The sequence below is a fragment of the Pantoea brenneri genome (assembly GCF_038594305.1).
Classification (GTDB): domain Bacteria; phylum Pseudomonadota; class Gammaproteobacteria; order Enterobacterales; family Enterobacteriaceae; genus Pantoea; species Pantoea brenneri.
This window is the reverse complement of record NZ_JBCGBG010000002.1, coordinates 57,672-173,014: the sequence shown is the minus strand read 5'-3', so window position 1 is coordinate 173,014 and position 115,343 is coordinate 57,672. Positions and strand designations below refer to the sequence as shown.

At 55.6% G+C, this 115,343-nt stretch carries 101 protein-coding genes and 3 pseudogenes (2 of these 104 cut by a window edge); 56 read left to right on the top strand and 48 right to left on the bottom strand.

Translation table 11 applies throughout. The features are described 5' to 3' along the window. Positions 1 to 263 carry the beginning of a class I fumarate hydratase FumA gene (gene fumA, locus AABB92_RS11605; protein WP_031374415.1) on the bottom strand. Its footprint begins 1,384 nt before the window's first position, so the window shows 263 of its 1,647 coding nt (coding positions 1–263); it begins with the start codon at positions 261 to 263; its stop codon lies beyond the left edge, outside the window. 159 nt (positions 264 to 422) lie between these two features. Further along, positions 423 to 1,931 carry an anion permease gene (locus tag AABB92_RS11600; protein WP_031374416.1) on the bottom strand — a complete coding sequence of 503 codons (1,509 nt, stop codon included), beginning with the start codon at positions 1,929 to 1,931 and terminating at the stop codon, positions 423 to 425. 587 nt (positions 1,932 to 2,518) lie between these two features. Between AABB92_RS11600 and AABB92_RS11595 the strand changes: the two genes are divergently transcribed. Both AABB92_RS11595 and AABB92_RS11590 read left to right on the top strand, forming a co-directional pair. After that, positions 2,519 to 5,296, top strand: coding sequence for a flavocytochrome c (locus tag AABB92_RS11595; protein ID WP_046289313.1), 2,778 nt, complete (start codon positions 2,519 to 2,521; stop codon positions 5,294 to 5,296). Between the two features lie 62 nt (positions 5,297 to 5,358). After that, a complete protein-coding gene (locus AABB92_RS11590; protein ID WP_031374417.1) occupies positions 5,359 to 6,327 on the top strand; it encodes an FAD:protein FMN transferase in 969 nt (322 codons plus the stop codon). Here the strand turns inward: AABB92_RS11590 and dcuR are convergent. Then, the gene (gene dcuR / locus AABB92_RS11585; RefSeq protein ID WP_031374418.1) at positions 6,321 to 7,040 is read right to left on the bottom strand and encodes a two-component system response regulator DcuR; all 720 of its coding nucleotides are present in this window, start codon (positions 7,038 to 7,040) and stop codon (positions 6,321 to 6,323) included. The genes AABB92_RS11590 and dcuR overlap by 7 nt on opposite strands. After that, complete coding sequence (locus tag AABB92_RS11580) at positions 7,037 to 8,671, bottom strand: sensor histidine kinase (protein WP_031374419.1); 1,635 nt, start codon at positions 8,669 to 8,671, stop codon at positions 7,037 to 7,039. Before AABB92_RS11580 ends, dcuR begins: the two co-directional genes overlap by 4 nt. Positions 8,672 to 8,983: 312 nt before the next feature. Here AABB92_RS11580 and mqo point away from each other — a divergent pair, with 312 nt between their 5' ends. Further along, positions 8,984 to 10,633: a malate dehydrogenase (quinone) gene (gene mqo / locus AABB92_RS11575; protein ID WP_031374420.1), complete on the top strand. Its 1,650-nt coding sequence runs from the start codon at positions 8,984 to 8,986 to the stop codon at positions 10,631 to 10,633. A 73-nt stretch (positions 10,634 to 10,706) separates the two neighbouring features. Here the strand turns inward: mqo and AABB92_RS11570 are convergent, their stop codons facing one another. Next, the gene (locus AABB92_RS11570; protein ID WP_031374421.1) at positions 10,707 to 10,994 is read right to left on the bottom strand and encodes a VF530 family protein; all 288 of its coding nucleotides are present in this window, start codon (positions 10,992 to 10,994) and stop codon (positions 10,707 to 10,709) included. 206 nt (positions 10,995 to 11,200) lie between these two features. Here AABB92_RS11570 and AABB92_RS11565 point away from each other — a divergent pair, with 206 nt between their 5' ends. Then, the gene (locus AABB92_RS11565) at positions 11,201 to 12,517 is read left to right on the top strand and encodes an MFS transporter (RefSeq protein ID WP_046289314.1); all 1,317 of its coding nucleotides are present in this window, start codon (positions 11,201 to 11,203) and stop codon (positions 12,515 to 12,517) included. A gap of 58 nt (positions 12,518 to 12,575) precedes the next feature. On the opposite strand, the gene AABB92_RS11560 is transcribed toward AABB92_RS11565, so the two are convergent. The 3 genes from AABB92_RS11560 to AABB92_RS11550 all read right to left on the bottom strand — a co-directional run bounded on the left by AABB92_RS11560 (position 12,576) and on the right by AABB92_RS11550 (position 16,497). Next, a complete protein-coding gene (locus AABB92_RS11560) occupies positions 12,576 to 14,042 on the bottom strand; it encodes a pyridoxal phosphate-dependent decarboxylase family protein (protein WP_031374422.1) in 1,467 nt (488 codons plus the stop codon). Between the two features lie 14 nt (positions 14,043 to 14,056). Further along, entirely contained in the window at positions 14,057 to 15,442 is a 1,386-nt protein-coding gene (locus tag AABB92_RS11555; protein WP_176035905.1) for a diaminobutyrate--2-oxoglutarate transaminase, read from the bottom strand. Positions 15,443 to 15,921: 479 nt separating this feature from the next. Next, a complete protein-coding gene (locus AABB92_RS11550) occupies positions 15,922 to 16,497 on the bottom strand; it encodes a TetR/AcrR family transcriptional regulator (RefSeq protein ID WP_031374424.1) in 576 nt (191 codons plus the stop codon). 95 nt (positions 16,498 to 16,592) lie between these two features. On the opposite strand from AABB92_RS11550, the gene AABB92_RS11545 reads away from it, so the two are divergent. The 3 genes from AABB92_RS11545 (at position 16,593) to AABB92_RS11535 (ending at position 19,647) form a co-directional block, all read left to right on the top strand. After that, a complete protein-coding gene (locus tag AABB92_RS11545; protein WP_031374425.1) occupies positions 16,593 to 17,486 on the top strand; it encodes an ABC transporter six-transmembrane domain-containing protein in 894 nt (297 codons plus the stop codon). A 201-nt stretch (positions 17,487 to 17,687) separates the two neighbouring features. Then, positions 17,688 to 18,089, top strand: coding sequence for an SRPBCC family protein (locus tag AABB92_RS11540; protein WP_031374426.1), 402 nt, complete (start codon positions 17,688 to 17,690; stop codon positions 18,087 to 18,089). Positions 18,090 to 18,099: 10 nt separating this feature from the next. Then, positions 18,100 to 19,647 (top strand): UbiD family decarboxylase, encoded by a 1,548-nt coding sequence (locus AABB92_RS11535; protein ID WP_082097614.1) that lies wholly within the window; start codon positions 18,100 to 18,102, stop codon positions 19,645 to 19,647. 45 nt (positions 19,648 to 19,692) lie between these two features. On the opposite strand, the gene AABB92_RS11530 is transcribed toward AABB92_RS11535, so the two are convergent. Beyond that, entirely contained in the window at positions 19,693 to 20,745 is a 1,053-nt protein-coding gene (locus AABB92_RS11530) for an FUSC family protein (RefSeq protein WP_161797055.1), read from the bottom strand. A 274-nt stretch (positions 20,746 to 21,019) separates the two neighbouring features. Between AABB92_RS11530 and AABB92_RS11525 the strand changes: the two genes are divergently transcribed. The 3 genes from AABB92_RS11525 to gap all read left to right on the top strand — a co-directional run bounded on the left by AABB92_RS11525 (position 21,020) and on the right by gap (position 24,199). After that, positions 21,020 to 22,219, top strand: coding sequence for an MFS transporter (locus tag AABB92_RS11525; protein ID WP_227021901.1), 1,200 nt, complete (start codon positions 21,020 to 21,022; stop codon positions 22,217 to 22,219). Between the two features lie 430 nt (positions 22,220 to 22,649). Beyond that, positions 22,650 to 22,862, top strand: coding sequence for a transcription antiterminator/RNA stability regulator CspE (cspE, locus tag AABB92_RS11520; protein ID WP_031374430.1), 213 nt, complete (start codon positions 22,650 to 22,652; stop codon positions 22,860 to 22,862). Between the two features lie 335 nt (positions 22,863 to 23,197). After that, complete coding sequence (gene gap / locus AABB92_RS11515) at positions 23,198 to 24,199, top strand: type I glyceraldehyde-3-phosphate dehydrogenase (RefSeq protein ID WP_046289315.1); 1,002 nt, start codon at positions 23,198 to 23,200, stop codon at positions 24,197 to 24,199. 38 nt (positions 24,200 to 24,237) lie between these two features. Here gap and lplA read toward each other — a convergent pair whose 3' ends face one another. Continuing rightward, complete coding sequence (gene lplA, locus AABB92_RS11510; RefSeq protein WP_031374431.1) at positions 24,238 to 25,254, bottom strand: lipoate--protein ligase; 1,017 nt, start codon at positions 25,252 to 25,254, stop codon at positions 24,238 to 24,240. A gap of 611 nt (positions 25,255 to 25,865) precedes the next feature. Between lplA and AABB92_RS11505 the strand changes: the two genes are divergently transcribed. The 5 genes from AABB92_RS11505 (at position 25,866) to AABB92_RS11485 (ending at position 31,203) form a co-directional block, all read left to right on the top strand. Continuing rightward, on the top strand, positions 25,866 to 26,771 hold the full coding sequence (locus tag AABB92_RS11505; RefSeq protein WP_046289353.1) for a DMT family transporter: 906 nt from the start codon (positions 25,866 to 25,868) through the stop codon (positions 26,769 to 26,771). A 162-nt stretch (positions 26,772 to 26,933) separates the two neighbouring features. Next, complete coding sequence (locus tag AABB92_RS11500) at positions 26,934 to 28,163, top strand: MFS transporter (protein ID WP_031374432.1); 1,230 nt, start codon at positions 26,934 to 26,936, stop codon at positions 28,161 to 28,163. A gap of 23 nt (positions 28,164 to 28,186) precedes the next feature. Further along, on the top strand, positions 28,187 to 29,233 hold the full coding sequence (locus tag AABB92_RS11495; protein ID WP_031374433.1) for a sugar phosphate isomerase/epimerase family protein: 1,047 nt from the start codon (positions 28,187 to 28,189) through the stop codon (positions 29,231 to 29,233). A gap of 84 nt (positions 29,234 to 29,317) precedes the next feature. Continuing rightward, positions 29,318 to 30,298: a LacI family DNA-binding transcriptional regulator gene (locus AABB92_RS11490; RefSeq protein WP_031374434.1), complete on the top strand. Its 981-nt coding sequence runs from the start codon at positions 29,318 to 29,320 to the stop codon at positions 30,296 to 30,298. Between the two features lie 179 nt (positions 30,299 to 30,477). Beyond that, on the top strand, positions 30,478 to 31,203 hold the full coding sequence (locus AABB92_RS11485) for a pirin family protein (RefSeq protein ID WP_031374435.1): 726 nt from the start codon (positions 30,478 to 30,480) through the stop codon (positions 31,201 to 31,203). Positions 31,204 to 31,248: 45 nt separating this feature from the next. On the opposite strand, the gene AABB92_RS11480 is transcribed toward AABB92_RS11485, so the two are convergent. From AABB92_RS11480 to AABB92_RS11465, 4 genes are read right to left on the bottom strand one after another with little or no spacing between them, the layout of a single operon-like run. Further along, positions 31,249 to 32,070 carry an alpha/beta fold hydrolase gene (locus AABB92_RS11480; protein WP_031374436.1) on the bottom strand — a complete coding sequence of 274 codons (822 nt, stop codon included), beginning with the start codon at positions 32,068 to 32,070 and terminating at the stop codon, positions 31,249 to 31,251. Between the two features lie 50 nt (positions 32,071 to 32,120). Beyond that, entirely contained in the window at positions 32,121 to 33,749 is a 1,629-nt protein-coding gene (locus tag AABB92_RS11475; protein ID WP_031374437.1) for an MFS transporter, read from the bottom strand. After that, positions 33,736 to 34,158 (bottom strand): DoxX family protein, encoded by a 423-nt coding sequence (locus AABB92_RS11470; RefSeq protein ID WP_031374438.1) that lies wholly within the window; start codon positions 34,156 to 34,158, stop codon positions 33,736 to 33,738. The genes AABB92_RS11475 and AABB92_RS11470 overlap by 14 nt, the downstream gene beginning before the upstream one ends. Positions 34,159 to 34,160: 2 nt before the next feature. Next, positions 34,161 to 36,038 carry an amidohydrolase gene (locus AABB92_RS11465; protein ID WP_031374439.1) on the bottom strand — a complete coding sequence of 626 codons (1,878 nt, stop codon included), beginning with the start codon at positions 36,036 to 36,038 and terminating at the stop codon, positions 34,161 to 34,163. Between the two features lie 302 nt (positions 36,039 to 36,340). Between AABB92_RS11465 and AABB92_RS11460 the strand changes: the two genes are divergently transcribed. The 4 genes from AABB92_RS11460 to AABB92_RS11445 all read left to right on the top strand — a co-directional run bounded on the left by AABB92_RS11460 (position 36,341) and on the right by AABB92_RS11445 (position 38,010). After that, positions 36,341 to 37,033 carry a hydrolase gene (locus AABB92_RS11460; RefSeq protein WP_031374440.1) on the top strand — a complete coding sequence of 231 codons (693 nt, stop codon included), beginning with the start codon at positions 36,341 to 36,343 and terminating at the stop codon, positions 37,031 to 37,033. Positions 37,034 to 37,094: 61 nt separating this feature from the next. Beyond that, the gene (locus AABB92_RS11455; protein WP_031374441.1) at positions 37,095 to 37,325 is read left to right on the top strand and encodes a DUF1427 family protein; all 231 of its coding nucleotides are present in this window, start codon (positions 37,095 to 37,097) and stop codon (positions 37,323 to 37,325) included. Next, complete coding sequence (locus AABB92_RS11450) at positions 37,322 to 37,576, top strand: XapX domain-containing protein (protein WP_046289316.1); 255 nt, start codon at positions 37,322 to 37,324, stop codon at positions 37,574 to 37,576. The genes AABB92_RS11455 and AABB92_RS11450 overlap by 4 nt, the downstream gene beginning before the upstream one ends. Before the next feature lie 41 nt (positions 37,577 to 37,617). Then, positions 37,618 to 38,010, top strand: a complete 393-nt coding sequence (locus AABB92_RS11445) for a response regulator transcription factor (RefSeq protein WP_031374442.1) — start codon at positions 37,618 to 37,620, stop codon at positions 38,008 to 38,010. A gap of 144 nt (positions 38,011 to 38,154) precedes the next feature. On the opposite strand, the gene AABB92_RS11440 is transcribed toward AABB92_RS11445, so the two are convergent. Then, positions 38,155 to 38,775 carry a response regulator transcription factor gene (locus tag AABB92_RS11440; protein WP_031374443.1) on the bottom strand — a complete coding sequence of 207 codons (621 nt, stop codon included), beginning with the start codon at positions 38,773 to 38,775 and terminating at the stop codon, positions 38,155 to 38,157. An 876-nt stretch (positions 38,776 to 39,651) separates the two neighbouring features. On the opposite strand from AABB92_RS11440, the gene AABB92_RS11435 reads away from it, so the two are divergent. From AABB92_RS11435 to AABB92_RS11420, 4 genes are all read left to right on the top strand, one after another. Continuing rightward, positions 39,652 to 40,032, top strand: a complete 381-nt coding sequence (locus AABB92_RS11435; protein WP_031374444.1) for a DUF4354 family protein — start codon at positions 39,652 to 39,654, stop codon at positions 40,030 to 40,032. A gap of 315 nt (positions 40,033 to 40,347) precedes the next feature. Then, positions 40,348 to 40,851, top strand: a complete 504-nt coding sequence (locus AABB92_RS11430; protein ID WP_082097616.1) for a helix-turn-helix domain-containing protein — start codon at positions 40,348 to 40,350, stop codon at positions 40,849 to 40,851. Between the two features lie 326 nt (positions 40,852 to 41,177). After that, positions 41,178 to 44,150: a formate dehydrogenase subunit alpha gene (gene fdhF / locus AABB92_RS11425; protein WP_046289317.1), complete on the top strand. Its 2,973-nt coding sequence runs from the start codon at positions 41,178 to 41,180 to the stop codon at positions 44,148 to 44,150. Next, a complete protein-coding gene (locus AABB92_RS11420) occupies positions 44,150 to 44,635 on the top strand; it encodes a helical membrane plugin domain-containing protein (protein ID WP_046289318.1) in 486 nt (161 codons plus the stop codon). The genes fdhF and AABB92_RS11420 overlap by 1 nt, the downstream gene beginning before the upstream one ends. 37 nt (positions 44,636 to 44,672) lie before the next feature. On the opposite strand, the gene AABB92_RS11415 is transcribed toward AABB92_RS11420, so the two are convergent. Then, positions 44,673 to 45,077, bottom strand: coding sequence for a GFA family protein (locus AABB92_RS11415; protein WP_031374446.1), 405 nt, complete (start codon positions 45,075 to 45,077; stop codon positions 44,673 to 44,675). Between the two features lie 98 nt (positions 45,078 to 45,175). Beyond that, the gene (locus AABB92_RS11410) at positions 45,176 to 45,946 is read right to left on the bottom strand and encodes a DeoR/GlpR family DNA-binding transcription regulator (RefSeq protein ID WP_031374447.1); all 771 of its coding nucleotides are present in this window, start codon (positions 45,944 to 45,946) and stop codon (positions 45,176 to 45,178) included. Between the two features lie 141 nt (positions 45,947 to 46,087). Between AABB92_RS11410 and AABB92_RS11405 the strand changes: the two genes are divergently transcribed. Both AABB92_RS11405 and AABB92_RS11400 read left to right on the top strand, forming a co-directional pair. Further along, entirely contained in the window at positions 46,088 to 47,251 is a 1,164-nt protein-coding gene (locus AABB92_RS11405) for an MFS transporter (protein ID WP_031374448.1), read from the top strand. Continuing rightward, positions 47,248 to 47,635 (top strand): annotated as a pseudogene (locus AABB92_RS11400) (VOC family protein). The gene AABB92_RS11405 and the pseudogene AABB92_RS11400 overlap by 4 nt, the downstream one beginning before the upstream one ends. Before the next feature lie 68 nt (positions 47,636 to 47,703). Here AABB92_RS11400 and AABB92_RS11395 read toward each other — a convergent pair. The 4 genes from AABB92_RS11395 to AABB92_RS11380 are packed head-to-tail and all read right to left on the bottom strand — an operon-like array spanning position 47,704 to position 50,771. Continuing rightward, positions 47,704 to 48,348 (bottom strand): NrsF family protein, encoded by a 645-nt coding sequence (locus AABB92_RS11395; RefSeq protein WP_031374449.1) that lies wholly within the window; start codon positions 48,346 to 48,348, stop codon positions 47,704 to 47,706. Next, the gene (locus tag AABB92_RS11390) at positions 48,335 to 48,886 is read right to left on the bottom strand and encodes a sigma-70 family RNA polymerase sigma factor (RefSeq protein ID WP_031374450.1); all 552 of its coding nucleotides are present in this window, start codon (positions 48,884 to 48,886) and stop codon (positions 48,335 to 48,337) included. Before AABB92_RS11390 ends, AABB92_RS11395 begins: the two co-directional genes overlap by 14 nt. 58 nt (positions 48,887 to 48,944) lie before the next feature. Further along, positions 48,945 to 50,183, bottom strand: coding sequence for a protein-disulfide reductase DsbD family protein (locus AABB92_RS11385; RefSeq protein ID WP_031374451.1), 1,239 nt, complete (start codon positions 50,181 to 50,183; stop codon positions 48,945 to 48,947). Between the two features lie 24 nt (positions 50,184 to 50,207). Next, on the bottom strand, positions 50,208 to 50,771 hold the full coding sequence (locus AABB92_RS11380; RefSeq protein WP_031374452.1) for a peroxiredoxin: 564 nt from the start codon (positions 50,769 to 50,771) through the stop codon (positions 50,208 to 50,210). Between the two features lie 407 nt (positions 50,772 to 51,178). Here AABB92_RS11380 and AABB92_RS11375 point away from each other — a divergent pair, with 407 nt between their 5' ends. From AABB92_RS11375 to AABB92_RS11360, 4 genes and pseudogenes are all read left to right on the top strand, one after another. Further along, entirely contained in the window at positions 51,179 to 52,387 is a 1,209-nt protein-coding gene (locus tag AABB92_RS11375; protein ID WP_031374453.1) for an aldose 1-epimerase family protein, read from the top strand. Between the two features lie 143 nt (positions 52,388 to 52,530). Beyond that, on the top strand, positions 52,531 to 52,875 hold the full coding sequence (locus tag AABB92_RS11370) for a cupin domain-containing protein (protein ID WP_031374454.1): 345 nt from the start codon (positions 52,531 to 52,533) through the stop codon (positions 52,873 to 52,875). A gap of 205 nt (positions 52,876 to 53,080) precedes the next feature. Next, a complete protein-coding gene (locus AABB92_RS11365; protein ID WP_031374455.1) occupies positions 53,081 to 54,133 on the top strand; it encodes an ABC transporter substrate-binding protein in 1,053 nt (350 codons plus the stop codon). Further along, positions 54,133 to 54,816, top strand: a pseudogene (locus tag AABB92_RS11360) (molybdate ABC transporter substrate-binding protein). The gene AABB92_RS11365 and the pseudogene AABB92_RS11360 overlap by 1 nt, the downstream one beginning before the upstream one ends. Positions 54,817 to 54,829: 13 nt before the next feature. On the opposite strand, the gene AABB92_RS11355 reads toward AABB92_RS11360, so the two are convergent. Then, the gene (locus AABB92_RS11355) at positions 54,830 to 55,222 is read right to left on the bottom strand and encodes a cupin domain-containing protein (RefSeq protein WP_031374456.1); all 393 of its coding nucleotides are present in this window, start codon (positions 55,220 to 55,222) and stop codon (positions 54,830 to 54,832) included. Between the two features lie 307 nt (positions 55,223 to 55,529). Between AABB92_RS11355 and AABB92_RS11350 the strand changes: the two genes are divergently transcribed. Then, positions 55,530 to 56,327, top strand: coding sequence for a MetQ/NlpA family ABC transporter substrate-binding protein (locus tag AABB92_RS11350; RefSeq protein WP_031374457.1), 798 nt, complete (start codon positions 55,530 to 55,532; stop codon positions 56,325 to 56,327). A gap of 120 nt (positions 56,328 to 56,447) precedes the next feature. Here AABB92_RS11350 and AABB92_RS11345 read toward each other — a convergent pair whose 3' ends face one another. Beyond that, positions 56,448 to 57,155: a phage antirepressor KilAC domain-containing protein gene (locus AABB92_RS11345; protein WP_031374458.1), complete on the bottom strand. Its 708-nt coding sequence runs from the start codon at positions 57,153 to 57,155 to the stop codon at positions 56,448 to 56,450. Between the two features lie 585 nt (positions 57,156 to 57,740). Here AABB92_RS11345 and AABB92_RS11340 point away from each other — a divergent pair. Both AABB92_RS11340 and AABB92_RS11335 read left to right on the top strand, forming a co-directional pair. Further along, complete coding sequence (locus AABB92_RS11340; RefSeq protein WP_031374459.1) at positions 57,741 to 58,175, top strand: 6,7-dimethyl-8-ribityllumazine synthase; 435 nt, start codon at positions 57,741 to 57,743, stop codon at positions 58,173 to 58,175. A gap of 134 nt (positions 58,176 to 58,309) precedes the next feature. Next, the gene (locus AABB92_RS11335; protein ID WP_031374460.1) at positions 58,310 to 58,783 is read left to right on the top strand and encodes a nuclear transport factor 2 family protein; all 474 of its coding nucleotides are present in this window, start codon (positions 58,310 to 58,312) and stop codon (positions 58,781 to 58,783) included. Between the two features lie 72 nt (positions 58,784 to 58,855). Here AABB92_RS11335 and AABB92_RS11330 read toward each other — a convergent pair whose 3' ends face one another. Beyond that, complete coding sequence (locus tag AABB92_RS11330) at positions 58,856 to 59,251, bottom strand: hypothetical protein (RefSeq protein ID WP_031374461.1); 396 nt, start codon at positions 59,249 to 59,251, stop codon at positions 58,856 to 58,858. Between the two features lie 363 nt (positions 59,252 to 59,614). Here AABB92_RS11330 and AABB92_RS11325 point away from each other — a divergent pair, with 363 nt between their 5' ends. The 3 genes from AABB92_RS11325 (at position 59,615) to AABB92_RS11315 (ending at position 62,669) form a co-directional block, all read left to right on the top strand. Further along, a complete protein-coding gene (locus tag AABB92_RS11325; protein WP_031374462.1) occupies positions 59,615 to 60,394 on the top strand; it encodes a MerR family transcriptional regulator in 780 nt (259 codons plus the stop codon). A 128-nt stretch (positions 60,395 to 60,522) separates the two neighbouring features. Continuing rightward, positions 60,523 to 60,912 (top strand): DUF1090 domain-containing protein, encoded by a 390-nt coding sequence (locus AABB92_RS11320; protein WP_031374463.1) that lies wholly within the window; start codon positions 60,523 to 60,525, stop codon positions 60,910 to 60,912. 482 nt (positions 60,913 to 61,394) lie between these two features. Then, positions 61,395 to 62,669, top strand: coding sequence for a Glu/Leu/Phe/Val family dehydrogenase (locus tag AABB92_RS11315; RefSeq protein WP_031374464.1), 1,275 nt, complete (start codon positions 61,395 to 61,397; stop codon positions 62,667 to 62,669). Positions 62,670 to 62,705: 36 nt separating this feature from the next. Here AABB92_RS11315 and AABB92_RS11310 read toward each other — a convergent pair whose 3' ends face one another. Beyond that, positions 62,706 to 63,881 carry an ROK family transcriptional regulator gene (locus tag AABB92_RS11310; protein WP_031374465.1) on the bottom strand — a complete coding sequence of 392 codons (1,176 nt, stop codon included), beginning with the start codon at positions 63,879 to 63,881 and terminating at the stop codon, positions 62,706 to 62,708. A gap of 296 nt (positions 63,882 to 64,177) precedes the next feature. On the opposite strand from AABB92_RS11310, the gene AABB92_RS11305 reads away from it, so the two are divergent. Genes AABB92_RS11305 through AABB92_RS11285 form a run of 5 tightly spaced genes read left to right on the top strand, consistent with a single transcriptional unit; the run spans position 64,178 to position 69,207 of the window. After that, positions 64,178 to 65,425: an extracellular solute-binding protein gene (locus tag AABB92_RS11305; protein ID WP_031374466.1), complete on the top strand. Its 1,248-nt coding sequence runs from the start codon at positions 64,178 to 64,180 to the stop codon at positions 65,423 to 65,425. A gap of 9 nt (positions 65,426 to 65,434) precedes the next feature. Then, positions 65,435 to 66,343, top strand: coding sequence for a carbohydrate ABC transporter permease (locus tag AABB92_RS11300; protein ID WP_031374467.1), 909 nt, complete (start codon positions 65,435 to 65,437; stop codon positions 66,341 to 66,343). Then, entirely contained in the window at positions 66,333 to 67,172 is an 840-nt protein-coding gene (locus AABB92_RS11295) for a carbohydrate ABC transporter permease (RefSeq protein WP_046289319.1), read from the top strand. Before AABB92_RS11300 ends, AABB92_RS11295 begins: the two co-directional genes overlap by 11 nt. 2 nt (positions 67,173 to 67,174) lie before the next feature. Then, the gene (locus tag AABB92_RS11290) at positions 67,175 to 68,122 is read left to right on the top strand and encodes a carbohydrate kinase family protein (protein ID WP_031377684.1); all 948 of its coding nucleotides are present in this window, start codon (positions 67,175 to 67,177) and stop codon (positions 68,120 to 68,122) included. A gap of 2 nt (positions 68,123 to 68,124) precedes the next feature. Further along, positions 68,125 to 69,207, top strand: coding sequence for an ABC transporter ATP-binding protein (locus AABB92_RS11285; RefSeq protein ID WP_031377685.1), 1,083 nt, complete (start codon positions 68,125 to 68,127; stop codon positions 69,205 to 69,207). A 51-nt stretch (positions 69,208 to 69,258) separates the two neighbouring features. Here AABB92_RS11285 and AABB92_RS11280 read toward each other — a convergent pair whose 3' ends face one another. Beyond that, a complete protein-coding gene (locus tag AABB92_RS11280) occupies positions 69,259 to 71,199 on the bottom strand; it encodes a methyl-accepting chemotaxis protein (RefSeq protein WP_031377686.1) in 1,941 nt (646 codons plus the stop codon). A 526-nt stretch (positions 71,200 to 71,725) separates the two neighbouring features. Between AABB92_RS11280 and AABB92_RS11275 the strand changes: the two genes are divergently transcribed. Then, entirely contained in the window at positions 71,726 to 72,853 is a 1,128-nt protein-coding gene (locus tag AABB92_RS11275) for a Fic family protein (protein ID WP_031377687.1), read from the top strand. A gap of 170 nt (positions 72,854 to 73,023) precedes the next feature. Here AABB92_RS11275 and AABB92_RS11270 read toward each other — a convergent pair whose 3' ends face one another. The 14 genes from AABB92_RS11270 to AABB92_RS11205 all read right to left on the bottom strand — a co-directional run bounded on the left by AABB92_RS11270 (position 73,024) and on the right by AABB92_RS11205 (position 87,416). After that, positions 73,024 to 74,418: a glycoside hydrolase family 1 protein gene (locus AABB92_RS11270; protein WP_031377688.1), complete on the bottom strand. Its 1,395-nt coding sequence runs from the start codon at positions 74,416 to 74,418 to the stop codon at positions 73,024 to 73,026. A gap of 12 nt (positions 74,419 to 74,430) precedes the next feature. Beyond that, positions 74,431 to 76,296: a PTS beta-glucoside transporter subunit IIABC gene (bglF, locus tag AABB92_RS11265; protein ID WP_031377689.1), complete on the bottom strand. Its 1,866-nt coding sequence runs from the start codon at positions 76,294 to 76,296 to the stop codon at positions 74,431 to 74,433. 170 nt (positions 76,297 to 76,466) lie between these two features. Next, positions 76,467 to 77,300: a BglG family transcription antiterminator LicT gene (gene licT / locus AABB92_RS11260; protein WP_031377690.1), complete on the bottom strand. Its 834-nt coding sequence runs from the start codon at positions 77,298 to 77,300 to the stop codon at positions 76,467 to 76,469. 423 nt (positions 77,301 to 77,723) lie between these two features. After that, entirely contained in the window at positions 77,724 to 78,065 is a 342-nt protein-coding gene (locus AABB92_RS11255) for a YebG family protein (RefSeq protein ID WP_031377691.1), read from the bottom strand. Positions 78,066 to 78,213: 148 nt separating this feature from the next. Next, complete coding sequence (locus AABB92_RS11250) at positions 78,214 to 79,008, bottom strand: SIR2 family protein (protein WP_031377692.1); 795 nt, start codon at positions 79,006 to 79,008, stop codon at positions 78,214 to 78,216. Further along, on the bottom strand, positions 79,005 to 79,565 hold the full coding sequence (locus AABB92_RS11245; protein ID WP_031377693.1) for a non-canonical purine NTP pyrophosphatase: 561 nt from the start codon (positions 79,563 to 79,565) through the stop codon (positions 79,005 to 79,007). The genes AABB92_RS11250 and AABB92_RS11245 overlap by 4 nt, the downstream gene beginning before the upstream one ends. 167 nt (positions 79,566 to 79,732) lie before the next feature. Further along, a complete protein-coding gene (locus tag AABB92_RS11240) occupies positions 79,733 to 80,644 on the bottom strand; it encodes an ABC transporter substrate-binding protein (RefSeq protein ID WP_082097617.1) in 912 nt (303 codons plus the stop codon). A gap of 2 nt (positions 80,645 to 80,646) precedes the next feature. Next, the gene (locus tag AABB92_RS11235; RefSeq protein WP_046289320.1) at positions 80,647 to 81,441 is read right to left on the bottom strand and encodes an amino acid ABC transporter ATP-binding protein; all 795 of its coding nucleotides are present in this window, start codon (positions 81,439 to 81,441) and stop codon (positions 80,647 to 80,649) included. Further along, on the bottom strand, positions 81,425 to 82,351 hold the full coding sequence (locus AABB92_RS11230) for an amino acid ABC transporter permease (protein WP_031377696.1): 927 nt from the start codon (positions 82,349 to 82,351) through the stop codon (positions 81,425 to 81,427). The genes AABB92_RS11235 and AABB92_RS11230 overlap by 17 nt, the downstream gene beginning before the upstream one ends. A 9-nt stretch (positions 82,352 to 82,360) precedes the next feature. After that, positions 82,361 to 82,873 carry a GNAT family N-acetyltransferase gene (locus AABB92_RS11225; protein ID WP_031377697.1) on the bottom strand — a complete coding sequence of 171 codons (513 nt, stop codon included), beginning with the start codon at positions 82,871 to 82,873 and terminating at the stop codon, positions 82,361 to 82,363. 10 nt (positions 82,874 to 82,883) lie between these two features. Then, complete coding sequence (locus AABB92_RS11220; protein WP_031377698.1) at positions 82,884 to 83,825, bottom strand: ABC transporter substrate-binding protein; 942 nt, start codon at positions 83,823 to 83,825, stop codon at positions 82,884 to 82,886. A gap of 11 nt (positions 83,826 to 83,836) precedes the next feature. Continuing rightward, on the bottom strand, positions 83,837 to 85,150 hold the full coding sequence (locus AABB92_RS11215) for an LLM class flavin-dependent oxidoreductase (RefSeq protein ID WP_031377699.1): 1,314 nt from the start codon (positions 85,148 to 85,150) through the stop codon (positions 83,837 to 83,839). 83 nt (positions 85,151 to 85,233) lie between these two features. Further along, positions 85,234 to 86,388 carry an amidohydrolase gene (locus AABB92_RS11210; RefSeq protein ID WP_031377700.1) on the bottom strand — a complete coding sequence of 385 codons (1,155 nt, stop codon included), beginning with the start codon at positions 86,386 to 86,388 and terminating at the stop codon, positions 85,234 to 85,236. A gap of 23 nt (positions 86,389 to 86,411) precedes the next feature. Further along, positions 86,412 to 87,416, bottom strand: coding sequence for an MsnO8 family LLM class oxidoreductase (locus AABB92_RS11205; RefSeq protein WP_031377701.1), 1,005 nt, complete (start codon positions 87,414 to 87,416; stop codon positions 86,412 to 86,414). A gap of 570 nt (positions 87,417 to 87,986) precedes the next feature. Between AABB92_RS11205 and AABB92_RS11200 the strand changes: the two genes are divergently transcribed. From AABB92_RS11200 to AABB92_RS11165, 8 genes are read left to right on the top strand one after another with little or no spacing between them, the layout of a single operon-like run. Then, positions 87,987 to 89,621 (top strand): TIGR04028 family ABC transporter substrate-binding protein, encoded by a 1,635-nt coding sequence (locus AABB92_RS11200; RefSeq protein WP_046289321.1) that lies wholly within the window; start codon positions 87,987 to 87,989, stop codon positions 89,619 to 89,621. 13 nt (positions 89,622 to 89,634) lie between these two features. Then, on the top strand, positions 89,635 to 90,576 hold the full coding sequence (locus AABB92_RS11195) for an ABC transporter permease (RefSeq protein ID WP_031377702.1): 942 nt from the start codon (positions 89,635 to 89,637) through the stop codon (positions 90,574 to 90,576). Continuing rightward, positions 90,573 to 91,424, top strand: coding sequence for an ABC transporter permease (locus AABB92_RS11190; protein WP_046289322.1), 852 nt, complete (start codon positions 90,573 to 90,575; stop codon positions 91,422 to 91,424). Before AABB92_RS11195 ends, AABB92_RS11190 begins: the two co-directional genes overlap by 4 nt. Then, positions 91,421 to 93,055, top strand: coding sequence for a dipeptide ABC transporter ATP-binding protein (locus tag AABB92_RS11185; protein ID WP_046289323.1), 1,635 nt, complete (start codon positions 91,421 to 91,423; stop codon positions 93,053 to 93,055). Before AABB92_RS11190 ends, AABB92_RS11185 begins: the two co-directional genes overlap by 4 nt. Next, a complete protein-coding gene (locus AABB92_RS11180) occupies positions 93,052 to 94,056 on the top strand; it encodes a putative FMN-dependent luciferase-like monooxygenase (RefSeq protein ID WP_031378073.1) in 1,005 nt (334 codons plus the stop codon). Before AABB92_RS11185 ends, AABB92_RS11180 begins: the two co-directional genes overlap by 4 nt. 12 nt (positions 94,057 to 94,068) lie before the next feature. Further along, positions 94,069 to 95,178 (top strand): alkylhydroperoxidase domain protein, encoded by a 1,110-nt coding sequence (locus tag AABB92_RS11175; RefSeq protein ID WP_046289324.1) that lies wholly within the window; start codon positions 94,069 to 94,071, stop codon positions 95,176 to 95,178. A 2-nt stretch (positions 95,179 to 95,180) separates the two neighbouring features. Further along, a complete protein-coding gene (locus AABB92_RS11170) occupies positions 95,181 to 96,320 on the top strand; it encodes an amidohydrolase (protein ID WP_031374959.1) in 1,140 nt (379 codons plus the stop codon). A 20-nt stretch (positions 96,321 to 96,340) separates the two neighbouring features. Beyond that, a complete protein-coding gene (locus AABB92_RS11165) occupies positions 96,341 to 97,186 on the top strand; it encodes a VOC family protein (RefSeq protein WP_031374958.1) in 846 nt (281 codons plus the stop codon). Between the two features lie 97 nt (positions 97,187 to 97,283). On the opposite strand, the gene fhuE is transcribed toward AABB92_RS11165, so the two are convergent. Next, positions 97,284 to 99,509, bottom strand: coding sequence for a ferric-rhodotorulic acid/ferric-coprogen receptor FhuE (gene fhuE / locus AABB92_RS11160; protein ID WP_031374957.1), 2,226 nt, complete (start codon positions 99,507 to 99,509; stop codon positions 97,284 to 97,286). 452 nt (positions 99,510 to 99,961) lie between these two features. Here fhuE and pagP point away from each other — a divergent pair, with 452 nt between their 5' ends. Further along, positions 99,962 to 100,534, top strand: coding sequence for a lipid IV(A) palmitoyltransferase PagP (gene pagP, locus AABB92_RS11155; protein ID WP_031374956.1), 573 nt, complete (start codon positions 99,962 to 99,964; stop codon positions 100,532 to 100,534). A 17-nt stretch (positions 100,535 to 100,551) separates the two neighbouring features. Here the strand turns inward: pagP and AABB92_RS11150 are convergent, their stop codons facing one another. The 4 genes from AABB92_RS11150 to AABB92_RS11135 all read right to left on the bottom strand — a co-directional run bounded on the left by AABB92_RS11150 (position 100,552) and on the right by AABB92_RS11135 (position 104,731). Beyond that, complete coding sequence (locus AABB92_RS11150; protein WP_238585849.1) at positions 100,552 to 101,646, bottom strand: tyrosine-type recombinase/integrase; 1,095 nt, start codon at positions 101,644 to 101,646, stop codon at positions 100,552 to 100,554. A gap of 189 nt (positions 101,647 to 101,835) precedes the next feature. Continuing rightward, positions 101,836 to 102,027, bottom strand: a complete 192-nt coding sequence (locus AABB92_RS11145) for a LysR substrate-binding domain-containing protein (protein ID WP_238585850.1) — start codon at positions 102,025 to 102,027, stop codon at positions 101,836 to 101,838. A 442-nt stretch (positions 102,028 to 102,469) separates the two neighbouring features. After that, complete coding sequence (locus tag AABB92_RS11140; RefSeq protein ID WP_031374954.1) at positions 102,470 to 103,681, bottom strand: MFS transporter; 1,212 nt, start codon at positions 103,679 to 103,681, stop codon at positions 102,470 to 102,472. Positions 103,682 to 103,813: 132 nt separating this feature from the next. Then, entirely contained in the window at positions 103,814 to 104,731 is a 918-nt protein-coding gene (locus AABB92_RS11135) for a LysR family transcriptional regulator (protein ID WP_031374953.1), read from the bottom strand. A gap of 432 nt (positions 104,732 to 105,163) precedes the next feature. Between AABB92_RS11135 and AABB92_RS11130 the strand changes: the two genes are divergently transcribed. Next, a complete protein-coding gene (locus tag AABB92_RS11130) occupies positions 105,164 to 107,341 on the top strand; it encodes a TonB-dependent siderophore receptor (RefSeq protein ID WP_031374952.1) in 2,178 nt (725 codons plus the stop codon). 224 nt (positions 107,342 to 107,565) lie between these two features. Here AABB92_RS11130 and AABB92_RS11125 read toward each other — a convergent pair whose 3' ends face one another. Continuing rightward, positions 107,566 to 109,557: a BCCT family transporter gene (locus AABB92_RS11125; RefSeq protein WP_046289327.1), complete on the bottom strand. Its 1,992-nt coding sequence runs from the start codon at positions 109,555 to 109,557 to the stop codon at positions 107,566 to 107,568. Positions 109,558 to 110,352: 795 nt separating this feature from the next. On the opposite strand from AABB92_RS11125, the gene AABB92_RS11120 reads away from it, so the two are divergent. Both AABB92_RS11120 and map read left to right on the top strand, forming a co-directional pair. Then, positions 110,353 to 110,598, top strand: a complete 246-nt coding sequence (locus AABB92_RS11120; RefSeq protein WP_031377533.1) for a ParD-like family protein — start codon at positions 110,353 to 110,355, stop codon at positions 110,596 to 110,598. Next, positions 110,595 to 111,380: a type I methionyl aminopeptidase gene (gene map / locus AABB92_RS11115; RefSeq protein WP_031377532.1), complete on the top strand. Its 786-nt coding sequence runs from the start codon at positions 110,595 to 110,597 to the stop codon at positions 111,378 to 111,380. The genes AABB92_RS11120 and map overlap by 4 nt, the downstream gene beginning before the upstream one ends. Before the next feature lie 58 nt (positions 111,381 to 111,438). Here map and AABB92_RS11110 read toward each other — a convergent pair whose 3' ends face one another. After that, the gene (locus tag AABB92_RS11110) at positions 111,439 to 111,747 is read right to left on the bottom strand and encodes a hypothetical protein (RefSeq protein WP_031377531.1); all 309 of its coding nucleotides are present in this window, start codon (positions 111,745 to 111,747) and stop codon (positions 111,439 to 111,441) included. A 241-nt stretch (positions 111,748 to 111,988) separates the two neighbouring features. Here AABB92_RS11110 and AABB92_RS11105 point away from each other — a divergent pair, with 241 nt between their 5' ends. Then, a complete protein-coding gene (locus AABB92_RS11105; RefSeq protein WP_031377530.1) occupies positions 111,989 to 112,210 on the top strand; it encodes a hypothetical protein in 222 nt (73 codons plus the stop codon). A 210-nt stretch (positions 112,211 to 112,420) separates the two neighbouring features. Beyond that, positions 112,421 to 113,119 carry a RipA family octameric membrane protein gene (locus tag AABB92_RS11100; protein ID WP_046289328.1) on the top strand — a complete coding sequence of 233 codons (699 nt, stop codon included), beginning with the start codon at positions 112,421 to 112,423 and terminating at the stop codon, positions 113,117 to 113,119. Positions 113,120 to 113,211: 92 nt separating this feature from the next. Here AABB92_RS11100 and AABB92_RS11095 read toward each other — a convergent pair whose 3' ends face one another. After that, a complete protein-coding gene (locus AABB92_RS11095; protein WP_031377528.1) occupies positions 113,212 to 114,114 on the bottom strand; it encodes an AraC family transcriptional regulator in 903 nt (300 codons plus the stop codon). Positions 114,115 to 114,307: 193 nt separating this feature from the next. On the opposite strand from AABB92_RS11095, the pseudogene AABB92_RS11090 reads away from it, so the two are divergent. Next, positions 114,308 to 115,343, top strand: a pseudogene (locus AABB92_RS11090) (NADH:flavin oxidoreductase/NADH oxidase); it runs 59 nt beyond the window's last position.

Sequence of the window (115,343 nt, the reverse complement as noted above, 5' to 3'; positions counted from 1 at the left end):
AGAGCGACATATTTGTCGTTATCGCTGGCTTCCGGATCGTCAAGAATCGAGGCGACCTGCTGCTGATGCGCCGGACGCAGCATAAACGAGGCGTCATGAAACGCCTGCTGCGCCAGTAATGTCAGGGCCTGCGGCGCAACTTTCAGCACTTCCTGGCCTTCAAATTCGGCGACGGAAACGTGCTCACGGCTCAGCAGATAGTATTCGGTATCCTCGTGGGTCAGAGGAAAGGGGTTCTGATAGAAGAAAGGTTTGTTCGACATTTTTTCTCACTTAATGACCAGCTGAGCCGTCGCTTTCAGGCCGCGAGGGTCAGCATCATAGGCGAATTAATCGTTTATTATATTTACCCGCCGCCGGGAGGGCGGCGGGTAAGACGTGGAATGGTATCTTATAACGCGTTGATCTGCATGTTGTATCCGTCAGAACATCCACACCATCCACGGATAGGCAATCAGCATCATCGACACCAGGAAGATGGCGCCGAAGATGGTACCCAGACGCCAGTAGTCTTTGGTTGGCAGATAACCGCTGCCGTAATAAATCGGGCTGGGTCCGGTACCGTAGGGGGTAATGATGCCCATCACACCCAGTGAGGTACACAGCATCAGGCAGAAGACCGGCATGTTGATGCCTGGAATTGATGCCGCGATGGTCAGCATTGCCGGTAACAGCGCGGTGGTATGCGCGGTGGTACTGGCGAACAGGTAGTGCAGCAGGAAGAAGGCGATTAACAGCACCACTGCGGAAACCTGCGGGTCGTATCCCTGCAACAGCATGCCGCCTTCTTTACCTAACCAGGCGATAAAGCCGACCCGGGCCAGGCCATCGGCCAGTGCCACCAGGGTGGCGAACCAGGCAAAGGTATTCCAGGCCGCTTTGTTGCTGGTGATGTCATTCCAGTTCAGTACCCCGGTCCACAGCATCAGAATAATGACCAGCAGCGCCGCCATAGCCGGTTCAATCCAGGCGGTAGCGAAAATCCACATCAGCAGGGCGCAGACCACAAACACCAGCAGCAGGATTTCGTTACGGGTCAGTTTGCCCAGTTTTGCCAGTTCAGCGATGGCCCATTTCGGCACTTCGTCATTCACTTTCACTTCAGGCGGGTAGAACCAGTACGCCAGCAGCGGCATGGTCAGAATCAGTAACACACCCAGCGGCAGGAAGGCGAGGAACCACATGCCCCATGAGATATCGAAACCGATCACGCTTTTCACCAGCGCCAGTGCCAGCAGGTTCGGGGCCAGCGCAGAGAGAAACATTGAGCTGGTGATACAGGCGGCGGTGATGGCAACCCACATCAGGTAAGAACCGATCTTACGGGCGCTTGGGTCGTTAGGTTTGGAGCCGTAAAGCGGCGGCAGGTTAGCAATGATTGGGTAGATAGTCCCGCCGCTGCGCGCGGTGTTTGATGGCGTAAACGGTGCCAGCAACAGGTCGGCAAAGGTGATGGCGTAGCCGAGCGTCAGGCTGCGGCGACCGAGATATTTCACCAGAATCAGCGCCAGTCGACGTCCAAACTGGGTCTTGTCGTACCCGGCGGCGAACATAAAGGCACCGAAAATCAGCCAGACGGTAGAGTTGCCGAAGCCGCTCACCGCCCACTTAAATGACTCACTGGCGAGTTTGAACTTCGGGTTCGCCAGCTCCGCCGGACTGAACAACAGGAACTGACTGAACAGGGCGATGACCACCACGCCAGTCAGACCGATGACCGCGCCCGGTAATGGCTCAAAAATCAGCCCGACAATCACGCCAACAAAGATAGCGAAGAAGTGCCACGCGTAAGGTTCGAGTCCGGCGGGTACCGGCACCAGCAGCAGGAGCACTGCGACCAACACCGGTAAGGCCAGCATGATAGCTTTCTTTTTTCCAGCCGCAGCAGGGGCTGCTTTTGGAGGTTCATTCACAGCTGAGAGTGGTTTCATAGTATTTGTCTGCAAGTTGAGAAGAATGCGATTTGCGCCCCGGTACTTCACTGACTGCTTTCTTTATTATTCTTTATGACGTGAATAAACCGTGATGCCTGAATGTTTTTTGACTCATCGCTGCTAAAAACAGCAGCGTTATAATCCGATGTGAATATGATGCGATTTCTGAAAATATAGATTTTTGATCCAGATCAATAAAATTAAATGGTTATTCCTGATTTTTAACATTTATTTTTAATTTATATCCCGCTACCGGGCGCAGCACCCTTTCTGTGATCCAGATCGGCAGGCGGGAAAGCTGTGAGCTGGCTAGTCTATGACATAACTTGTTGATATGCAAGATGTTGTTTTTAATGTAAACGAAGGGTTGATTTTTGGTAACCCTTGGTTAACAATTAATATAACTTCACTTACCGTTTTCGGCAAATAAAAACTCTAAATGGTTTAAAAGTTTAAAAAGTAAATTTATCGCTTATATAAGCAAAGAAAATGGTATATTTAGGCCATGACATCGGACCACTTAATTAAGCGATACTTTGCGTCCGCTAAAAATTTCCAGACTTTTAAATCTTGGAGTTTATCGCATGAATACTCTCACCCCGATTCTCACTCCCCTGACGCTGCCTAACGGTGCGGTGCTTAAAAATCGATTAGTGATGGCACCTATGACCACCTGTACCGGTTTTTATGACGGCACGGTGACCAGCGAGCTGGTGGAATATTATCGTGCCCGCGCGGGCAGCCTTGGTACCGTCATCGTCGAATGTTGCTTTATCGACAACCGTGGTCCGGCTTTCCCGGGCGCGATTGCCATCGACAGCGACAACAAAATTCCTGGCCTGAAACGCATTGCTGACGCGATAAAATCAGAGGGATCGACCGCGATTCTGCAGATTTATCACGGTGGTCGCATGGTCGAACCGGAGCTGATCGGCGGCAAAACGCCGGTCGCCCCGAGCGCAATCGCTGCACCGCGTGAAGGCGCAACCAAACCACAGGCGCTGACGGCTGAAGAAGTCGATACCATGATCACCAAATTTGGTGACGCGGTGAACCGTGCGATTAAGGCCGGTTTTGATGGGGTAGAGATTCACGGTGCCAACACCTACCTGATCCAGCAGTTCTACTCACCGAACTCTAACCAGCGCGACGACAAATGGGGCGGCAGCCGCGACAACCGCGCCCGTTTCCCACTGGAAGTGCTGGAAATCACCCATAAGATGGCGGAGCGCTTTGCGCATAACTCATTCATCATCGGCTATCGCTTCTCGCCGGAAGAGATTGAAGTACCCGGCATCCGCTTTGACGATACGCTCTATCTGCTGGAGAAACTGGCGGCACGCGGACTGGATTACGTCCACTTCTCGGTTGGCCAGCTGCTGCGTCCGTCTATTGTGGATACCCAGGATCCTACTCCGCTGATCGAAAAATACATCGCGATGCGCTCGCCGGTGCTGGCCAAAGTGCCGGTGATTGGCGTCGGTGGCGTGGTGAATAAATCGGATGCTGAGATGGCGCTGGAAAAAGGCTACGATCTGGTGGCAATAGGTAAAGCCTGTATTGCCTACCCGAACTGGGCCGACCGCATCATCAACAACGAGCATCTCGATCTCTATATCGACAGTAACAAACGTGAAGAGCTGAAAATCCCGGAACCGCTGTGGCGCTTCTCGCTGGTTGACGCGATGATCCGCGACATGAGCGAATCGGGCCGCAAATACAAAGCGGGTGTCTATCAGGAGAAAGTTGAAGCTGAAGCACTGAAGCTGAAAATCAACGTCACGCTGGATACCGACCGTATCACCGACATCTCACTGGTGCCGGATGACACGCTGGACGTCGACTTCACCACCACCTTTGAGAGCCTGCGTAACCGTATTCTGGTGGCAAACAGCCCGCACGTGGATGCGATCACCGGTGCGACCACCCAGAGTGAAGCACTGAAGAAAGCGGTTTCGCGCGCCCTGACCACCTCCAGCAAAGAACATGTGATTGAAGAGGGCGGCAACCCTAACGCACCGCAGAACTATGATGTGGTGGTGGTAGGCAGCGGCGGTGCGGGCCTGGCGGCAGCGATTCAGGCGCACGATGAAGGCGCGCGCGTGGTGATTATCGAGAAGATGCCGACCATCGGCGGTAACACCATCAAGGCGTCAGTCGGCATGAACGCGGCGGAAACCCGCTTCCAGAAACTGAAAGGCATCGAGGACAGCAAAGAGCTGTTCTATGAAGAGACGCTGAAAGGCGGCAAATTCAAAAACAACCCGGTGTTGCTGCGTGAGTTCGTGGACCTGGCGCCGGAAGCGATTGACTGGCTGGCCGACCACGGCATCGAACTGAACGACATCACCATCACCGGCGGTATGAGCATCGATCGTACTCACCGTCCGGCGGATCGTTCAGCCGTTGGCGGATTCCTGATCAGCGGGCTGGTGAAAAATATCAACGCCCGTAATATTGAAGTGCTGCTGGAAACCTCTGTCGCTGAAATCCTCTACGAGAACGGCGCGGTGACCGGCGTGAAAGTGGTCGATGAGTACAATGACAGCCGGATCCTGAATGCGAAAAGCGTGATCGTGGCGACCGGCGGCTTCAGTGCTAACCGCGAGCTGGTGGTGAAATACCGTCCTGAACTGGATGGCTTCGTCACCACCAACCACAAAGGGGCCACCGGTAGCGGTATCGCCATGCTGACCAAAATTGGTGCCGGCACGGTCGATATGGGCGAAATCCAGATTCACCCAACGGTTGAACAGACCACCTCGTATCTGGTGTCTGAATCAATCCGCGGTGGCGGTGCTATCCTGGTCAGTCAGGCGGGTGAACGTTTCTACAACGAAATGGAAACCCGTGACAAAGTCTCGGCGCAAATCATTGCTCTGCCTGAGAAGAGTGCCTGGATTGTGTTTGACGAGCAGGTGCGGATGAATAACAAAGCGGCCGATGAATATATCGCTAAAGGCTTTGTGGTCAGCGCGCCGACGGTCGGTGAACTGGCGGTGAAACTCAACATGGAACACCGGACGCTGGAAGCGACACTGGCCCGCTACAACGGCTTTGTCATTCAGCAGAAAGATGAAGACTTTGGCCGTCAGACCGCGCTGCGTCATCCGCTGAGCGAAGGTCCGTTCTACGCCATCCGTGTTGCGCCGGGCGTCCACCACACCATGGGCGGTGTAACAATCGACACCACCACTGCGGTGCTGGATAGCCAGCAGCAGGTGATTAACGGTGCCTGGGCCTGCGGTGAAGTGGTCGGAGGCATCCACGGCGCTAACCGCATCGGCGGTAACGCCGTCGCTGATATCATCATCTTTGGTATTCTGGCGGGCGGTAACGCGGCAGCTTACGCGAAACGGTAATCGCTCTCTCCGGCATCCGCGCTCAGCGGATGCCGGTTTCCTTGCTTAAAGCAGAGTCGCCTATGTTAACTGATGCGCGTGTCTATGCTTACTCCGCGGTTCTGATGGGTTCGCCCATTCTGCTCAAACTGTTCGAACACAATGAAACCCTTGCCGGCCAGGTCTTCCGTCTGATTAAACAGCAGGAGAACCTGTTCACCGTTAACCGTTCCGGTTCTGAAGTGATGGCGATCAATCAGGCGGCGGGCCAGCATCCGGTGGTGGTGAGTCAGCCGGTATTCGATCTGATTGCCTGCGCCCACGCCGTCAGCCTGTTGCCCGACAGCCGTTTTAACCTGACCATCGGTCCGCTGGTGAAGTGCTGGAAAATTGGCTTTCAGGGACACAGCGTGCCGCCGGCAGAGAAGTTACAGGCCTGTCTGGCACTGACCAATCCGCATGATGTGATTCTCGACCCGGCGTCGAACAGCGTGATGCTGGCGAAAGCCGGGATGGAAATTGATCTCGGGGCGATCGCCAAAGGCTATATCGCCGATCGGGTGCAGGCGTTTCTGCGTCAGCAGGGGGTGAACAGCGCACTGATTAATCTGGGCGGTAACGTTCAGACGGTCGGCTCACCGGAAGAAGAGGCGTCACCCGGCTGGGCGATTGGCTTGAAAAAACCGTTCGGCACGGCGGATGCGCTGATTGGGGTGATTCACGTAGCAGATAAGTCGGTGGTGACTTCCGGTATCTATGAGCGCTATTTCGAACTGAACGGCGTCTGCTATCACCATATTCTGGATGACCGCAGCGGCTATCCGCTCGACAACGAACTGCTGAGCGTGACGGTGATCTCCGACCGTTCGATTGACGGCGATATCTATACCACGCTGCTGTATGGCATGGGCGTGGAGAAGGGTATCGCCTGCCTCGCCGATTCGCCCGCTATTGAAGCGATTTTTGTGACCCGCGACAAGCAGGTCATCTGCTCGTCACAACGTCACTTTTCTTTCAGTCTGCTGGACGCGGATTACCGGCTGGCTTACTGACAATATTGCTTCAGCAGGGTGTGATATTCCGGCTGCAGACGATAGCGATAGACCGGCCGGCCGGTAACGCCGTAGTGAATGCTGGTGAACAGGATATTAATCTGCGCCAGCCAGATCAGGTATTTCCGGCAGGAAACGCGCGAGATATTCACTTCTGTTGCCAGTTCATCGGTGGAAAACTCGGTGCCCGGATGGGCATCAATCCACAGGCATAAGGTGCGCAACGTCTGTGGCGTCAGGCCTTTAGGCAGCCGTTTCTGCTCACTGGCGCCCGGTGGATTGCCATGCAATAGCTGATCAACATCCGACTGCTGATAAAACTGATGATTATCCATCAGCGCTTTTTTCTGCCGCCAGCCGGTCAGCGCTTCCTCGAAGCGGGCAAACTGGAACGGTTTAATCAGGTAGTCCACCACACCGTAATTAAGCGACGTTTTGATGGTGGCCGCATCGGCGGCGGAAGAGATGATGATCACGTCGACCGGGCGTCCGGCACTGCGCAGTTCGGGCAGCAGGTCGAGACCGTTCTCCTGTTGCATATAGATGTCCAGCAGCACCAGATCGACCTGCGAATCCGACTGGAGTAACTGCTCTTTGGCCTGCTGTAATGTCGAGGCGGTGCCGCAGCAGGTAAAACCGGGGATCTGACCGATATAACAGCGATTCAGCTCGGCGACCATAGCATCATCATCGACAACTAAGACATTGATCATTCTACTTTTCTTCCTCTCTCCCACGGGAGTTGCACTAAAAATTGGGTGAACACACCCGGCTCCGACTCGACGCTGACATTACCGCCCAGGCTTTCTGTCTGCTGTTTAACCAGGAACAGTCCCACGCCGCGATCGTCTCCTTTCGACGAGACGCCTCGTTCGAAGATGGCGGCGAGCTGCGACCCATCAATGCCGGGGCCATCATCACTGACTTCACAGGCTAGCCAGCCATTCTGATAATGCAGCATCAGGTGGATTTCCCCTTCGGTTTCCGGGTCCAGCGCTTCAAGGGCGTTTTCAATTAAATTACCCAGCACGGTGATCAGCACGGCGCTCTGTTGTTCGCTGCCGCAGTCGGGCAGGAAACTGGCTTCATCAATAATCAGCTGATGCCCTTCATCATTCGCCCGGTTGATTTTGCTTAACAGAAAGCCCGCAATGACCGGCGATTTGATCTTCTGTAACAGCGAACCAATCTCAGTCTGGTAGTTGTTCGCCGTCTTAAGAATGTACTCTTCCATCTGCGCATAGTTTTTCATGTGCAGCAGACCCAGAATGACATGCAGCTTATTCATGAACTCATGGGAGCGTTCACGCAACGCATCGACATAGTTTACCATGCCGTCCAGGCGCTGCATTAGCTGGCTAATCTCGGTTTTGTCCCTGAAGGTGGTCACCGCGCCAATAATCCGCTCGCGGCTGCGCACCGGCACGGTATTACTGATCAGAATACGCCCGCCGATGGTGAGTTCCTGATCGTGCCAGGCTTTGCCCTGGTGCAGCGCATCCTGCTGGTGGCTGTGCAGTACGCTCTCTTCCGGCAGGCTATCGCCACTCAGTGGCATTTTGCGGGTTGTCTCGTGCAGCAACTGTTGCGCGGCATGGTTTATCAGGCTGACGCGGGAGTGCTCGTCCACCGCGATCACCCCTTCCTTAATCGAATTAAGGATCGCCTGGCGTTGCTCAAACAGGCTGGAAATTTCATGCGGTTCCAGCCCGAGCAAAATGGTCTTCAGCCGTCTGACCAGAATATAGATACCCAGCAAACCGACAATACCGCCAAATAAGCCGGTCCAGACGATGTTCCAGCGGCTTTTAGCGATCTGCGCCGCCACGTCATTGAGTGAAATCCCGATCGCCACCACGCCAATCTGCTGATGCCTGTCGTCATAAACCGGAGTGAACACCCGCAGTGCTTCGACCAGCACACCGTGATTGACCGCAACATTTTCCCGGCCAGCCAGCGCCGGATTGAGATCGTCGCCAATGAAATGTTTGCCGATCGCATCGGGATTAGGATGCGAAAAACGGATGCCGTTCATATCGGTGACCACCACAAACAGCAGATCGTTGCGTTTGCGTGCCGCCTCGGCGACGGGCTGTATCAGGTCGCGACCGTCAGGACGGCGCAGTCCACGCTGAAGCTCGGGACTGTCGGCCACGGTGCGTGCCACCGCCATCGCTTTATCTTTAAGATGCGACTGGGCAAAATTATCTATCTGGATGAAATAGAGCAGATGGACGCACAGCAGGACGGTAAAGATCACCGCCGTCATCATCAGTGTGGTCAGCGTGCTGAGTTTCATCGGGCGTTTATTCACGGCATATCTTTTTTGTGATTGGCTTTTCATCGGTGTTCAGCGCGGGTGAGTGGTTCGCCAGGAAACATACGCTAAGACGCTGCACCCGTACAGGTTTAGCCGCGTATGCAGCAGGAAAAAAACGGTCAGATTATTTGCCTTAGGGGATTGAATAATTCAAAGTGCACCTTTAATGTGAGGTTAAAATAGTTAGTAAATTTCGTATGCCTTTTGTAATTAAATTAAGGCTAAATGGCTATTTTTAATTTTATAACTATTTTCGCATTAACTCATAAATAACATTATTTTAAACTTTGAGGACTTTTTTTAACCAGTACGATTAAGTTAACTGTAGATTGCGAAATGATTAAATCAACAAAAGTTATCCCTGCACTTTCCCTCGCGGCATTGCTTGTTTCTTCAGCGCTTCATGCTGAAACTTCACCAGAGAAAACCGACGTACTGTTAATTGGCGGCGGCATCATGAGCGCCTCAATGGGCACCATGCTGGAAGAGTTACAGCCAGGCTGGAAACAGATCATGGTGGAAAAACTGGACGGCGTGGCGCTGGAATCCTCTAACGGCTGGAACAACGCCGGTACCGGTCACTCTGCCAACATGGAGCTGAACTATACGCCTGAGCGTAAAGATGGCTCGATTGACGTCACCAAAGCGCTGGAAATCAACGAAGCCTTTATGGTGTCTCGCCAGTTCTGGACCGCACAGGTTAAAGAAGGCGTGTTGCACGATCCCCGCAGCTTCATTAACTCGACACCGCACATGAGCTTTGTCTGGGGCGACAACGTCGACTTCCTGACCAAACGCTACGCGGCGCTGCAGAAAACCGCGCTGTTCCAGGGCATGAAGTTCTCTACCGATCATCAGCAGATCGCGCAGTGGGCGCCACTGGTGATGGAAGGACGTGATCCGCAGCAGAAAGTGGCCGCGACCTGGACGCCGGTCGGCACCGACGTTAACTACGGTGAAATTACCCGCCAGCTGATCGGCAGCCTGAAGAAAAATGATAACTTCAGACTGGAAACCTCATCCGAAGTGACGGACTTTAAACGTAACGGCGACAACTCGTGGCACGTCACCATTAAAGACGCTAAAAACGGCACTGAGCGTGCGGTTGATGCGAAATATGTCTTTATCGGTGCTGGCGGCGGCGCGCTGAAGTTACTGCAGAAAACCGGTATTCCTGAAGCTGAAAACTATGCTGGCTTCCCGGTGGGCGGCTCGTTCCTGGTGACAGAGAACAGCGCGATTGCCGATCGTCATCTGGCCAAAGTGTACGGTCAGGCTTCTGTCGGTGCGCCACCGATGTCGGTTCCGCATCTGGATACCCGTTACCTGGATGGCAAGCGCGTGGTGTTGTTTGGACCGTTCGCCACCTTCTCAACCAAATTCCTGAAAAATGGTTCCCTGTTTGATCTGCTGAGCACCACCACCACTCACAACGTGATCCCGATGACCCACGTTGGGATGGATAACTTCGACCTGGTGAAATACCTGGTGGGTCAGGTGATGCTGACTGACGATGACCGCTTTGCTGCGCTGAAAGAGTACTATCCGGATGCGAAGAAAGAGGACTGGAAACTGATTCAGGCCGGTCAGCGCGTACAGATCATCAAAAAAGATGAAGAGAAGGGCGGCGTGCTGAAACTGGGCACCGAAATTGTGACCGATCAGCAGAAAACCGTTGCTGCACTGCTGGGTGCCTCACCGGGTGCCTCAACTGCGGCCCCAATCGCACTGAACGTGATGCAGAAACTGTTCCCGGAAGAGTTTAAGTCAGCCGAGTGGCAGGCGAAGATTCATAAAATGATCCCGGGTTACGGCCAGAAACTGAATGACAACGTTCCGTTGCTGCAGCAGGTGTGGAATGACACCGCGTCAACGCTGCAACTGACCACGCCGCCGGTGATCCATATGGATGACAATGCGCCAGCAGCTCCGGCTGCGCCGGCTGAAAAATCGGCCGCATCACCGCAACACGATATGGCGCTGTAATCATTGCCTGATCGTCAAAAAGCCCGCGCCGGTTACCCGACGCGGGCTTTTTTTATTCCTCTGGCAATCGCGATTACTCCGGCTTATTGCCTCGCCAGCCCGCCCAGGGGTCCTCTTCGGGCGCAGGTGCCGCCTGCGTTTTCTGCTGCAAAGACGCCAGGTAGAGTGCTTCGACTTCTGCCCGCGCCCACGGCGTACGGCGCAAAAACTTCAGGCTCGATTTTACGCTGGGATCGCTTTTAAAGCAGTTAATGTTGATGCGCTTACTCAGCTCAGACCAGCCATACTGTGCCACTAAGTGGTTTACCTGCATCTCGAGCGTCACGCCGTGCAGAGGATCTTTTGAAGTGTGTGCGTTCATGGTTTATCCGCCCGGTTCAGTTAATTGCGCACATCCTGACGATCGTCGCGCCGGAGTGCAAGTCCCCCGGACGAAAAAGCCGGCTAACCGTACTCTGGCGCGGCGTTTTGTGGCTGAGTTAACGCCGACCACAGATGCCCGGGCAATTTATCAGCGATTGTGCTAATCATAAGCGATTGATGCCACGACAAAAAGGATCACCTGCCATGTCCGACGCCGCTGATAAGCTGCTCAGTTCCGCCAGCCGTAAACGTGCCTTGCTGGCCGGTTCGGTGGGGAATTTTATTGAATGGTATGAGTTTGCCGTTTACGGCTTTCTCGCCACCCTGATTGCGCAGAATTTTTTTCGGCTTGAGGGGGAGTCGGCGCTGACCGGAATCTTACTGACCTATGCCTCGTTCGCCATCGCCTTCTTTTTCCGTCCGCTCGGCGCGATTATCTTTGGCCGGATGGGCGACCGCATCGGGCGTAAGCCGACGCTGATTTTTGTGCTGATTATGATGACGCTGGCGACCACCGCCATCGGGCTGGTACCGACCTACGCTACCCTGGGCGTGCTGGCTCCGCTGATCATTACCGCGCTGCGTATTCTTCAGGGGCTGTTCGCGGGCGGCGAATATGGCGGGGCGGTCTCGTTGATGACCGAATTTGCGCCGCGCGGCAAGCGTGGGCTGTTCGGGGCCTGGCAGTCGTTTACCGTGGCGCTGGGACTGCTGGCGGGCGCAGGCATTGTGGCGCTGCTGTCACTGCTGTTAACCCCGGAGCAGATGCTGGCGTGGGGCTGGCGTATTCCCTTTTTCCTCGCGCTGCCTTTAGGTGCGCTGGCGCTCTGGCTGCGGGTGCAGATGGAGGAGACCCCGGCGTTTATCCGGCAACAGGCAGAACCGGCGGCCGGGATAGTTAAGGCCAGCCTCGGCGCGACGCTGAAAACTATTCTGCTTGGTATCTGTCGGCTGATGGTGTGGTCGGCCGCCGGCTATACCTATCTGGTGATTATGCCGACCTACCTGCAGGCTTCGCTGCATACCGGTTTTAATCAGGCGCTGCTGATTGCGGTGATCTCGAACCTCGGCTTTGCCGCGACCATCATTCCGGCTGGCATACTGAGCGATAAAATTGGCCGCCGCGCGGTGATGGTGACGGCGGCGGTACTGCTGCTGTTGCTGGCGCTGCCGCTGCTCAACGTACTGCAGGCGGCGAGCAGCGGTCTGGGACTGAAGGCGCTGGTGGTGTTTATTGCTGGCGGGATAGTCGGACTGCTGGCCGGACCGGGACCGGCGATGCTGGCGGAGATGTTTCCTACCCGCGTGCGGTATACCGGTCTGGGGCTGGCCTATTCGCTCTCTAACGCGGTCTTCTCCGGCTGTGCCGGGCTGATTATCACCGGCTTAATCAGGCAGACCGGTAATCTGGATATTCCCGCCTGGTACGTGATGATCACCGCGCTGATCAGCATTGTGGCGCTGATGACCCTCAACAAAGATGACCATCTGCGGCTGCTGGATGAGCCGCCATCGCGCTAAACCGGCTGTTGCCGGCATAAAAAAGGCTCCCGTGGGAGCCTTTTTAACAACCGGTAACTTACACCAGCTGCTGTGCAGTGGTTTCCACCAGGGTCAGCAGGATCTGAATATCTTCCAGCGTGACGGTCGGATTCAGCAGCGTCATTTTCAGACAGGTGACGCCGTTGAATTCGGTAACGCCGACGTTGGCGCGGCCAGACTCCAGCAGGGCATCACCGATACGCTGATTCAGCAGCGCGATTTCCGCGTCGCTGAGGTGCGCCAGATGGGCCGGGCGATAGCGGAACAGCACGCTCGCCAGCTGCGGCTGCATCACCAGCTCCAGCGCGGCCTGCTGCTCAATGTACTGAGCAACCTGTTGCGCCAGCGTCACGCCGTGATCGATGATCGCGGCATACTGTTTCTGACCCAGAGCTTCAAGACCCATCCACAGTTTCAGTGCATCAAAACGACGGGTGGTCTGCAGCGACTTCGACACCAGATTCGGCACGCCCTGCGCTTCATCAAACTCTGAATTCAGGTAGGCCGCCTGATAACGCATCAGCTCATAGTGACGCGCCTCTTTCAGCAGGAAAGCGCCACAGCTGATGGTCTGGAAGAACTGCTTGTGGAAGTCGAGCGTGATGGAGTCCACCAGCTCAATCCCATCCAGATAGTCGCGATACTGTTCGGACAGCAGCAACGCACCGCCCCAGGCCGCATCGACGTGTACCCAGATCTGCTGTTCCGCCGCCAGCGTGGCGATCTCGCGCAGCGGATCGATCGCACCGGCATCGGTGGTGCCTGCGGTCGCAACAATCGCCAGCACCTGCTCGCCGTTGGCCTGAGCCTGGGCCAGCTTGTGACGTAAATCGTCCAGATCCATGCGGGCGAAGCGATCGGTTTTAACCAACGTCACCGACTGATAGCCAAGACCGAGCAGCGCCATATTCTTCTGTACCGAGAAGTGCGCGTTTTCAGAGCAGAAGACTTTGATCTTTTTCAGATCGCCGGTCAGGCCATCCTGCTGTACCGAATGTCCCTGACGGGCAAACCAGGCATCACGCGCCAGCATCAGGCCCATCAGGTTGCTCTGGGTGCCGCCGCTGGTGAACACGCCAGCGTCGCCAGGCTGGTAACCCACCTGAGTACGCAGCCACTCGATCAGCTTCATCTCAATGATGGTGGCGGAAGGTGCCTGATCCCACGAATCCATGCTCTGGTTGGTGGCGTTGATCAACACTTCTGCCGCCTGGCTGATCACCAGGCTTGGGCAGTGCAGGTGCGCCACACATTGTGGGTGATGCACTGACAGGCTGTCTTTCAGGAAGTACTCGATGGCACGCTCAATCGCGGCCTGGTTACCCAGGCCCTGAGGATTGAAGTCCAGCGTAATACGTTCACGCAGCTCAGCGACGGTTTTGCCCTGATACATCTCAGGTTGTTCCAGCCACTTAACGACCGCCGCGCTACTCTGGGCAATCGCCTGCTGGTAGGCCTCGGTGCTCTGTGCTGAGGCCGCCAGAATCGGGTTTAACCGGGACATTGCATTCACTCCACTCAAACTGGTTTCACGCCAGCTGACAGCAGGGCGTTTTCAAATTTATCCATAAACACGTCCAGTTCTGCATTGGTGATCAGCAGGGACGGCAGCAGACGCAGCACGCTACCGTGACGACCGCCACGCTCCAGAATCAGGCCGTTTTCGAAACATTTCTTCTGTACCAGCGCCGAGAGTTCACCATCGGCCGGGAAGCTGCCCATGTGATCGGCGGCTTCGTCCGGTTTCACCATCTCGATGCCGATCATCAGACCCAGGCCGCGCACGTTACCGATCACCGGATAACGCTGTTGCAGTTCGCCCAGTTTGCCTTTCAGCCACTCGCCCTGCGCCGCCACTTTGTCAGCAATGTTATTGTCTTTCAGCAGCTTCAGGGTGGTGAGACCGGTTGCCATCGCCAGCTGGTTGCCGCGGAACGTGCCGGTGTGATGACCCGGAGACCATGCATCGAACTGTTTCTTAATGCCGAGCACCGCCAGTGGCAGACCGCCGCCGACCGCTTTGGACATTACGATGATGTCCGGCTCAATGCCGGCGTGTTCAAAGGCGAAGAACTTACCGGTACGGGCAAAACCAGCCTGCACTTCATCGAGGATCAGCAGAATGCCATGTTCCTGGGTCACTTTACGGATGCGCTGCAGCCACTCCGCCGGCGCCGGGTTAACGCCGCCTTCACCCTGAACCGCTTCGAGGATCACCGCTGCTGGTTTGCGCACGCCGCTCTCAACGTCGTTGATCAGGTTTTCGAAGTAGTAGGTCAGCGCTTTAACGCCCGCTTCACCGCCAAGGCCCAGTGGGCAGCGATAAAGATGCGGATACGGCATGAACTGCACTTCCGGCATCATACCGTCGACGGCTTCTTTCGGTGACAGGTTGCCGGTCACCGACAGCGCGCCGTGGGTCATACCGTGATAACCCCCCGAGAAGCTGATGATACCGGAACGACCGGTGTGCTTTTTCGCCAGTTTCAGAGCCGCTTCAACCGCATCCGCGCCAGACGGACCGGTGAACTGCAGGCAATATTCTTTGCCCTGGCCCGGCAGTAAAGAGAGCAGGTACTCAGAGAACTCATCTTTTAACGGGGTAGTCAAATCGAGCGTATGTAACGGCAAGCCGCTGGTAATGACATTTTGAATACTCTGCAGAACGTCTGGATGGTTATGGCCCAATGCCAGCGTTCCGGCACCGGCAAGACAATCAAGATATTGATTATTCTCGACGTCAGTGATCCAGACACCTTGTGCTTTCGCAATCGCGAACGGCAATTTGCGTGGGTAACTTCGAACGTTTGATTCAAATTCAGCCTGACGGGCTAAATAGGTTTCATTGTTTCCGTTTAAGGTCTGCGCATTCAAACTATCAATACGGACTTTATCCGTCATCATATCTCTCCTACAACCGGGACGGGTGTAACGTCGCAGTTGAATAAATGAATAAAAAAAGTAATGGCTGTAGATAAAACGCGGCCAATATATTGGTTTTTAAGGTCCGACTCAATGATTAATTTTATCGCCGGTTTACGGATTATTTGCTTTGTTTATCAACGGCTTGGTTGCTTTATGAGCGTTTTTATCAGCCGGGATCTGTTCAGGGGCTTTTAATAAAGCACGTAAAAACACGGATTTACCCGGTTTCATGGGCTGGCAGTAAGGGATAACCAGTTGTGTAAACAGCTGTTTCGGCGGGAAAACGCTATTCGAAAAAGCGCCGCTAAAAAAAGAAATGCCGGCATTATTGTCGCTTTGTCGGGCGGTTTAAATAATCGCAGTCAGCCAGTCAATTCGTTAAAATATTAAACCTTTTATTAACAATTAATTAAAAATGACCCACTTTGCTGGCGTTAACCGCAACGGTTAAAAGGACGTTATCCGCGCATTTGTCCGACAAAATGATTCAAATCGTCCAGTGCTTCACCGGCTTTGGCTGCGGAAGGATTGATGGTCAGCAGATCGGCATAGCCATTGAGCATGGCACTCAGCTGTCGTGCGGTGCGTGCCACATCGGTTACGCGCAGCGTGCCGTTTTCGACCTCAGCAGCGATGAGACTCTCCATCAGCCCCTGCCATTTTGCCGTCATCTCTTCCGCCAGCGCCGCATAAGCCGGATTATGACTCGCCAGTTGCCAGAACGAAGCGTAAAGCTGCCAGACCGCATCGGGCGAGTTGGGCAGATAGCTTTCAAACAACAGCCCGAGGCGCTGCGGCGGCGGAACGGCCGCCAGCATCGCGGAAAAGTGCGCAAACTCGTTATGCATGAAGCGTTCAAGCGCCGCCAGACACAGCGTTTGCCAGTTGCTGAAATAGTGATAGATGTGGCTGCGTGAAATCCCCACGGATTCGGTTAATTCCCGGGTGGTCACTTTCCCGATGCCTTTCTCAATAAATAGTGCGACTGCACCCTCAAGGATTTTAATTCTTAGCGCTTCCGCCGACTGTTTCATCATCGCTCTCTCGTTGACTTTGAGCGGTTGCTCAAATACACTGCCTTTCGATTTTGAGCAACCGCTCAAGACTCATCTTATCAGAAAATAATTCTATGTATTCCGCCAAAAACCTCGTGCCGGTACCTGCCGCACGCAGCGCTATTCTGACATTAAAAAAGCTCGGACGCCGACACAGCCGAAAACTCATGCTCACGCTGCTGCTGGTGGTGGCTGAAAATGTGATGTACCTGCTGTATCCGCTGCTGGCTGGCTTTGCTATCAATGCCATTGTGACCGGCCAGGCGTGGCATGCGCTGCTGTATGCGGTGATGGTGTTTATCATGTGGGCGATCGGCGCCGCACGGCGCAGCGTTGATACCCGCACCTTCGCCCGTATTTACGCCGAACTGGCGGTGCCGGTGATTGTGGCGCAGCGACACGAGCAACATAACGCCTCGACTATTGCGGCACGCGTCGCGCTGTCACGCGAATTTGTCGACTTTTTTGAGAAGCATTTGCCGGTATTGATCACCTCGCTGGCGTCAATGAGCGGGGCGGCGGTGATGCTGCTGGTGATTGAGTTCTGGACCGGCGCGGGCTGCCTGGCGATCCTGCTGTTTTTCGCCTGCTTCCTGCCCGGCTTCACCCGTAAAAACGACGCGTTATTTGGTCGGCTGAATAACCGGCTGGAAAAAGAGGTGCAGCTGGTTGGTGATGCCAGCCCTTCGGCGCTGGGACGTCACTATCAGGTGCTGGCCAGCCTGCGTATTCGCTTATCCGATCGGGAAGCGTTGGGTTATCTGGCGATAGGCAGCGTCGCGGCGCTGCTGTTTGGCGTGACCATTTTCGCCATGTCCGGTCGCGGCAATATTCAGGCCGGGCACCTCTATTCGGTGATGACCTATATGTGGATGTTTGCCATGAGCCTGGATGACGGTCCGCAGCTGCTGGAGAAATATTCCCAGCTGCGGGATATTGGCCGCCGGGTCAATACCGGCGAGCTATAAGCGGCGCGGGGAAAGCCTGGTGCAGTGAATGGTTACATTTACTGACTCAAACCTTACCCGGCCTGCCAGCCTGCGTGGCGTCGGGGCTGACATCGCTGACAGGCGGTGCGAAGCGGGAGAGGACTAACCAGGACAAACCGTGCTGCTGATTGACACATATACTTTCTGCGACTGCTTTTACACGCTGTTCGGGGAGTTCATATGATCACGCTTCATCACGCCATCAAAATCACCGCTGCACGCAGCCGGGTCTATGCCGCCTTAACCGATATCACCCAACTCGCCAGCTGGCATCTGGGTGTGGTTGAAGGAACGATTGCCGCGGGCGAAATTCTGACTCTGCGACCTAATCCGCACGCCCATATCAGCTGGCGAACCGAAAAACTGGTGCCGGACGAGGAACTGGTGCAGGTCTCGGTTGACGAGCCGGATAGCCCGGCGGGAAAAACTCTGCGTATCACGCTGGCCGATTTCGGACCCGATCAAACCATTGTGGCGCTCAGTCATGGTGGCTGGTCCGATCGCGATCCGCATCTGCCGTTCTGCAATACCCGCTGGGGTGAGGTGTTACAGCATCTGAAAAGCTGGGTTGAATCCCGATAAGGAGTGAATCATGCCGCAAAAACGCCCGACCACCTATCACGAAGTTAAACCTGGCGATCCGCATCCTCAGGGCTGGCAGGTGCCGCCGGTTAATGATTTGCGCTCGGCGATCGCGTTGCTGCAAACGTTACCGGGTCACTATATTGAGACCGATCGCGAAGTCGACCCGATTGCCGAACTGGCGGGCGTCTACCGCTATATCGGTGCCGGCGGGACAGTGATGCGGCCGACCCGCATCGGCCCGGCGATGACCTTTAATAACATCAAAGGCTTTCCGGATGCGCGGGTGCTGGTGGGGCTGATGGCCAGCCGCGAACGGGTCAGCGCGCTGCTGGGTGCGCCGGCACGCGAGATGGGGATTCAGATGGCGCAGGCGCGACGTAACGTCACTCCGCCGGTGCAGATAGAGCAGAAGGATGCGCCGTGTCAGCAGGTGGTCTATCGCGCCGACGATCCGGACTTTGATCTGCGTAAGATTCTACCCGCACCAACCAATACCACTGAAGATGCCGGCCCTTACTTCTGCCTCGGGCTGGTGCTGGGCAGCGATCCGGACGACCGTGATAACACCGACGTCACTATTCATCGCTTATGTGTTCAGGGTAAGGATGAGCTGTCGATTTTCTTTGCGCCTGGCCGCCACATCGACGCCTTCCGGCAAAAAGCTGAAGCGGCAGGCAAGGCGCTGCCGGTATCAATCAATATGGGACTGGACCCGGCTATCACTATCGGCGCGGAGTTCGAAGCGCCCACTACGCCGTTTGGCTTCAATGAACTGTGCGTTGCCGGAGGACTGCGCGGCCGGCCGGTAGAGCTGGTCGACTGTTTGACGATAAACCAGCGCGCCATCGCCCGGGCCGAGATAGTGATAGAAGGCGAGATCCTGCCAGGCGTGCGGGTGGCGGAAGATCAGCACACCCACAGCGGCAAAGCGATGCCGGAGTTTCCGGGCTACACCGGCGAGGCCAATCCGTCGCTGCCAGTGATTAAGGTCAAAGCGATTACCACCCGCCGCCAGCCGATATTGCAGACCCTGGTCGGGCCGGGCGAAGAGCATGTCAGCCTTGCCGGTATCCCCACTGAGGCCAGTATCTATCTGCAATGTGAAGATGCGCTGCCCGGCCTGGTCAAAAACGTCTATGCCCACAGTGCCGGTGGCGGCAAGTTTCTGGCGGTGCTACAGGTGGCGAAACGCAATGCCGGTGATGACGGAATGACCCGCCAGGCGGCACTGATTGCACTGGCGGTCTACCGCGAACTGAAGAACGTGATTCTGGTGGATGAGGATGTCGATCTGTTTGATACCGATGACGTGATGTGGGCGATGCAGACCCGCTTTGTCGGCGATCTGGATACGTTGTTTGTGCCGGGCGTGGCCGGGCATGTGCTCGATCCTTCCCAGCAACCGTTTTACGATCCGCGCATCAGCGACAAAGGGACCACCACCAAAACCATCTTTGACTGTACCGTGCCGTTTAAACTCAAACCGCATTTCATTCGCGCCCGGTTTGCTGAGGTCGATCCCAGCCTGTGGGCACCCTCATTGTTCCCGCATTAATCCGCCACCAGCTGTAACCCGCCGCTGACTCACGGCGGGTTACTTTCAGTAAAGCGTCTCGAAATCCGCCTTTCCGCTCAGCTTCGCCTGCATGGCTGCCGCCAGACGGGTCAGCAGGATCGCGGCCAGCGCGAAGCCGCTGCCGATGGCGGTTGCCAGCAGACGATCCTCCGCCACGTTACCCTGCACCAGACCGGTGAGCGAAATCATCAGCACGACCATCAGCGTGACGAAGAAGGTAAAAACAAAATAGGAGCCGTTCGCCAGCCGGTAAGAGAGCGTGAAGGCGATGTACGCTGACAGGATAAATGCCGCCGCCAGCAGCGCAGGCTGATGCACATTGTGGCTGAGAATGCCTGCCGCCAGGCAACCCGATAGCGTGCCAAGGGTGCGGGCGGGTACCCGCAGCAGTGATTCACGAAAAAGACTGCGCAGGCACAGCAGCAGGGTCATGCCGGTCCAGTAGCCGTTCTGCAGCGAAAAATGATGAACCGTCAGCAGCGCCGTGCCCATAGCGATGACGGCAAACACCACCGACCAGCGCAGATGTATTTTGGGCCGCGAGGCGTGTTTCAGCCGCCGGACAGCGCTGCGCCAGGTAAAGCGGGTCAGCGATTGCAGCCGGAAGTCCCCGCTGCGCACCAGCAGGCAAATCAGCATCAGCTGCACCGTACCGCCGAGCATTACCAGCCCGGCGCGGCTGGCGGCGTGACTGATGTCGCCCGGAAAATAACCGGAAATCATCCAGGCGATGGCCGACTGTTGTACCACCCAGCCGGCGGTGCCGTTAATGCCGCTGATTACCGCATAGCCAGCGGCGAACAGCATTGAACCGCTGATAAACAGCAGCAGGCTGCCGGTCAGCGCACCGAAAAATGCACACAGCCCGAGGCTGAGCAGCGTCGCCAGCAGTAATTTTGCTGACGATCCCTCCCAGGTTTTACTGGCACCAAACGCCAGCGGCAGTGCACCGCTGGCCATCACGCTGGCTTCCCGGAGATGCTGGGTCGCGAGGCCAATGCCAAAAATTATCAGGATAGCGGGCACACAGCAGAGCGCTAATCGCATGTCATGTCTGAGTTGTTGAGTGCTGTTCACGTCACGGCATTTCCCTGATCTGAATCCCAATGGCAACATTGCCGCTGACAAAAGTGTGAACCAGATCTCATCTGTCAGCCAGATTTTTACCGCTGGCTGGAGAGCAGCGGCGGCTGCAACAGCGGTTCACGACCGGGGTAAGCGTGCGCTGTGTCACATTATCGGGTTGCTAAGGCGGTTCTTCCTTTCTATAGTCTGCCCGCGCTTACCGGGCGACGGGGTGCCCGTTATCCGGCTCTGCGGTTCTGTTATCTGTTCAATCCATTGGGAAAATATGTTGTTAAAAAATAATCGTCAAACCGACGCTGCCGGCTTTGCCCGCTGGGCGTTGCTGGCACTGGCGCTGGGAGGTTTTGGCATCGGCACCGGCGAGTTCATCATGATGGGCTTGCTGCCCGACGTCTCACGCTCATTAGCGATCACTGAGCCGCAGGCCGGTAACGCCATCGCCAGCTATGCACTGGGCGTAGTCGTGGGCGCGCCGGTGATTGCCGTGCTCGCCGCACGAATGGCGCGCAAGTCACTGCTGCTGATCCTGATGGCACTGTTCAGCCTGGGGAATGTCGCCAGCGCCATGGCTGAAAGCTATCACGGACTGCTGGTGGCGCGCTTTCTGACCGGCCTGCCGCACGGTGCTTACTTTGGCGTGGCATCACTGGTGGCCGCCTCGCTGGTGCCGATCGAACGACGTGGACGGGCGCTGGCGTCACTGATGCTCGGGCTGACGGTCGCGACCCTGATTGGCGTACCGCTGGGCTCGTGGATCGGGCAGTTGTTCAGCTGGCACGTGGTCTTTACCTTTGTCGGGGCGATTGGGCTGCTGACCTGTCTGCTGATTGGGCGCTACGTGCCTTACACCCCAGGCGATGCGGATGCGCATCCGCTGCGTGAACTGGGTGCGCTGAAAAATGCTCAGGTGCTGCTGACGCTGCTGGTGGGCGCGGTAGGCTTTGGCGGTATGTTTGCCATCTTCAGTTATATTGCGCCGACGCTGATCAACCTGGCCGGAATGTCTGCTGCGCTGATTCCGTGGGCAATGGTGGCGTTCGGACTGGGGATGATTATCGGCAACCTGGTGGGCGGACGGCTTGCTGACGGTGCGGTACTGAATATCATTGGCTGGACGCTGTTGTGGAATGTGCTGGTGATGGCCGCCTTCCCCCTGCTGGTGCAACATGTGGCAACCGGATTACTGGCAACGTTCCTGATTGGCACCTGTTCGGTGCTGCTGCCGTCGCTGCAGATTCGCCTGATGGACGTTGCCAATGATTCGCAAACGCTGGCGGCAGCGATGAACCACTCAGCGCTGAACATTGCTAACGCGATGGGTGCCTGGCTGGGAGGGCTGACCGTGTCACTGGGTTATGGCTGGATCTCAACCGCCTGGGTCGGCGTGGCGTTGGGGATTGCCGGTCTGATGGTGTTTACCGTGACGGCGCGTCATGCCGCACGACAGCAGCCTGAACCGGCGTAATCCCCGCATCTGAAGCGCAACGAGGGATGAGTGAGTTTATCGTTGCGCGTTATTTCAGCTTTTTTATTTCCCGGTATTATCCCGCGCCGGGTTATTTATTTTTCCGGCGCATCGCTTTATTTTTCCGCCAGGCGAAGCGCAAATTTCCCCGCCTGAAAAACATAACGCTGCGATTAAAAGCGCTCCGGACGTCTGGATGTTAAAATTAAATTAAAATAGTGTTTGATAAAAGCGGTGAGGCGTGGCTTAATAGCGTCATCGGTTTGGAACACAGACCTTATGAAAGCAGTTTTAGTAAAGCAGTCCTCAGTGCAAGCGATATCAAAAGATACCCCTTCTTCGTGAGTCTCCTCCTAAGTGCCGAGTAAGTATCCCTCTGAAAGACAGGCCATCTTCGCCACTTAGTGGCTCATAAATTAAGGAAGTATCGATGTCTAATAAAATGACTGGTTTAGTAAAATGGTTTGACGCTGGTAAAGGTTTTGGTTTTATCTCTCCTCAGGATGGCAGCAAAGATGTATTCGTACATTTCTCTGCAATTCAGGGTAACGATTATAAAACTCTGGATGAAGGTCAGCAGGTCGAATTCACTATTGAAAACGGCGCCAAAGGCCCATCAGCAGCTAACGTCAGCCCGCTGTAAATTTTAATTGTCAATTACGCTTACAATCGCGATGACGGTAATAACCTGAGCAGATAAGCCTGAAATTGATAATTAACAGAACCCGCCTTGTGCGGGTTTTTTGTTTTTTTAGTCCGCCCTGAAATTATAATAATGGCTGTGTTTATCTCCGCTGACTTATTCTGTTCTGCATCTTTCTCTCTGCTGTTACCCATTTGCCTCTCCGGCGCATAGATTGCCCCTTCTTCAGCCTGGTCTGATGCTATTTTTAGCCCATAACATCGGCGCGCCCCTGACTACGCTGATGCTGAACACGTGACAAAAACCCCTGACATACTGACATGCTGGAGATCCAAATGAAGAAGATCGGCATTAATGGTTTTGGACGTATCGGCCGTCTGGTCCTCAGACGCATTCTTGAGCAGCAGGAAGCGGTTGAAATCGTTGCCATCAACGATTTAACCTCGCCAGAAATGCTGGCCTACCTGCTGAAATATGACACCAACTACGGCGCTTTTCCGTTCAGCGTTGAGGCGGGTGACAAAGCGCTGCAGGTGGATGGCAAAAAAATCACCGTGTACGCCGAGAAAGAGGCGCGCAACATTCCGTGGGGCGAGCTGGGCGTAGACGTGGTGATTGAGTGTACCGGCTTCTATACCTCAGCAGAAAAAGCTCAGGCACATATCGATGCGGGGGCGAAACGGGTATTGATCTCCGCGCCAGCGGGGGAGATGAAGACCGTTGTGTTTAACGTCAACCACGACACGCTCAGCGCTGAAGACACCATTGTTTCGGTTGCCTCCTGTACTACCAACTGCCTGGCGCCGATGGCGAAAGCGCTGCATGACAGTTTCGGCATCAAAGTCGGCACCATGACCACCATCCATGCTTACACCGGCACTCAGGCGCTGGTGGACGGGCCGCGCGGCAAAGATTTCCGGGCCTCGCGCGCGGCGGCAGAGAACATCATTCCGCATACCACCGGCGCGGCGAAGGCGATTGGTCTGGTGATCCCTGAACTGGCCGGCAAGCTAAAAGGGCATGCGCAGCGCGTGCCGACCAAAACCGGATCGGTCACCGAGCTGGTGACGATTCTGGAGAAGAAAGTGACGGTCGACCAGATAAACGCCGCCCTGAAGCAGGCGTGCGAAAACAACGAGTCGTTTAACTATACCGAGGATCCGATTGTCTCCTCCGATGTGATTGGCCTGCCATACGGGTCGATTTTTGATGCCAGCCAGACTGAAATCAGTGAAGCGGGCGATCTGCAACTGGTTAAAACCGTCTCGTGGTATGACAACGAATATGGCTTTGTCACTCAGCTGGTGCGGGTGCTGCACAAATTCGTCAATCTTTAAGCCGGTCAGGCCGTTCTCAGGAACGGCCTTTTTCGCCTTTAACGCAGGCTGGCTACCAGCCACTGCTGCAATTCATTCAGTTCCTGCTGCTGTTGCGGGAAATCAGCGCTGAGCTGAATCAATACCTCGTCCAGCGCCTCCGGCCGGTAAGCGATGCCCTGTAACCGCTGCGCCAGCGTTTCCAGCGGCGTCGGATTGAGGCTGTCGCTAAAAATCTGACAGCGCGAGATAACACCGCGTTCAACGTCGAAGTGAATCTCAACGCCGCCCCAGCTAAACCGCTGATCCAGCAGATGCGAGAAGTCCGGTGCCTGACCAAAATTCCATTCCCAGCTGCTCTGGCGGGCAAACTGCTGTTCAAAGCCCGGCAGATCGGGCAGCGCTGCCGGTGAGATGTACTCAGGCTCGCAGTGCGCATTAAAATGTTCAAAATAGGCTTCGGTCACCGCGGCACAAATCGCCTCATAGCTGATACCAGGGCTTAACTCCGCCAGATTCGCCACTCTGGCGCGCACCGAGGTGATGCCTTTGGCCTGCAATTTTTTAACGTCGGGATTAAGGTAATCTGCCAGCCGTGACAGATCGGCGTTGATCAGAATGGTGCCGTGGTGAAAGCCGCGATCGGGCGTTTCCCGGTAAGCCGATCCGGATATCTTGCGCAGTCCGTCGGCGGTGCTGACCACCAGATCGTTACGTCCTGACGCTTCGGCCGGCAAGCCCAGTTTCGCCAGCGCACGCAGAATAATTGCGGTTGAAACGCTCTTATCATAGTCCGGTTTACCGGCCATAAAGGTGAAGCAGCAGTTGCCGTGATCGTGAAACACTGCGCCGCCACCGCTGCTGCGACGGGCCAGCCGGATGCCATCCTCTGCCATACGCCGGGTATTGCACTCCTTCCACGGGTTTTGCGCTCGGCCGATCACCACGGTTTCCGCATTGCGCCATAAAAACAGTACCCGCTGGGTCGCTGGCATCTGACGGAAAATGCACTCTTCCACCGCCAGGTTAAACCAGGGATCGTTCGACTCAGATAACAATAAACGTAACGAGGACATCAATTACTCCCGTTCCTTAAGAGAGGGCGCCCGGCTGTCAGGCAGATGACACAGTGTAACAGCAGAGCGTAGCGACATTAAGCGGACGCGCGTTCCGGCAGAAGCGGGAAGGTATATTCTGCATGCTGGTCGACTACGGTTACGGGAAACTGGCGCATCACCTTTGAGTTCAGAGTCGGTGACGCTAACCTGCTGAATGATGAGGATGATCACTGATGACAATGCATAATCCTCCGCAAGCGGGTGGAATCATTTCCGCTATGATTGAAGATGCGGATATCGGTATCAGGGAACTGGCAGCTGCGATGGCCATCGCGCCGTTTTCAGCCTGACGCAATTATTGCTTTTTAGCGGGTATTGCCTGTTCCGATCAATAAACCCAACCTCAGAACACCGCTCACCCTGAAGCCGTTTTCCCTTCTACCCACCACCCTAATCCAGGCCGCGTGAATTCTTCATGCTGTCCGGCAGCGGTAAAAAAACATTAAATGCCGTCTGCCAGCCAATCCCGGCACATCACGGTGCGCCATTATGCCAATATTGAGGTTCACGTCGCTTAAGCGCACTGATAATGCTGCTTATTTTACTCGTCCCGATAGGTGCCTGCCGTTATCAATGCCTCTGCTGGCATAGTGATGAAAATCCTGGCTGCGTTAAGTTCGACGCTGATGCTGGCCTGCGTAAAAGGGCTGGATGGCGCTATTCCGGTCGGTGAAGTGATCTTTTTCCGATCGGTGCTGGCGCTGGTGCCGCTGATGATCTGGTTGCGGGTGCAGGGCAGCGTACTGGACGGCATCCGCACCCGGAATGTTCGCGGGCATTTCCTGCGCGGTCTGGCGGGCACCGGCGGCCTCTATTTCAGCTACCTGTCGCTGCTCTATATCTCCCTGACCGATGCCACCGCGATTAACTATGCGGCTCCGCTGTTTACCGTGCTACTGGCGGCGCTGCTGCTGCGTGAAAAGGTGCGGCATCATCGCTGGGTCGCGGTTGTGGCCGGATTCAGTGGCATCATGGTGATGTTCTCCGGACATCTGTCATTCAATGCCAGCTTCTCGCTATCCGCTTCTGCCGGGATTTTACTGGCGCTGATGGCGGCGTTTTGTACCGCCTGCGCGCTGGTGCAGATACGTTTTCTCAATGGGAAAGAGAAGCCGGGCGCAATCGCCTTCTGGTTCGCGGTGACCACTGCCTTAACCTCGCTGATCACCCTGATAGGCGGCTGGAAAATACCGCACGGATCGCAACTGCTGCTGCTGGTGGGTTGTGGATTGCTGGGCGGCATCACGCAGATTCTGATGACCTTAAGTCTGCGCTACGCCGAAGCCTCGTTGCTGGCACCGTTTGATTACACCACTTTGCTGTGGTCGGTGGCGGTGGGTTACCTGTTGCTGGGGAATCTGCCTGAATCCACTACCGTCATCGGCGCAATTCTGGTGGTGCTCGGCGGGCTCTATTCAGTGCTGTATGAGCGTTACCGCTTTCGCCGCAGCCGGATTGTTAACGCCAGCTCTTAACACCTTGCCGATTACTTCAGCTAAAACCTCGCCGCGATCGCGTTTTCCGATCGAGGCGCTATCCAGCCGGATGAACTGTGATCGCGGCGAAAGTTTGATCATTTGTAATCGATTACTTTACAGCTCACCAACCGGTAATCGATGATAAATGACGAGGTTCTGATGATAGCGACAGTGCAGGAGAGTGCGCGTCAGCGCATGCAGCAGCGGCTGCTGGTTCCACGTCTTTCCCTGATGATGTTTATGCAGTTTTTCATCTGGGGCAGCTGGTCAGTCACCCTGGGTCTGGTAATGACCCAGCATAATATGTCGCTGCTGATTGGCGATGCGTTTTCGGCCGGGCCGATCGCCTCGATTTTATCGCCCTTCGTGCTCGGTATGCTGGTGGATCGCTTCTTTCCGTCGCAAAAGGTGATGGCGGTAATGAATCTCGCGGGCGCGGTGATTATGTGGTTGGTGCCACAGGCGCTGATCGATGAAAACGGCGCGCTGCTGATTGCGCTGTTATTCGGCTATACCCTCTGCTTTATGCCGACGCTGGCGCTGTCGAATAACATTGCGTTTCACAGCCTGGCCAGCAGTGAGAAAAGTTTTCCGGTTGTCCGGGTGTTCGGCACTATCGGCTGGATCGTGGCGGGGATATTTATTGGCGTAACCGGCATTTCCGCCAGTACTGCGGTTTTCCAGCTGGCGGCGCTGAGTTCGCTGGTGCTGGCTATCTACAGCCTGACGCTGCCGCATACGCCGGCCCCGGCCAAAGGGTTGCCGCTCAAAGTGCGGGACCTGTTCTGTGCCGATGCCTTTGCGTTGCTTAAGCTGCGTCATTTTCTGGTGTTCGCGCTGTGCGCCACGCTGATTTCGATTCCGCTCGGGACCTATTACGCCTTTACCGCATCCTGGCTGGCGGATGCCGGGGTTCAGAATGTCAGTACGCTGATGTCGCTGGGGCAGATGTCGGAAATCGTCTTTATGCTGATCATCCCGCTGCTGTTCCGTCGCCTTGGCGTGAAATACATGCTGCTGATTGGCATGGCGGCGTGGTTTGTTCGCTATGCGCTGTTTGCGCTGGGGATGAGTGATGAGACGCGCAGTCTGATCTATCTCGGCATCCTGTTGCACGGCGTCTGCTATGACTTTTTCTTTGTAGTGGGCTTTATTTATACCGATCGCATTGCCGGTGAAAAGGTTAAAGGTCAGGCACAGAGCATGGTGGTGATGTTTACTTATGGCATTGGCATGTTGCTGGGATCGCAGATCTCCGGCGCGCTCTATAACCAGCTGGTGGCGGGCAATGCCAGCGCGGAGAGCTGGGCCATTTTCTGGTGGATCCCGGCGGTGGCGGCGGCGCTGATTGCGATTATTTTCCTGTTCTCGTTCAGATATCGGGATTGAGTGTTTCATTTAAGGAGGCGGAGATGAAAACAGTAAAAGGGCCGGGCATATTCCTGTCGCAGTTTATCGGCGATCGGCCACCGTTTAATTCGCTGGCCGGACTGGCTGAATGGGCGGCGGGACTGGGATACAAGGCGTTGCAGATCCCCTGTCATCAGCCCGCGATTTTTGATGTTGAGCAGGCGGCCGTCAGTCAGACCTACTGTGACGATATCCGCGGTCTGCTGGCGGGCTATGGACTGGAAATCAGTGAACTTTCAACCCATCTGGAAGGGCAATTGATCGCGGTAAATCCGGTCTTTGATGCTGCCTTCGACAGTTTTGCTCCAGCGGCGCTGCGCGGCGATCCGGCCAGGCGTACTGAGTGGGCCATTGCCACGCTAAAGCGCGCGGCAGCGGCTTCGGAAAAACTCGGCCTGCAGGCGCATGCGACCTTTTCCGGATCGCTGGCCTGGCCGTGGTTCTATCCGTGGCCACCGCAAAGCCCGGCGCTGTTCGATGAGGCCTTCGCCGAACTGGCGCGCCGCTGGTTACCGGTGCTGGACAGCTTTGACCGGCACGGCGTTGATCTCTGTTATGAAATTCATCCGGGCGAAGATCTGCATGATGGCGTGACGTTTGAGCGATTTCTGGCGCAGGTCAATCATCATCCGCGCTGCAATATTCTGTTTGATCCCAGCCATCTTCATCTGCAACACATCGATTATCTGCAATTTATCGATATCTATCATCCGCGGATCAAAGCGTTTCACGTTAAGGATGCCGAATTTCTGCGCAATGGCCGCAGTGGCGTTTACGGCGGATATCAGCCGTGGCTGTCGCGGGCCGGTCGTTTCCGCTCGCCGGGCGATGGGCAGATCGACTTTAAAACCATTTTCAGCAAACTGGCGCAGTACGATTACCCAGGCTGGGCGGTGCTGGAATGGGAATGCTGCCTGAAAGAGGGCGAGACCGGCGCGCGTGAAGGCGCAGAGTTTATCCGTCGCAATATTATTCCGGTCGCCGATCGCGCTTTTGACGATTTTGCCGCCGCCGCTGCGCCGGTACGCAGGCAACTGGGGCTGGACTGAGTCCCTGAAGGTCGGGCGGGCGACGCAGCGGTGCAGAAAAATGTGTTAGCCTGCCTGTCACCGATTTGAGCAAGGGTTGCCATAATGTCGATTCAGAAAATCGCCCGGCTGGCCGGGGTCTCGGTTGCCACGGTTTCACGGGTGTTAAATAACAGCGACAGTGTCAAAGATCGCAATCGCCAGAAGGTGCTGCAGGCGATCAAAGAGAGTAATTATCAGCCTAACCTGCTGGCGCGTCAGTTGCGTACCGCCCGCAGCTCCATGATTCTGGTGATGGTCTCGGATATTTCTAACCCGTTTTGCGCTGAAGTGGTGAAAGGGATTGAGGAGCAGGCTGAGAAAAACGGTTATCGCATTCTGCTGTGTAATTCAGGTTCAGATATCGAGCGGTCGCGTTCCAGCCTGCAGTTGCTCTCCGGCAAAATGGTAGATGGCATCATCACCATGGATGCGTTCAGTAAACTGGCCGAGCTGAGTCAGTTGATTGGCACTGCGCCGTGGGTGCAGTGTGCTGAATATGACGACAGTGGCGCGACCTCCTGTGTCGGTATCGACGATCGCGTTGCCGCCCGGCAGGTGGTCGGGTATCTGGCTGAGCAGGGACGGCAGCGCATCGGCCTGATCAATCACGATCTGAGTTACAACTATGCCCGGCTGCGTCAGCAGGGTTATCTGCAACAGCTCAGTCAACAACGGCTGAGCTGGCAGGCGATCGCCTACGCCAGTGAGCTGAGTTTTAGCGCCGGTCAGGCGGCGATGAATCTGTTACTGCAGGCTGAAACCCGGCCAGACGCGGTGTTTGCCGTCTCTGATACGCTTGCCGCCGGTGCAATGGCGGCTATTCAGCAGGCTGGCCTGCGCATCCCGGACGATATCGCCGTGGTTGGTTTTGACGGCACCGAGCTGGCCGGCATGGTTTCGCCGCCGCTTACCACCCTGGCCCAGCCGTCACGTGAGATAGGCCGCCAGGCGTGCGAACTGGTGCTGCAGAAAATTGCCCGGCCCGACGCGTCGCCGCAGCGCATCATCATGACCGGCGAATTAATCCTGCGCGCCAGCAGCTAACACCTCACTTATCAGCCTCCCGCTTTCATGCGAAATACCGCTTAGCGTTATTGTCCACTAATCCGTGACAGTGATTGGCTTTTGACGCCATTGTTCGACGATCAGGTTTACTTATATGCTGTTTCTAACGAAGGGCACTCGCGCTTCACACCATTAAACAGCACGTTAAGGGGCAGAACATGATTGAGCAAAGATTGTCAGAACAACGCGGCGTCGGTGATCACGGCTGGCTGAATTCACGTCACACCTTCTCCTTTGCCAACTACTGGGACCCGAAACAGGTTGGCTTTTCTGATCTGCTGGTCATTAATGATGACCGGGTGGCGAAAGGACGTGGCTTCGGTGCGCATCCCCACAGCAACATGGAGATTATCTCTTACGTACTGGAAGGCGCACTGGCGCACAAAGATTCGATGGGTACCGGTTCAGTTATCGTGCCCGGCGACGTGCAGCTGATGAGCGCCGGCAGTGGCGTGACGCACAGTGAGTTTAACCACTCCAGTACCGATGGCGTGCACTTCCTGCAAATCTGGGTGGTGCCGGCAGAGAAAAACAGCCCGCCGGGATATCAGCAGGTTTCGATCAGTGAAGCGGATAAACGCGGTAATCTGCGGCTGATTATTTCGCCGGAAGGGGAAAATGGCGCGCTGCGGGTGCGTCAGGATATCCGTATCTATGCAGGCTTATTCGACGGAGACGAGCAGCAAACCCTGACGCTGCCGGACGATCGCTACGCTTATATTCATGTGGCGCGCGGCAGTATCACCGTTAATGGACTGCAGTTTAATGCCGGAGACGGTGCGCGGGTGCGTGACGAGAAAACTCTGACCTTCAGTGGCGGTAACGACGCGGAAGTATTGGTGTTCGACCTGCGGCCAAATGAAGTCAATCATCCGACCCGTTAACCGTTAATAAAAACTGCGCGGCTTGCACCGCGCAGTTTTTTGCTGTTAACGCGCGTTCAAAAACGCCAGCAGATCCTGATTCAGTTGATCCTGATGCGTCACCGCGAAACCGTGTGGCGCATTGTCATAGACCTTCAGTTCTGATCCTTCAATCATCTCTGCGGCCACTTTACCGGTGGATTCAAACGGCACCACCTGGTCGTTGCTGCCGTGGATCACCAGCGTCGGCACATCTACTTTGGCGATATCGGCACGGAAATCGGTCTCGGAGAAGGCGGTAACGCAATCAACGGTGCTCTTCAGTGAGGCCAGCAGCGCAATGTTCAGCGTCTGGGTCAGCACGCCTTCCGAAACGGTCTGACCGGCATTAAGGCCGTAGAACGGCGTGGCGAAATCACTGATGAACTGCGCACGATCTTTCAGCAGGCCATCGCGGATACCGGCAAACACCGACAGATCGACGCCCTGCGGGTAATCAGCGATTTTGCCGAACACCGGCGTTACCGCGCCAAGCAATACCAGCGCCGCCACACGTGCAGTGCCGTAACGGCCGATATAGCGCGTCACATCACCGCCGCCCATTGAGAAACCCACCAGTGTGACATCCTGCAGATCGAGATGATTAATCAAATCGTTAATATCAGAAGCAAAAGTATCGTAATCGCTGCCGGTCCAGGGTTGTTCGGAACGGCCAAAGCCACGACGGTCAAAAGCGATAACCCGGTAACCGCGCTCTGCCAGGAAATTCATCTGGCTGTCCCACATATCCGCATCCAGCGGCCAGCCGTGGCTGAACAGTACAGGCTTACCGGTGCCCCAGTCTTTGAAATAAATATGGGTGCCGTCGGTGGTTTTGAGTGTGCTCATGGTATTGCCCTCTACATGACGTGATGAATGAAAGGTTGCTGTACAGCCGGTCAGGCTGGTGCCACCAGGTATCGAACTTCAGGCGGATTTTCACCCTGATGAAAGGCGTTAACCCGACGCTGGATTTTTTGATCGTTGATGGTGTAGCGCTCTTTCTGGCGTAAATGTTCTACCCAGGAGCCCACCACAAAGGTTTCGACGAAAATGCCAGGCTGGAGAATATCTTCGTAGACTGACCAGTTGATGGCACCGCCCCGACGCCTGACGCGACGCATATCCTGCATGCAGACGGCAAAGGCATGGGCTTCATCAATATTAATCCGGTATTCGTAATTCACCATCACCGGACCGCGTTCATGACGAATATCCAGCACCGGGGCGTTAACGCCATCACCGATCATATCGAGATTCAGATCGGGGTCCTGATCCAGCCGCCAGCGCCACACCGTGCTGCTGGCCAGCACCATGCCGAGCGTGGCGATACAGAGTGAAACCGGAATGCTGAAGTGGGAAGCCAGCTGTCCCCAGAGGGTGCTGCCGAGCGTCATTGAGCCAAAGAAAACCGTCAGGTAGACCGCCAGCGCACGGGCCTTAACCCATTTCGCTGCGCTGCGCTGCGCGCCCAGGTTCAGCGTTGACAGCACCGCAATCCAGGCGAAGCCGGTAAAGAACTCGCAGGCATTCAGCAACCAGAAATGACGGACAAATGCCAGCGCCAGCATGGTCAGGGCGAACAACAGGCTGGCCAGCACCATCAGCCGATCGGAACTGAAGCGGCGGCGCAGGCGCGGCAGCATCACCGCACCGGTAATCGCGCCAATGCCGATACAGGCCAGCATAATGCCGTAACCGCCCGGACCGAGGCCGAGCTCCCGACGCGCCACCAGCGGCAGCAAAGCCCAGCCGGCACTGCCGAACAGGAAGAAGGCGACCGTGCGCACCAGCACGTTGCGTAATACCGGCGCAGCGTGAACATAGCGCAGTCCGGCGCGAACGGCCGGGAAGAAGTGCTCCGGCGGCAGGCGCTGGACGCTGGGTTCCGCCTTCCAGCGATAGAGCACCCACGCCACGCCGAGCACCGACAGCGCATTCAGCAGAAACACCATCCACGGACCGGTAAAGGAGAGGATCAATCCACCCAGCGCCGGGCCGATGGCGCGACTGATATTGATACCCAGTGAATTCAGCGCAATCGCCGGACCCAGCTCCGATTTACTCACCAGATCCGGGACGATCGCCTGGAACGGTGGCGAACTCATCGCGGCACCGGCGCTGAGCAGGAAGGCGGCGGCCAGCAATACCGTTGGCGTAACGTGGCCGGTATAGGCCAGTACCGTCAGCCCGGCGGCGGCGATAAAGGTCCACAGCTGGGAGAACAGCAGGTATTTGCGACGGTCAACGATATCCGCCATCACGCCCGACGGCAGGGCGAACAGAAACATCGGCAGGCTGCTGGCCGCCTGCACCAGCGCCACCGCCAGCGGATCGGCGCTGAGCGTTAGCATGGTCCAGTTGACGCCAACATCGTTCATCCACGAGCCGATATTGGAGACTACCGTGGCAATCCACAACATCCGAAACACCGGCTGATGCAGCGGCTGCATCGGAGAAACGGCGCCTGCTTTCGGCGCGTCGCTGACCTCCTGATCGAGCTGGTGAATGTCATTAACCTGCGCCATGGCGCACCTCCTGTTGAGCACTGGCACCCAGCCGCCAGCCGCCTGGCCCGGTTAATGCCAGCGTGGTGAAGATAATCAGCAACAGCCAGCCAAACTGGCCTTCAGCAATCGACCAGCCGGGATGAACCACCAGCATCGCCACCAGCAACACCGCAATGATCGGCAGACAGGCGAGGCGGGTACCCCAGCCGAGGATGATAAATATCGGACACACCACTTCCGCCAGAATGGCCGGCAGCAGACTCATCATCGGACCCAGTCCAAACGGGTCCTCGATACGCGTCAGTTCTTCACTGAAATGCAGGATCTTAGGCAGCCCGTGCACATGTAACAGCAGCAGGCTGCCCGCCAGTCGCAGGAAGAACAGCCCCGCGTTAACCCGGGGCGGCTGAGTGAATAAGGTCTTCATGATTAAAACGCGAAGCAGCTGCAGCCGAGCGCGCCCCAGAAGGCGTTGTCTTCGGCGACCGGCACGCTGGAGCCGCGCGCGATATCGTGCGAGTGGCTGTGTACGCCGCACGGACCGCTACAGTGGTGAGCCGCAGGCATCATGCCGACGCGGCTCTGCGCTACCGGCGGCGCGCTGCGGTAATGACCCGGCACGTTAACCACCGGAGACCACTCGGGCAGAACCGGAATGGCAGGCGGCGCTTCGGAGGTGAATGAACCGGCAGCATAGACGATGTTGCCATCTACCACGGTCAGCACCGATTCAATGCCTTTGATCTCCTCTTCAGGCACGCTGAAAAAGTCTTTGCTGAGCACGGCCATATCCGCCAGCTGACCCGCTTTAATCTGGCCTTTTTTACCCTGTTCACTGGAGAACCACGCGCTGCCCTGGGTCCAGAGCATCAGTGCGGTTTCGCGGTCGAGGCGGGCGTTAACGTCATACATCTGCATTCCGCCGACGGTGCGTCCGGATACCAGCCAGTAAAGTGCGGTCCACGGGTTATAGCTGGCGACGCGGGTGGCATCGGTACCGAGTCCGACCGGCACGCCGGTTTCCAGCATCCGCGCCACCGGCGGCGTATGCCGGGTGGCTTCAATGCCGTAGCGTTCGGCAAAGTATTCACCCTGAAACGCCATGCGATGCTGGACCGCGATGCCGCCGCCCAGCTCTTTGATACGATCAATATTGCGCTGGGTGACCGTTTCCGCATGGTCGAAGAACCAGTGCAGCCCGTTAAACGGAATATCGCGGTTGACCTTCTCGAACACGTCGAGCATCCGGCTGATCGATTCGTCATAGGTGGCGTGCAGGCGGAACGGCCAGCGATGCTCGACCAGATGACGCACCACGCGCTCCAGCTCATCTTCCATGCCTGGCGCTAAGTCAGGACGCGGCTCGAGGAAATCCTCAAAGTCTGCCGCCGAAAACACCAGCATTTCGCCCGCGCCGTTGTGGCGGAAATAGTCGCTGCCCTGGCCCGGCGTCAGCATATCGGTCCACTTTTCGAAATCTTCCAGTTCGTGGCCTGGCCGCTGGGTAAACAGGTTATAGGCGATACGCAGGGTCATCTGCTTCTTCTGATGCAGTTCGGCGATCACTTGATAATCTTCGGGATAGTTCTGGAAACCGCCGCCGGCATCGATGGCGCTGGTCAGGCCGAGGCGATTCAGCTCACGCATAAACTGGCGGGTGGAGTTGATCTGTTGCTCCAGCGGTAGCTTCGGCCCTTTGGCCAGCGTGGCGTAGAGGATCATCGCATTGGGGCGGGCAATCAGCATGCCGGTCGGATTACCGTTGCTGTCGCGCTGAATTTCGCCGCCCGGCGGGTTAGGCGTCTCTTTGGTGTAGCCCACTACTTTTAACGCGGCGCGGTTAAGCAGGGCGCGATCGTAGAGGTGCAGCACAAACACCGGCGTGTCCGGCGCGGCTTCGTTGATCTCATCGAGCGTCGGCATCCGGCGTTCAGCAAACTGGAATTCTGTCCAGCCGCCCACCACGCGCACCCACTGTGGCGACGGTGTACGCAGCGCCTGTTCCTTCAGCATACGCAGCGCATCGGCAACCGAAGGGACGCCTTCCCAGCGTAATTCGAGGTTGTAGTTCAGACCGCCACGGATCAGATGCAGGTGTGAGTCGTTCAGACCCGGCACGGCGGTGTGACCTTTCAAATCGATCACTTTGGTGCCGTCGCAATGGTATTCCATCACTTCCGCCAGCGAGCCGACCGCGACGAATTTGCCTTCGCGGATGGCGACGGCTTCGGCAAACGGATTGCTGCGGTCAACGGTGTGAAATTTGCCATTGGTTAATATCAGTTCTGCTTTACCCAGCGTAACCATAGATCCTCCTGAATGGGGTTGTCCGACTTGCCGCGGGACAGGGAAGTGCGCTGCAGGGAGCAGGGCACGAATAGAACGGATTATGGTGAGAGGTCTGTTGGAGCGTCTAGTTATACGAAGGGATACCTATACCTTCGTATAGTTATACGCAGAGATAATAGTCTGGTTTCGCCGACCGTCCTACACTGCGACCAGACAGCCAGCAGCCTGAAGAGAAAGCCTGCATTAACACGTTCTGGCTGTTCATTTTGCTCCGTTCCGGTTTGCGGAAATCCAGTTACTTAACCTCTATGGGTGAACACATGTCCAACGCTAAGCTTGAAGTCCTGACGCCACATAACAGCCAGATCATTTTCATCGACCAGCAGCCGCAGATGGCGTTTGGCGTGCAGTCAATTGATCGTCAGGTCCTGAAAAACAACACCGTTGCGCTGGCGAAAGCGGCCAAAGTTTTCAACATTCCCACCATCATCACCACTGTAGAAACCGAAAGCTTTTCGGGTCACACCTATCCGGAGCTGCTGGATGTATTTCCGGGTCAGGACATTTTAGAGCGCTCCTCAATGAACTCCTGGGATGACCAGAAAGTGCGTGATGCGCTGGCGGCCAACGGCAAGAAAAAAGTGGTGGTTTCCGGTCTGTGGACCGAAGTGTGTAACAACAGCTTTGCGCTGTGCGCGATGCTGGAAGGCGGTTATGAGATTTATATGGTGGCTGATGCGTCAGGCGGCACCACCAAAGAGGCACACGACTATGCCATGCAGCGCATGATTCAGGCCGGTGTGGTGCCGGTTACCTGGCAGCAGGTGATGCTGGAGTGGCAGCGTGACTGGGCTAACCGCGATACCTATGACGCGGTAATGAACATTGCGAAAGAGCACTCTGGTGCTTACGGCATTGGCGTGGATTACGCCTACACCATGGTGCATAAAGCGCCATCACGTCAGAAGAGCGAGCACCGCACGCTGGCGCCTGTTCACGCGCCTGTACGCTAAGTTGCAGCCTGCTGATCGGCATCTGATGCCGGTCAGCACTGCCGCAGAACAGGAGCCTGATATGTTTCCTCTCATTATTTCACTCGGCGCAGGCGTGCTGATCGGCCTGCTGTATGCGCTGCTCAATGTCCGTTCGCCCGCACCACCAGCGATTGCGCTGGTCGGCCTGCTGGGAATGTTACTGGGCGGCGCGTTGATGCATGCCTGGCTGCCCGCCGCCAGACCGGCGACCGCGCTGCTGCAGCCGGCCGATCCAGCCACTCTCACTTCACATCAGGCAGGCCGATCATGATGAAATCGTACGCTATTTCTCTGATTGTCGGGCTGCTCGCCGGCGTAGTCTATGCCCTGATCGATGTGAATTCCCCGGCACCTCCGGTGATCGCGCTGGTGGGGCTATTTGGCATGCTGGTGGGTGAGCAGTTGATTCCACTGGGAAAACGCTTAATCCGCCGACAACCGGTGACGCTGGCGTGGTTCCGCCACGAATGTGTCCCCAAAATCAGTGGTACACCGCCACCGGGCGGCGATAAAGCACCCTAAGTCCTTCACCAGGCAGGTAAGGGCTTTCAGAGGATAACTGCATGACGCTGTCACAGCGTATTGTCATTGTTGATGATGAACGCTCAGTCCGGAGTGGGCTGAGTAATTTATTGCATTCTGACGGCTACACCACACGATTATTCGAGTCGGGAGAAGCGTTACTGGCAGATGACAATGCGCTTTCTGAGGTGAGCATGTTGATCATTGACGTCGGACTCAAAGGGATGAGCGGTTTTGAGCTGTTCACGCTGCTGAAACAGCGACCCGCTCTGCCGCCGGTAATCTTCATCTCTGCCGACCTGGAAGAGACTACCCTGTGGTATGCCATTGCGCTGGGTGCGCTCACTTTTTTTCGCAAACCGATCGATGTTGATGCTTTTCTGCAGCTGATCCGCAGTGAATTGTCTGACGACCAAGGCAACTGCGCAGAGTAACCGTAACCGATGGTAAGCTGGCTGCCGTCGCTGGGGATTATCTGGCCGCGTTCAGCACTCGGGTTTTGTGCGCTCGTTCTGCATCGGGCAAGGCAGAGCGCGGCTGAACCGGGCAACCTTACAGTAACAGGCTGCCCGAATGCCTTAGCGGCGTCGGGTGTTGGCGATATTCAACCGTTCCGCTGCCCGCACCAGATCGGATAACGACCGGGCATTCATCTTCTCCATCACCCGCCGTTTATGCACTTTGGCGGTAATCTCACTGACGCCCATCTCTGCGGCGATCTGTTTATTCAGCAGTCCGCTAATTGCCAGTAACATCACCTCACTTTCACGCGGTGTCAGCGTCTGATGGCGCAGAGTCATCTCACGTTTCTCCTGCGAGGTCGCCATATTCTGTTCCGCAATACGCATGGCTTCTGATACCGCCTGCAGAATACGGTCAGGATCAACCGGTTTGGTCAGGAACTCGTAAGCGCCGGTTTTCATCGCCCGCACCGTAACAGGAATGGTGCCAAAACCGGTTAAGAAGATGGTGGGGATGGTGAATCCGCGATCAATCAACACCTGAGCGACCTCAAACCCATCCGCGCCCGGCATATTAATATCCAGAATCAGGCAGCAGGGAAGCGGGGCGAAGTCGTGCGCGAGGAAATCATCAGCGGAAGAAAAAGAAATAACGTCGTAATTGTCAGAACTGAGCAGATTACTCAGGGCTGTGGTTACCGCAGCGTCGTCATCAACGATATATACGATGTGATTCATAGAGATCTCATTCCAGCCAGCAGTTCAGAAAAGTTTCAAACCTGGGTGGTGTAAAGTGATCAGCAGTTATTTCACTCTTAGCCTGTCAGCCACGGAAAACCACCGGTGTTAACAGAATCTTATCATAACAATTTTCATTATCATCTATAAATTACGCTCTTGATGACATTCAGATAAATAACTGAAAATAATGGTTAAATGATGAACGGAGTGGCGCCGTTAACCTCCTGAAACAGTGTTTCAACCGCCGTGTAGCGGTCATCAAAGCCGATTAATTCTGTCATCATTTGGTCATTTTTTAGTGTCAGAAGAATCGTCAGTTGAATAGTGCAACTCACCCGTAGAAATAATCCATATTGAATGTCAGCGTAATAAATTGATCAGACCATGTAGTGTCCGTGCATTCTGACAAAAGATTCTGCCGGTACGTAATTACTTTTTATTATGTCAGACGTTTAAATGGCGGCGGCGTTTCTATTGCAGGATAAAAACAGGACCAGTTAATTTTAAAGATGTCGGGCGGGAGAGGGCGGCAGGTGTTTATCGCGTATTGACCAGCGCGCGCAGATTAGATTGATTAATCCAGCCAGCCATACGGCTTAAGCGCCTCAAGGGTGACCCGATGAATCCTGACTCCTTATCATGCTGAACGGACTGAGTGAGGTACAGCGCGTGGAGAGTCAGTGATTGCCACTGCCCAGGCACACCTGGACGTCGTGATAAGCCGAGCCTGGCAAAATTTCGTCACGTAACCTCAAAATTCCATTCACTATTGTTACATTTAGGTACTGTTTAGTTTGGGTTAAGTAACATCGCAGCACTGTATTTTGCTTAAGTGCAGTAATTTAGACGTTTAACAGACAAACAGGTATTAATATGAAGTTTTCTACTATCGTTGCATCTCTGACTCTGGCCGGTATGGGTTTTGCCGCAAACGCAGTTACGCCTGGCAATGTTGCCGTCTATGCGACCGAACAATCTCAGGGGTCCGTATCCATTGGTGATAAAACTTCCTACACTAAAACCTTTGAAGTCTCGATAGCCAATTTATCCGGCGATCCTGTTGATTTATCAACGATTTGCCTGAAGGCTTACACGCCTGATAATAAAGAATTTAAAATCGATACTGTTGATGAAGCGTTAACCACCGGCTCTCTGAAACAAGGCAAGCCGGTTAAGGGAATCGCTGTGTTTGCTGATGAGCAGGATGTTGTACTCAAAGCGGCGCTGGTTAAAATCTCCGACGAATGCAAATAATCCGCTAAGGCAGCCTGCGGGCTGCTTTTCCGCTGGAACTCGCCTGATTAGCTCTCGCGACAAAATGCCTGCTCTAAGCAGCCGCCCGGCATAATTCACATCGCGCCACATAGTTACAACATACTAAATAGTGAAACAATCCCGGCCTTAACTCCGCAGCGAACGATGGCTTTAAAGTCGGAATATCGGGCCGGTAAGCCCGTGACTTATCCGTTTGTATAACTATCCATCTTCGACGCTGAGCGGAATAATCGTGGCTGCACCAGCCGGACAGCATGCCGGTTGCGATTCAGTCACTTTCAGCGCGGAGGGCCTATGTGTGAGGAGGTAAGCAGACAGGCAACATTGCCTGCGACAGGCAGCAGTAGCGTCAGGGCAATGGATGCCGTGGTCAGCGATATTCTGCCGTGGATTGAACAAAACCTGTTTGATGAACGGGTCCGGGTGAAAACCATCACCAGCAAAAGCGGTTACGGTCACTGGCATTTTCAACGCGCGTTCCGCGATCGCACCGGCTATAACCTTGGCGAATATATCCGTCTGCGCCGGGTTATGCGCGCGGCAGTGGCGGTGATCGCCACCAACAAAGGTCTGCTGGATATTGCGGTGGAAAACGGTTTTACCAGCCAGCAGAATTTCACCCGCACCTTTCGTAAATATCTCACCCTGACGCCCGGCGCGTTTCGCAATCAATACGGTCACGATCTGCCCGCCTGTGAGCGTTTCCTGTCTGAACGGCTGAGTCCAGACACCGCGCCCTGGCTGCGGCTTGCACTGGCGTCACATCAGTATGGCTCGCCGCTGTTCTGTGCCGCCTGAAGGGCGGTCAGGTCAAACACCAGACGCGCTGTTTTGCTGCGACAGCAGCGCCGCAATCACCGCTTTGCTGGCTTACTCTCTCTCTGCGGTTTTCAGCAATAACTCTAATCAAAAGAAACAGCTGCGTCAGTGGCGGCTGTCGGCTTTTGCCGCTCAGTAAAAAGTCATTACATTTTAAAACAGTTTACGATTCAGAGAGTAACCGCAATAAGCGTAGCGGTATCCGTGGCGCGGCTGTTAATCCTCACTAAGCTGAAGAGTCAACCCTATAAATACAGGGATATTTTTCGGCTGGAAGCTATTCGCAATGTCTTCATGAGGCTTATATGAGCGGAGAACACTGCACCATTATTTTTAATGGTGAACGGCTAACCGGGTTAGCTGATCAACCCTTGATTGATTTTCTTGATGCGCAGGGAAAAAAACTGCCCCATGTCTGTTATCACCCGGCACTGACACCGTTACAGAGTTGCGATGTTTGTTGGGTCGATGCCAATGGCGAGCGGGTGCGTGGCTGCACCTTGCGTACCCATGACGGATTAGAGGTGCAGAGTGAAGGCGCTGCGTTGCAAGTGGCGCAGCAGGAGGGGATGGATCGGTTGCTTAATCGCCACGAACTCTACTGCACGGTGTGTGAACACAATACCGGTGACTGCACATTACATAATGCTGTGGCGGATATGCATATTCCGATTCAGTACTATCCACACCAGCCCAAGCCGTACGCCAAAGATCACTCCAATCCGTTTTATACCTACGATCCTGACCAGTGCATTTTATGTGGCCGCTGCGTGGAGGCCTGCCAGAACGTTGAGGTTAATGAAACGCTGTCGATAGACTACACGCAGGCGCATCCGCGGGTGCTGTGGGATGGCGGTACCGAGATTGCCGGCTCAAGCTGCGTCAGTTGTGGACACTGTGTCACGGTCTGTCCGTGTAACGCGCTGCTGGAAAAAACCATGCAGCCGGATGCAGGCCCGTTCACCGCCATGGATGAAGGGCTGAAACGTCCGCTGATCGACTTCGTCAAAACGCTGGAAAACAGTATCGGCATGGAACCGATCACCGGCGTGTCAAAAATCGATGTGGCGCTGCGCCAGGCCGAAATCAAACGCACCAAAACCGTCTGCACCTATTGCGGCGTCGGCTGCAGTTTTGAGATCTGGACCCGCGATCGTCACATCCTGAAAGTTCAGCCGGTGGCGGATGCGCCAGCAAATGGCATCTCAACCTGCGTGAAAGGTAAGTTTGGCTGGGACTTCGTTAATAGCCCGCAGCGTCTGACCACGCCGCTTGTTCGTGAAAATGGCCGCTTCCGGCCCGCCAGCTGGGACGAAGCGCTGCAGCGCGTCGCCGACGGTTTACGCCGGGTTGCCCAGCAGTATGGCGGCGATGCGATTGGGTTTATTGGCTCAAGTAAAGCCAGCAATGAAGAAGCTTATCTGACACAGAAGATTGCCCGACTGATCTTCGGCACTAACAACGTTGATAACTCGTCGCGCTATTGTCAGAACCCGGCGACAGAAGGGCTGTTTCGCACCGTCGGCTACGGCGGCGATGCCGGCACTATTCGCGATCTGCAAAAAACTGAACTGATCGTTATCGTCGGCAGCAATCTGGCGGAGAACCATCCGGTTATCGCCTCGCACATTAAGCAGAGCCACAAACATCAGGGGCAGAAACTGCTGGTCGTTGACCCGCGTCGTCATGAAATGGCCGAGCGTGCTGACCGCTATCTGCGCATCCGACCCGGCACCGACCTGGTGTGGGCATCTGCGATGGCGAAATATATGTTTGATCACGGCTATGCCGATCAGGCTTTCCTGGCACAGCGGGTTAATCAGGTAGAAGAATACCGTGAATCGCTTGCCCCCTTTACCCTGGCGTTTGCCAGCGAGACCTGCGGCCTGAGTGAGGAAGAGCTGACAGCGGCAGCCGAGATGATCGGCCAGGCTGGCAGCGCCTGTATTCTGTGGGCGATGGGCATCACCCAGCACAGCCACGGCGCGGACACCAGCACCGCATTATCCAACCTGCTGCTGGTGACCGGCAACTATGGCCGACCCGGTACCGGCGGCTATCCGATGCGCGGCCATAATAACGTGCAGGGTGCCAGTGACTTCGGTTGCCTGAGTAATGTTTATCCGGGCTATGAAAAAGTCAGCGATGCTGCGGTACGGGAAAAATGGGCGCGCGCCTGGGGCGTCGATCCTGAAGCGCTGTCCGATCAGCCGGGCGCGGATAACTTCAAGATGGTGCAGCATGCCCATGAAGGCAAACTGCGCGCCATGTATATCACCGGCGAAGAAACCGCGTTTTCCGATGCGGATTCCACCAACGTGCATGAAGCCTTCAGTAATCTGGAATTCATGGTGGTGCAGGATATCTTTATGAGCCGCACCGCAGAGTTCGCCGACGTGGTATTGCCGGGCTGCCCGAGCGTGGAGAAAGAGGGCACCTTCGTCAATACCGAGCGGCGCATCCAGCATTTCTCGCCTGCCATGGCACCGCTTGGCGACAGCCGGCCAGACTGGCAAATCTTCACCGATCTGGCCGCGCGGCTCGGGCATCCGTGGTATTACCCGAATCCAGGCGCAATCATGGCTGAAGCCGCCGGCATCGCGGAGATCTTTGCTGGCGTCAGCTACGAGCAACTGGTGGGCTGGCAGTCGCAAATCTGGCCGGTGAACGCCAACGGTGAAAGCACGCCGCTGCTTTATACCGAACAGTTTCACTTCCCGGACGGGAAAGCGCGGCTCTATCCCTTACGCTGGCAGCCGCCGGCCGAGCAGGAAGATGCCGAATATAACCTGCTGCTCAACAATGGCCGGATGCTGGAGCATTTCCAGTCCACCAACCAGACCGGGCAGGGTGGCCGTTTTATGTCGCTGTCACCGAATGCGTTTGTGGAAATCTCGCCGCAGCTGGCCGCCGAGCGCGGTCTGACCGAAGGCGAGTGGGTTCGCATTTCCTCCCGGCGCGGCTCGATGGATGTTCCGGTAGTGATCACCGATCGGGTGGCCGGTAACGTGCTGTTTATGCCGATCCACCACGGAAAGGATGGCGTCAATACGCTGACCGGTGAACACCATGATCCGGACGTAAACACCCCCGCCTATAAAGAGGTGGCGGTAAACATGAAGCGTGTGGAGCGACGCATCCAGCCGAATCCTCTACCGTTACACAATTTTCGCTATGGCCAACGCACGCCGCTGGATCACCTGCCGGTGGAACAGAAATGGCAGCAGCAGGGCTATCGCGAACCGCCAGAACACGTTGAAAAACCGGAGAAATTCTGATGGCAGAAAGGATGAAATATCAGGTTACGCCGACCCGTACTGAGCAGACCGCCAGAGAAGCGATGGATGAGTTAATCGAAAGCCTGCATCAGCACGGATTTTTGCGACTGGCGAACGATCTGGTGAAATCAAATAGCGAGATCGGCAAGATTCTGGTGTCAGGTCTGAATCAGCCTGGCACCCAGAGCGCCCTGCAAAATCTATCGCTGTTGATGATGACGCTGGGCAGCGTTCCGCCGGAAAGGTTTAACCACCTGCTGCTCGCCCTGCGGGATGCGGCGATGGCGATTAAACCGGCCAGGGAAGAAGCCAATAGCGGCAAAGCCGCGCCAGGGATCCGCGGCATTATCCGGCTGCTGAATGATGATGAACTGTGGCGTGGCCTGAGTCCGGTTTTATCGGCCCTCAAGGTTTTCTCGCAGCAAATCGACGGGGAAGAGCAGAAGCCGATCACGCGTTTTAGTGGCAAGAGCAGTCTGGAGTAATCCACCGCAGAGGGTGCGCGACCGCACCCTCTGCGAGTCAGGCCGGTTTATAGATCAGATGTCCGGCGACGCCGCCGGCTCCGCCATCTTTGGGATGGTTGATGCCATCGCTAACCGGAACATCGGTAAAATCAAACGGGGAAACGCCCGCCAGGCAGGCAACGTTGACACCATACTGATCGGGCTGTGAACGGCTCTGATGAAAGGTGTAAATGCCGCAGACTGAACAGAAGTAATGGCCGACCTGCTTGCTGTTAAAGCGGTATTCGGTGAGCTGTTCTTTGCCGCGCGTCACCTCAATCTGGCTGGCAAAGACCACAACCGTGCCCCGCATCCGGCAGAACGAACAGTTGCAGCGCCGTATCGTGTTAAATCCATCTTTCAGCGTCACGCTGAACGCCACTGCGCCACAATGGCATTGTGCCGATATCTCATTTTGCATCGCGATCTCCTGGATAAGTGCGTAGCGGCTGGCGTGATAGCGTCTGCCACGTTTACGCCGTCACAACAGTGTAGCGCGGGAAAATGACGCGCTGTAGATTAAACGGTAATCAGCGTCAGGTCCTCCGCCTCAAAGGCGCTCAGCAATGCTTTATCCAGTTTTTTCTCCACTACCAGTAGCGAAAGCGCATGACATTCCGCGATTTTAAACCGGGCCACCGCAGGGATTTTTTCGGCCGTCAGGCCGACAATCACCTGATTACTCTGCTCAATGGCCACTTTTTTAAATTCACAATCGGCATAGTCAAAACCGGTCAGTCCGGCTTCCGGGCTCATTGCACAGCCACCGATAAAGGCCTGGTCGAACAGCATGCCTCGCACCTGCTGAATAGCGCTTTGCCCGACGCAGCCGCCGGTGCTTTTTTGCATCTGCCCGCCCAGCATGATCACCTCCGCGCGCGGATGCGCTAACAGCACCGCCGCAATATCAGGCGCATTGGTTACTACGGTTAAGGCAAGATCTGCCGGCAGAGCCCGCGCCAGCGCCAGATTGGTGGTGCCGGCATCAATAAAAATGCAGCTGTTGCTGTTGATCAGGCTGGCGCAGCGCTGCGCGATCAGGGCTTTTACTGCATGATCCTGCTCTTTTCGATGGGTAAAACTGCCTGCATCCGGCAGCGGCAATACCGCTCCGCCATAGACCTTTTTACACAAGCCCTCTTTACTGAGTTCATGCAAATCCCGGCGGATAGTGTGTTCCGAGACCGCCATCTGGCGTGCCAGATCCGCGCAGACCACGCGTCCGTTCTGCTGCAAAATCTCACGGATCAGCGCTTGTCGCTGCTGCGGGAAAGCTGCATAATCGAGCATTAATACTCCTGAATAATCACAATCGAGCTATAGTGAGCATCATCACGCCGCCGCTTACCGCTGTCAATAGGGTCAGAGGCGGGCAGGCTTTGATCAGGGCAGATGGCTGGCCTCTGGCATTCATTTTTAAAAAGGATCGGTATGGCTCTTCGCGAAACTGCAGTATCCCCGACGCTGGCAACGCGGATCGTTTTTTTTCTTGCCGGTTTTGTTACTGCAACCTGGGCGGTGATTGTCCCGTTTGCGCGTGCCAATACCGGTGTCAATGAAGCGGTACTGGGAACGCTACTGCTGTGTCTGGGAATGGGGGCGCTGATCGCAATGCCGGTTACCGGCTTGCTGACCAGCCGGTTCGGCTGCCGGCGGGTGATTCTGGTGGCGATTGGATTGATTATTATCAGTACGCCCTGGCTGTCGGTACTGAGCGATCCGCTGTGGCTGGCGCTGGCGCTGTTAGTGTTTGGCGTGGGTATCGGCGTCACCGATTGCGCCATGAACATCCAGGCGATTCTGGTGGAGAAGCAGTCTGCGGTACCGTTAATGTCCGGTTTCCATGGCATGTACAGCGTTGGCGGAATTGCGGGCGCCGGGCTGATGACGTTGTTGCTGGCAATGGGGTTAAGCGTGCTGGCCAGCTGCTTACTGGTCATTGCGGCGGTGGTGGTCATGACGCTCTACAGCGCGGCCGGTTTGCTGACCTATGCGAATCCTTCTGAAGGCCCCGCTTTTGCGATACCGCGCGGTAGTGTACTGATTATTGGTATTATTTGCTTCGCGGTGTTCCTGACCGAGGGCACGGTGCTGGACTGGAGTGCGGTCTATCTGACCGATGTCCGGGCTATTCCGGAGGCGCTGGGCGGACTGGGCTATACCTTTTTTGCGGTGGCAATGACGGTGGCGCGCCTGACCGGCGATCGGATTATTTTGTCGCTGGGACGCTTTCCGGTGGTGCTGGGCGGCGCGTTAATTGCTGCCGCAGGTCTGGCTATCGTCACCTTTATCACCGCCTGGCCGCTGGCGTTACTGGGTTATGCCCTGGTGGGCGCGGGCTGCGCCAATATCGTGCCGGTGATGTTTTCAGCCGCAGGGCAGCAGACGGTGATGCCGCAATCCGTCGCGGTGCCGGCGATTACCACACTCGGCTATATGGGCGTATTGAGCGGCCCCGCCGTGATTGGCTATGTGGCGCATTTTACCCATCTGTCGTTCGCCTTCTCGCTGATTATTCTGCTGATGCTGGTTGTCGGCGCGATCTCAATGACGCTGGACCTGGGACAAAGAACCGTGAAGGGGAATAACGCATGAAGATTTGCCACGTCGCGCCGTGGACCCGCGATCCAGAAGCGCAGCGCGCTTTCTGGCAGGCGATGTTTGGTGCCAACAGTAATCAGCGTCATCTCAGCAAAAACCGTCCCGGCTTCGCCTCTTATTTTTATGCGCCTGCGTGAAGGGGCGACAATCGAACTGATGACGCTACCCGAGCTGGAAGCGGGGCAGACCGGCCAGGAAATGACGGGCTGGGCGCATATCGCCATTGCGCCAGGCGATGAGCATCAGGTGGATGAGATGGCAGTTCGCGCGGCTGAGAGTGGCATATTAATCGCGCCGCCGCGCCGGACTGGCGATGGTTTCGATGAGGCAATTATCCGCGATTCTGATGGCAATCTGATTGAGCTTGTCGCGGAATAGTGCGACGTTTTCTGCGGCGGCAGAACTGTGCTGCCGCCGCATGGCTCACCGGCGGCGGCGTGGGGGCATCAGGCCTGAGCTAACCGTACCCAGCGCCGTCCCACTAGTACCGTGATAGCGACAATCGTGATACCAGCCGCCAGATGCATTAAGAAATCGATCATATGCAGATGGGTATCATGACACAGCGACAGCAGCATCGAAGCGCTGAAGGCGCTGCCGCAGCCGGCCAGCGCCAGACTTTTCCCCGGATGCAGGGAGCGGGTGCGCTGCAACGCAATCACCGACAGCAGCATCATCGGCAGACTGGCGGACAGCATAAACAGATAGCAGTGTATGCCTTCACCAAAACGACCCGCGCCTGCAGGCGGTCGTGATGAGGACATGTTGAGCAGATTGAGCGTCAGCCATACGCCAGCCAGCAGCAACAGCCAGCCCATGCCGGACGCTTTTCTTCCGGCAATACTCAGGGTAAATGCCGCAGCGAGGCTGCTGCCAGCAATGATCAGCGATAGCAGCAGGGCGATCAGCGCGATCGTCGCGTCAGGCTGTGACCAGTCGGTCAGCCGGGTATGAAACGCCCAACTGCTCAGCGCGCCGCAGGGCAACGCCGCGGCTATCCAGCCGGTGACGCGCCAGGGTGTCGGCCAGACACGCCGTACCGGCTGAGCGGACTGGCTCAGCCGATCAATAAACGGGTCATGATTTCTCATGATTGCTTCCATATTTTCGTAGGTTAAGCATTGCACGATGCAGCAGGGATTTGACCGCTGATACCGACTGATTGGTTTCGGCGGCCGCCTGCGCCAGACTTTGTTCACGCAGATGGACCGATTCAACGATTTCACGCTGTCGCAGCGGCAGCGTACCCAGATAGCCGGTGAGTTCATCTGTCGCCGTGGCGCTATCAGCGCTGTCGGCGGGCTGCTGGTTCAGCGCATCCTCATCCTGTACTTCCTGACGGCGACCGCGCTGACGCAGTGCATCTATCGCCCTGGCAGAAGTGATAGCCGCCACCCAGGGCAATATCGGGCGACGGGGATCGTAGGTATGGCGTACCCGATGAATCGCCAGCAGCGTCTCCTGAATCACATCTTCGACCAGCGCAGCGTCACTGATTTTTTTGCACACTAAAGCGCGGATGGCCGGAACCATCGCTTTTAACAACTGGTTATAGGCGTCTCTGTCGCCTTCCTGCGCGCGGGCCATCAGGTGTGGCCATAGCAGCGCGCGGTTATCAGTTTCTGGCATTCATCATCAGCAGATTAACCGTCTGGCGGGCTGCCACGGTGTCGATTCATCATGGGATTCACGTTTTCTTTCCGTTCTCCGTTGCCTGATCCAGAGCTGAAATGACGATACCTGGCGTCAGCACCTGAGGCAATACCACCGGCTTACCGCCATTGGCGGGATAGACCACATACAGCGGCAGACCGCCCCGACCAAAGTCACTCAGCGCCTGTTCCACATCAGGATTATATTTGGTTGAGTCCGCCACCATGTAAATGGTACTGGTACGTGCCATCGCTGCTTTGACCGCCTGCGTCGACAGCGAGGTACGATCGTTGACCTGACAGGTAATACACCACGACGCGGTAAAGTTAACCAGAATCGGTTTGCCCTGACCTTTAATGGCGTCGACATTCTGCGGTGACCAGGCTACGGCTGCGGCGGCCTGCGAGGCTTCTTCAGTTTGTGGTGCCGTGGCGAAGCTGTTCAGGTTAAGTAGTGGCGGAACCACTAACGCCAGGAAAAAGACGGTCGCGAGGTGCAGCGCCCAGTGACGCCGTCCCATCATACGGCGTTTCTGCGCCATGCCATACAGCCACGCAGCAAAACTGAATAACAGACAGCAGGCCAGAATCGCTGCCAGCGCCGCCGATCCCGCCTGACGTTCCAGCACCCAGATTAACCAGCCAACTGCGCCCAGCATTGGAAAAGCCAGACCCTGTTTAAGGGTGATCATCCAGGCGCCGGGGGCCGGTAAGATCCGGGCCAGCAGCGGGAAAAACGAGATCAGGGTAAAGGGCGCAGCAAAACCCAGCGCCAGCGCGATAAAAATCACCAGGCTGACCAGCGGCGGCTGGGTCAGGGCATAACCAACGGCGCTGGCCATAAAGGGCGCACTGCACGGCGTGGCGACAATAATCGCCAGCGCACCGGTCAGTGCCGATCCCATCAGGCCGCCACGGTCACTTCCTACGCCACCAACCCGCTGAACCGACAGCCCGACCTCAAACAGACCGAGCAGGTTCAGTGCTGACCCGAGCATCACCAGTATCAACACAGCGATCACCAGCGGTGACTGTAACTGGAATCCCCAACCCACCGAGGCACCACCGGCACGCGCCAGCAGCAGCACGGCGCTCAGTGCAACCATGGTAACTACCACGCCGAGCAGAAACGCCAGCCCTTCCATTCGGGCATGGGCAGGTTTGTCGTGATGGCGGATCAGGCTCAGCGCTTTCAGTGAGATAACCGGAAACACGCAGGGCATTAAGTTGAGAATAATGCCGCCCAGAAAGGCGGCCGCGATGGCTGTCAGCATGATGAACCTACTCAGAGGGTGAAATTAAGCCGGATTGGCCTGACGATATTTTTTAACTGCGTCCATCGCTTTCTCAATATGAGCATCCGGATTTTTGTCAGTGTAACTGAGCAGAATTTTGCCATCAGGCGCAATGACGTAAGAGGTACGGTCAGAAAGCTTCTGGCCCTTCATCTCCATGGTGCTTTTATATTCGGCCGCCACTTTTGCGCCAGGATCGGCTGCAACGGTGAATTTATCGCGGCATTCCAGCTGTGAGAATTTGGCAATCTGATCGGTATTGCCTGCGGTTACGCCAATCACTGTCGCACCCTGTTTTTTAAATTCATCGGTTGCTTCAGCAAAGTCGTGCGCTTCCAGCGTGCAGCCAGCACTGAAGGCCGCCGGGAAGAAGTAGAGCACCACCGGACCTTTCTGCAACGCCTGCTGCAATGAGAAGGTAGTGGCTTTACCCGCCAGCGCGGCTTCCAGCTTAAAATCAGGCGCTTTTTCACCGACCTGCAGAGCGGCGAAGGCAGAACTGACCGGCACGCTCAGCGCCATCAGGGTGGCGACAGCCAGGGTTTTCAGGGATTTTTGCATTGGCATCATTCTCTCTCCGTTAACAGGCAGGCGGTGTCGCCTGATGACCTTATTAACAGGTTCGCTGGTCTGGCGAAAAAGTTGCGCGCCAGGATAATTATTTTTCTCTTTTTCTATCAGGCGACCAAAAGCCGCAAAGAAAATTGAATATCGCTGACGTAATAAACCGCATCGCAATCGAATAATGGTGCAGAGCGTATTCGGCGCTGAATCGAATAAAGCTAACGGCTTTCAGGTTCACGTATCCGGATGTAACCCGACATTTGATCCCATGCTTTTGTGATTTAACGCGCATTAATGAAGCAAATATCCGCGCTTTTTTCAGCAGGTGAGGCGTGTCACGTTTCTTCAGGCGTTAAATCCCTAGATTTGCCTTAAATAAAGGTAAACCGATTCAGCAAAAGGGATGAATAATGAAAATTAAACTGGCGTTAACGGTACTGGCGGTTCTGGTTTCGGGCTCTGCTACAGCGAAAAGCTGGGTGCTGACGAGTGCTGAACAGGGCACGGATAAAGGAAACTGGCAGATTTCCAGCAGTGAGCTGAAACTGTCAGGCAAACCGTTCAGCATTGAGCAGAAGGTGCTGCATGGTGGTAAGCAGGAAGGCAGTAAAATTCTGGTGATTCGCAGTCAGGATGGCCTGACCATTACCCTGAGTCCGACCCGCGGCATGAATTTATTACGTGTCGAAGGCTTTGGCAGCCGGATGGGCTGGGATTCACCGGTGAAAGAGGTGGTAAAACCGGCGTTTATTAATCTGGAGAGCCGTAACGGCCTGGGCTGGCTGGAAGGTTTCAATGAGATGATGGTGCGCTGCGGTTATGAATGGACCGGCCACCCGGTTACCGCCGACGGTAAAATCTATACGCTGCATGGTAAAGCCGGTAATACCCCGGTTTCACAGCTGGAAGTGGAGGTGGCAGACGCGGCGCCGCATGAAATCCGCATTCGCGGCTTAATTAAGGAAAGCACCTTCAAAAAAGCCGATTTGCAGACCCAGACCGAACTGCGCTACGTGCCGGGCAGCAACAGTTTCAGCCTGCATGACGTATTAACCAACCACGGTGACTACCCGCACGATTATCAGATCATTTACCACAGTAACTTTGGCACACCGATTCTGGAAGAAGGTGCGCGTTTCCTCGCGCCGATGTCCAGCATCAGTCCGTTTAATGACTATGCCAAAGCCGGCCTGAAAACCTGGCAAACCTATCAGGGGCCAACCAAAGATTTCGACGAGATGGTGTTTAACGTCAAACCGCTGGCTGATGATCATCATCAGTCGGTCGCTGCGGTGGTAAATAAAGCAGGTAACAGCGGCGCGTCGATCCAGTTTGATACCCGCCAGTTACCGGTGCTGTCGCTGTGGAAAAATAGTGATACGCTGAAGCAAGGCTATGTGACCGGTATTGAACCCGGCACCAGTTACGCCTATCCGGTTACCATTGAACGTGAACAAAAACGTGTTAAGCAATTGCAACCTGGTGCCAGCACCGCATTTGATCTGACCTATACCTTGCTGCATAACAGTGAGCAGGTAAAAGACGTTGAGCAACGGATCAAAACTATTCAGGGCGAGACCAAAATTGATGAAATTGCGACGCCAATAGCCAAAGAGTAACCGGTAAGATAAAAATCCCGCTAACGTCAGTTGCCGTTGCGGGATTTTTTTCTACTGATAATCTGCAGTATTCATCAGCCAGCGCGGGCTACCGCGTTGAGCAGATAATAGCAGGTTCATTTATAGCGGAATTCGAGGGCGTAATGATTTCAAAAGAGAATGCAGAGCACTATCACTGGGGCGATGCCTGCGATGGATGGTATCTGCTGAAGCGTCAGGATATGCTGATTATTCATGAAAAAATGCCGGCCGATACGCAGGAAAAACGTCATTTTCATTCGCTCTCACGCCAGTTTTTCTTTGTACTCGACGGCGTGCTCACCATGGAGCTTGAAGGTGAGAAGCATCAGATTGCCGCACGGCAGGGGATTGAAATTCCTCCTGAGGCAAAGCATCAGGCGCGAAATGAGTCCGATAGCGCAGTTGAGTTTATCGTCATTTCTCATCCAACCACGCGCGGTGACCGCTCTGATGTGGCGGAGCAATAAAGCAAAGAGCAGCAGGGGTTAGGTGCGAGAGTCTGACTCTCTGTGTGAGAGCGTTAATTTAACATAAGATAGATTATGCGCACCTGATAAGGCTTTTCATTTTATCCTGTTTTTCCGTCCCGCCGCCAGAATATGCTGATTTGCATCAGGACCTTTTGCCGCTAGCGCTGTATAATCTTTTGCATATCGAAAATCCGGGGACATTATGATTAAGCGCGTTTTACAGTTACTGATTGCAGGTTCACTGATAGTTCTTCCGCTCATCTCGCAGGCATCGCGACAAATTATCGATCAGCTTGGCCGTCAGGTCACGATTCCCGATCGCGTCGATCGCGTGGTCGTACTTCAGCATCAGACGCTGAATCTGCTGGTGCAAATGAATGCCACCGACAAAATTGTTGGCGTGATGGCGAACTGGAAGCAGCAGCTTGGCGACAGCTATGCCCGTCTGGCACCGACGCTGAGCCAGAAGGCAGCGCTGGGTGATCTCACCCATGTTGACCCTGAAAAACTGGTGGCGCTCCATCCACAGGTGGTGTTTGTGACCAATTACGCGCCTCAGGAGATGATCGACAGCATCAGCGCGCTGGGCATGCCGGTGGTGGCCATCTCCCTGCGCCACGATCGGACGGGCGAAAAAGCAAAACTCAATCCGACTCTGGCTGATGAAGAAACCGCCTACGATAGCGGATTGCGCGAAGGAATCACCCTTATCGGAGAGATCGTCAATAAACCGGCGGAAGCGAAAGCGCTGATTGAAGCCACCGATCGGGGCCGTAAAATGGTCAGTGACCGGCTGAAAGCAATTCCGGCCAATCAACGCGTTCGCGCATATATGGCAAACCCGCAGCTGACCACCTACGGCTCAGGTAAATATACCGGTCTGATGATGGCGCATGCGGGCGCAATCAACGTGGCGGCGGCAACTGTGACCGGATTCAAAACCGTCTCAATGGAACAGGTGATCGCCTGGGATCCTGAGGTGATTTTTGTCCAGGATCGTTATCCGTCGGTGGTCGCTGAAATCCAGCATTCCCCGCAGTGGCAGACCATTTCGGCGGTGAAAAACCATCGGGTCTATCTGATGCCAGATTACGCGAAAGCCTGGGGCTATCCGATGCCGGAAGCGATGGGTATTGGTGAACTGTGGATGGCGAAAAAACTCTACCCGGCGAAGTTTCAGGACGTGGATATGCGCAAACTGGCGAACGACTGGTATCAGCGATTCTACCGCACCTCCTGGCAGGGTAATGACTGATGCGCGTGCTGGCGGCTGGTAGCCTGAAAAGCGTATGGCCCGCGCTGATGGCCCACTTTCCGCATGCTGTCGACAGCGTATTTGGCCCTGCCGGACTGTTGCGCGAACGCATCGAAGCGGGAGAATCCTGTAACCTGTTTGCCTCCGCCAATATGGCGCATCCGCAGCGATTGCTGGATGACGGACGAGCGCTGTCGGTAAGCCCGTTTGCCAGCAATACGCTGTGCCTGACGGTGCGTAACGACGTGCTGCAAACCGGTGACGACTGGTTCACCCTGCTCACCCGCCATGAACTGCGGCTGGCAACGTCAACGCCGGTAAGCGATCCTTCAGGTGACTACACTCAGGCGCTTTTTAGCCGGATGGGTCCGGCTGGCGTGGCGGTACGTTAGCGTGCAATGCCATTGGTCGGTGGACCTGATTCTGTACCGGTGCCGGCTGGCAGGCTGGCGGCGGAATGGCTGCTTATCGAGGGCCAGGCGGATCTGTTTATTGGATATTCCAGCTATCGGACCGCCCTGCGCCAGGTTGCCGGGCTGACAGTGATCGATATCCCGGCAGCGTATAACCCGCGCGTCGCCTATGGTTGTGCAGTCATCACGCCCGAGGCGGAGCGGCTGGCGCAATTTTTAGCGTCGGCACAGGCAAAAGCCGTATTGCGTCAGGCCGGATTTGGTGGTTAGCCGCAGCGCCGTCTTAAAACTCTTCCGGTTCACCTGGCAGTGGCTCAGTCAGTTGCTGCCCTTTCACCCCGGCGTAGGTGATCACCAGTTCGGCTGGCTGGTCGAGGGTAAAACCCCGATGTGCGCTGTTAACCGTTTCATTCAGCGCTTCTCCGGCCTTAAAAGTTTGTTGTTCGCCACTCTGTTTATCTTCAACAATTAAGGTACCGGACAGCACAAACGCCGCATTGGGCATCGGATGGGTATGCCAGGGTAATGAGGTGTTGGCAGGCAGTGACAGCCGCATCACGGTCAGTTCGGGCTGGCCCGCCGGGTAGCATTCTATTTCCTCACCGTTCCAGGCCTGACTGCTGCGCATTACTTCGACTGCGTTAACCCCGGAAGCGTTGTTATCCTGTTTTGACATGGTAAATCCCTGTTAATAATTCAACTGTGAGCAGAACGATCTGGCCTGCTTAGCGGGATAAGCATAGAAGAAATTCGCCGCTCCGGCGCAATCGGCCTTGTGCAGCGCGCCATTGCCGTGGCAGGAAGAATATTGCACAGCTCCTCGACAGTGATATTTTCATCAAAACGGCAGCGTCGGTTTTTTTGTGCTTAATTAATGAACAATGTTGGTGTTTGTGGTTATAAGATATATCCGTCAGCCAGTACGCATCCTAACAATTCTGTATTATCTTTGATGCCATCTACAACCTAAGGGATATTTGATAATGAAAGGTCTGTTCACGGCGTTACTCGCCAGTTCTGTTTTATTATTATCCGCCTGTAACCAGGATGACGACAACAAAGTAAAAGTGGCGATTAATACCGGGCCGGATGAAGCGATCTGGCAGGTGGTACAGCAGGTAGCGAAAGAGAAATATAAGCTGGATGTGGAAGTGCTTAACTTCAACGACTATGTGTTACCTAATGAAGCGCTGAATAATAAAGAAGTCGATGCTAATGCCTTCCAGAGTCTGCCTTATCTGGAAGATCAATCTAAAGAACGTGGCTACAAATTTGCTGTGGTCGGAAAGACCTTTGTCTTCCCGATTGCGGCCTACTCGCACAAAATCAAAAATATCAGCGAGCTTCAGGATGGCGCAACGATCACCATCTCTAACGAAGCGACCACCCTCGGACGCAGCCTGTTACTGCTGCAGGCACAGGGCCTGATTAAGCTTAAAGATGGTGTCGGCTATTTACCGACCTCACTGGATATTACTGAGAATCCAAAGAATCTGAAACTGGTTGAAGTTGATACGCCGCAGCTGACCCGTACGCTGGATGATCCTAACGTTACCCTTTCGATCATTAATACCAATTTCTCGGCGCAGGCTGGATTATCAGCGCACCGTGACGGCTTATTTATGGAAAGTGCGGCCTCTCCTTATGTCAACGCGCTGGTTTCACGCGAAGATAATAAAGACAGTGATAAAATTCAGAAGCTGAAATCGGCACTGCAATCACCTGAAGTAGCGGCCAAGGCAGAAGAAGTTTATAAAGGCGATGCCATTAAAGGCTGGTAATTAACTTTACGCCAAAACGTAAAAAGGCCGCACAGTGTTGCGGCCTTTTTTATGCCCGGCGTTGAGGCATACCCTTAATGATTTCCGGCTGCATCTGGCATTATTTCAGCAAAGCAGCGGTCAGGCGGCGGCGCCCTTAGGCTGTGCTGAAACATGACCGGCCCACAGGCTGGCGATCCATTTCACCCCTTTTGAGGTAAAACGTGCCTGGGAAAAGGCGTGCTGGTTTTCACCCACACCGGAATGCAGCGTGAAATAACCGGCCTGCAGGTGGTAATGCTGTGGTGTCAGCGTCCCTTTTGCACGATACATAATGTTGCGTTCCAGCAGGAACTGACGGAATTCAGGCTCTTTGACCTTCAGCATTTTGCACAGCTGGCGAAAACCCAGCGAATCTTCAACCTCAACAAAGCTGTCAAAGAAAGCCGCTTTTGGGGCAGAAAGCGCCAGCTGCTGCTCAGCGGCCTGGCGCTGTTCAAACTGCTCAGCCCAGGCGCGTGCAGCTTCCGCCGGATTGGTGAAATCGGGCAGATGAGTGGTTCTTTCGCGATCCTGCCAGCGATCCAGCACTTCAGCGGTAAAGCCCGGTGACAGGCGCGCCACGGCCAGCAGCGAATCACGTTTATTCAGGCGGTACTCCTGGCGCACTTCCCCTTCCCGCTCATAATCATTGACGATTATCGGTTGCGACAGGCGCTGGGCGGTCTCCAGACTTTTAATTAACCGCTTAACTTCTCCATGCGTGATGCCGGTCATCTGAGCCAGTTCACGGCTGCTCATTGTGACCGATTGTTCCAGTGATTTGAGGCTTTCAGTCGAAATCATCATGGGTTAACCCCTCACTAACTCTACCAATACCCAGCGGGCAGTAGATTTATTATACAAACACCTGTTCAAATATCCAGTATTTTATTTGAGCAATTGCCTAACCGGAACCCGTTACGCAAAACGGCGGTTGCAGAGGAATTTTTACCGGGGAGATAGCGGTTTCGCTGGGGTGTGGTTTAACGATGCAGCCATACGGATGAAGCGGATAGCAGTGAGGATGCTGTCGCTGTCTGGCGATGAGGACACTGTGGCTGTTTATGCAACGCGATGTTGCCAGCATCGCCCCGCGCGTTTCAGCTTTAAACACAGCATGATCGATAAAGACGGACACAGATTCTTTACATTACAGTATAGTAGTGGCGGTCGAATCCACCTTTCGCCGCGGCTGAACGCCCTGCTTACTGACTTATTCAGGACAATGAGACCTATCCTGAATAGCGTTTCAGGGCGCGCCAATCTACTGACTGCCGGATCGCCGCCGATCGATTGACTCGCGCGGCCATCCGGGCAAAACATATTGATTCGGGGCACAGGCGCTTTATCTCAGCCGTCAGCCTGCCGATGTCACTTTAACTGGAGTAAGTCATGCAGCCGTTGAAAGTCGCCTTTATCAAAGCAAACTGGCATAGCGAAATCGTTTCTCAGGCCCTGAGCGGATTCGAACAGGAACTGGAAAGTCGCGGTACGCCATATGAGATCAAAACATGGGATGTTCCGGGCGCTTTTGAAATGCCGCTGCTGGCGCAACGTCTGGCTCAGACCGGCAAGTTTGACGCCGTAGTCTGTGCCGCACTGGTTGTCGATGGCGGAATCTATCGCCATGATTTTGTCGCGCAGGCGGTTGTCACCGGTCTGATGCAGGCCCAGCTGACCACCAACGTGCCGATCTTCTCGGTGTCGTTAACGCCGCATAACTTCCAGCCAGCACCGGAGTTTATTGACTTCTACACTGAACATTTCGTGAAGAAAGGCAAAGAAGCGGCGCGTGCTGTCAGCCAGATCCATGCGATCGCACTCTGATTTTCTAAATACTGCGGCTGAGGGTGATGTCACTCTCAGTCAGCCTGCCGGTTAGAATCAACCGAGAGTCGCTGTGCTTTAATAGGTGCAGCCGCGTCGGCTCTTGCTGCCGGAGCCTGAGTAAGGAGAATATGATGGAGAAGCCTCGCCCGCCCTTGCCACCGTTTACCCTCGCCGAACAGGCTAGCGAAAAGGTCCGTCTGGCAGAGGATGCCTGGAATAGTCGGGATGCTGATCGGGTTTCGCTGGCTTATACCATCGACAGTCAGTGGCGCAATCGAGACACCTTTATTACCGGTCGCGCGGAGATTATCGCCTTTCTGCAGCAGAAATGGCTGCGGGAGCAGCAATACCGGTTGATTAAAGAGTTGTGGAGTTTTCACCACAACCGCATTGCGGTGCGGTTCGCCTATGAATGGCATGATGCCAGTCAGCAGTGGTATCGATCTTACGGCAATGAAAACTGGGCTTTCGACGACAACGGCTTAATGATGCAGCGTCACGCCAGTATTAATGACCTGCCAATCACTGAAAGCCAGCGACTGTTTCACTGGCCGCAGGGCCGCCGTCCTGATGACCATCCTTCACTCAGCGAGCTTGGCCTGTAGTTTCGGGACTACCCCGACTGAATGCACCCAGCGAGGCTTACCGCTGGGTGATTACTGTCATCACTGGTGCGCTTAACCCTGTTCGTCAGGATTTTCGACAAATGACGCTTTATTACGGGTGACCGTATAAGCCACTTTTTTGACGTCATCAGGTGACGTTGTCACTTCAATTGGGGCAATGGTGACCCGACCGAGACCGAACAGCGTTGGGACGTAGCCACCAACCTGATGTTTGCCTGCCGGAACGTGCAACAGCATGCTTTCGCCATTGGGTAACGGGCCGGCATCTTTACCGTCCACCGTCAGAAAAACGTTGGACCCATCGTCTGCACGGGTTTTGATGTGTGAAACATCGATCTGCGTCGGGCCAGCAGCAAATTCACTGGGAGCATCGTTAGCGGCGTGGCGGGCACAACCGGTGAGTACAACGGCAGCCGTCACGGCGGCGAGTGTAAAACGATAAGGCATTTGGCAGTCTTTCTCCTGGTCATTTGAGCCGCCTATTTTAGCGGTTTGCCTGCCGGAAGTAACGGGTTGGCGGGTCGGTATGCTCTTAAAAACCGGCTGAATAGCGGCTTATTCATGCTCTTTTAGCGTAAATAAATTTTACTGAATAAATACACAGCTTTTCATTCGCCTGATACCTGATCATATAACCACCTGATCAGCCAGTAATTAACCGATTTTACTCCACGGATAAGCGCAGCGTCACGGCAGCTATGCTGCTATTTGAACGCAGATTGCCCCCTATCAATTTGTCGTTATGAGGTTCATAGTGGCTGCTCATCCCCGGTTAATCCCGGCGGCCTTCCCCTCATCAGAGGGCACGATATGTATTCTCATACTACTGAAACAGTCTGCGCAATGACGGGCACCCATCCGGCGAATCTGAAAAGCTGGATGAAACAGGGCCTGCTATCACCGCAGATACGTCAGGATCAATGGAGCGACGCGCAGTTAAGCGAAGTCCGCAGTCTGGTTGCCTTAACCGCAACCGGCGCGACGCTACAGGAAATTAAACAGGGACAGGCGAGCGCATCAGCCATCTCCACCGCGGGCTGGACAGCACGCAAAGGCGATATGCTGTGGCAACTCGAATTTGGTACCCCGTTGTCGTTGTCGCGCCAGATGCACAAAATGTCCAGCGACTACAGCGGTGATGATTTTATCTTTAATCTGTTACGCCCGCTCAGCGACTGGCTGCGTGCCGATCGCCGTCAGGGTGCGGTACGTCGGCTGGGACGTTTCCAGCAGTCGGTGCAACAGCAGGCTGACAAGGTGATGCGCGCGTCATCACGCAGTGAAAGCACCATCCCGCTATTTCTCGAAGCGGTCAGCGTGCGCGATGAAACCGAAATCTGGCTGGAAGCGATTCGGCTGTCGGCGATGGGCTTCAACGTTGATGTTGCTTCGCACACCAGCGGTGAGCCAGCGGTGAAAACCGATTTACATCAGCACCATGTGATGTGGTGTGGCGCGGGCATCAGCCAGACAATGCAGGACTATTTTGAACAGCAGCGCCAGGCAGGTGAGCCGGTGATGCTTAGCGGTCCCGATCGTAATCTGCACTATGTTGCGACTCTCCGGAACAAAACCTCCTCGGCTGCCTGACTGCAGGCAGCATTTTCTCCGAATCCCTCCCTGTATTCCGCCCCAGGCACATATTTTTTTCGGTTAAGAATCTCTTAAGATGGCTGCGTATACTGATGCCACCACACAGACTCATTGACGAGACGATAATGAAAAAAACCTTGCTGATCCTTAGCTTATTTATGCTGCCTGCCACCTTTAGCGTTGCTCAGGCGTCCGATGACCTGACCGGTTGTGCCGCGAAAAAGCAGGAGATTGAAACCCAGCTCTCCTATGCTCGCCAGCATAATAATACCCATCAGACTGCCGGTCTTGAAAAAGCACTGAGCGAAGTAAAGGCCCACTGTACCGACAGCGGTCTGTTGCAGCAGCGGCAGGAGAAAGTCGCTGAGAAAAAGCAAAAGGTGCAGGAGCGGCAACAGGAACTGGCAAAAGCACAGGCTGAAGGACGTAGCGCCAGTAAAATTGAAAAACGTCAGCAGAAACTGGCTGAAGCCCGTCAGGAACTGCAGGAAGCGGAACAGGCGCTGCAGCAATAATCTCACGTGGACCAGCCGCACCGGCTGGTCCACCCCTTCGCTTTTTCACTGCACGTTATTTTTCCGATGAACGGGCTGCTAACGCTAATTGCCTGATTAGCCTGCGCTATCTTGCCGCAACCCATTACTTAATCTCATCCTTTGATTACTTATTCTCATGCACTTAATTGGTGCATCAAAGTCAATATCGCTGTGATCAATTATTTAACTTTTTGAACGCCTTCAAAGATCTGAAAAATGGCGATATTTCCCTTTCTATGCAGCCGCTATGCGCTCTCTGCGCATGATTATTCGCCTATGATGGTGAGCGAATGCGGATAATTATTCACTGCGGATGCGCCAAAAAGGCGCAATCAGCGCTGCTGCGGTGCTGACATCACCATCTTATTTGTTTCAGGAGTGTTAGATTATAGCGGCGCAGTGATTTGCGCTCTGTCTCCACGGCTCCACACAATAAATAACTTCATTAAGAAAGGTTTTTTATGGATAAGTTATCTTATGCGTCTGAAAGCAGTACATCTGCCTGGTCCACCTACTTACAACAAATCGACCGGGTTGCGCCCTATTTAGGCGATCTTTCACGTTGGATAGATACACTGCGTCATCCAAAACGTGCGTTGATTGTCGATATTCCTCTGCAAATGGACGATGGCTCAATCCGCCATTTCGAAGGCTATCGCGTACAGCACAACCTTTCACGCGGTCCGGGCAAAGGCGGCATTCGCTACCATCCGAATGTTGATCTCAATGAGGTGATGGCGCTTTCCGCCTGGATGACCATCAAGTGTGCCGCAGTCAACCTGCCGTATGGTGGTGCTAAGGGCGGCATCCGCGTTGATCCTTTCAAACTGTCCGATGGTGAACTTGAGCGACTGACCCGCCGTTATACCAGCGAGATCGGCATCATCATCGGACCGCAAAAAGATATTCCTGCGCCAGACGTCGGCACTAACAGCAAAGTGATGGCGTGGATGATGGATACCTACTCCATGAACCACGGCACTACGATTACCGGCGTTGTCACCGGTAAGCCGATTCACCTCGGTGGTTCGCTGGGTCGTGAAAAAGCCACTGGTCGCGGGGTGTTTATCACCGGCCGTGAAGTGGCGCGTCGTGCCGGTATTGATATTGAAGGCGCCCGCGTTGCGGTGCAGGGCTTTGGTAACGTCGGCAGCGAAGCCGCCCGCCTGTTTAATGAGGCTGGCGCACGAGTGGTGGTGATTCAGGACCATACCGCGACACTGTTCAATGCCGACGGCATCGACATGGCTGCGCTGACTGAATGGCAGATCGCCCATAAGCAGATTGCCGGCTATCCGGGCGCACAGACCATCGATAAAGAGGCGTTCTGGACCACGGAAATGGACATCCTGATCCCGGCGGCGCTGGAAGGTCAGATTACCCGCGAACGAGCCGAAATCCTGAGCTGCAAAATCGTGCTGGAAGGCGCTAACGGTCCGACCTATCCCGATGCTGACGATATGCTGGCGACGCGCGGCATTATCGTGGTGCCGGATGTGGTCTGTAACGCCGGCGGCGTAACCGTCAGCTACTTCGAGTGGGTGCAGGACATGGCGAGCTTCTTCTGGAGCGAAGATGAGATCAACCGTCGTTCAGACAAGATCATGACCGATGCGATGGTCCACGTCTGGGAGAAAGCCAAAGAGAAAGATTGTTCACTGCGCACCGCAGCGTACATCGTGGCGTGTGAGCGCATTCTGATGGCGCGTAAAGATCGCGGTATCTATCCTGGCTAATCTGGCTGGCGCTGCCGTTACCGGCAGCGCCCGTTTTCACGCCTGCTTCATCAGCACCTGAAACTGAGGATTAAACTCGTCAAAGATCGGTAATGCGGCAGCGCCAAGCGCAGCGGTATCACTCCCGGTCATTCCTGTCTTCAGACGCATCGCATTGAGATAGCGCCCACGCACCGACTGATAAAGCGGCGGTAAACGGTGCACGATCTGTTCCAGTAACGGCGCTGGCATCATCCCGCCAATAATCACCGCTTCAGCATCAAACACCGATTCCAGAATATTGATCGCCTGGCGCAACGGGATCAACACGCTGTCAATCCACGCCGCAAACCGTGCGGGTTCAATCTGCAACAGATCTTCCGGCAGCGCGCGCATCGGGTCGAGTCCGCAAAATTCGTAGGCGGCCTGGAGCGAGACGTAGCGTTCAAGGCAGCCCTGGTTACCGCAGTAACAGTCGCGTCCGCCTGGTTCAACCACTATGTGCCCTATCTCGCCGGCATTGTGGGCGTGGCCGGTATAGATGTGGCCATCGGTAAAGATCCCCGCGCCGAGACCGGTGCCAATGTAGAGATAGATAAATGAGTTGAGCTGGCGAGCAACGCCGTGAAAGCGTTCGCCGATGGCGGCTACCGTGGCATCGTTCTCCAGCGTGACCGGCAATCCGCTGAGGACTCTGAGTTCGGCTTCGATATCAACCTGCTCCCAGCCGTTCAGGGTGGTGGGACCCACCGAGGAAATGCCCTCTACGCCAAACGGCCCCGGCATCACCACGCCAATGCCGAGAACTTTACTCCACTGCGCACCAAGAAAGGTACGCATCTCATCCAGCACACCAGCAATGCGCGCCAGAGTGGCAGCGGGCTGGGGCTTTTGCACCATAACGAGGCGGCGCAGGTGCACTTCGCCGCTGAGATCGACCAGCACCAGCAGCAGCGTCTGATGATCGAGATGAATGCCAATCGACCAGGCGCTGGTGGGATTCAGCGTTACCGGAATCGACGGCTGACCGCGTCCGCTACGGCGCGGCTGGCGGCTGGTCAGCAGTTCCGCCTGCTCCAGTTCCGCCACAATGTTAGAGACCGTCTGCGGCGTCAGCGCCGTCATGCGGGCCAGTTCTGCGCGCGTCAGTTCGCCATGCAGACGAATGGCTTCAATCACCACGCGTCGATTGTGCGCCCGCGCATGTTCAAGGTTAGTGCCCGAGGTTGTCATGTTGTTTTCCATTACAGCGGGACCGACAGTATTAGTCCCTGTGGCGGCGCGGGCAAATAATATCTTTGATCCTGCACACAAATCCGGGCGAACAGGATAGGCAGTTTTAGCGTAAAAGCGCAGTCTGAGTTTCAGCGTTGTTACGGCATTGTTTCATCCGCTGCGATTTTTGTGGCACGCCGTTTGCTTATTACTTTCCAGGCCAGTGCAATAACTGCCCCAGATTACGCCCCTGATTAAATCAATCAAATTGATTTAATTAATCGACATCCTGTTGCTGCATAGTGGAGAAGATCATGTCACAGCGTTTTACCCCTCAACTCAAAGCGGGCGTTGCCGCCCTGCTGATGCTCAGCGCCGGCAGTGCGGTAGCGGCCAGCCAGATCAATGCCCTGTTTATGACTCAGGCGGCCTACAGCGAAAATGATATTCGCGCCATGACGCAGAATTTTCAAAAGCAGCATCCGGATGTCAGCGTCAATCTGGAGTTTGTGCCGTATGAAGCGCTGCACGACAAGATTGTTGCGGCGCGCGGTGCCGGTGGCAATGGTTACGATGTGGTGCTGTTCGATGCCATCTGGCCGGCTGAGTTTACCCGTTTCGATCTGCTGCAGGATGTGAGCGCCCGCATCACGCCGGAAGAGAAAGATAAAGTTTTCCCGGGCGCGATGAACACGGTGATCTATAAGGGCAAAACCCTGGGAATGCCGTGGATTCTGGATACTAAATATCTCTACTACAACAAGGCGATGCTGAGCAAAGCGGGCATCACCACCCCGCCACAGACCTGGCAGCAGGTGCTGGACGACGCAAAAATCATCAAGCAGAAAAAAATCGTTAACTATCCGCTGGTCTGGAGCTGGTCGCAGGCCGAAGCGCTGGTGTGTGACTACACCACACTGGTGTCGGGCTTTGGCGGCCAGTTCTATCAAAACGGTAAGCTCAACTTCTCCAGTCCGGCCTCGCTTAAAGCGTTAAACCTGATGAAAAGTTCACTCGACGACGGACTGAGTAATCCGGCTTCACGCGAGTATCTGGAAGAAGATGTGCGTAAATCCTTCTCCAACGGTGATGCAGCGTTCGCGCTCAACTGGACCTATATGTACAACATGGCCAACGATCCTAAGCAGAGTAAGGTGGCGGGCGACGTTGGCATCATGCCAGCGCCAGGTGATGCGCCGGGCCAGGCGGGCGGCGTAAACGGCTCAATGGGTCTGGGTATCGCCAAAGGCAGCACCCATCCGGAGCAGGCATGGCAGTACATTCAGTATATGACCTCACAGCCGGTACAGAATCAGTACGCCCGCCTCAGCCTGCCAATCTGGAAATCGTCTTATCAGGACCCGGCGGTGAAAAAAGATCAGGAGAGCCTGATCGCTGCGGCTGATAAGTCACTAAACGTGATGCTGTCACGTCCGGAAACGGCCGACTATTCACGTCTCTCGAACCAGCTTCAGCAGCAGTTGCAGCAGGTGTTACTGGGTAAAACCACGGCCCAGGATGCGATGGCGGCGGTGGATAAAAGCGCTGCGCGTCTGCGTTAAGGAGTCATGATGCTGAGTTTGCGTCAACGCGAACAGCGTCAGGCATGGGTGCTGCTGGCACCCATGCTGCTGGTGATGCTGCTGCTTACCGCCTGGCCTTTGTTGCGCACCATCTGGCTGAGTTTTACTGATGCTGCGCTGATTGGCAGCGGGGAAATGCCAGGCTGGATCGGACTGGAAAACTACGTTTACGCGCTGAGCGATCCCGACTTTCGGGCATCGATTGGCCGTACGCTTTATTTCACCCTCGTCTCGGTGACCTTTGAAGGCGTGATTGGCGTGCTGGTGGCGTTGCTGCTTAACCAGAAGTTTGCCGGACGCAATATCCTGCGGGTGCTGGTGATTCTGCCGTGGGCGCTGCCAACCATCGTCAACGCGATGATGTGGCGGCTTAACTTCAACCCGGACTATGGCAGCATCAACGCCCTGCTCAGCCAGCTGGGTATTATCGACGGTTATCGCAGCTGGCTAGGCTCACCGGATGCCGCGCTCAATGCGGTAATGTTCGCGGATATCTGGAAGAACTATCCGCTGGTGACGCTGCTGGTGCTGGCTGCGCTGCAATCGATTCCGGAGGATCTGTTTGAAGCTGCCAGACTGGATGGGGCTTCCGCCTGGCGCCGCTTCCGGGCGATCACCTTCCCGGCGATCGTCGCCCCGCTTGGGGTGGCGCTGGTCCTGCGCACCATTGATGCCTTTAAGATCTTCGACATTATCTACGTAATGACGCGCGGCGGGCCGGTAGACAGCACCAAGACCCTGAGCTTCTTCGTTTATCAGGAATCCTTTAGCTATCTGCGAGCCGGCAGCGGTGCGGCCTATGCGATGCTGATGACCCTGATGTGCGCCCTGCTGATCACCCTCTATCTGTTGATGTTATGGCGTCAGCGCCGTCGGAGTTCTGCTTATGAAAACTAAACTGCGACGGGTGTTGCGCTATGGCGCGGCGCTGCTGGTGGCGATCACTATTCTGGCCCCGATGGGCTGGCTGTTCCTGATGAGCGTCAGTTCTGCCAGCGATCTGTCGCGCGTTCCGCTCGAGTGGCTGCCCCGGCAGTGGGATTTTAGCCGCTATCACGGATTGGTGTCGCTGGCACCGAATCAGCCGGGCAACATCTTTCTGCATGCGCTGGGCAATAGCCTGCTGGTCGCCAGCGTAGCAACCGCCATCTCACTGCTGCTGGCTATTCCGGCGGCCTTCAGCTTCTCCCGTTACGCCGGTCGCGACGGCTGGCTGTTTGGCGCGCTGGCCATCTACATGGTGCCGCCGGTGGCTTTCGTGCTGCCGCTCTACTTCCTGCTCCAGCAACTGGATCTGCTGAATACCCGGCCTGGCCTGGTGATGGTCTACTGCTCGCTGATCCTGCCGTTTCTCACCTGGATGCTGAAGAACCAGTTCGATTCGCTGCCACGTGATATCGAGCAGGCCGCCCGCCTCGATGGTCTGCGCTTCTGGCAGGTGCTGCTGCGCATTACCCTGCCGCTGGCGAAGCCGGTTCTGGGCGCGGCCGCGCTGTTTGGCTGGCTGCTGGCGTGGGATGAGTTTTTCTATGCGCTGCTGTTTACCAGCAATATTTCGGCCCAGACGCTACCGGTTGCCATTGCCGGCTTTACGGCCGGACGGGCCACCGATGACGGGCTGATCGCCGCTATCGGCATTCTGGCCTCGGTGCCGCCACTGTTTATTGCCATCTGGCTGCAGAAGACGCTGGTTAGCGGTCTGGCCAGTGGGGGAAGTAAGGGATAACGATGCCAAACACGACTTCATCCACGCTTTACGTGGTGGGCAATATCAATGTGGATTTGATTATGGGCACGCTGAGCGACTGGCCACAGCGTGGTACCGAAGTGATGCTGCAACACAGCGAACTGCGTCCGGGCGGCTCAGCCGGTAACTGTGCGCTGGCGCTGGAGGCGATGCAGGTGCCGCACCGCGCTATCGCCAATCAGGGCGATGACGGATTCAGCCACTGGCTCGCCAGTCATTTCCCGCACAGTGCGGCGCACTGGCCACGCTATCGCTGTGAAACCTCGCTGACGGTGGGCGTCACCCATCCTGACAACGAACGTTCGTTTATCAGCAACTTTGGCCATATCACGCAAATGACCGCTGCGGATGTGCTGAACCAGCTGCCCGCGCAGGCCGTACCGGGCGATATCGTTCTGCTGTGCGGCACCTTTCTCTGCCTGGAACTCTATCAGGCGTATCCGGCGCTGCTGGCGGCGCTACAGCAACGGGGTTTTGCTGTGGCGGTCGATACCGGCTGGCCCCCCACCGGCTGGCATGATGAGCTTCGCCAGCAGGTTCATCGCTGGTTAGCCGATTGCGACTGGCTGCTGCTGAACGAAGTTGAAACGCTCGGCTTAGCCAACGGCGCGTCCGTGGAGCAAAGCGCGGTTCAGCTGGCGGCCCGGCTCAGTGGTCGCGGTGGCTGTGTGGTGAAAAGCGGTGCGGACGGCGCGCGGTTGTGGTCTGCCACCGGGACGCTGCACGTGGCGGCGCAACCGGTGACGGTGGTTGATACCATCGGCGCCGGAGACAGTTTCAACGCCGGTTTTCTTGCCGCGCTGCTTTACCGCCAGCCAACGCAGACCGCGCTGCGCTGGGGCATAGATGTCGCCTCTCTGGCGATCAGCAGTTCACCGCGCCGCTATCCCGGCTGGCAACAACTCCAACTTTCACATGAGGTGCGCTAATTATGGCCAGTGTTGAACTTGTACAGGTGGCTAAGCGCTACGGTAAGCAGAGCGTGCTGCACCCGCTGGATCTCACCATCCCCGACGGCAGTTTTACCGTGCTGGTTGGTCCCTCCGGCTGCGGTAAATCAACCTTATTGCGTTTGCTGGCGGGGCTGGATAGCGTCTCTGACGGGGCGATCATGCTCGATAAAAAACGCATCAACGACCTCGATCCCGCTGACCGCGATATCGCCATGGTATTCCAGAGCTATGCGCTCTATCCGCACCTGACGGTAGCAGAGAATCTGGCCTTCCATATGCAGGTCAAAAAGGTGGCGCGCGAGGAGCAGAAAAGCAAGATCGCCCGCATTGCCGGCATCCTCGGCATCGGACAGCTGTTGCAACGTTATCCACGGGCGCTATCGGGCGGCCAGCGGCAACGTGTGGCGATGGGACGCGCGATGGTGCGTAATCCGCAGGTGTTTCTGTTCGATGAACCGCTGTCTAACCTTGATGCGCAGTTACGCATGGAGCTGCGTGCCGAGATCAAATCGCTGCACCAGCGTTTTAAAACCACCATGGTGTATGTGACGCACGATCAGGTCGAGGCGATGACGCTGGCGGATCAGATTGTAGTGATGAAGGATGGCGTTATCGTGCAACAGGGCGCACCGCTGGCGATCTACGATCGTCCGGTGAATACCTTTGTGGCACGCTTTATCGGTTCGCCGCCGATGAATCTGCTGGATGCGCAGTTTCAGCCGCGTGATGGCGTGCCGGGCGTGCTGTGTGGTCAACAGTGGCTGCCGTTACCGCCCCGCTGGCACCGTGCGGCGGGTGAGCAGCCGGACCAGCCGGTGACGCTCGGCGTGCGGCCTCACGATTTAATCAGCGATGCGGGTGGTCAGCCAGCCGATGTCAGTATCGTTGAGATTACCGGCGAGTCGACGCTGCTGCATCTGAACTGGCAGGGTTTCGTCCTGCATATGCAACAGAGCGGGCGCAGCGAGGCGACGTCGGGCGGGACATTGCCGGTCACCGTCAATCCGGACAAGATGCATCTGTTCGATGCGCACAGCGGTGAGCGCCTGACCGAACAGTAATCAATAAAAAACCCGCCAACGGCGGGTTTTCTTTATCATCAGCGGATTACGTTAAGCCAGATGGAACTGCTCGACCGTTTGCGCCAGCTGTTGCGCCTGGTCTTCCAGTGAACTGGCCGCGGCCGACATCTGCTGCACCAGCGCGGCGTTCTGCTGGGTGGTGCCATCCATTTCGTTAACGGCAATCGTCACCTGGGTAATGCCGCGCGCCTGCTCATCCGAGGCGGAAACGATCTCCCCGATAATGCCCTGCACCGAATTAACCGCCTGCGTCATCTCCTGCATGGTCTTACCGGCATCGTTCACCAGCCTGACGCCGCTTTCAACCCGTACGCTTGACTCCTCGATCAGTGCCGCGATCTCCTTGACCGCACTGGCGCTGCGCTGCGCCAGATTACGCACTTCAGATGCCACCACTGCAAAGCCACGGCCCTGCTCGCCAGCGCGTGCCGCCTCCACCGCAGCGTTGAGCGCCAGAATATTGGTCTGGAAGGCGATGCTGTTGATCATGGTGGTGATGTCGCCGATCTTCTTCGAACTGTCATCGATCTGCGCCATGGTCTGGACCACCTGGCCCACCAGCGTGGCGCCGCGGCTGGCGATGTGGGTGGCATTTTCCGTCAGGCTGGTTGCCTGCTGCGCATTATCCGCATTCAGGCGGATGGTGGCGCTGATCTGCTCCATACTGGCGGCGGTCTGCTCCAGCGCGGCCGCCTGCTGCTCGGTACGGGATGCCAGGTTGAGGTTGCCGCTGGCAATTTCGCCCGCGCCCTGACGCACCGATTCGCTGGCATCTTTAATCTGGCCAACGATTTGTCGCAGCTGACTTTGCATGGTTTCCAGCGCGAAGAACAGGCTGCTGCGGTCGCCGGCTTTGATAACGATGGCATTGTCGAGTTTGCCATCCGCTACCGCCAGCGCGATTTTAGCCGCCTCAATCGGTTCGCCACCAATCGGACGTAATACTTTACGGCTGAACAGCAGGCCCAGCACCGTTCCGACCAGCAGAATGCTGACGATCATCAGGCCAATGGCCCAGCTCAGCTGACGGTTAGCGGCGGCCATCACCTGACTCACCGGCGCCACCACCCCGAGGTACCAGGGTTTATCGCTGTCGCCAATAATCACCGGTTGCCAGGTCATCAACGCCTCTTCTCCCAGCACTGAATCAAAATGCTGCACCACGCCCGAGGTGAAATGATCGGTTTCCCCTTTCCACGGCTTACCGGCCTCATCTTTGACCGGCGATGACACCACCTTTCCACCATTGGAGAGCAGCAGCGCATAGCCGCTTCCCTGCCAGGGTTTGATTTGATTCACCTTCTGCTGTAATGACGCGAGTGAAATATCGGAGGTGACAATCGCCTTCAGCGTGCCCTGTTCGATTATTGCCGCCGCGACCGAGGTCAGTAAGGTCGGCACGCCGTTATAGGCATAGCTGTAAGGCTCGATCAGGGTATCTTTCTTCGATTGCTGCGGGATTTGATAGTAATCACCCTGACCTGGCGTCAGGATTGAGAGCAGAGGATGCATGGCGAATTGACCCGCCTGATCGCGGTCAACAAACCAGGCGTAACGCCCCTGTGGAGCCTGGCCCGGCTGGTTCACGAATTCGGCATCGCGACCATCGAAGGCGTTCGGTTCAAAGATCACAGACATCGACAGATAGTCGGGATTGGCCCGCAGTGAATATTCCATGATCTTATCGACCACTTTGCGGTCGGTAATACCGGCATGGGGTAAAGCGATCAGGCTTTGTCCCAGATGGCTGGCCACGTCACGCGCATGACTCAGCTCCTGTTGCACCTGTAAGCCGCGGCTTTGGGCAATCTGCTGCAGATACTTCTCTGCCAGCGCCTTCTGCTCTTTGCCTGACTGCCAGCTAAGGACACCGATCGTCACGGTAAATCCCAGCATAATGGTCAAGCCGCCGGTAATGAGCATCTGCGCTCGGGTACTCATTTTCTTTTTATCTTTTAACTGACTGGCCATGTTGATTCCCCTGGAATTTACCCTTTTCGCGACCTCCCTGTGGTTCTGGTGCTCCTGAGATCATCTATCGGCGCCGTTTTTTTGAACTTTAATTACGCAACCGGCTGGAGTGTGCGGGTCAGACCGGATGATAAAAGCGGGAAGTTGATCGCAAAGGGGTTATGGCGACAGCAATGAATCTGTTTAATTTGATCTAAAACAATACCGGCAGCCGTCACTACTGTCAGTTTATGTAAACAGACGTTGTTGTTCCCTCATCACGGTGGAGAAAAATCAATGACCGGTAAAATTGGCTTAGCAGGCGGTATGATCATCTGGTTAGCGTATGTCGCCTGGATTGTTCACTACTACTCAGACACCTTTTTGCAATTCTCCCGCTAAACAGACAGGACCTTCGGGTCCTGTTTTCTTTTGTGTCTGGTGGCTGACAAAGTGGTCTGTGAGCCAAATCTTCGTTACAATCGACTCATTATGTGAGCCGAATAAGCAGACTTATTCGGCTCATTACCCTGATGATGAGCCGGATATGACGACTGACTGGATATGGCAACAGGCCGACTGGCCGCAATTTCACTGGCAGCAGGCCGCACTGTTACCTCGTTTGCGCCATCTGCAGCAGCAGCGCGGTTTACTGCTGGGCCGTGCCAGCCTGCACCCCGGCGATCAGGCGCAAACGCTCGACACTCTGCTCAGCAATATCCTCTCCTCCTCGGCGATTGAAGAAGAACGGGTAAACGTACAATCGGTGCGTTCATCTCTGGCGCGCCGCTTAGGCGTGACCGAACAACAGCCTTATCCGGTTTCGGATCGATCGGAGGGACTGGCGGCGATGATGCTGGATGCCATTAACAACCGCAGCCAGCCGCTCACGCTGGCGCGTCTTTATCAATGGCATTGCTGGTTATTTCCGGCCGATGAATGGTCCGTGCAGCGTCTGAGTGTTGGCACCCTGCGCGGCAGCGAGCCGATGCAGGTCATATCCGGACGCATCGATCGTCCGACGGTGCATTTTGAAGCACCGCCGCGCAGCGGACTGGAACCGCAGCTGACAGCGTTTATTGCGTGGTTCAACCGCAGCGAACAGGATGTGATGCTGGACCCGTTGCTGCGCGCCGCAATCTGCCATCTCTGGTTTGTTACCCTGCACCCTTTTGATGACGGTAATGGCCGTATCACCCGCGCTTTAACCGATCTGGCACTGGCGCAGGCTGACAGTCAGAGCATCCGTCTGTACGCGATGTCACCTGCCATTCTGGCCCACCGCGCGGATTACTACCGCATCCTGGAACAGACGCAGAAAGGCGGGCTGGATATTACCGACTGGCTGGTGTGGTTTCTCGATATTCTGGATGAGAGTCTGCAGCAGGCGATTAACACCGTTGCCCGCACCCAGGCAAAAGCACGCTTCTGGCTCCGGCATCAGGGACTGGCCCTGAGCAAAGAGCAGGTAAAAGTACTGAACCGGTTGTTAGACGGCGGCGAACAGGGTTTTGAACAGGGGATCAGCGCCAGTCAGTATCAGAAGGTGGCGAAAGTGAGTAAGGCGACGGCGACACGTCATTTAGCCGATCTGCTGGAGAAAGGCTGTCTTTACCGGCTGGAAGGCGGCGGACGCAGTACGCGCTATCAGGTCAGAGCCGCAGAAGAACGCTGAGGATCAGCGGACATCCTGGCAAACGAACATCACGTCAGCAGATCGTCAACCAACGCCCGGATAAACAGCCGGAGAAAATGGGATGAAATGCCTGGTGTCGCGCATGAGTAGCGCGGCGGCGAGATGCATCGCGGCGAAAAGGTCTTCGCCGCGATGGCGCATTGCTGCAATTACTGTTTCAGCGACGCCCCGTTGGTGCTAATCACCTCTTTGTACCAGTAAAAACTCTTCTTGCGGCTGCGCGCCAGCGAGCCGTTCCCACTGTCATCCCGATCGACATAAATGAAGCCGTAGCGCTTAGAGAGTTCAGCTTTCGATGCGCTGACCAAATCGATCGGTCCCCAGCTGGTATAGCCCAGCACCTCAACGCCGTCGTCGATCGCCTCGCGGACCTGCACCAGATGGTCGTTAAGATAGCTGATGCGATAGTCATCCTGCACCATGCCTGCTGCATCTGGCTCATCCTTTGCGCCAAGGCCGTTTTCAACGATAAACAGCGGTTTTTGATAGCGGTCCCACAGCACGTTTAACAGCGTACGCAGCCCGACCGGGTCAATCTGCCAGCCCCATTCCGAACTGGCAAGATGCGGGTTCGGCACCATGCTCAGGATGTTACTTCGTGCGCGCTGGCTATGTGCTTCGTCGGCGGTTACGCAGCCGGTCATGTAATAGCTGAACGAGATAAAATCGACGGTCGATTTCAGCGCCTGGCGATCGGCATCGGTGATATCCAGTCGGATGCCATTATCGCGGAAGAAACGCAGCATATAGCCCGGATAACTGCCGCGGCACTGTACGTCGCCAAAGAACTGCCAGCTGCGGTTTTCCTGCAGCGTTTTGAACACATCATCGGGCTTGCAGGTCAGCGGATACATCAGCCCGCCGAGCAGCATGTTGCCGATTTGAGCGTCAGGAATGATCTCATGACAGGCGTTGACCGCCAGCGCGCTGGCCACCAGCTGGTGGTGAATGGCCTGGTAGACTTCGCTTTTGCTGCTGCCGTCCGGCAGTCCGACGCCGGTCATTGGCGCGTGCAGCGACATATTAATTTCGTTGAAGGTCAGCCAGCGCTTCACTTTATGCTGATAGCGCGCAAAAACGGTGCGGGCATAACGTTCAAATAAATCAATCACCTGACGGTTGCCCCAGCCGCCGTACTGTTTTACCAGTGACCACGGCATTTCATAGTGTGACAACGTCACCAATGGTGTGATGCGGTGCGCCGCCAGTTCATCAAATAGCCGGTCGTAAAAGGCCAGCCCGGCCTCATTCGGCTGCGGATCGTCACCGTTCGGGAAGATGCGCGTCCATGCGATAGAGACGCGCAGACAGCTGAAGCCCATTTCGGCGAACAGTTTGATATCTTCCGGGTAGCGATGGTAGAAATCGATGGCGATATCTTTAATGCTACTGCTGCCGGGCTCACGCTCGACGATAGGACCAAATATGCCCTGCGGCTGGACGTCAGAGGTGGATAGCCCTTTACCCTCTTCGCGATAAGCGCCTTCGACCTGGTTTGCGGCCAGTGCGCCGCCCCATAAAAATGTACTCGGGAAACTCTTCATCACGTGCTCCTTTTAGTCGTGGCTTACGCTGAGCAATGGCGCACCGGCAACCACGGTGCTGGCCGCAACGGTCACCACCTGCTGATACGCATCGCTGTTACTGATAATGATCGGGGTCGCCAGATCGTATCCGGCGTCAATAATGGCCTGACGGTCAAAGGTCAGCAGCAGGTCACCCGGCTGCACTTTGTCGCCGACGTTTACATGGGCGGTGAAGGGTTTGCCGTCGAGTTTGACGGTATCGATCCCGACGTGAATCAATACCTCGATTCCGCTGTCGCTCAGCAAGCCAATCGCGTGTCGGGTCTGGAACAAGGAGGCAACCATGCCGGAAAACGGCGCAATAACCTGATTTCCTGAGGGAATAATGGCGGTACCCTGACCGAGCAGGCCGCTGGCAAAAGTGGCATCAGGCAATTGGTCGAGTGCCAGTACGCTACCGGTCATCGGTGAGAGCACCTCATTGGCACTGAGGGTAGCGGGCAACGCGGCCTCTGACGGACGGCGCGCACCCGGCATTCCCGCCAGCAGCGTCATTGTGAAACTCAGCACCAGCGCCACCAGCGTGCCGATAATGCCGCCCCATAGCGTACTGTCGACGCCACCCGGCGGGATCATCTGGGCAATAGTAAAGATATTGGCAAAGCCGAAGGAATAAACATGGGTATCACTGAACCCGACAATGGCACCGCCGATCGCTCCGGCGACGCAGCCAAAGTAGAACGGGCGACGTAGTGGCAGGTTAACGCCATAGACAGCCGGCTCGGTGATGCCGAAAATCCCGGCGGTGACCGAAGAGCCCGCCAGCACTTTCTGGCGCGCGTCACGGGTACGAAGCAAGACACCGAGCGTGGCACCTACCTGTCCCATTACCGCAGGCAACAGGATCGGTGCCATGGTGTCGTGACCCAGCACCGCCAGGTTGTTGATCATCAAGGGCACCAGTCCCCAGTGCAAACCGAAAATTACGCAGACCTGCCATAGTGCGCCCATCGCCGCGCCTGCCAGCCACGGAGCCTGCTGGTAAATCCACTGATAGCCATTCGCCAGCATCTGGCTCATCCCGGTCGCCAGCGGTCCAATCAGCAGGAAGGTCAGAGGAACGGTGATCGCTATGCAGATCAGCGGGGCAAAAAAGTTTTTCACGGAGGAAGGCAGAAAGCGGCTGCTCTGTTTTTCCAGCCAGCAGCTCAGCCAGGCGGCAAGAATAATCGGGATCACAGAGGAGCTGTAGTTAATCCAGGTTATCGGAATGCCAAAAAAAGCCTCGGTCACCGCCCCCGCCTGCTGGCTGGCCTCAAAAGCCGCAATCATAGTCGGATGGGTGAGTGCTCCACCAATGCTCATGGTGATAAACGGGTTGCCGCCAAATTTTTTCCCGGCGGTATAGCCCAGCACCAGCGGGAAGAAAAAGAACAGCGCATCACTGGCGGCGAACAGGATCTTATAGGTGCCGCTGTCGGGGGACAGCCAGTTGCAGACCACCGCCAGCGCCAGAAAGCCCTTGAGAATACCGGAGGCGGCCAGGATACCGATAAACGGAGTAAAAATGCCTGATACGATATCAATCAGGCGGTTGAACAGGTTGATCTTGTCGCCCTTCCCGTCATTGATGCTGGGTGCGTCTTCCGCCAGTCCGGCCGCTTTGCTGACGGCCTGCCAGACATCGTGGACGTGATTGCCAATCACCACCTGAAACTGACCGCCGCTTTCGACCACCATGATCACGCCTGGATTCTCCTTCAGACTGCGGGCATCGGCTTTGCCGTGATCCTTCAGCTTGAAGCGAAGCCGTGTGGCGCAATGTACCAGACTGACGATATTCTCTTTGCCACCGACGTGGCCGAGAATATCTTTCGCCAACGCGTGATATTCCATCTCGATTTCCTTATAGCCGTGGCCCGCGGGCGCCGGATGACTGAGTAAAAAATAAAAAAAAACCCGAGAGCAGCCTGTGTGTTCAGGCCGCGCTCAGGTTTTGCCTGCGTTATGCAGTAACAATCCTGTTGAAGTAAAAATCCAGTTGCAGAAAAATCCAGTAATAGCGTCTAGCGTGCTTCTTTTCTCACCCGTTCGATATGAATGGTGAGGAACATAATTTCTTCCGCAGTCAGCTCGCGCTGATAGCTTTTTTGCAGGTGCTGCGCCAGCTTTTCGGCACATTTCCAGGCGTTGGCGTAGTTATCTTTTACTGCCCGATGGAGGGAGAGATCGTCATCCGGCACCACGGTACGCGTCAGCATTCGCTGGGCAAAAAACTTCAGATGAGTCACAAAGCGCTGGTAGCTCAGCGACTCTTCATCATATTCAATCTGTAACTGATACTTCACCAGCTGCAGGATTTCCTGCAGCACCCGGGTTACGTGCATAACCTCCGGCATTTCGCTGTTGAGCTGCGCCGTTACCAGATGCAGGGCGATGAAGCCCGCTTCATCCTCCGGCAGCTGGACGTTCAGGCGCTGAGCGATAATGGCCCGCGCTTCCTGCCCCAGTTCAAATTCTTTCGGGTAGAGCCGTTTAATCTCCCACAGCAGCACATTTTTGATGGTCAGGCCTTTATGTTGCCGTTCAATCGCAAAATGGCAGTGGTCGGTGAGGGTGATATACAGGCTCTCCTGCAAGGTCCCCAGCCGCTGGGCGGCAAGCTGGATGATGCGATCGCAGGTGGTCATCACCTCCAGCGGAATTTGGCTTAACAGATCCCCCAGCCGATGCATCAGTTCGTCGCTTTGCAGCGCGAAAATCTTCTCAATGCGCGCCTTATCAAGCGTGTCGCCGACGCGTCTCTGGAAGGCCAGACCGCGCCCCATAACGACCTGTTCGCCGCCGTGTTTATCCTGAACAACCACCACATTATTATTAAGAATTTTGGCGATTTTCATTGGAACCCCAGAAACAAAAAAACCTGACCTCCGGCATAAGCCAGAAAATCAGGTTTTGCCTGCCGAAGCAGTAACAATCCAGTGGCGGTACTGTATCAGTTTCAATCGCAGCCTCAATAGCTTACGAAAAGAAACGTGATACAGATCGTTCTTACTGGTGTGATTTGCAGCAAGGCGAGATCAAAAATATAACCCGCTACAGGTAAACCGCGAGATGCCTTAAGGGCCGTCATTACGGCGAACGCGACATAAACGCGCAGATCTTTCAGCGGAAAGGATTTTCAAAGCAGAGTGGTTTGACGAGACGGCCTTTCAGGCAAGGCGTTTTAACAAGGAGGTGCGCAAAGCGGCATAAGGTGAAGATCGGTGCCAGACACAGTCAAAACAATAACGCCGGAAGGATCGCTTCCGGCGTTAACGGGGTCAGGCTGCTTTTACCGCGCGGACTTTTTTACTGCCAGTCTCTTCAGCCTTGTCATCGGCGCTGTCTGATGCCGTCTCAGGCTGACGGGCATCAGCAGCAACCGGCTCAGGCAGTTTGCTGGTACGCAGAATATGCTGCACAGCATCTTTCTGCTCGGCGATCAACAGGCCCAGGGTTTCCGCCTGCGTCTCATCCAGCGCGGGTTGATGCTGTAACAGCCAGTCGGTGAAGGCTTCGGCCATATCGAGCATTTTGTCGTAGGCATCGGCCTCTTTTTTATTGGCAAACGTCATCTTCTCTTCACCCTTTCTGACTACTACAAATTTTGTTTCGACAGCCATGTTTTTGCCCCTCGGATACTGTGTATACATACAGTATATCACGACGATGATGCTTTTCCAGCAGAGAATAGAGTTTATCGGTTATCCCCGGCATAACCTTAACCGGGCACAAACTTTAACCACTCTGTCGGGGAAGGCGCGTTGCTGGCTAGACCAGCAGCGCCTCAAGAAAATCGGCCAGCGCTTTACGCGGGTCATCCTCTTCCGAGACGATCATCTCAATCCCCCACTGTCCAAGTACCTCTTTTGCCACTGGATTATTGCGGTTGGTAAACAGATACGATTTCGGACGCGCCGTCGCCAGCCCGGTGCGGCCCCACATTTTAGTCAGGCGGTAAAACAGCAGCCGGATATTAAAATCGCTGATGCTGTAGCCGACAAACAGCACCGAATTGCCCATCACGTCGTGGGTCAGTTTGATGTCGAGCGGCGAATCGAAATAGAGCCGTTCAAAGTAGCTGCTTTCATCCAGCACGATAGAGGTGTCATCATCGAAATCGCCGTGCAGCTTGATAATGTGACGTTTATCTTCGGTCAGCGACACCAGATCGGCGGCGTTAGCCACTTTGTAATACGGGACGCCATGCGCATCGTGTGCCGCTTCCAGCCAGCGATCGTAGTTGGTGGTATAGATGCGGGAAAAGTTGCCCTGGGTGATCATGGTGTGGATTTCTGAGGTCCGGACATCAATATCCGGGCGGTGCCATTCGCGATCCATCCAGCTGCGCAGCGGGCCGAGCGATCCTTTCTTCTGTTTGTAATATTCCGCCAGCGACAGATGGGTACCATAGGTGTTAAAGATTTTCGGATCGTAACCCAGCTCATTGGCGAGATGGGCAATCAGCTCATGCCACTCCGGCAAACCAAGATTGCGAGAGATACCCGCGCCGGCAAACAGAATCAGCTTACCGGAATCATAAGCACGTTTAAGTTCAGGTTTCATGCAACTCCCCGAGCCGTTTTCAAAAAAGTGGCGAAGCGATCGAGCGCGATGCGCCGCATCGAAATCTCATTCTTGAGTTCACCCATTTCGGCAAATGTCTGATCGTAACCTTCCGGGATAAAGACACAATCCCACTGAAAGCCGCGTGTGCCGGCCGGTTCGGCGGCGATGGTACCGCGCAGTTCGCCGGAAAACTGATACATTTTGCGACCATCGCAGTAGCCCAGCACGGTCTTAGCCGTCACGGCCTGGCTATCGAGCCCCTGCACCAGGGCGGTAAAACGCTCCGCATCCAGCCGGTTCCAGAAGATGCGGGTCAACCCGGCTGGCAGGCCATTCAGGCCATCCAGATAGAGTCCGGTATGCTCAACGAACAGCGGTCGTCCAATCAGTGAAAAGGCCTTGGTCAGCTTATCGCGCACCAGATCGAGTTCGTTTTCAGTCTGAATTTCTTCGATACGACGGGAGATGGGCAATACTTCGACCCCGATAGGTTCGAGGATTTTGCGCACCTCCGCCAGCTTTTGCTCATTGGCAGAAAGGAATCTGATTTTCATGGGGCTTCCAGGTTAATTGCTCCGCCGCGCGCTGAATCGACAGGCGGGCAGGATAGAACACTAACGCTGGAGAGTGTAGCGCAATTCTGTGGTCCGTCGCCGTGATGGCCGTTCAGCCGGAGTAGAGAGGCAGGCAGAATAAACGGCGCCGAAGCGCCAGAGAAGGTTCAGTACTGAATGCCGGGGGGATTTACCGTGGAGTGCGCGATGGCTTCATCCTGTTCGCCCCAGCGCGTCAGAACCTGCTGATACTGACCGCCGCTGATGGTGCCATCCATGGCCGCCTGCAGTGCGGGTGCCAGACCGTTACCCTTTTTGGTGGTGACCGCGACCCAGGCGCGAAACGGCCCGCTGCCAACCAGTTTTGTTTGTCCGCGTGACGCCGCCTTCCACGCTGCCATCGAGTGCGGCCCGAACATCGCATCGGCACGTCCCGACAGCAGGGAAAGCGTGGCCGAGGCGTCATCGGTCAGATAGATCGGCGTGACTGCCGGCAACCCTTTGGCCTGGTTTTGCCGATCCCAGCTCAGCAGGATGCGCTCCTGATTGGTGCCGGACGCCACGATGATGCGTTTACCGGCGATATCGGCGGGCGCATTGATCGCGCTGATTTTACTGTCACTTTTCACCGAGAAAGCGTGGTTATCGGCGCGATAGGTGGCGAAATCGAACTTCTTTTTGCGCTCTTCGGTCACGGCGATGTTAAACATCGCCACATCGTAGCGGCCCGCGGTGATCCCCAGCGGCCAGTCCTCCCACGATGCCGGCACCAGCTTCAGTTTTAATCCCAGACTGTCGGCCAGCAGCCGGGCAATATCGGGATCGCTGCCGATCCGCGAGACATTATCCGACGCCAGCAGTGACAGCGGCGGCGAGTTGGTGGCGGAAGTCGCCACCGTCAGGGTGCCTGGCTCAATAAAAGTAAAGTTTGCCGGAATTTTTGCGATCGCTGCCGGATTGGCGGGCGCATGAATCGGCGTTTCATTTTGCCGGGTGTCACGTTGTTCAGCGGCGGAAGTGGCCAGCGGCGACAGCAGCGACAGCAGCAGCAATGACAGAGGGCTCAGCTTCATCGTCATCCTCACAGCACGCGCGCCAGGAAACGCCGGGTTCGCTCATGGCGCGGATTGTTCAGTACCTGGCTGGTGCTGCCCTGCTCTACGATCCTGCCGTCGACCATAAACACCACGTTATCCGCCACTTCACGTGCAAAGCCAATCTCGTGGGTAACGATCACCAGCGTGGTGCCGGAGCGCGCCAGTTTTTTGATCACGTCGAGCACCTCGCCGACCAGTTCCGGATCAAGCGCTGAAGTTGGTTCGTCAAACAGCATCACCCGTGGATTTAGCATCAGCGCCCGGGCAATGGCGATACGCTGCTGTTGGCCGCCTGACAGATGACGCGGCCAGGCGTCAGCTTTATGCCGCAGACCGACAATATCCAGCAGCTCACCGGCACGCTGAATCGCTGCCGCTTTGGTGAGCTGTCGATGGGCAATCGGCGCTTCAATCAGATTGTCCAGCACGCTGAGGTGCGGGAACAGATTGAAATTCTGAAACACATAGCCGACGTTAATGCGCTGACGCAGAATCGCCTGCTCTTTCAGTTCGTAGAGCTTATCGCCGCGCTGCTGATAGCCGATGTAGTCGCCGTCAATCTGGATAAACCCTTCATCCACCCGCTCCAGATGATTGATGGTGCGCAACAGGGTCGACTTGCCGGAGCCGGAGGGGCCGAGGATCACCGTCACCGATCCCGGATCCAGTGACAGTGAAACCGCATCCAGCGCTTTGTGTTTGCCAAAACTTTTACTGACGCCGGTAATGCTGATGGCACCGGTGGTGTGTGATGTGCGGTAATCAATGGCTTCGGACATGGCTGATCTCCTCGGTTGGATTGAGAGGCGTGACGCGGTTGCGCCACTGCCGCCAGCGCGACGGCTGCGGTTCGCGGGTCACACTGCGGGCCAGCCAGCGTTCAACGCTGTGCTGAATCACCGACAGCACGGTGGTGATAATCAGATACCAGGCGGCGCCGACCATCAGCAGCGGGATCACTTCCTGGTTGCGGTTGTAGATCATCTGGATGGTGTAAAACAGTTCCGGCATCGCCAGCACGTACACCATCGCGGTGCCCTTCGCCAGGCTGATGATTTCGTTAAAGGCAGTGGGAATGATGGCGCGTAACGCCTGCGGCAGAATGATGCGGAAGGTGCGGCGGGTTGCCGACAGTCCCAGCGCGGAGGCCGCTTCGACCTGGCCGTGATCGACCCCCAGAATCCCGCCGCGAATGATCTCCGCGCTGTAGGCCGCCTGCACCAGCGTTAAGCCAATGACCGCTGCCGGAAACTGGCCCAGCACATTAATGGTCTGAAACGCGCCCCACGACAGAGCGGTAAACGGGATACCAATCGACAGGGTGTCGTAGAGATAAGAGAAGTTGTACAGAATGATCAGCACCACAATCAGCGGCAGCGAACGGAACAGCCAGATATAACCCCACGCCAGACTGCTCAGCAGCCACGAGGAGGAGAGGCGCGCCAGGGCCAGCAGCCCGCCAAATATCAGGCTGAACACCGTCCCCAGCAGCGTCAGCAACAGGGTCTGACCCAGACCATGCAGGATCACCGGATCGAAGAACCAGCGGGCAAATACGCCCCATTCCCAGCGCGGATTAAAGGCGACCGACTGGATCACGGCCGCCAAAATAAACAGGGCGACGATCGCCCCAACGGTACGGGCCGGATAACGCGCCGGCACCACCTGCAGATGTTGATGCTTGCTCATCGTCCCTCCTTAACTCGCCTGTGCGACGTCCTGCACGCCAATCACTTTTATAAAACGCAGCCGGCCATCGTGCGGCGGCTGACCATAGCGTTCCAGATCCCCGCTCAGATCAAACTGCGGCTGATAGCCATGGCCGGTGTAAAGCCGCACCGCCTCTGGCTGGCGGAAACCGGTGGTGAGAAACAGCCGCTGATACCCCGCCCGCAGCGCACGCCGCTCCAGCTCCTGTAACACCACCAGCGCCAGCCCCTGACGCCGCAGATCGCTGCGGGTCCAGATGCGTTTCAGTTCCGCCGTCTGCGGGTCATAAGGCTTATAGGCACCCATCGCGATGATCTCGCCGTCACGCTCCAGCACGATGAATAATCCCTGCGGCGGCAGATACCACTCGGTCAGCTCCTGCTCCTTTTGGCGGGCAAAATAGTCGCCGTAGCGGGCGGCATATTCGCCAAACAGGCCGGTCAGAATCGGTTGCAGTTCCGCCGCCTCGGGCGAAACTTCACGGAATATGGCTTCACTCATCGTCTGCTCCTTAATCGCCCAGTCCGGCCGGGTTAATTTCGGAACGATCGATCCGCTCCACCCCTTCGCCCCAGCGGTTCAGCACCTGCTGGTAGTCGCCGTTTTTCATTACGCCGTTCAGCGCGGTGCTGATCGGTTCAGCCAGGCCGCTGCCCTTTTTCACCGTCACTGCGATGTGGGCTGCTTTCGGCCAGCCACCATCGACGCTGCCGACCAGCCGGGTTTTGCCGTTAAGCGCCGCTTTCCATGCGCCAATTACGTTGGGGCCAAAATAGGCGTCGGCTCGTCCGGCCTGCAGTGCCAGCGTCTGGGCGGCATCATCTTTGGTATAAATCGGCGTAAACGGCTTCAGGCCTTTCGCCTGATTCTGTTTATCCCACGCCAGCAGGATCGCTTCCTGATTGGTGCCGGAACCGACGATGATGCGCAGTCCGGCAATATCCTCCGCTTTGGTCAGCGAGGTGATCGGGCTGTTGGTTTTGACGTAAAAGCCGAGTGAGTCTTTGCGATAGGTGGCGAAATCGAACTTCTCTTTACGTTCTTTGGTGACGGTGATGTTAGAGATCGCCGCATCATATTTGCCGGAGGCGACACCCAGCGGCCAGTCTTCCCATGAGGTCGGCACCACATTGAGCTTCAGGCCGAGGCTGTCGGCCACCAGACGGGCGATATCGACTTCGCTGCCGAGCAGGGTTTTGTTGTCATCGGAGAAGACCGTCAGCGGCGGAGAGTTCTGTGCCGCCACCGCCACGGTAAATGAACCTGGCACCGCAAAGCGATGACCGGCCGGCAACTGCGCCACCGCTTGTGGGTTCTTGCTACTGTGGATCGGCGTTTTATTAGCGTCGAGGCTGACCCGCTGGCCGTTGTACGCCACGCTGGTGCCGTCCGCCAGGGCGCTGCCGCTGGCTGCCAGAATAATCAGGGCGATGAGTCTTTTATTTTTTTGCATAGCACAGGCTCTTATTGTGAAGTGAACTGATTGACCGGCAGCGTCAGGTCAAAACTGTCGCGCAGGGTGTTACCGGGATAGTCTCGACGGGTCAGGCCGCGCGCCTGCAAAATCGGCACTACGCGGTCAACAAACCGTTCGAAGGTATCCGGGGTGCCGCCGTTGATAATGAAGCCATCGGTGGCGTCGGTTTCGAACCAAAGCTGCAGACCGTCTGCCACCTCTTCCGGCGTACCGTGGAACAGGGGACGGGGCGTTGCCGCCTCCAGTGCTGCCTGACGCAGGGTGTGTCCCTGTTCACGCGCTTTACGTTTGATCTCATCGGTGGTGCTGCGGAAACTGTTCTGCCCGATGTCACCGATATCAGGAAAGGGCTGATCGAGCGGATACTGTGAGAAGTCGTGATGGTCGAAGAAGCGGCCAAGGTAGTTGAGTGCATCGTTAATCGACACCAGCGCGGCGGTAGTCTGGTACTGACGCTCCACGTCGTCGGCGTCGTCACCGACAATCACGCTCACGCCCTGGAAGATGTGGAGATCCTCTGGCTGACGGCCGTTCGCCACCAGCTGCTGTTTAACGTCACGGTAAAAGGCCTGCGCCTCTTCGCGGGTTGGCTGGTGGGTGAAGATGGCATCGGCATGGCGGGCGGCAAGCTTTTTGCCGTCCTCTGACGCCCCGGCCTGGAAGATAATCGGACGGCCCTGCGGCGTGCGCGAGATGTTAAGCGGGCCCTGAACCTGGAAGAAATCACCGTGATGATTCAGGGTGTGCAGCTTAGCCGGATCGAAAAACTGGCCGCTCTGCTTGTCGCGCACAAAGGCATCCTGCTCCCACGAATCCCACAGGCCTTTCACCACCTGCAGATACTCATCGGCGATGCGATAGCGTAAGGCGTGCTCCGGATGCTGCTGACGCGAGAAGTTTTTAGCCGAGCCTTCCAGCGGCGAAGTCACCACGTTCCAGCCGGCGCGGCCACCGCTGAGATGATCGAGGCTGGCAAACTGGCGCGCCACGGTAAAGGGTTCACTGTAGGAGGTTGAAACGGTGCCAACCAGCCCGAGATGCTCGGTGACGCCCGCCAGCGCCGACAGCAGCGTCAGCGGTTCAAAGCGGTTGAGAAAGTGCGGAATCGACTTTTCGTTGATGTATAAACCATCGGCGACAAACAGAAAGTCGAGCTTGCCCTGCTCCGCTTTGCGGGCGATCTTTCTGGCGTAATCAAAGCTGATGCTGGCATCGGCCTGAGCCGCCGGATGACGCCAGGCAGACATGTTCCCGGACGCGCCGTGCAGAATAGTACCCAGCCGAAGTTGTCTTGTGCTCATGATGCTCTCTCTTTTTTAGTCATAGCGCTGCCTGAACGGCGGTCGTCACGACAGCCGCAAGGGAATGTCAGCAAATAATGAAATCAGGTCAGAATGGCTTCCCGACATCGCGCATTGAGCTGTTGCAGCGCCTGTTGGGCCAGTTGAGCGAAGTAGTCTGCCGCAGGGGCGATCAGAGCTTCATCCGGATTGAAGCTGGCGTGGTGCAGGCCATAATCGCTGGCACTGCCGATACTGACGAACACGCCAGGCACCTGTTGCAGATAGAAGGCAAAGTCCTCACCCAGCAGATGCAGTCCGGCTGGCTGCACCCGGTAACCGAGCTGTTGCGCCACCTCACTGCTGAAGTGCGCCCAGTCATCATCATTGACCAGCACCGGCGGACCCGGATGCCAGCTCAGCGTCGCGTCTGCACCACTCGCCTGGGCAAAGTTTTCCACCAGCGTGCGCACCCGCTGTTCCAGTTCGGCCCGCAGCTGGCGATCGTGGGTACGGGCGGTGCCGCCGAACTCGACGCCACCAGGCAGGACATTCCATGTTTTGCCGCCATCAATCCGGGTAATGCTCAGTACCAGACTGTCGAGCGCGCTGAAGCTGCGGCTGGTGAGTCCCTGTAATGCCTGAATGATCTGGCTGGCGACCACGATACTGTCGACACCCTGTTCCGGGTGGGCAGCATGCGCGCCTTTGCCGGTCACGCGGATAATAAATTTGTCGGCATTGGCGTAGAACGCGCCGCCGCGGGTGGCGAATGTGCCGACCGGCAGCGTCGGTTCATTGTGCATGCCAAAGATGGCCTGCACCTGATCCAGTACGCCAGCGTCAATAAACTGACGGGCACCCCGGGCGATCTCTTCGGCGGGCTGAAACAGAATGCGCACCCGCCCCGCCAGTTGTGGCTCAATTGCCCGAAGCTGTACCGCCGCGCCTAACATCACGGCGCTGTGCAGATCGTGGCCGCAGGCATGCATGACGCCAGGATGACGGGAATGAAACCGTACGCCACTCGCCTCGTGAATCGGCAGTGCATCAATATCAGCACGCAGGGCGATCACCGTTTCACCCTGGCCAATTTCCGCCACCACGCCGGTTTCAAGCGGGTAATCAAGCAGCCGGATGCCGGCCTCCTGCAGCCAGTGGCGCAGCCGTGCCGTGGTTGCAAACTCCTGACCCGACAGCTCTGGCCAGGTGTGCAGCTCGCGCCGCCATTCAATCAGTTGTGATGCATTCGGCTTCATGATGATTCTCCGCTGAAGGGCGATCAGGCTGCGACCAGATGATGCGTTGCCAGCAGGGCCAGCGAATGGTGACGTGCAACCGGTTCGCTGATCGGCGTATCAATAATGAACTCATCGATACCAAAGTTATGGTGCAGCGCATCCAGCTGGGCATGAACCTGCGCGGCGGTGCCTTTCAGCAGCGACGGCGTACGTGGCTCAATCAGGTAATCACGATAACCCCCCTGGCGCACATACCGTTCGGCCTGTTCGAGGCTGGCAACGTTGACGCCGGGACCATTTTTCACCGCTACGTGGTAGTGACGGAGGTTAGCCACCAGCAGATCGGCACCCGCGGGCGAATCGGCCACCACCACCTGCACGGCCACCAGCGCGCGCTGACCGTTGCTGAGGCGGGAATAGGTGCCGAGCACCTGCTCCAGCAACTGACGGTCACCGTTCAGATGCGCCGCGAACACCAGCTGCCAGCCGAGACTGGCGGCCAGTCGGGCGCTCTCTTCACTGGCACCCAGCAGAAAACGGTTCACCGGCCGTGACGGCAGCGGTGTCGCATGCAAACGTTCATCGTCATCAGCGCCGCTGTGGCTGTCGGGTTTCAGCCAGCTATCCAGCAGCTGCAGCTGTTCGGCAAAGCTGCCCTTCTCTGACGGCTGTACACCCAGCTGAAGCGCACGGGTAGAAAGTGGTAATCCGCCTGGCGCCTTGCCGATACCTAAATCGATACGGCCCGGTGCCAGTGACGCCAGCAGATTGAAGTTTTCCGCCACCTTATAAGGACTGTAATGCTGGAGCATCACCCCGCCCGAACCCACGCGGATATGCCGGGTCTGGGCAATAATCCACGCGATCAACAGTTCCGGTGACGGGCTGGCCAGCTGCGCGGTGTTGTGGTGTTCCGCCAGCCAGAAGCGGTGATAGCCCCACTGTTCAGCCAACTGCGCCAGTTGCAGGGTGCGCTGCAATGCTGCGCCTGGCGATTCCCCCTCAACGACGGGCGCTTTGTCTAACAGACTTAATCGATATGCCATTCACCTGATCCTTATTATTCCGGTTGCTGGTCAGTGTGGAGCGAGGCTTATATTTGGTAAAACATCATATTGTTTTATCTATTTTTAGTTTATTCATATCAGTGCGAAAAGGGAAAGTGAATGGATTATAAATAATATTAAAAACAGCTACTTATGATTATTGATCAATTATTCAGATATTGATGAATCGGCTATTGCAGGCATAAAGCGAAATTATCGGCAATGGATTGCAGAAAAGTGTCTTAAGCAGTCAACAAGCGAACTTTAAATCACGGATCACTTTATCGCTAAATAAAACAGCGGTTAAAAAGGCTGCTGCCGTAAAGGCGGCGGGAATATCCCGTTGTTTTTTATTAACGCCCGCTATCGGCGTTGAGGTTTAACAGCGGTGTTGTTGTGCGGTGCAGAAGATTATTGGAGCGGGCGGGTGGATAAAGGCGGAACACGCCATCCTGTTCGGGCATTGATTTTTTTCAGATAAGCTTTGACCAATTCATTAGTTTATCTGCGTGTTGCGTCATTCGATGATGATTCCGTCTGCTGAGACAATTGATAACAAAGGAATTCATTATGAAGACGTTTTTTCACCGTGCGCCGCGTTCGCCGGCGCTGGTTTTGAGTTTACTCGCCGGGAGTTTTGCCTTTAATGCCGTGGCCGCACCGGTCAAAGGCGGCACGCTGATTTATCTGGAGCAGCAGGCACATACGAATCTCTATCCTCCTGCCGGCGGATTTTATCCGAATGGCGGTATTCTGAATCAGATCACCGACAAGTTAACCTGGCAGAACCCGGAAACCCTGCAGGTGGAACCCTGGATTGCCGAGAGCTGGACCACCAACGCCGATAAAACCCAGTACACCTTTAAACTCCGTCCCGGCGTCACCTTCTCCGATGGCACGCCGCTGGATGCCAATGCGGTGGCGAAAAACTTCGATACCTACGGGCTGGGTAACAAAGCCCTGCGCCTGCCGGTGTCTGAGGTGATCAATAATTACGATCACAGTGAAGTCATCGATCCGCTGACGGTGAAGTTCTATTTTAAACAGCCGTCTCCGGGGTTCCTGCAGGGCACTGCAACTATCGGCTCCGGGCTGGTTTCACTCAGCACGCTGGCGCGTAGCTTCGATCAGCTGGGCGATGCCCGCCATATTATCGGCTCGGGACCCTTTGTGGTCAGCGATGAAAAGCTGGGGCGCGAAGTCGACCTGGTGGCGCGTAAGGATTACCGCTGGGGACCCGTAAACGGTCAGCAGCAGGGTCCGGCTAATCTGGACGGCATTAAAGTGCTGGTCACGCCGGAAGATAGCGTGCGCATTGGTGCGCTGCTGGCCGGTCAGGCCGATTTTATCCGCCAGGTTCAGGCCTATGATGAGAAACAGGCCAGCGAACAGAATTTCCCGATCTATGCCGCACCGACCCGTGGCGTCAACGATAGCCTGAGCTTCCGCCCGGATAATCCGCTGGTCAGCGATATCCGGGTTCGTCAGGCGTTATTGCACGCCACCAACGCGAAGCAGGTAGTGGATACGCTGTTCTCAGCCAACTATCCGCAGGCCACCTCGGTGGTAGCGAAAAGCGCGGCGGGTTACGTCAATCTGGCTGACAAACTGACGTTCGATCTGGCGAAAGCCAGGGCATTGCTGGATCAGGCAGGCTGGCAGCCGGGTGCCGACGGCATTCGTCAGAAAGCGGGTCAGCGGCTGGCGCTCACCGTGTATGAATCCTTACCCCAGCCGCAGAACAAAGAGGTGCTGCAACTGGTGGCGCAGCAGTGGCGTCAGGTGGGGGTCGCGCTGACGGTGAAGTCCGGTGATGCCGGTAGTAAAACACTGGATAATCTCGATCCGCTTAAAACCCCGCTTAACGTCACCGAAGTTGGCCGTGCCGATCCCGACGTGATTAAGAGCAGCTTCTATCCGGCTAACCGCGACAACCTGCTGCAGAAAGGCGGCTCCAGCGACAAAGTCAAAAACTTCCGTGACGACCGGCTTAATCAGCTGCTGGTGGCGATCTCAGCCGAGGTCAATCCGGGCAAACGACTCCAGCTGACCGGAGATGTGCAGCGTTATCTGCTCGATCAGGCTTACGTCATTCCTATCTTCGAAGAGCCCCAGGTTTATGCCGGTGCACCCTGGCTGAAAGGGGTGAAGTTTGAAGCGGTAGGCCGTCCGGCGCTGTATGGCGCATGGCTGGAAAAACATTAAACCGGAGTTGATGATGCGCCACTACTTGTTGCATCGGGCAGGACTGGGACTGCTGGTCCTGTGGGCCGCTTTTACCCTGTCATTTTTCCTGTTGCAGGTGCTGCCGGGCGATGCGGTACTGATTAAGTTCCAGAATCCGGATCTCGGTCTCAGCCCGCAGCAGATTGCTGAGATGCGTCAGGCTTATGGCGCGGACAATCCGCTGTGGCAGCAATATCTGCATACGCTGGCCGCCATGCTGCACGGTGACTTTGGCTATTCGGTTCAGGCGGGCGTGCCGGTCAGCCAGCTGCTGGTCGCTAATCTGCCGGGCACCCTGCGTCTGGCGTTGTGCGGATTTTTACTGGCGACGCTGCTGGCGTTTGCGCTGGCGGCGCTCTCCCGCCATCCGGCGCTGCGCGGCCTGCGTAATCTGCTGCAATCGCTGCCGGCGCTGTTTATCTCGGTCCCGACCTTCTGGCTGGGGATCGCCTTAATACAGCTATTCTCATTTCAGCTGCGCTGGATACCGGTGATCAATCCCTCGCCGTGGCAGGGACTGATTCTGCCGATTATCACCGTGGCGATCCCGATCTCCGCGCCGCTGGCGCAGATTCTGTTGCGCAGTATTGATGAGGTCTCAACCCGTCCGTTTGTGGCGGTAGTCAGAGCCAAAGGTGCCAGCGAAGGCTACGTGCTGTGGCGACACGTGTTGCGTAACGCCCTGCTGCCGGTGCTGACGGTGGCCGGTTTACTGCTGGGCGAACTGATCGCCGGTGCGCTGATTACCGAGACGGTGTTTGGTCTGGGCGGCCTTGGCCAGCTCACACAGCAGGCGGTTAATAATCAGGACGTGGCGGTGCTGCAGGCGGTGGTGGTGATTTCAGCGCTGGGCTTTGTGCTGATTAACCTGGTGGTGGATTTGCTGATGCCGCTGCTTGATCCGCGCTTACAACTGTTGAGAGGCACACCATGAGTCTGGTTGATTATGCCGCGGCGCGACGCCCGGCACGGGCGAAGAGAGGTGCAGTCAGCGTGCAGCCCGGCTTATGGCTGGCGGTGCTGGTGATGCTGCTGGCGCTGCTGGCGGCGCTGTTTCCTGGCCTGTTTACAGACGCCAGCCCGGTTGAAGGCGTGGCCGGCGCCCAGCGTCTGGCGCCGCAGGCCGGTCACTGGCTGGGCACCGATCAGCTGGGACGCGACCTGTTTGCCCGCATCGTTTACGGCGCGTCACACTCGCTGTCAGCGGCGTTTATTGCGGTGGCGATTGGGTTGGTTATCGGCACCGCGCTCGGCCTGATCGCCGGTGCGACAGGCGGCAAAACCGAATCGGTACTGATGCGGCTGGTCGATGTGCTGCTCTCAATTCCGGCGCTGTTACTCTCGCTGAGCCTGTTGATTCTGCTCGGTTTCGGCACGGTGAACGCGGCGCTGGCGGTGGGCACCGCCTCGATCGCCAGCTTCGCCCGGCTGGCGCGCGCTGAAGTGGTGCGCATCCGTCACAGTGACTATGTCGAAGCGGCCTATGGCAGCGGCGGCCGCTTTTTCACCGTGCTGTGGCGTCACATTCTGCCGAATGCGCTCAGCCCGGTCATCGCCTATGCCGCACTGCAGTTTGGGCAGGCCATTCTGGCGCTCTCAACCCTGAGTTTTCTTGGCTACGGCACGCCGCCGCCGATCCCAGAATGGGGATTACTGATCGCCGAAGGCCGTAATTATCTGGCCACCGCCTGGTGGCTGACCACTTTTCCTGGCGTGGTGGTGGTGGCTGTCGTGCTCGCCGCTAACCGTATCAGTCAGCAACTGTCAGGAGGCCAGCGATGAGCAGGCAACCGTTACTCGCCGTCGATCAACTTACCCTGAGTTATCGCAGCGGCAATCTGTGGCAACCGGTGGTGCACAATGTCAGTTTTACGCTTAACGCCGGTGAGATGGTGGCGCTGGTGGGTGAATCCGGATCGGGTAAAACCACCACGGCGCAGGCAATTATCGGGCTGATGGCGGATAACGGCCGCCGCGATCGCGGGGAAATCCGACTCAACGGCGTCGATATCAGTCAGTGGTCGCAGAAGCGTTTCGATTCGCTGCGCGGTGCGCAGATTAGTCTGGTGCCTCAGGACCCCGGCAATTCCCTTAATCCGGTGAAAACCATCGGTGAGCAGGTATCAGAAATTCTGCGCCTGCACCGGGCGAGTTCCACCGCCCAGCGTCAGCAGCGGGTGATTGAGTTGCTGACCCGCGTCGGGCTTAGCCATCCGGAACAGCGCGTTCACCAGTATCCACATCAGCTGTCGGGCGGGATGAAGCAGCGGGTATTGATCGCCATTGCGCTTGCCCTGCAACCGGCGTTGATTATCGCTGATGAGCCAACCAGCGCGCTGGATGTCACGGTGCAAAAGCGCATTCTTGACCTGCTGGATCAACTGCGGCGTGAGTCGGGAACCGCCGTGTTGTTTGTAACGCATGACCTGGCGCTGGCGGCCCAGCGGGCTGACCGCATTATGGTATTCCGCCACGGTGAAATTCAGGAATCCGCCCCGGCGGCCCGTCTGATTAGCGCGCCAGCACATCCCTATACCCGTCAGTTGCTGCAGGACGCCACCCCGCAACGGCGTACCCGCACTCAGAGTCAGCGCGCGCATTTTTCCGCCCCGGCGATTCAGGTCACCGCTATCGCAAAGAGTTTTTCCCTTGGTAAACAACAGCGGTTACAGGCGCTGGATCAGGTCAGTTTTCAGGTGGCACGCGGCACCACGCATGCGCTGGTCGGGGAATCCGGATCGGGGAAAACCACGCTGGCGCGCATCGTCATGGGATTTGAAACGGCGGACAGCGGTACGGTGACGCTGGACGGCGATATTGTCAACGGACTGCGCGGTGAAGCACTGCGTCAGCTGCGACGCAAAATCCAGTTTGTTTATCAGAATCCGTTTGCCTCGCTCGATCCGCGTCAGACGCTGTTTGAGATCATCGAAGAGCCGTTACGTAACTTTGAGCGCCTGAGCCGCGAAGTGCGTCGGCAGCGGGTCGAGGCGGTGACCGACAGAGTGGCGCTGCCGCTGAGCCTGTTGTCGCGTCGGCCGCATCAGCTCTCCGGTGGCCAGCGTCAGCGGGTAGCGCTGGCGCGCGCGCTGATCGCCGAACCGCAGATACTGGTGCTGGATGAAGCGACCTCGGCGCTCGACGTCACGGTACAGGCGCAAATCCTCGACCTGTTGCAGCAGTTACAGGCGGATCTGGGGCTGACCTATCTGTTTATTACCCACGATTTAGCCACGGTGCGGCAGATTGCCGACAGCGTAACGGTGTTAAAAGCGGGACAGGTGGCAGAGCAAGGTGACGTTGTCACGCTATTTTCATCCCCACGCCATCCTTACACCCGTGAATTAATCGACGCCATTCCTCCTCTTATTCCATTGAACACGCTTCCCCTGAAGACTAAGGAGTCAGCATGACCCGTCGCCTCGGCTTTTTTACCCGCCTGCTGGATAAGGTGCCTGCGAAGCAGCGTTACCGGCTGGCAACCGAACAGATTCAGCACGCGGAGCGATGTGGTTTTGATAACGCCTGGGTGGCGCAGCATCATTTTCATCAGGATGAAGGCGGGCTGCCGTCACCGCTGCTGTTTCTGGCGCACGTTGCAGCGCTCACCCGCCATATCCGGCTCGGTACCGCCATTATCACCCTGCCGATGGAGAATGCGCTGCGGGTCGCCGAAGACGCTGCGGTGCTGGATCAGCTGGCGGATGGCCGGCTGGAAATCGGGCTGGGATCGGGCGGTACGCCGTCGTCGTTTCACTCATTTGGTCAGCGTTTTGAAGCGCGAGGCGTGGCGTTTGCAGAGCATCTGCATACCCTGCTCAGCGCCTGGCGTGGCGATTCGCTCGGCCATCCTGATAACCATCTCTATCCGGCAGCGACACAACTGGCCGATCGCGTCTGGATCGCCACATTCTCCGTGGAAGGTGCGGTACGCGCGGCACAGGGCGGACACGGTCTGATGCTGTCCCGCACCCAGCCGCGCCCGGCCGACCAACCGGCGTTACCGCTTGATGCGCTGCAAAACCCACTGATTGATGCCTATCTGGCTGCGCTACCGGCGGGCGTGACGCCCCGCATTCTCGCTTCCCGCACCGCTTTTGTCGCGGACTCAACGGCGTATGCACGCCAGGTGGCCGAGCCGGGCATTCGCCAGCAGGCGCAACAGTATCGCGCGGGCGGACATCAATTGCGCGGCGAACGCTTCGACGATCTGCTGGCGCAGTTTGATGCCCACGTCGGGGATGTCGCGACGGTTCAGCGCTCGCTGGCACAGGACAGCACGCTATTGCGCGTCACCGATATCTCTTTTCAGGTGCACTCCGTTGAGCCGTCGCATGCTGACACGCTGCGCTCGATCGAACTGATTGCCGAACATCTTGCGCCAGCGCTTCGTGCGGCTGGCGAACCTCGCTAACAGGAGCACGTTATGACTCAAGCTGACGATCTGCTAAACGCACTGGCCGATATCGCCCCCGATTCTGACCTGGCACAAGCGCGCCAGGTCCGCCACGCCGCCACCCAGCATACCCAGGGCAGTTATGCGGTGCTGTTCGGCCAGCAGGAGGATGATTTTCCGCTGCCTGAACGGCTGGCATTGGCCGCGCAGCTGGCGGAGTGGCATGACCAGCCGGGCCTGCAGGCACACTATTTACACCTGCGATCGTCGCAGCCGGGCGGCGTCTCTGAGCGCGATCGGGCCGCCGAAGCGTTTGCTCGACGCCTGACCTTCGAACCGGTCAGCGCGGCACCGGCACACATTGCCGAATTGCAGCAGGCGGGCTGGAGCCCACGCGGCATTGTCACGCTGGCGCAGCTGGTGGCTTTTATCAGTTTCCAGAGCCGGTTGCTGGCCGGTCTGCGTGCATTACAGGGCGATGTGGCACAGGCTGACGCGCCGCCGGTGGTGGCTGGTCACTGGCACGATGCGCCGCACACCGCCAGCGGCAAGACGGCCGTTACCGCCTTTACCCAGCGTGAACTGGGCTGGGAACCCTGGCTGGCGGCGAAACCGCTGGCGGAGTTCAGTGCGGATGAACAGGCTACGCTGGCTAAATTTGGTCATAGCGACTCCGATTATTTCCGTCTGCTGGCGCGTAACCTGCCGCTGCTGGAACAGCGCACCCTGACCGATAAAGGCATTTTCTACACCGCGGGCGGTCTGCCACGTGCTGAACGGGAACTGGCGGCAACGGTAGTAAGTAAGGTTAACGGCTGTATCTATTGCGCGTCGGTCCATGCGCGCAAAGCCAGTCAGTTAGCGAAGCAGGATGATGCGATTCAGAAACTGCTGAACGTCGCGCCGGGTGCGGTGTTGTCCCACGGTCAAAGCCCGCGCTGGCAGGCACTGATCGCTTTCGCGGCGGCGCTATCGGTCACACCGGCGCGGCTGACGCAACAGCATATCGATGCGGTGCGTGATCAGGGGCTGGACACGCTTGCCCTGCTCGATCTGATCCAGTCCAGTGCCTTTTTTGCTTGGGCGAACCGCCTGATGCTGACGCTGGGTGAACCTTTTCTGCCGCAACAACAGGGATAACCATGACATCGTTTTCAACTGAACAACTGGTGCAGTGGCGTCGCGAATTGCATCAGCATCCGGAATTATCCAGTCACGAATTCGCTACCACCGAACGCATTACCCGCTGGCTGGAACAGGCGGGCATCCGCCTGCTGCCGCTGGGACTGAAAACCGGCGTGGTGGCGGAGATGGGCGACGGACCGGCGCTGATCGCACTGCGTGCCGATATCGATGCGCTGCCGATTGATGAAATTACTGAACGGCCGTGGCGCTCACAGCAACCGGGCGTGATGCACGCCTGCGGTCACGATCTGCATACGGCGGTGATGATGGGTGTTGCCCTGCAACTGAAACAGCGTGAAGCCACGCTGCCTGGCCGGGTGCGGATCCTGTTTCAGCCGGCGGAAGAGACCTTTACCGGCGCACGACAGCTGATCGATGCCGGTGCGCTGGAGGGCGTGCAGGCCATCTTTGGCCTGCACAATGCGCCTGATCTGCCGTTGGGAACGCTGCGGACCCGCCCGGGCGCGTTCTACGCTAACGTTGATCGCTTTGTCATCCGGGTTAAGGGCAAAGGCGCACATGCCGCGCGGCCGCAGGAAGGCATCGATTCTATTGTGATTGCCAGCCACATTGTGACCGCTTTGCAGACGCTGCCGAGCCGGGTATTCAGTTCGCTCGAGACGGTAGTGCTGAGCGTGACGCGCTTTACCGCCGGCAACACCTGGAATGTGCTGCCAGAAAGCGTCGAGCTGGAAGGCACGGTGCGAACCCATAACAGCGAGATTCGGGCGCAGATCCCGCAGCGGATTAGCGCATTAATTCAGGGCATTGCCGCCGGCTTTGGTGCCACCGCCGAACTGGAATGGACGGAAGGCCCACCGGCACTGATCAATACGCCAGCCTGGGTAGATGTGGCACTGGAACTGGCGCAGGAAACGGGCTATCTGGCCGAGCGCGCCGCCACCCCGCAGATGGGCGGCGAAGATTTCGCTTTCTATCTGCAACAGGTGCCTGGGGCATTTGTCAGTATCGGAAGCGCCAGCACGTATGGATTGCATCATGCGGGTTTCGATCCTGATGAAGCGCTGATCGAGCCTGCGGTGAACTACTTCACCCGCCTGGCGCCACGCGCGTTGCAGATTGTGGCGGCACAATGACCAAAAGAAGGAATCTGCTTATGTCTGTCCCTGTCCCACAACCGATTCTCGATCACGCTGTGATCAATGTCGCCGATCAGCTGGATGCGGCCAGCGAGCTGTTTCGTCGCCTCGGGTTCCAGCTGACCGAACGGGGTCATCACTCGCTGGGGTCCAGTAACCATCTGGCTGTTTTTGGCGAAAACTATCTGGAGTTATTAGGCTATGAGCCGGGCAAGGCCGCCCGCCGTGCCGATCTGTGGCAAGCGCCACTCGGGCTGAGCGGGCTGGTGTGGAAGAGCAGCGAAGCCGATAGTGAATATCAGCATCTGCAGCGGCAGGATCTGGATGGCGATCCCCCCGCCAGCTTTCACCGGCCGGTTACCCTGCCCGATGGCGCGGTGACTGAAGCGCGTTTTCGCACCGTGCGACTGCGTCCATCTTTAATCCCCAACGGCCGCAGTTTTTTTTGTCAGCATCTGACGCCGGAAGCGGTGTGGCAACCGGCGTGGCAGGCGCATCCGAACGGTGTGCGCAATATCAGTGAGTTCGTGATTGTGGCGCAGGACCCGGCCCTGTCGGCGCAGGTCTACAGCCACCTGTTTGGTAGCGGAAAAATTATCGCCTGTCCGGAAGGCGCTTTTGTGTTACGCGCCGGTGCTGCCACGGTGCGTTTTGCCTCGGCAGACTATGCGCAGCAGCGCTTTGGGCCGCTGCCGGAAGATTATGATGGCAGTGCGCGGATGGTGGCGCTGGGTTTTGTTACCGACGATCTGACCAAAGTCACAACCGCGCTGCTGGCCGGCGACGTCAGCTTCGAACAACAGTCGGAGGCGATTCTGGTTGAATCGGGACAGGGGTTTCATCTGGCCTTACGCTTTACCTGAGGGCGGCAGCCAGCGGAACATCGCAAAAAAAACGCCTCTGCTGAGGCGTTTTATCGTTGATGACCAGCGAAGATCAGAAGGTGATGACCAGCGATGATCAGAAGGTGTAGCTGGCGGTAACCGAGACGTTGCGCGGCTCGCCATAAACCACCGAGCTGGCGACGTTAGTGTCGTACTCTTTATCGAACAGGTTATTCAGGTTGCCCTGCAGCGTCAGGTTTTTACTGACCTGATAGCGGGCAAACAGGTCAACCAGCGCATAGCTCCCCTGACGGGCGCGCCAGGTGCCGTTGCCTTCCGGTGCACCGACGTCGTTCCAGACGTGGGTCTGCCAGTTTACTCCGCCGCCCAGCGTCAGCTGTTGCAGCGCAGGCAGGCGATAACTGGTGAACAGGTTGAAGCTGGTCTGCGGCAGTTGCGGATTAAAGGTGCTGCCGTCGCGGTTTTCCGCAATGTAACGCGTGCCGCCGAAAGTCATCTGCCAGTAATCGGTCAGTGCGCCGTTGACTTCAAACTCTACGCCGCGGCTGACCACGCCTTTACGGCCAATGTAGGCCACATCACCCGAGCCTTTTACCGTCTGGGTCGTGGCTTCGCCGACGTTATCCAGTTCGGTTCGGAACACCGACAGTGAGGTGGTAAAACGGCTGTTCATCCAGTCAGATTTCAGACCCGCTTCGTAGTTTTTACCGATCACCGGGGCCAGATACGCGCCATTGACGTCGCGATAATCCTGCGGCTGGAACACCGAGGTGTAGCTGGCATAAGCGGACCAGTTTTCAGCGAAATCAAAGATCAGCCCGCCGTAAGGCGTGGTGTTATTCTTCTCCATCTCACCGCTCGGGGTTTCGCGATTCCAGTTGGTGTAACGGGCACCAACGATCAAATGCAATGGATCGGCGAGAGAGAGGCGGGTCGCCATGTAGGTTGATTTCTGGCGAACCAGTTGGGTATCGCTGGCAGGCAAACGTGGCGTCCAGTCGGATTCCGGATACTGACCGTTGAAATCATTAAAATTACCCAGCGATTCGGAAGAGATGTTTTCGAAGGTGCTGAAGTATTTGTTGTCCTGACGGCTGTAGTTCACGCCGACCATCAGTTCATGCTGGCGGCCAAACAGTTCATAGGGACCGCTGGCGAAGGCATCAACCGCATCCACCTTACGTTTGCCGGTGTTGTAGCCGGTGCCGCCGACCACCGGATAATTGGCGTAGGAGGAGTATCCGACGCCGGTATTCTTATCAAAGAATCCATCCAGATAGAGCTGTTTACTGTCAAGTCGCATCTCGTTGTGCGCGCCGTTCAGCGTGATGTTCCAGCCGTTATCAAAGTCCTGTTTCAGATTCACAAACAGTTTACGGTTCTCTTTATCGTTGTAGGCCCAGTCCGGCGCGGTGTTGTAGCCGCGACGGCTGTGAATCTGACTGCCGTCGGTATACCAGCGTGGCGCACCGCCCCACATGGTGGAGTCTGTATTCACCTGGCTGAACTCATAGCCGACCGACAGCGTGGCCGAATCGGTCAGATCGGCATCAACCACGCCATAGACAAACTGCTTTTTCGCACCGTAGCGCTCAATGAAACTGTTGTTATCCTGCCAGCCGGCAATCAGTCGGCCACGCACGTTGCCCGAATCGCTCAGCGGCGCAGAGAGATCGGCAACATAACGCTGCTTGTTCCAGCTGCCGTAACTGGCGGAGACGGTGCCGCCGAATTCTTTGCTGTCGGCGTGCTTACGCACCATGTTGATCGCAGCGGAGGGGTTGCCTGGCCCGGTCAGCAGGCCGGTTGCGCCGCGCACCACTTCTACCCGTTGGTACAGCGCCATGTCGGTCTGGGCGTCACCCAGGTTCCAGCGGGCGGCGAATGCGGTCGGGATGCCGTCAACCATGTAGTTGTCGATCATGAAGCCGCGCGAATAGTAGTTGGTGCGGTCCATGTCACCACTGATCCCGCGAATGCCGGTGGTGTTAGAGAGCACATCATTCAGCGACTGAAGTTGCTGATCTTCCATTCGTTGCTTGCTGACAATGCTGACCGACTGCGGCACATCACGCACCGTACCGAGCATTTTTGTGCCCGCGCGGGTCACCGGAACGCTGTAATCGCTAGCCGGAGACGACGCTTCCACGCCCTCTGCCGGTGCTGATGCGCTGACGGTCATGGTCTGGTTATCGCTGGCGGCCGGCGGAGACGTTTCTGCGGCACTGGCGACATTATGCGCCAGCGAGGTGGCAATCATGGCGGCCAGCAGAGAGTAGCGCAGCGGGCGCTGCGGGGCTGACACGCCCGTTTCCCTGGCGTGCTGAACATCAAAAGACATCGTTTATTCCTCAAATTATTATGATTTTTATGCTGCCACTGTTCACGACCATGCTTCCTGCTGGCATCTCTGCCCTGCTGATGGTTTGAGGAACCAAAACCCTTCCCTGAGCGCCTGGGCGCGGGTGTGATGTTTATTTAAAACAAATGAGAAATATACGCATTGCGATTATCATTGCAAGAATTTGTTAGCAAATGATGCGAATTTATTCAGGACTTGGTGAGTGTCGGCGAGTAACGCTGGCTGGATCAGAGATCGGTGGTATTGGCTGATGATGGGTGTGTAAATTATCCGTCGGGGTTGGTAACAGAAACATTCATTATCAAACCGGAGCGAAAACCCGTCGCCAATAACTTTTCATTTAACTGAAGTTGTCTGTTTGAATGACAGAATCCCCGCCATTACATTTGGCATTAACCGCCATGAGCCTGGCTTTAAACGGGACTTTATTTATGCGCCTGAATAAAAATTTGCGCACTCTGTCAGCTATTATTATCGTTTGCAGTGCTCTCCCGGCGGGTGCGGCTTCTGTTGCGCACAGTGTCAGTGCCGGTTGGGAGAATTTCAGTAACAACGTCGCCACCACATGGCAGCAGCCAGACGGCATCGACTTTTATCTGCCGGCGATTACCTGGCATAACCGGGCAACCTACGATCGTGAACACATTGATAAGTATAATGAAAGGCCGTGGGGTGCCGGCGGAGGGATATCCCGTTATGACCAAAAAGGTAACTGGCATGGCCTCTATGTTATGACCTTCAGGGATTCTTTTAATCAGTGGGAACCCTTTGGTGGTTATGGCTGGCTAGCGACCTGGCGGCCATTATCGGATGAAAAATTCCACTGGGGGGCCGGATATACCGCTGGTGTTACCGCCAGGCATAACTGGCAATATATTCCGCTACCGGCAATATTGCCGCTGGCGTCTGTCGGATACGGTAAGCTCGACTTTCAAATGACCTATATTCCCGGCACGCACAATAATGGCAACGTCTATTTCGCCTGGCTACGCTACCATTTCTGAAAATAAGGCAAGAACGATTAGGCTGACATGGCCATAATTGAACTTTCATTCAGAATCAGCGTTTCGCCGTCGAAGCGATGGCGTAACGCCAGGTAACTTTCGCAACCGATGATCTGTTCTACCGCCGCCGAATAAGCATCCATTGCGCTGCGCATTTGCGTCAGATAATCGTGCGTGTCATACACCTTATCTATCCCTTCCAGCGCGTGGTTCATGATTTTTCTGGCGACGTCGTTCGGGGTATCCAGCGCGGAAAGTTTGGAACGCGCGGTGCGGCGTAAATCGCGTGGGGTAAAGGCGTCGAGTCCCAGCCCACGCGGGGCGCGGATCATGCGACGTAATGCCTGATTCAGCGCACCTTTTGACAGGGGTAACTGCGGATCGCGCGGTGCCGGTACCAGCCAGGGTGAGTCAGCATCGGCGGCGCGCATCAGCGCATCGATGCACTGACGCATCAGTGGCGAAATCGGCAGGATATGTTCCCGCTGTGATTTGTTGCGGGTGCCCTGCTTCCACAGGCCGAGTGACAGATCAAATTCCGCTTTTTGCGCCTGTACAATTTCATCGGGCCGTCGTGCGCTGACCAGGCACAAGCGCAGCGCCCAGCGCGCCTGGTCAGACAAAGCCCAGTTATCCAGTCCGTGCCAGAACACCCAGATTTCAGCATCGCTCAGCTGGCGACTGCGGGGCGGCGTCGCGCGTCCGGCGACATCACGTTTTTTCATTGAGGCGATCGGAGAATGATCCAGATAGCCCTGCATCTCAGCCCAGGCGAGGAACTGTTTAGTCAGGGCAAATACCCGCCGCGCCTCTTCTTTCTTACCGTCGGCAATCAAAATGTTATACAGGCGGTTGAGCCGTAAACGGGTGATCGATTTAAGCGGCTGCGATCCGATATTCGGCAGGACATGTTTCAGCAGCGATGACACGGCAATTTCGGGGCGGCGCCGACTGACCAGCAACGATAATTTGACCCAGACTTTCATCACCTGCTCGACCGAGCCTTCATCGCCAAAGTTATCCAGCTCACCCAAAGAGGCTGCTCTGACCTGATCCAGCCAGATCAACACATGGCGGCCAACATGGGGCGAACGTAATTCTGCTACCGTCACAATGATCCTTTACCTGTTCTCTTCTGCGCTGCAAGGCGGCAAATTCTAACGTTTATCGTTGTGTGACTCCAGACCTAATAAGTCTGGAGTCACAGTGACGCGTTCTGGTGAAATCTGCGACTGCTGGCGGGGTTTTCTCCCGGTCGCTGTTTTAACAAAAATTGCCGTTAAATGTGACCACGGAACCCGCTACTCCCAGGGTAATTGGTGCTGCCAGCGCTCAACCAGCAAATCGATAAAAGCGCGTATCCGCGGTGATAAATGGCGTTTACTGGGATAGATAAGGCGAATCGGTTCGGCAGTAAAGGGATAGTGCTGAAGAATGGGGACCCGTCTTCCTTTGCGGAGGGCCTCACCGATCAGATAAGTTGGCAAATGCATAATATGATAACGCCGGGGCTCTTATTGCTTCAGAACTATCGAGATTTATCGGCCGGGTCCCTCATAGATAAAAGTGCCCTGCGGCGTTCCAAACCGCCAGCTACGCCTTTTTTCCGCGCTCAGCAGAAAGAGGGTGTCATGCTCGTTTAACGCCTGCGGCGTCTCAGGTTCCCCCGCGAGCTGAGATATTCCGGTGAGGCACAAGTGACAATTTTCTGGGTGGCAATGGTTCGGGTCAGAATAGGTGAATCATCTCGTGGCTCGCCGATGCGCACGGCAATATCAACATATAATCTTTTTCAACAGGCTTATGGCAGGTGTTATTAGCACGATAACACCTGTTGTCTTATAGGGTGTTAATCATTATTAAATGGCTTAGCAGCAATTATTTTATCATTCTCTTATCGGAGATTGTGGTTATCACTTTCACGGTATCGGACAGTCAAACCATCGGTGATTGATATAATTTTCGCGCTGAAACCTGCGCGGCTAAAGCAATACAAAATGCTAGCAGGCTACAGACTATTAAGTATTCGCTCAGGGCTTTTAGCAGCGGATAGTGATCCATCATAATGCTCAGCGCAAAGGGCAGCCAGTTACCCACATAGCCGGTGATATACAGCAGGTTGATAAGGTGTGTCCGCTGTTTCTGGCGGGCAACCTGATTCACAATGGTTGCCGCACCGACCAGTATCGCCCCATAAGCAAAGCCTTCTGCAATCACTGCAACCAGAACCAGGGCGGGACTGATAAGCTGCACGCTGACCAGGGCGAGTAATATCGCCGCCAGTTGAATGCTCACCCCGATTTTTAGCGAAGAGTAATGGTGCCTTTTTCTCATCAGCCACTGGGTGATGCCCGCTGTAAGCAGGAATAGCGACAGGCAATAACTGACGATCTGCACGCTGCCGATCGCATACCCGTTGTGGGCCAGCGTCGGACCCTGTGACATCAGGGTTGATGCCATTGCCCACGAAAGAAAGATCGCCATGCAGCAGAGGTAAACATCTCTGAGAGTGAGCGGACGATGGCGCTGGAGCGTCAGGTTTTGCTGCGGCTCAGCAACCGGCTGGATTGGTTTATTCACCCATTCACGGCAACGCCAGATGGCGAAAAGGGAGAGTAAAACCAGCACCAGTAAAATAATGAACGGCGCTTTTAAACTGTAAAAATTATGCTGTACGATATTGCCGGTAATAAACGGGCCGATGGCCTGACCCAGAATTAAGGCGGCGGAGGCGATCAGCGCAGCATGATTACTGACCTCCGTTGCGAATATTTTTATCAGCGAGCGGTTAATATAGGCCATTAATATACCTGAACCTAAACCCGTTATTAATCGGGCAATCAGCAGCAGCGTAATATTATCGGCAAACATCATCAGCAGTGATGAAATTAATACGCATCCCAGTCCAGTATAAACAGGTCGGGTATAGGCTTCCGGCCGGACGTTAACTTTTGCGGTAAACAGCAGTGCGAGCAGAACACCGGCGGCGTAAACGCCAAATACTGCCATGATCTGTGAGGCGCTGAACCGGTATAAGCTGACATAAACCGGATACAGCGGCGTTGGCAGACTGCTGCTGAGCATGCCTGAAAAAAAGGCTAGCGCCAGGGCCAGTCCTGCCTGTGAGGATTTTGTCGTCGGGATCATCAGTTTTGCTATCCAGGAAAGTCGTGAAACGTCGACAGAACGTTATCACAGCCCCTTCTGGATGGGATTCGAGCCGCAGGCAAACCCACTGTGACCAGGATTCACAGTGGTCTTTGAAGAGGAGCGCGAAGGTTAACCGGCGGTGGCCTCCATGTGCCACGGATGCAGGGCAAGTTGCTGTTCCATGAAGTCGATAAAACAGCGGATGCGTGGGCTGAGATGCTGTCTTTTGGCGTAGATCAGATAGAGCGGCTCTCTGATCGGCGACTGGAAATCGGTCAATAGCGGCACCAGTTTTCCCTGCTTGATATCGCGGTGGATATGAAAATCAGCCAGCCGGACAATGCCCTCGCCCTGAATAGCCAGATCGCGCAGTAAATCACCCTGCGACAGAGAAGCCACCGGCGTTACCGGGTAAATCCGGCTCTGACCGTCTTCAGCATAAACCCACTGGTTCCAGTGGCTTTCAAAGTTGAAATGAAAACAGCGATGTTCAATCAGATCACGCGGATGGGACGGGATGCCGTACCGGCTGAGGTATGCCGGTGAAGCACAGGTAATCCACTGGCTTTCGCCGATACGACGGGCAATACGTGATGAGCTGGCCAGCACGCCACCATAGATGGCCAGGTCCAGACCTTTGTCGAACTGATCCTGATAGAGCGGCCCGGTTTCAATATCCACTTTCAGCGCGGGATAAGCCGCAATAAAAGCAGGCAGCCAGGGAAGAATCTGGTAGCGAGCAAAGGTGGTCATGGTCCGTATCTTTAGCTGCCCGCTGATCTGATTAGGCATATCTTCAGCCAGTGAATCAGCTTCGGTCATCGCATCCACCACCGCACGGGCGCTTTTGAGATAGACATGCCCTTCTTCCGTCAGCTTTAACGCGCGCGTTCCGCGAACGAACAGCCTGACCTGCAGTCTGGCCTCCAGCCGACCAATCAGTTTACTCATCGCGGAAGGCGTTAATCCCTTAGCCCGTGCGGCAGCAGAGAAGTTGCCATATTCATAGGCCCAGATGAAAGCCAGTAGCTGATTGTAATTATCCATTCTGTTCCTGGTGAACTGTCGTGAAAATGTGGGGACGCGTGATATTACCTAAATAACCCGGTGCGAAAAGGACTACCGCGGCGCTGACTGAATGAAACCGCCAGCGTTCACCGCCGGATCGCTTTGCTGCCCGACTGACGCAGAGGCTTGTCTGTTGCAGCCAGCCCACCGATCTCTGTTGTTTTCCGGCAGCTTTCGCCGCCTGTGTTTCGCGACGATCTTTAGTGACTTTCCCTGCTAAACAAAAGGAACTGACGACCTGCTCTGCTCAGTCATCCGCCTGTCAGCAACCCGCAACGTACATTAAACGGCCTAATGTGAAGGAATGTAAAGTTACGCAGATCGCATATACAATGATAACTATTCTCATTATCATGCGCATTTGCTTACATACCTTAACGATTCAGGGAGATTTTCTAAGTGAATGTAACTATGCATGTCCGGAAGCGCCCCATTGCGCTGCTGCTGGCGGGAATATTGAGTACCTCCGCCTCCGCCGCCAACGAGGCTGAGACAGAAAAGCTGGCTGATGACCAAACGATGCTGGTCACTGCTGAACAGGAGTTAAAGCAACAGCCGGGCGTTTCGGTGATTTCCGCGCAGGATATTGAAAAAAATCCGCCGGTCAATGACCTTTCCGACATCATTCGCAAAATGCCGGGCGTTAACCTGACCGGTAACAGCGCTAACGGGGTACGCGGTAATAATCGCCAGATCGACATTCGCGGCATGGGGCCAGAAAATACCCTGATCCTGATTGATGGCGTACCCACTACCTCGAGAAATTCAGTACGTTACAGCTGGCGTGGCGAGCGCGATTCCCGTGGCGACTCTAACTGGGTTCCGGCCGAAATGGTTGAACGTATCGAAGTGATCCGCGGTCCGGCGGCTGCCCGCTACGGCTCTGGCGCTGCGGGCGGCGTGGTCAATATTATTACTAAGCGTCCGACCAATGACTGGCACGGTTCACTGTCGCTGTTCACCAATCAGCCGGAAGATGACAAAGAAGGTGCTACCCGCCGCGCTAACTTTAACCTCAGTGGCCCGCTAGCCGGTGACGCGCTGACCATGCGGTTATATGGCAACATTAACAAAACCGACAGTGATGCATTCGATATTAACCAGTCGCAGAACGGTTCCGCTGCGGCTGGCCGCGAAGGGGTGCGCAACAAAGATATTAACGGCGTGCTGTCGTGGAAACTGACTCCGTTACAGGTGATTGATTTCAGCTACGGTTACAGTCGTCAGGGGAATATCTACGCTGGCGATACCCAATACAGCAACGGTGCCGGCAATGCCCTGATTGAATCGCTGGATGGCTCAGAAACCAACCGCCTCTACCGTCAGACCTACGGCATCGCCCACAACGGTATCTGGGACTGGGGACAGTCGAAGCTGACCTTCAATTATGAAAAAACCAACAATACCCGCCTGAACGAAGGGACCGCCGGCAGCGGTGAAGGACGGATTAACAGCAACACCTTTTCAACCAGTCGCTTCGAGAGTTACCGGGCCGGTGGCGAAGTCAGTTTCCCGCTGGAGCTGGTGCGGGAACAGACCGTCACGCTGGGGGCTGAGTGGAACCGCGATGAACTGAACGATCCCAACTCAATGAATGGCACCAGCGCGCCGAATGTGACCATTGGCGATGTGAGCGGCAACCCAGGTGCGCGCAACAGTAAAAACAGCGCTACCCTGAGTTCGCTCTATTTTGAAGACAACATTGCGGCTACTGACAGCACAGAAGTGATCCCCGGTCTGCGTTTTGATTATCATGATAGTTTCGGTGCAAACTGGAGCCCATCACTCAATATTTCACAGGGATTAGGCGATAACTTCACGCTAAAAGCCGGTATTGCGCGTGCGTTTAAAGCCCCTAACCTCTACCAGTCAACTGAAGGCTATTTACTGGCTACCCGCGGTAACGGTTGCCCGGTTGGGGTGACGACCGGCAGCTGCTATTTGCTCGGTAATGAAAATCTTGATCCGGAAGTCAGCGTAAATAAAGAGCTGGGCATTGAGTATAGCCAGAACGGTTATATCGCAGGGCTTACCTGGTTCCGCAACGATTATAAGAACAAGATCGTCGCCGGTACCGAGCGTATTGGTTTTGCCTCTAACGGCAACAATATTCTGCAATGGTCCAACGGTGGTAAAGCCGTGGTCGAGGGGCTGGAAGGTAATATGACCATTCCGCTGGTGCGCGACACGCTGGAATGGCGTACCAACGCGACTTATATGATTGAGTCGAAGGATAAGAAGACCGGTAATCCGCTGTCGATCATCCCGGAATACACCATTAATACTATGCTCGACTGGCAGGTGACTCAGGACTTTTCAACCAACCTGAACTGGACGATGTATGGCCGCCAGAAACCGCGCGAAAATGCAGAGTCACGAACCGAAGCAAGTTCGCCGATGTCGACGCGTGAAGTCGGTGCCTATTCCGTCTTTGGGCTGAATCTCAATTACAACATCACTAAAAATCTGCGCGCCAATGCCGGTATTAACAACCTGCTGGATAAGCGTATCTACCGTGAAGCCGAAGGTGCCTCAACCTATAATGAGCCAGGCCGGGCTTATTATGCTGGCCTGACCATGTCCTTCTGATTGTGACTGGCGCTTCCGGCTGGAAGCGCTTTTTCATCATTACGGATCAACCCCTTCCGTGACTATCGCGCCTGCGCGCAGCGTTGAAATGTGAAACGGGGGATTGAGCAGGATACAGAGACGACACATCTGACCATAAAAAAGCCCGGGCAAAGAAGCCTGGGCTGAATCGACACATTATGCATCATAATCGGGGCCTGACGCAGTGAGCCAGGCCCCGATTATTAACGTACCAGATGCAGGAAATGCAGGTGTTTTTCGTACTGATCCAGAATATCGTTGATAATCTGCTCCTGCGTCCAGCTCATCACATCGTAATCCTGCCCGCCTTCCTTCAGGTATACCTCGGCACGGTAATAGCGATGCTCTTCTTTTTTCTCATCGCCTAATGCAGCAAGAGCAAAAGTTGGCTGGATATACGAGCGGAGGCGAACTTCATAAACAAAGTTGAGTTCATTTCCCAAATCCACTTCAAAATGTACCCGGTCGTCTGCACTATCATTGAGATGAGAAACGGTGCCTTGCTTGAGCAGTTCGCCGCTGACCATATGCATGGCAGGCTGAATAACTTCATTCATAAATCGTTTTACGTTTGAACGCTTGGGAAAATAGGCAATGTTCCTCAACCGGCGTTGCCAGGAAATAGGATTTCGTGAAGCCGGTGAGGCTATGGTGGTGATCTGCTTACTCTCACGTTTGTAATAATCAATTCGCAACGCTTTAAAAAGCCCGTAAATCGACGCCAGAAGAATAATCGCAAAGGGCAACGCACTGGCGATGGTGACCGTTTGCAGCGCTTTCATGCCGCCTGCAAGTAACAGCACGATGGCAACAACACCCATCATCGATGCCCAGAAAATACGCTGCCAGACCGGCGTATTATCGGTGCCTCCTGACGCTAAGGTATCAACCACCATCGCGCCGGAATCAGCTGACGTCACGAAAAAGACGACAACCATGGCCATAGCAATAAACGACAGAACTGAGCTGAAGGGGAAGTGCTCAAGAAAGTTAAACAATGCGAGGGTCTGATCGGACTGTACGGTCTCTGCCAGGTCGCGAGCACCTTTCCTCATGATCAGCCAGATAGCACTGTTACCGAAAAACGTCATCCACAGCAATGTGAAACCGGCTGGCACAAACAATACACCGGTAACGAACTCACGGATGGTTCGTCCACGCGAAACGCGGGCAATAAACATCCCGACGAAGGGCGACCAGGCCAGCCACCAACCCCAGTAAAACAGGGTCCAGCCTCCCAGCCACTTGCTGGATTTAGGCTCATAGGCATACAGATTAAAGGTCTTGTTTACTATTTCTGAAAGGTAACCGCCGGTATTCTCAACAAACGATTTCAGCAGCAGAACCGTTGGCCCCATCGCACCAACCAGAACCAGCAACAGCACCGCCAGCGTCAGATTAATTTCTGAAAGGATACGGATCCCTTTATCCAGTCCCGACACCACTGACAAGGTGGCGAGGCCGGTAATAACAACAATCAGTATCACCTGTATGGTTTGGTTAACCGGGATTCCGAAGAGATGGTTGAGTCCGGCATTGACCTGCAGGACACCATAACCCAGCGAGGTTGCTACACCGAGCACGGTACCGATAACGGCAAAAACATCCACGGCATGCCCTATCGGCCCATAAATTTTTTCGCCAATAATCGGATAGAGTGCTGATCGCAGCGTCAGCGGCAGGCCGTGGCGATAACTGAAGAAGGCCAGTATCAATGCAACGATGGCGTAGATTGACCAGGCATGCAGCCCCCAGTGAAAGAAGGTAATGCGCAGAGCTTCCTTAGCGGCCTCAACACTCTCCGGTGTGCCTGACGGCGGTGCCATGTAGTGCATTACCGGCTCCGCCACGCCAAAGAACATCAGCCCTATGCCCATACCCGCTGAAAACAGCATGGCAAACCACGAGACATAGCTGAAATCGGGTTCAGAATGGTCGGGGCCCAGCTTGATGTCACCAAACCGCGACATGCCCAGATAGGCGACGCTCATGAGTATCAGGGCAACAGTCAGTATATAAAACCAACTGGCATTGGCGAAGATGCCGCTTTGCAGCGCGCTGAGCTGCTTGTCAGCTTGTTCAGGAAAAATTGCGGCAAAAGCAACGATAATAAATATCAGTATGGCGGAGCTGTAAAACACCGGAGGATTGATTTTACTTCGCTGAGTCTGCTCTGTTATTTTTGGTTGAGACATATAACCTCTCTGCTGGACCATTTCTGAATGTAACAGCCATTATGACAGAGCATATGAAAATTTCAGGAAACGAACGGATTTTATAGGATTTTTTTCCGCGCCTGACATAACTTCCTGACAACGTTTATTAAAATGTATTTTTATGCACACGGAATGATGGGCATTGTCATATCGTCATGCGCCATAAAAAAACCATGACTGATTCAGGCGTCACAGAGTAAAAGGTGAAACAATAAGAATTAAACCAGAATGGCCCTGAAGTGTTTAGCGGGGTCGTCTCAGGTCATAATGGCCCCTGTATTGACACCTCGACACGCCAGAATCACCGAATGTTCGGAACCAGTCTACTTTTGCCTGCTGAAACAGTGGCAAATAGCCTCACCAAACGCATCGATGAGATGATGATATTCTAATCGCTATGACGCTGAGTGACGTCATCGGAATCTGTCGGCAGGACTACCTTTCTCAGCGCCCCCTTTATTCAGCTATCCACCGTCACGGGCGTTATCCCGGCCCTGTGCGTCCGGAAAAACTGACGCCGGCATTTAAACGGGTTTAGGCGCAGTACGGTTTAAGTGAGGAGGCGAACCCGCTGACCTTCTATGAAATCAGAAACATTTCGATGTCCAAAAAGTATCCCGATTCATGCGCAGATGAATATCAGCTGATAGAAGTCATGTCGGTGATGTTCGGACAAATTTCATACCTTTTCACATCGGTGAGAAAGTCTCCTTGCAAATCATATCGTTCTCATTAAGCTATATATAAAACATATACGTTTCATATAGGGCTTACATGGGCATCGTTAAAATTTCCGACCTGATGCATGAAAATCTGCGCATTGCCAGCCAGGCGATGAGTCGATCGATCAATGCACAGGCAGAGCACTGGCTAAAGCTGGGGATGCTGGCGGAGTTCTATCCGCAACTCACTCAACAGCAGCTCGCACAGATGCTGATTCGATTAGAACTGGAAGGCAGTTCTGATATCCGACATTTACTTCATAAAGAAAGTCTCACTTCACAAGGAGATGTGTCATGAACACCGTTAAAATTCATACTGCCGAAGAGATCGAAAAGGCACGCGCGGCCGGACACGCCGCCGCACAGGTGCTGGCGATGATCACACCGCACGTTCGGCCCGGTATCACTACCGAAGAGCTTGATGATATCTGCCACGATTTCATTGTGAATGAGCTGAAGGTGATTCCGGCCAATATCGGCTATCACGGTTATACCCGTACCACCTGTACCTCGGTTAACCACGTGGTTTGCCACGGTATCCCTGCCAGCAAGAAGTTGAAAGATGGCGATATCGTGAATATCGATGTGGCGATCATCAAAGATGGCTGGTACGGCGATACCAGCCGGATGTATTTCGTCGGTACGCCGTCAGTACGCGCTAAACGCCTGGTTGATATCACCTATCAGTCGATGGTGGCCGGCATTAAAACGGTTCGTCCGGGCGCAACGCTGGGCGACATCGGTGCGGCGATTCAGCGTGTGGCGGAATCGGCTGGCTTCTCGGTGGCGCGTGAATATTGCGGTCACGGCGTGGGCGAAATCTATCATACCGATCCGCAGGTGCTGCATTACGGTACGCCGGGAGAAGGGATGCCGCTTAAAGCCGGGATGATATTTACCATCGAGCCGATGATTAATGCCGGTAAAGCGGGCACCAGCGTGCTATCGGATGGCTGGACGGTGGTGACCAAAGATCGGTCTTTATCAGCGCAGTGGGAGCATACCGTGGCGGTGACCGAGGAGGGATTTGATTTGTTGACGCCGTGGCCCGAGGGTACTGGCGACTATGCGCCAATCTGAACCTGCAGCCTGAGGGTAATACCTCAGGCTCGTTCTGACCTGATAACGCAGAGAGCGGCTATCTGCGGCCTTTAACCACTGAGGCTGCCCAGTTGAAATCACCCACTTCACTCGCCGCCAGCGAAGAAGGTTTCTTGCGGCGCAGGGGTTTTTTCTTTTCCTTTTCTGCCTGTGCTCTCTCTTTCTCAAGCTTGTTCGACATGATGAGCTGTCGCGCTTCCGTATTGAATTCTTTCTCTTTTTTACTATCAGGCTCTTTGCCGGTCCGTTGGCGATACTTCTGCACCAGCCCGTTGAACGTTTCCTCTACAGCCAGTCGTTCATCAGCGTTGAACTGATCAATCGAGATCATCTTCTTGTCGTTCATAGCATCGTGTCCAGTGGTGAATTCACCGGGCAAGTGTACCGCATCCGCAGCCGCTTCAGTGGGCTGTTTAGCATTAATCCGGCATAAGTCAGGTAATAGCTGCTGACATCGTTAACATCAGCACGATTCTCACCGAAAATTCGCGCTTTGCCCCTGTTAAAAATAAGGACATCTCTTAATATAAAACTCATCTTTATCAGGTTTAATAGCAGTGACCACGTACTGCCGGGGAGCTGAGGCTATGGCACAAGAGACCGACCGACTGTCGCAGGCTTTATTGCGACGGCATGGGATAGGCGTAAAGCAGAAACGCATCCATTTTCGCGGCAAAGATTTGCTGTTTCAGTTACATAACGCCCATTACGAGGTGTTCAATGGTAATCAATGCATTGCCACTCTCGACACCAACAACATTAATGATGCTATAAAGCAGTTCAAATTACGCAGTTTGTCGGCGGAATAAGGGTTACGCCTCCGCTCAGCCGGGCTGCTGAACCGCATCGCGGGCAGTAGCAACGATCGGCCTGCGAGCTGATAATCAGTGGACATCCACCTGCTCTGCTGGCCTGGCTTGATAGATAAAAATCGGCGAAAGGGTTTCGTCATAAACTTTCTGTTATTTCAGGCGAGGCTGATTAGAATAACCGGACATCCTTTCTGATACAGGTATCCGATGAAAATCTCTATCCACAAAGAAGATGAGCGGTTCATGAACGACTTCTTTGCTGCGCCCTGCCAGACTCTGGACGCTGATTCGCCGCAGGCCGGGCAAATCCAGCAGTCGCTGCAGTTAGCCATCCAACAAAAAAACATCGAAGCCGAAGGTGACTGGAAGCGTAGCCTGACCTTTCTGTTACTGTTTATCTTTCTCTATGCCGCGCTGGGTGCCTCGTTAACCCTGGATCTCAGCAGCAGCAGTGGTCATAAAAGTATTGAATATGCCCTTGAGGCGATTCCGGTATTGATCGCCTTCTCCGGCTTCTTTATATCGATTCTGTTTGTATTTCTGACCCGCGCCAGCGCCCGTAAGCAGCGTAACTGGGAAAAAACTATTCTGGTGCTGGAAAAATATTCCATCGGCAACCTGTTTAAAGTGACGCACACCCAGGGCGCAGGCACCAGTAACTATTCTGTCGCTAACCTGACCATTTCACTGGCGCTGTTTATTTGCCTCACCTGGCTGGTGATCTACAACTATCTTACCTTCACCACCAGCGGCGTGTTTGGCAGTGTGATCTCGCTGTTTATCAGTACCATGGTGTACGTCATTCTGGATATCCAGTTACTTAAGCCGTTCAGCCACGTTGCAGATAATGATGAAGCCGATAAAGCGGATGCGGAGAAGGAAAAAGAGCACAAATCCGAAGAGTAATGCCTGCTCAGGCTGACTGACTACAGACTATCCGGCAGCTTTGCCGGATAGTTTTTTTTTGCCCTTAGGGTGGCTGATTAGATCGCGACAGCTTACTCACCCTGTAAACGCAGACGTTTGATATCACGCTGCGGTGCTTCTCCAAACTCCCGGCTATATTCGCGGCTAAACTGTGAGGCACTTTCATAACCGACGCTTAACGCCGCGCTGCTGGCATCCAGATTGTGACTTAACATCTGCTGCCGGGCTTCCTGTAAGCGGAGTTTCTTCTGGTACTGTAGTGGGCTCAAGCCGGTAACAGCCCGGAAATGCTGGCGAAAGGTGGAAGGACTCATGTAGGCATTCGCCGCTAATTCATCAATACAGACGGGGCGGGCAAAATTCTGCTTAAGCCAGCCCACAACTCTCGAAATATGCTGCCCGGGCGATCCGGCCGTGGCCAGATGACGGAGTTGCGGCCCATGATAACTGGCTAATAAGCGAATAATAATCTCCTGCAGGATCAGAGGCGCCAGCTGGCCCGCCAAGGCTGGCTCATCAGTGAGTTTGATCAGACGACATAACGCATCAGTCAGCGCCTCGTCGAGCGAATCAACAGAAAGCGGATTAAACGGGATGTCTCTGACAGGTTTACCTGGTGTCATCAAGGCAGCCGTCTGAACCACTGTCTGCGGATCGAGCGTCAGCATCAGCCCGAGAAACGGTTGCTCAGGACTTGCCTGAGTGACATGGGATACCACCGGCAGATCGATAGTCGTGAGCAACGATTCACCGGCACCATAGTGAGTAGATTTACCCGCCAGCATAATAGTTTTTGAGCCCTGCACCACCACTCCCAGTCCCATCTGATAAATGCAATGCACTGGCGAGGTCGGAATACTGCGGCGATGTAGGGTGAGGCCTTCGATTGCAGTTGAGAAATCGCCATCGTTTTGGGCAATTCCCTTAATCAGGTCAGCTAGAGACACTGGTTGTGAAAGTGAGTTTTGTGCCACGTAAATGCCCTTTATTCGCTGCAGCAGTACAGGTAAGCAAAGATAAGACTAACCCAGCCTCGCAGCAACCCATTTGCTTTATTCAAGCCACAGAAATCATTTCGTGCAAACATTTCAGCAGATCTGGCAAGCACATCAGAGTCTGAAAGGCGAATAATCAGTATCTGCCCATTGTTAATAAATGAGAGGACAAATGGCTGATTTATTTGAAAGCTACAATATTAAAGATATCACTTTGCGTAACCGGATTGTCGCATCGCCCATGTGTCAGTATCAGGCTAAGAAAGGTCTGGTTAATGACTGGCACCGGTCACATTATGCAATGCTGGCCCGCGGCGGCGTTGGCCTGCTGATTGTGGAAGCGACGGCCGTTACCCCGGAAGGACGTATCACACCGGGCGATCTGGGCCTGTGGAATGATGACCAAATCGAAGGGTTTTCCGCTATTGCTACTGCAATCCGGCAAGCGGGCGCGGTTGCCGGGATACAGCTTGGCCATGCGGGCAGAAAGGCGGGATGTACGCCGCCGTGGCAAGGGGGTGCGCCGCTGGATCGACAGGATCCCCAGGCCTGGACGCCGGTTGCGGCCAGTGCCATTCCTTACCTGCCTGACAGTGACTATATTCCTGATGAAATGTCATTGGCTGACATCCGCCAAACGATAAATGCTTTCAGAGATGCTGCCCTTCGCGCTGTAACGGCCGGATTCGAGTGGCTCGAATTACATTTTGCACACGGTTTCCTGGCGCAGTCGTTCCTTTCGGCGAAGACTAACCGTCGTCAGGATCAGTACGGTGGCTCCCTGCAAAATCGCGCCCGCTTTATGCTGGAAGTGGTAGAAGCGGTGAAAACTGTCTGGCCAGTTGCTCTGCCGCTTACTGTCCGGCTGGGCGTTGTTGAGTTTGATACCTGTGCAGAAAACCATTTTGTGAATCTCTTGAAGTGATTCGCTGGCTGAAAGAGGCGGGCGTTGATTTGATTGACGTCAGTCTGGCGCTCTCCACCCCCCGATGAGCAAATTCCATGGGCACCTGACTTTATGGTTCCTTACGCAGAACGGGTACGCAGTGAAACAGGTATCGCCGTTTCGTCCAGCTGGATGATCAGCAGCGCTACTCAGGCCAGCCATTTTATTCAGGAGGGAAAACTAGACCTGGTATTTTTTGCCCGCCGACTGCTAAGTAACCCTCATTGGGTCTTTGAGGCCGCTCGTGAACTGAAACTCACTG

Excerpts from the sequence above, each read along its gene's own strand:
- AABB92_RS11600 (WP_031374416.1), bottom strand. The coding sequence starts at position 1,931 with ATGAAACCACTCTCAGCTGTGAATGAACCTCCAAAAGCAGCCCCTGCT.
- AABB92_RS11595 (WP_046289313.1), top strand. The coding sequence starts at position 2,519 with ATGAATACTCTCACCCCGATTCTCACTCCCCTGACGCTGCCTAACGGT.
- AABB92_RS11590 (WP_031374417.1), top strand. The coding sequence starts at position 5,359 with ATGTTAACTGATGCGCGTGTCTATGCTTACTCCGCGGTTCTGATGGGT.
- dcuR (WP_031374418.1), bottom strand. The coding sequence starts at position 7,040 with ATGATCAATGTCTTAGTTGTCGATGATGATGCTATGGTCGCCGAGCTG.
- AABB92_RS11580 (WP_031374419.1), bottom strand. The coding sequence starts at position 8,671 with ATGAAAAGCCAATCACAAAAAAGATATGCCGTGAATAAACGCCCGATG.
- mqo (WP_031374420.1), top strand. The coding sequence starts at position 8,984 with ATGATTAAATCAACAAAAGTTATCCCTGCACTTTCCCTCGCGGCATTG.
- AABB92_RS11570 (WP_031374421.1), bottom strand. The coding sequence starts at position 10,994 with ATGAACGCACACACTTCAAAAGATCCTCTGCACGGCGTGACGCTCGAG.
- AABB92_RS11565 (WP_046289314.1), top strand. The coding sequence starts at position 11,201 with ATGTCCGACGCCGCTGATAAGCTGCTCAGTTCCGCCAGCCGTAAACGT.
- AABB92_RS11560 (WP_031374422.1), bottom strand. The coding sequence starts at position 14,042 with ATGTCCCGGTTAAACCCGATTCTGGCGGCCTCAGCACAGAGCACCGAG.
- AABB92_RS11555 (WP_176035905.1), bottom strand. The coding sequence starts at position 15,442 with ATGATGACGGATAAAGTCCGTATTGATAGTTTGAATGCGCAGACCTTA.
- AABB92_RS11550 (WP_031374424.1), bottom strand. The coding sequence starts at position 16,497 with ATGAAACAGTCGGCGGAAGCGCTAAGAATTAAAATCCTTGAGGGTGCA.
- AABB92_RS11545 (WP_031374425.1), top strand. The coding sequence starts at position 16,593 with ATGTATTCCGCCAAAAACCTCGTGCCGGTACCTGCCGCACGCAGCGCT.
- AABB92_RS11540 (WP_031374426.1), top strand. The coding sequence starts at position 17,688 with ATGATCACGCTTCATCACGCCATCAAAATCACCGCTGCACGCAGCCGG.
- AABB92_RS11535 (WP_082097614.1), top strand. The coding sequence starts at position 18,100 with ATGCCGCAAAAACGCCCGACCACCTATCACGAAGTTAAACCTGGCGAT.
- AABB92_RS11525 (WP_227021901.1), top strand. The coding sequence starts at position 21,020 with ATGTTGTTAAAAAATAATCGTCAAACCGACGCTGCCGGCTTTGCCCGC.
- cspE (WP_031374430.1), top strand. The coding sequence starts at position 22,650 with ATGTCTAATAAAATGACTGGTTTAGTAAAATGGTTTGACGCTGGTAAA.
- gap (WP_046289315.1), top strand. The coding sequence starts at position 23,198 with ATGAAGAAGATCGGCATTAATGGTTTTGGACGTATCGGCCGTCTGGTC.
- lplA (WP_031374431.1), bottom strand. The coding sequence starts at position 25,254 with ATGTCCTCGTTACGTTTATTGTTATCTGAGTCGAACGATCCCTGGTTT.
- AABB92_RS11500 (WP_031374432.1), top strand. The coding sequence starts at position 26,934 with ATGATAGCGACAGTGCAGGAGAGTGCGCGTCAGCGCATGCAGCAGCGG.
- AABB92_RS11495 (WP_031374433.1), top strand. The coding sequence starts at position 28,187 with ATGAAAACAGTAAAAGGGCCGGGCATATTCCTGTCGCAGTTTATCGGC.
- AABB92_RS11490 (WP_031374434.1), top strand. The coding sequence starts at position 29,318 with ATGTCGATTCAGAAAATCGCCCGGCTGGCCGGGGTCTCGGTTGCCACG.
- AABB92_RS11485 (WP_031374435.1), top strand. The coding sequence starts at position 30,478 with ATGATTGAGCAAAGATTGTCAGAACAACGCGGCGTCGGTGATCACGGC.
- AABB92_RS11480 (WP_031374436.1), bottom strand. The coding sequence starts at position 32,070 with ATGAGCACACTCAAAACCACCGACGGCACCCATATTTATTTCAAAGAC.
- AABB92_RS11475 (WP_031374437.1), bottom strand. The coding sequence starts at position 33,749 with ATGGCGCAGGTTAATGACATTCACCAGCTCGATCAGGAGGTCAGCGAC.
- AABB92_RS11470 (WP_031374438.1), bottom strand. The coding sequence starts at position 34,158 with ATGAAGACCTTATTCACTCAGCCGCCCCGGGTTAACGCGGGGCTGTTC.
- AABB92_RS11465 (WP_031374439.1), bottom strand. The coding sequence starts at position 36,038 with ATGGTTACGCTGGGTAAAGCAGAACTGATATTAACCAATGGCAAATTT.
- AABB92_RS11460 (WP_031374440.1), top strand. The coding sequence starts at position 36,341 with ATGTCCAACGCTAAGCTTGAAGTCCTGACGCCACATAACAGCCAGATC.
- AABB92_RS11455 (WP_031374441.1), top strand. The coding sequence starts at position 37,095 with ATGTTTCCTCTCATTATTTCACTCGGCGCAGGCGTGCTGATCGGCCTG.
- AABB92_RS11450 (WP_046289316.1), top strand. The coding sequence starts at position 37,322 with ATGATGAAATCGTACGCTATTTCTCTGATTGTCGGGCTGCTCGCCGGC.
- AABB92_RS11445 (WP_031374442.1), top strand. The coding sequence starts at position 37,618 with ATGACGCTGTCACAGCGTATTGTCATTGTTGATGATGAACGCTCAGTC.
- AABB92_RS11440 (WP_031374443.1), bottom strand. The coding sequence starts at position 38,775 with ATGAATCACATCGTATATATCGTTGATGACGACGCTGCGGTAACCACA.
- AABB92_RS11435 (WP_031374444.1), top strand. The coding sequence starts at position 39,652 with ATGAAGTTTTCTACTATCGTTGCATCTCTGACTCTGGCCGGTATGGGT.
- AABB92_RS11430 (WP_082097616.1), top strand. The coding sequence starts at position 40,348 with ATGTGTGAGGAGGTAAGCAGACAGGCAACATTGCCTGCGACAGGCAGC.
- fdhF (WP_046289317.1), top strand. The coding sequence starts at position 41,178 with ATGAGCGGAGAACACTGCACCATTATTTTTAATGGTGAACGGCTAACC.
- AABB92_RS11420 (WP_046289318.1), top strand. The coding sequence starts at position 44,150 with ATGGCAGAAAGGATGAAATATCAGGTTACGCCGACCCGTACTGAGCAG.
- AABB92_RS11415 (WP_031374446.1), bottom strand. The coding sequence starts at position 45,077 with ATGCAAAATGAGATATCGGCACAATGCCATTGTGGCGCAGTGGCGTTC.
- AABB92_RS11410 (WP_031374447.1), bottom strand. The coding sequence starts at position 45,946 with ATGCTCGATTATGCAGCTTTCCCGCAGCAGCGACAAGCGCTGATCCGT.
- AABB92_RS11405 (WP_031374448.1), top strand. The coding sequence starts at position 46,088 with ATGGCTCTTCGCGAAACTGCAGTATCCCCGACGCTGGCAACGCGGATC.
- AABB92_RS11395 (WP_031374449.1), bottom strand. The coding sequence starts at position 48,348 with ATGAGAAATCATGACCCGTTTATTGATCGGCTGAGCCAGTCCGCTCAG.
- AABB92_RS11390 (WP_031374450.1), bottom strand. The coding sequence starts at position 48,886 with ATGCCAGAAACTGATAACCGCGCGCTGCTATGGCCACACCTGATGGCC.
- AABB92_RS11385 (WP_031374451.1), bottom strand. The coding sequence starts at position 50,183 with ATGCTGACAGCCATCGCGGCCGCCTTTCTGGGCGGCATTATTCTCAAC.
- AABB92_RS11380 (WP_031374452.1), bottom strand. The coding sequence starts at position 50,771 with ATGCCAATGCAAAAATCCCTGAAAACCCTGGCTGTCGCCACCCTGATG.
- AABB92_RS11375 (WP_031374453.1), top strand. The coding sequence starts at position 51,179 with ATGAAAATTAAACTGGCGTTAACGGTACTGGCGGTTCTGGTTTCGGGC.
- AABB92_RS11370 (WP_031374454.1), top strand. The coding sequence starts at position 52,531 with ATGATTTCAAAAGAGAATGCAGAGCACTATCACTGGGGCGATGCCTGC.
- AABB92_RS11365 (WP_031374455.1), top strand. The coding sequence starts at position 53,081 with ATGATTAAGCGCGTTTTACAGTTACTGATTGCAGGTTCACTGATAGTT.
- AABB92_RS11355 (WP_031374456.1), bottom strand. The coding sequence starts at position 55,222 with ATGTCAAAACAGGATAACAACGCTTCCGGGGTTAACGCAGTCGAAGTA.
- AABB92_RS11350 (WP_031374457.1), top strand. The coding sequence starts at position 55,530 with ATGAAAGGTCTGTTCACGGCGTTACTCGCCAGTTCTGTTTTATTATTA.
- AABB92_RS11345 (WP_031374458.1), bottom strand. The coding sequence starts at position 57,155 with ATGATGATTTCGACTGAAAGCCTCAAATCACTGGAACAATCGGTCACA.
- AABB92_RS11340 (WP_031374459.1), top strand. The coding sequence starts at position 57,741 with ATGCAGCCGTTGAAAGTCGCCTTTATCAAAGCAAACTGGCATAGCGAA.
- AABB92_RS11335 (WP_031374460.1), top strand. The coding sequence starts at position 58,310 with ATGGAGAAGCCTCGCCCGCCCTTGCCACCGTTTACCCTCGCCGAACAG.
- AABB92_RS11330 (WP_031374461.1), bottom strand. The coding sequence starts at position 59,251 with ATGCCTTATCGTTTTACACTCGCCGCCGTGACGGCTGCCGTTGTACTC.
- AABB92_RS11325 (WP_031374462.1), top strand. The coding sequence starts at position 59,615 with ATGTATTCTCATACTACTGAAACAGTCTGCGCAATGACGGGCACCCAT.
- AABB92_RS11320 (WP_031374463.1), top strand. The coding sequence starts at position 60,523 with ATGAAAAAAACCTTGCTGATCCTTAGCTTATTTATGCTGCCTGCCACC.
- AABB92_RS11315 (WP_031374464.1), top strand. The coding sequence starts at position 61,395 with ATGGATAAGTTATCTTATGCGTCTGAAAGCAGTACATCTGCCTGGTCC.
- AABB92_RS11310 (WP_031374465.1), bottom strand. The coding sequence starts at position 63,881 with ATGACAACCTCGGGCACTAACCTTGAACATGCGCGGGCGCACAATCGA.
- AABB92_RS11305 (WP_031374466.1), top strand. The coding sequence starts at position 64,178 with ATGTCACAGCGTTTTACCCCTCAACTCAAAGCGGGCGTTGCCGCCCTG.
- AABB92_RS11300 (WP_031374467.1), top strand. The coding sequence starts at position 65,435 with ATGCTGAGTTTGCGTCAACGCGAACAGCGTCAGGCATGGGTGCTGCTG.
- AABB92_RS11295 (WP_046289319.1), top strand. The coding sequence starts at position 66,333 with ATGAAAACTAAACTGCGACGGGTGTTGCGCTATGGCGCGGCGCTGCTG.
- AABB92_RS11290 (WP_031377684.1), top strand. The coding sequence starts at position 67,175 with ATGCCAAACACGACTTCATCCACGCTTTACGTGGTGGGCAATATCAAT.
- AABB92_RS11285 (WP_031377685.1), top strand. The coding sequence starts at position 68,125 with ATGGCCAGTGTTGAACTTGTACAGGTGGCTAAGCGCTACGGTAAGCAG.
- AABB92_RS11280 (WP_031377686.1), bottom strand. The coding sequence starts at position 71,199 with ATGGCCAGTCAGTTAAAAGATAAAAAGAAAATGAGTACCCGAGCGCAG.
- AABB92_RS11275 (WP_031377687.1), top strand. The coding sequence starts at position 71,726 with ATGACGACTGACTGGATATGGCAACAGGCCGACTGGCCGCAATTTCAC.
- AABB92_RS11270 (WP_031377688.1), bottom strand. The coding sequence starts at position 74,418 with ATGAAGAGTTTCCCGAGTACATTTTTATGGGGCGGCGCACTGGCCGCA.
- bglF (WP_031377689.1), bottom strand. The coding sequence starts at position 76,296 with ATGGAATATCACGCGTTGGCGAAAGATATTCTCGGCCACGTCGGTGGC.
- licT (WP_031377690.1), bottom strand. The coding sequence starts at position 77,300 with ATGAAAATCGCCAAAATTCTTAATAATAATGTGGTGGTTGTTCAGGAT.
- AABB92_RS11255 (WP_031377691.1), bottom strand. The coding sequence starts at position 78,065 with ATGGCTGTCGAAACAAAATTTGTAGTAGTCAGAAAGGGTGAAGAGAAG.
- AABB92_RS11250 (WP_031377692.1), bottom strand. The coding sequence starts at position 79,008 with ATGAAACCTGAACTTAAACGTGCTTATGATTCCGGTAAGCTGATTCTG.
- AABB92_RS11245 (WP_031377693.1), bottom strand. The coding sequence starts at position 79,565 with ATGAAAATCAGATTCCTTTCTGCCAATGAGCAAAAGCTGGCGGAGGTG.
- AABB92_RS11240 (WP_082097617.1), bottom strand. The coding sequence starts at position 80,644 with ATGACGATGAAGCTGAGCCCTCTGTCATTGCTGCTGCTGTCGCTGCTG.
- AABB92_RS11235 (WP_046289320.1), bottom strand. The coding sequence starts at position 81,441 with ATGTCCGAAGCCATTGATTACCGCACATCACACACCACCGGTGCCATC.
- AABB92_RS11230 (WP_031377696.1), bottom strand. The coding sequence starts at position 82,351 with ATGAGCAAGCATCAACATCTGCAGGTGGTGCCGGCGCGTTATCCGGCC.
- AABB92_RS11225 (WP_031377697.1), bottom strand. The coding sequence starts at position 82,873 with ATGAGTGAAGCCATATTCCGTGAAGTTTCGCCCGAGGCGGCGGAACTG.
- AABB92_RS11220 (WP_031377698.1), bottom strand. The coding sequence starts at position 83,825 with ATGCAAAAAAATAAAAGACTCATCGCCCTGATTATTCTGGCAGCCAGC.
- AABB92_RS11215 (WP_031377699.1), bottom strand. The coding sequence starts at position 85,150 with ATGAGCACAAGACAACTTCGGCTGGGTACTATTCTGCACGGCGCGTCC.
- AABB92_RS11210 (WP_031377700.1), bottom strand. The coding sequence starts at position 86,388 with ATGAAGCCGAATGCATCACAACTGATTGAATGGCGGCGCGAGCTGCAC.
- AABB92_RS11205 (WP_031377701.1), bottom strand. The coding sequence starts at position 87,416 with ATGGCATATCGATTAAGTCTGTTAGACAAAGCGCCCGTCGTTGAGGGG.
- AABB92_RS11200 (WP_046289321.1), top strand. The coding sequence starts at position 87,987 with ATGAAGACGTTTTTTCACCGTGCGCCGCGTTCGCCGGCGCTGGTTTTG.
- AABB92_RS11195 (WP_031377702.1), top strand. The coding sequence starts at position 89,635 with ATGCGCCACTACTTGTTGCATCGGGCAGGACTGGGACTGCTGGTCCTG.
- AABB92_RS11190 (WP_046289322.1), top strand. The coding sequence starts at position 90,573 with ATGAGTCTGGTTGATTATGCCGCGGCGCGACGCCCGGCACGGGCGAAG.
- AABB92_RS11185 (WP_046289323.1), top strand. The coding sequence starts at position 91,421 with ATGAGCAGGCAACCGTTACTCGCCGTCGATCAACTTACCCTGAGTTAT.
- AABB92_RS11180 (WP_031378073.1), top strand. The coding sequence starts at position 93,052 with ATGACCCGTCGCCTCGGCTTTTTTACCCGCCTGCTGGATAAGGTGCCT.
- AABB92_RS11175 (WP_046289324.1), top strand. The coding sequence starts at position 94,069 with ATGACTCAAGCTGACGATCTGCTAAACGCACTGGCCGATATCGCCCCC.
- AABB92_RS11170 (WP_031374959.1), top strand. The coding sequence starts at position 95,181 with ATGACATCGTTTTCAACTGAACAACTGGTGCAGTGGCGTCGCGAATTG.
- AABB92_RS11165 (WP_031374958.1), top strand. The coding sequence starts at position 96,341 with ATGTCTGTCCCTGTCCCACAACCGATTCTCGATCACGCTGTGATCAAT.
- fhuE (WP_031374957.1), bottom strand. The coding sequence starts at position 99,509 with ATGTCTTTTGATGTTCAGCACGCCAGGGAAACGGGCGTGTCAGCCCCG.
- pagP (WP_031374956.1), top strand. The coding sequence starts at position 99,962 with ATGCGCCTGAATAAAAATTTGCGCACTCTGTCAGCTATTATTATCGTT.
- AABB92_RS11145 (WP_238585850.1), bottom strand. The coding sequence starts at position 102,027 with ATGCATTTGCCAACTTATCTGATCGGTGAGGCCCTCCGCAAAGGAAGA.
- AABB92_RS11140 (WP_031374954.1), bottom strand. The coding sequence starts at position 103,681 with ATGATCCCGACGACAAAATCCTCACAGGCAGGACTGGCCCTGGCGCTA.
- AABB92_RS11135 (WP_031374953.1), bottom strand. The coding sequence starts at position 104,731 with ATGGATAATTACAATCAGCTACTGGCTTTCATCTGGGCCTATGAATAT.
- AABB92_RS11130 (WP_031374952.1), top strand. The coding sequence starts at position 105,164 with ATGCATGTCCGGAAGCGCCCCATTGCGCTGCTGCTGGCGGGAATATTG.
- AABB92_RS11125 (WP_046289327.1), bottom strand. The coding sequence starts at position 109,557 with ATGTCTCAACCAAAAATAACAGAGCAGACTCAGCGAAGTAAAATCAAT.
- AABB92_RS11120 (WP_031377533.1), top strand. The coding sequence starts at position 110,353 with ATGGGCATCGTTAAAATTTCCGACCTGATGCATGAAAATCTGCGCATT.
- map (WP_031377532.1), top strand. The coding sequence starts at position 110,595 with ATGAACACCGTTAAAATTCATACTGCCGAAGAGATCGAAAAGGCACGC.
- AABB92_RS11110 (WP_031377531.1), bottom strand. The coding sequence starts at position 111,747 with ATGAACGACAAGAAGATGATCTCGATTGATCAGTTCAACGCTGATGAA.
- AABB92_RS11105 (WP_031377530.1), top strand. The coding sequence starts at position 111,989 with ATGGCACAAGAGACCGACCGACTGTCGCAGGCTTTATTGCGACGGCAT.
- AABB92_RS11100 (WP_046289328.1), top strand. The coding sequence starts at position 112,421 with ATGAAAATCTCTATCCACAAAGAAGATGAGCGGTTCATGAACGACTTC.